Annotated in this window: 103 protein-coding genes and 2 pseudogenes (2 of these 105 cut by a window edge); 41 read left to right on the forward strand and 64 right to left on the reverse strand. The window is 39.0% G+C overall.

What is annotated here, in order from left to right; genetic code table 11:
* From J8L71_RS04110 to J8L71_RS04120, 3 genes are all read right to left on the reverse strand, one after another.
* On the reverse strand, positions 1–411 hold the 5' portion of the coding sequence (locus tag J8L71_RS04110) for a tRNA-(ms[2]io[6]A)-hydroxylase (RefSeq protein WP_210999397.1). 162 nt of this gene lie to the left of the window's left edge; only the first 411 of its 573 coding nucleotides appear in the window; it begins with the start codon at positions 409–411; the stop codon falls past the left edge of the window.
* A gap of 76 nt (positions 412–487) precedes the next feature.
* On the reverse strand, positions 488–1,117 hold the full coding sequence (locus J8L71_RS04115; protein ID WP_210999398.1) for a sulfotransferase: 630 nt from the start codon (positions 1,115–1,117) through the stop codon (positions 488–490).
* Positions 1,118–1,492, reverse strand: coding sequence for an MAPEG family protein (locus J8L71_RS04120; RefSeq protein ID WP_210999399.1), 375 nt, complete (start codon positions 1,490–1,492; stop codon positions 1,118–1,120).
* Between the two features lie 160 nt (positions 1,493–1,652).
* Between J8L71_RS04120 and J8L71_RS04125 the strand changes: the two genes are divergently transcribed.
* Positions 1,653–3,005, forward strand: a complete 1,353-nt coding sequence (locus tag J8L71_RS04125; protein ID WP_210999400.1) for a DUF2254 domain-containing protein — start codon at positions 1,653–1,655, stop codon at positions 3,003–3,005.
* Positions 3,006–3,032: 27 nt separating this feature from the next.
* Here the strand turns inward: J8L71_RS04125 and J8L71_RS04130 are convergent, their stop codons facing one another.
* The 3 genes from J8L71_RS04130 to ggt all read right to left on the reverse strand — a co-directional run bounded on the left by J8L71_RS04130 (position 3,033) and on the right by ggt (position 7,483).
* Positions 3,033–3,761, reverse strand: coding sequence for an SIMPL domain-containing protein (locus J8L71_RS04130; RefSeq protein ID WP_210999401.1), 729 nt, complete (start codon positions 3,759–3,761; stop codon positions 3,033–3,035).
* Between the two features lie 110 nt (positions 3,762–3,871).
* Positions 3,872–5,566, reverse strand: a complete 1,695-nt coding sequence (locus J8L71_RS04135; protein ID WP_210999402.1) for an NAD-dependent malic enzyme — start codon at positions 5,564–5,566, stop codon at positions 3,872–3,874.
* Positions 5,567–5,707: 141 nt separating this feature from the next.
* Positions 5,708–7,483 carry a gamma-glutamyltransferase gene (gene ggt, locus J8L71_RS04140; protein ID WP_210999403.1) on the reverse strand — a complete coding sequence of 592 codons (1,776 nt, stop codon included), beginning with the start codon at positions 7,481–7,483 and terminating at the stop codon, positions 5,708–5,710.
* A gap of 97 nt (positions 7,484–7,580) precedes the next feature.
* Here ggt and rrtA point away from each other — a divergent pair, with 97 nt between their 5' ends.
* A complete protein-coding gene (gene rrtA, locus J8L71_RS04145; RefSeq protein ID WP_210999404.1) occupies positions 7,581–8,165 on the forward strand; it encodes a rhombosortase in 585 nt (194 codons plus the stop codon).
* Between the two features lie 78 nt (positions 8,166–8,243).
* Here the strand turns inward: rrtA and J8L71_RS04150 are convergent, their stop codons facing one another.
* The 5 genes from J8L71_RS04150 to J8L71_RS04170 all read right to left on the reverse strand — a co-directional run bounded on the left by J8L71_RS04150 (position 8,244) and on the right by J8L71_RS04170 (position 15,520).
* Positions 8,244–10,748 carry a prolyl oligopeptidase family serine peptidase gene (locus J8L71_RS04150; protein ID WP_210999405.1) on the reverse strand — a complete coding sequence of 835 codons (2,505 nt, stop codon included), beginning with the start codon at positions 10,746–10,748 and terminating at the stop codon, positions 8,244–8,246.
* A 104-nt stretch (positions 10,749–10,852) separates the two neighbouring features.
* Positions 10,853–12,016 carry an endonuclease/exonuclease/phosphatase family protein gene (locus J8L71_RS04155; protein ID WP_210999406.1) on the reverse strand — a complete coding sequence of 388 codons (1,164 nt, stop codon included), beginning with the start codon at positions 12,014–12,016 and terminating at the stop codon, positions 10,853–10,855.
* A gap of 116 nt (positions 12,017–12,132) precedes the next feature.
* Positions 12,133–13,284, reverse strand: coding sequence for a 5-(carboxyamino)imidazole ribonucleotide synthase (locus tag J8L71_RS04160; protein ID WP_210999407.1), 1,152 nt, complete (start codon positions 13,282–13,284; stop codon positions 12,133–12,135).
* A gap of 2 nt (positions 13,285–13,286) precedes the next feature.
* The gene (purE, locus tag J8L71_RS04165; RefSeq protein ID WP_058550060.1) at positions 13,287–13,769 is read right to left on the reverse strand and encodes a 5-(carboxyamino)imidazole ribonucleotide mutase; all 483 of its coding nucleotides are present in this window, start codon (positions 13,767–13,769) and stop codon (positions 13,287–13,289) included.
* Between the two features lie 161 nt (positions 13,770–13,930).
* Complete coding sequence (locus J8L71_RS04170) at positions 13,931–15,520, reverse strand: ABC-F family ATPase (RefSeq protein WP_104643645.1); 1,590 nt, start codon at positions 15,518–15,520, stop codon at positions 13,931–13,933.
* 593 nt (positions 15,521–16,113) lie between these two features.
* On the opposite strand from J8L71_RS04170, the gene J8L71_RS04175 reads away from it, so the two are divergent.
* Positions 16,114–17,322, forward strand: coding sequence for a porin (locus tag J8L71_RS04175; protein ID WP_210999408.1), 1,209 nt, complete (start codon positions 16,114–16,116; stop codon positions 17,320–17,322).
* Positions 17,323–17,384: 62 nt separating this feature from the next.
* On the opposite strand, the gene J8L71_RS04180 is transcribed toward J8L71_RS04175, so the two are convergent.
* Positions 17,385–18,293 (reverse strand): LysR family transcriptional regulator, encoded by a 909-nt coding sequence (locus tag J8L71_RS04180; protein WP_210999409.1) that lies wholly within the window; start codon positions 18,291–18,293, stop codon positions 17,385–17,387.
* 159 nt (positions 18,294–18,452) lie between these two features.
* Between J8L71_RS04180 and J8L71_RS04185 the strand changes: the two genes are divergently transcribed.
* The gene (locus J8L71_RS04185; RefSeq protein WP_210999410.1) at positions 18,453–19,577 is read left to right on the forward strand and encodes an MFS transporter; all 1,125 of its coding nucleotides are present in this window, start codon (positions 18,453–18,455) and stop codon (positions 19,575–19,577) included.
* A 23-nt stretch (positions 19,578–19,600) separates the two neighbouring features.
* Positions 19,601–20,740: an MFS transporter gene (locus J8L71_RS04190; RefSeq protein WP_210999411.1), complete on the forward strand. Its 1,140-nt coding sequence runs from the start codon at positions 19,601–19,603 to the stop codon at positions 20,738–20,740.
* Positions 20,741–21,233: 493 nt separating this feature from the next.
* Here J8L71_RS04190 and J8L71_RS04195 read toward each other — a convergent pair whose 3' ends face one another.
* The 3 genes from J8L71_RS04195 to J8L71_RS04205 form a co-directional block, all read right to left on the reverse strand.
* Entirely contained in the window at positions 21,234–22,115 is an 882-nt protein-coding gene (locus tag J8L71_RS04195) for an alpha/beta hydrolase-fold protein (RefSeq protein WP_210999412.1), read from the reverse strand.
* A gap of 1 nt (position 22,116) precedes the next feature.
* Positions 22,117–22,728 carry a MarC family protein gene (locus J8L71_RS04200; RefSeq protein WP_210999413.1) on the reverse strand — a complete coding sequence of 204 codons (612 nt, stop codon included), beginning with the start codon at positions 22,726–22,728 and terminating at the stop codon, positions 22,117–22,119.
* A 136-nt stretch (positions 22,729–22,864) separates the two neighbouring features.
* The gene (locus J8L71_RS04205) at positions 22,865–23,347 is read right to left on the reverse strand and encodes a GNAT family N-acetyltransferase (RefSeq protein WP_210999414.1); all 483 of its coding nucleotides are present in this window, start codon (positions 23,345–23,347) and stop codon (positions 22,865–22,867) included.
* 103 nt (positions 23,348–23,450) lie between these two features.
* Here J8L71_RS04205 and J8L71_RS04210 point away from each other — a divergent pair, with 103 nt between their 5' ends.
* A complete protein-coding gene (locus J8L71_RS04210; RefSeq protein WP_002962626.1) occupies positions 23,451–23,651 on the forward strand; it encodes a hypothetical protein in 201 nt (66 codons plus the stop codon).
* Positions 23,652–23,711: 60 nt separating this feature from the next.
* On the opposite strand, the gene J8L71_RS04215 is transcribed toward J8L71_RS04210, so the two are convergent.
* Complete coding sequence (locus J8L71_RS04215; protein ID WP_210999415.1) at positions 23,712–23,906, reverse strand: CPXCG motif-containing cysteine-rich protein; 195 nt, start codon at positions 23,904–23,906, stop codon at positions 23,712–23,714.
* A 253-nt stretch (positions 23,907–24,159) separates the two neighbouring features.
* Between J8L71_RS04215 and msrA the strand changes: the two genes are divergently transcribed.
* The 3 genes and pseudogenes from msrA to J8L71_RS04230 all read left to right on the forward strand — a co-directional run bounded on the left by msrA (position 24,160) and on the right by J8L71_RS04230 (position 26,333).
* Positions 24,160–24,759: a peptide-methionine (S)-S-oxide reductase MsrA gene (msrA, locus tag J8L71_RS04220; protein ID WP_210999416.1), complete on the forward strand. Its 600-nt coding sequence runs from the start codon at positions 24,160–24,162 to the stop codon at positions 24,757–24,759.
* A 356-nt stretch (positions 24,760–25,115) separates the two neighbouring features.
* Positions 25,116–25,460, forward strand: a pseudogene (locus J8L71_RS04225) (2OG-Fe(II) oxygenase); the annotation flags it as partial.
* A gap of 129 nt (positions 25,461–25,589) precedes the next feature.
* Complete coding sequence (locus tag J8L71_RS04230; protein WP_210999417.1) at positions 25,590–26,333, forward strand: transporter substrate-binding domain-containing protein; 744 nt, start codon at positions 25,590–25,592, stop codon at positions 26,331–26,333.
* Between the two features lie 77 nt (positions 26,334–26,410).
* Here the strand turns inward: J8L71_RS04230 and J8L71_RS04235 are convergent, their stop codons facing one another.
* The 4 genes from J8L71_RS04235 to J8L71_RS04250 all read right to left on the reverse strand — a co-directional run bounded on the left by J8L71_RS04235 (position 26,411) and on the right by J8L71_RS04250 (position 32,089).
* Entirely contained in the window at positions 26,411–28,522 is a 2,112-nt protein-coding gene (locus tag J8L71_RS04235; RefSeq protein ID WP_210999418.1) for a TonB-dependent siderophore receptor, read from the reverse strand.
* A gap of 86 nt (positions 28,523–28,608) precedes the next feature.
* Positions 28,609–29,880 (reverse strand): DUF3526 domain-containing protein, encoded by a 1,272-nt coding sequence (locus J8L71_RS04240; RefSeq protein ID WP_210999419.1) that lies wholly within the window; start codon positions 29,878–29,880, stop codon positions 28,609–28,611.
* Positions 29,877–31,325: a DUF3526 domain-containing protein gene (locus J8L71_RS04245; protein ID WP_210999420.1), complete on the reverse strand. Its 1,449-nt coding sequence runs from the start codon at positions 31,323–31,325 to the stop codon at positions 29,877–29,879. Before J8L71_RS04245 ends, J8L71_RS04240 begins: the two co-directional genes overlap by 4 nt.
* Complete coding sequence (locus J8L71_RS04250; protein ID WP_210999655.1) at positions 31,325–32,089, reverse strand: ATP-binding cassette domain-containing protein; 765 nt, start codon at positions 32,087–32,089, stop codon at positions 31,325–31,327. The genes J8L71_RS04245 and J8L71_RS04250 overlap by 1 nt, the downstream gene beginning before the upstream one ends.
* A 422-nt stretch (positions 32,090–32,511) precedes the next feature.
* Here J8L71_RS04250 and J8L71_RS04255 point away from each other — a divergent pair, with 422 nt between their 5' ends.
* The 5 genes from J8L71_RS04255 to J8L71_RS04275 all read left to right on the forward strand — a co-directional run bounded on the left by J8L71_RS04255 (position 32,512) and on the right by J8L71_RS04275 (position 37,659).
* Complete coding sequence (locus tag J8L71_RS04255; protein ID WP_210999421.1) at positions 32,512–33,774, forward strand: hypothetical protein; 1,263 nt, start codon at positions 32,512–32,514, stop codon at positions 33,772–33,774.
* Positions 33,774–34,214 (forward strand): hypothetical protein, encoded by a 441-nt coding sequence (locus tag J8L71_RS04260; RefSeq protein ID WP_210999422.1) that lies wholly within the window; start codon positions 33,774–33,776, stop codon positions 34,212–34,214. Before J8L71_RS04255 ends, J8L71_RS04260 begins: the two co-directional genes overlap by 1 nt.
* A complete protein-coding gene (locus J8L71_RS04265; protein ID WP_210999423.1) occupies positions 34,207–35,844 on the forward strand; it encodes a diguanylate cyclase in 1,638 nt (545 codons plus the stop codon). The genes J8L71_RS04260 and J8L71_RS04265 overlap by 8 nt, the downstream gene beginning before the upstream one ends.
* Before the next feature lie 170 nt (positions 35,845–36,014).
* Positions 36,015–36,716, forward strand: coding sequence for a metal-dependent hydrolase (locus J8L71_RS04270; protein ID WP_210999424.1), 702 nt, complete (start codon positions 36,015–36,017; stop codon positions 36,714–36,716).
* Between the two features lie 340 nt (positions 36,717–37,056).
* Positions 37,057–37,659, forward strand: a complete 603-nt coding sequence (locus tag J8L71_RS04275) for a thiamine biosynthesis protein ThiC (RefSeq protein ID WP_210999425.1) — start codon at positions 37,057–37,059, stop codon at positions 37,657–37,659.
* 232 nt (positions 37,660–37,891) lie between these two features.
* On the opposite strand, the gene J8L71_RS04280 is transcribed toward J8L71_RS04275, so the two are convergent.
* The 5 genes from J8L71_RS04280 to J8L71_RS04300 all read right to left on the reverse strand — a co-directional run bounded on the left by J8L71_RS04280 (position 37,892) and on the right by J8L71_RS04300 (position 42,041).
* On the reverse strand, positions 37,892–38,335 hold the full coding sequence (locus J8L71_RS04280; RefSeq protein ID WP_210999426.1) for a hypothetical protein: 444 nt from the start codon (positions 38,333–38,335) through the stop codon (positions 37,892–37,894).
* 183 nt (positions 38,336–38,518) lie between these two features.
* Positions 38,519–39,232, reverse strand: a complete 714-nt coding sequence (locus J8L71_RS04285) for an HNH endonuclease signature motif containing protein (protein WP_210999427.1) — start codon at positions 39,230–39,232, stop codon at positions 38,519–38,521.
* A 116-nt stretch (positions 39,233–39,348) separates the two neighbouring features.
* The gene (locus tag J8L71_RS04290) at positions 39,349–40,062 is read right to left on the reverse strand and encodes a hypothetical protein (RefSeq protein WP_247655197.1); all 714 of its coding nucleotides are present in this window, start codon (positions 40,060–40,062) and stop codon (positions 39,349–39,351) included.
* A gap of 124 nt (positions 40,063–40,186) precedes the next feature.
* On the reverse strand, positions 40,187–41,149 hold the full coding sequence (locus tag J8L71_RS04295) for a DUF4917 family protein (protein WP_282098385.1): 963 nt from the start codon (positions 41,147–41,149) through the stop codon (positions 40,187–40,189).
* Between the two features lie 277 nt (positions 41,150–41,426).
* Positions 41,427–42,041 carry a cold shock domain-containing protein gene (locus J8L71_RS04300; RefSeq protein WP_210999429.1) on the reverse strand — a complete coding sequence of 205 codons (615 nt, stop codon included), beginning with the start codon at positions 42,039–42,041 and terminating at the stop codon, positions 41,427–41,429.
* A 405-nt stretch (positions 42,042–42,446) separates the two neighbouring features.
* On the opposite strand from J8L71_RS04300, the pseudogene J8L71_RS04305 reads away from it, so the two are divergent.
* Positions 42,447–42,893: pseudogene (locus J8L71_RS04305) on the forward strand (trimeric intracellular cation channel family protein); the annotation flags it as partial.
* Positions 42,894–43,110: 217 nt separating this feature from the next.
* Here the strand turns inward: J8L71_RS04305 and J8L71_RS04310 are convergent.
* The 3 genes from J8L71_RS04310 to J8L71_RS04320 all read right to left on the reverse strand — a co-directional run bounded on the left by J8L71_RS04310 (position 43,111) and on the right by J8L71_RS04320 (position 47,569).
* On the reverse strand, positions 43,111–44,085 hold the full coding sequence (locus J8L71_RS04310; protein WP_210999430.1) for a transposase: 975 nt from the start codon (positions 44,083–44,085) through the stop codon (positions 43,111–43,113).
* Between the two features lie 211 nt (positions 44,086–44,296).
* Positions 44,297–46,678 (reverse strand): 3'-5' exonuclease, encoded by a 2,382-nt coding sequence (locus tag J8L71_RS04315; RefSeq protein ID WP_210999431.1) that lies wholly within the window; start codon positions 46,676–46,678, stop codon positions 44,297–44,299.
* A gap of 291 nt (positions 46,679–46,969) precedes the next feature.
* On the reverse strand, positions 46,970–47,569 hold the full coding sequence (locus tag J8L71_RS04320; protein WP_210999432.1) for a cold shock domain-containing protein: 600 nt from the start codon (positions 47,567–47,569) through the stop codon (positions 46,970–46,972).
* 405 nt (positions 47,570–47,974) lie between these two features.
* On the opposite strand from J8L71_RS04320, the gene J8L71_RS04325 reads away from it, so the two are divergent.
* Positions 47,975–48,595 carry a trimeric intracellular cation channel family protein gene (locus J8L71_RS04325; protein WP_154944503.1) on the forward strand — a complete coding sequence of 207 codons (621 nt, stop codon included), beginning with the start codon at positions 47,975–47,977 and terminating at the stop codon, positions 48,593–48,595.
* A 71-nt stretch (positions 48,596–48,666) separates the two neighbouring features.
* Here the strand turns inward: J8L71_RS04325 and J8L71_RS04330 are convergent, their stop codons facing one another.
* Positions 48,667–49,176: a YetF domain-containing protein gene (locus J8L71_RS04330; RefSeq protein WP_210999433.1), complete on the reverse strand. Its 510-nt coding sequence runs from the start codon at positions 49,174–49,176 to the stop codon at positions 48,667–48,669.
* A gap of 186 nt (positions 49,177–49,362) precedes the next feature.
* Between J8L71_RS04330 and gloA the strand changes: the two genes are divergently transcribed.
* Positions 49,363–49,890 (forward strand): lactoylglutathione lyase, encoded by a 528-nt coding sequence (gene gloA, locus J8L71_RS04335; RefSeq protein WP_210999434.1) that lies wholly within the window; start codon positions 49,363–49,365, stop codon positions 49,888–49,890.
* Positions 49,891–49,956: 66 nt separating this feature from the next.
* On the opposite strand, the gene htpX is transcribed toward gloA, so the two are convergent.
* The 6 genes from htpX to bioB all read right to left on the reverse strand — a co-directional run bounded on the left by htpX (position 49,957) and on the right by bioB (position 56,613).
* The gene (gene htpX, locus J8L71_RS04340; protein WP_210999435.1) at positions 49,957–50,820 is read right to left on the reverse strand and encodes a protease HtpX; all 864 of its coding nucleotides are present in this window, start codon (positions 50,818–50,820) and stop codon (positions 49,957–49,959) included.
* A gap of 259 nt (positions 50,821–51,079) precedes the next feature.
* Positions 51,080–52,639, reverse strand: a complete 1,560-nt coding sequence (locus J8L71_RS04345) for an FAD-dependent oxidoreductase (protein ID WP_210999436.1) — start codon at positions 52,637–52,639, stop codon at positions 51,080–51,082.
* 148 nt (positions 52,640–52,787) lie between these two features.
* The gene (gene bioD / locus J8L71_RS04350) at positions 52,788–53,471 is read right to left on the reverse strand and encodes a dethiobiotin synthase (RefSeq protein WP_210999437.1); all 684 of its coding nucleotides are present in this window, start codon (positions 53,469–53,471) and stop codon (positions 52,788–52,790) included.
* A gap of 28 nt (positions 53,472–53,499) precedes the next feature.
* Positions 53,500–54,408 carry a methyltransferase domain-containing protein gene (locus tag J8L71_RS04355; RefSeq protein ID WP_210999438.1) on the reverse strand — a complete coding sequence of 303 codons (909 nt, stop codon included), beginning with the start codon at positions 54,406–54,408 and terminating at the stop codon, positions 53,500–53,502.
* Positions 54,405–55,562 carry an 8-amino-7-oxononanoate synthase gene (locus J8L71_RS04360; protein WP_210999439.1) on the reverse strand — a complete coding sequence of 386 codons (1,158 nt, stop codon included), beginning with the start codon at positions 55,560–55,562 and terminating at the stop codon, positions 54,405–54,407. The genes J8L71_RS04355 and J8L71_RS04360 overlap by 4 nt, the downstream gene beginning before the upstream one ends.
* A 10-nt stretch (positions 55,563–55,572) precedes the next feature.
* A complete protein-coding gene (gene bioB / locus J8L71_RS04365; protein ID WP_058550095.1) occupies positions 55,573–56,613 on the reverse strand; it encodes a biotin synthase BioB in 1,041 nt (346 codons plus the stop codon).
* A gap of 92 nt (positions 56,614–56,705) precedes the next feature.
* Between bioB and bioA the strand changes: the two genes are divergently transcribed.
* From bioA to J8L71_RS04390, 5 genes are all read left to right on the forward strand, one after another.
* Positions 56,706–58,007, forward strand: a complete 1,302-nt coding sequence (gene bioA, locus J8L71_RS04370) for an adenosylmethionine--8-amino-7-oxononanoate transaminase (RefSeq protein WP_210999440.1) — start codon at positions 56,706–56,708, stop codon at positions 58,005–58,007.
* Between the two features lie 158 nt (positions 58,008–58,165).
* Entirely contained in the window at positions 58,166–58,978 is an 813-nt protein-coding gene (locus J8L71_RS04375) for a hypothetical protein (protein ID WP_210999441.1), read from the forward strand.
* Positions 58,979–60,019 carry an extracellular solute-binding protein gene (locus tag J8L71_RS04380; RefSeq protein WP_210999442.1) on the forward strand — a complete coding sequence of 347 codons (1,041 nt, stop codon included), beginning with the start codon at positions 58,979–58,981 and terminating at the stop codon, positions 60,017–60,019.
* A complete protein-coding gene (locus tag J8L71_RS04385) occupies positions 60,019–61,518 on the forward strand; it encodes an iron ABC transporter permease (protein ID WP_138682362.1) in 1,500 nt (499 codons plus the stop codon). Before J8L71_RS04380 ends, J8L71_RS04385 begins: the two co-directional genes overlap by 1 nt.
* Positions 61,519–61,531: 13 nt before the next feature.
* A complete protein-coding gene (locus tag J8L71_RS04390) occupies positions 61,532–62,548 on the forward strand; it encodes an ABC transporter ATP-binding protein (RefSeq protein ID WP_210999443.1) in 1,017 nt (338 codons plus the stop codon).
* Between the two features lie 63 nt (positions 62,549–62,611).
* Here J8L71_RS04390 and J8L71_RS04395 read toward each other — a convergent pair whose 3' ends face one another.
* The gene (locus J8L71_RS04395; protein ID WP_058550101.1) at positions 62,612–63,046 is read right to left on the reverse strand and encodes an ATP-binding protein; all 435 of its coding nucleotides are present in this window, start codon (positions 63,044–63,046) and stop codon (positions 62,612–62,614) included.
* A gap of 293 nt (positions 63,047–63,339) precedes the next feature.
* Here J8L71_RS04395 and asnS point away from each other — a divergent pair, with 293 nt between their 5' ends.
* Both asnS and J8L71_RS04405 read left to right on the forward strand, forming a co-directional pair.
* On the forward strand, positions 63,340–64,737 hold the full coding sequence (gene asnS, locus J8L71_RS04400; protein WP_058550102.1) for an asparagine--tRNA ligase: 1,398 nt from the start codon (positions 63,340–63,342) through the stop codon (positions 64,735–64,737).
* Between the two features lie 152 nt (positions 64,738–64,889).
* Positions 64,890–65,822: a substrate-binding domain-containing protein gene (locus J8L71_RS04405; protein ID WP_210999444.1), complete on the forward strand. Its 933-nt coding sequence runs from the start codon at positions 64,890–64,892 to the stop codon at positions 65,820–65,822.
* Between the two features lie 269 nt (positions 65,823–66,091).
* Here the strand turns inward: J8L71_RS04405 and J8L71_RS04410 are convergent, their stop codons facing one another.
* On the reverse strand, positions 66,092–67,018 hold the full coding sequence (locus tag J8L71_RS04410; RefSeq protein ID WP_210999445.1) for an FAD-binding protein: 927 nt from the start codon (positions 67,016–67,018) through the stop codon (positions 66,092–66,094).
* On the reverse strand, positions 67,019–67,768 hold the full coding sequence (locus J8L71_RS04415; protein WP_210999446.1) for an electron transfer flavoprotein subunit beta/FixA family protein: 750 nt from the start codon (positions 67,766–67,768) through the stop codon (positions 67,019–67,021). It lies immediately after the preceding gene.
* Between the two features lie 206 nt (positions 67,769–67,974).
* Between J8L71_RS04415 and J8L71_RS04420 the strand changes: the two genes are divergently transcribed.
* From J8L71_RS04420 to J8L71_RS04445, 6 genes are all read left to right on the forward strand, one after another.
* Entirely contained in the window at positions 67,975–69,621 is a 1,647-nt protein-coding gene (locus J8L71_RS04420; protein ID WP_210999447.1) for an electron transfer flavoprotein-ubiquinone oxidoreductase, read from the forward strand.
* A 133-nt stretch (positions 69,622–69,754) separates the two neighbouring features.
* Positions 69,755–70,219 carry an acyl-CoA thioesterase gene (locus J8L71_RS04425; protein WP_210999448.1) on the forward strand — a complete coding sequence of 155 codons (465 nt, stop codon included), beginning with the start codon at positions 69,755–69,757 and terminating at the stop codon, positions 70,217–70,219.
* A 259-nt stretch (positions 70,220–70,478) separates the two neighbouring features.
* Positions 70,479–71,048 carry an outer membrane beta-barrel protein gene (locus J8L71_RS04430; protein WP_210999449.1) on the forward strand — a complete coding sequence of 190 codons (570 nt, stop codon included), beginning with the start codon at positions 70,479–70,481 and terminating at the stop codon, positions 71,046–71,048.
* Between the two features lie 199 nt (positions 71,049–71,247).
* The gene (gene tsaA / locus J8L71_RS04435; RefSeq protein ID WP_210999450.1) at positions 71,248–71,952 is read left to right on the forward strand and encodes a tRNA (N6-threonylcarbamoyladenosine(37)-N6)-methyltransferase TrmO; all 705 of its coding nucleotides are present in this window, start codon (positions 71,248–71,250) and stop codon (positions 71,950–71,952) included.
* A gap of 88 nt (positions 71,953–72,040) precedes the next feature.
* The gene (locus J8L71_RS04440; RefSeq protein WP_210999451.1) at positions 72,041–73,765 is read left to right on the forward strand and encodes a proline--tRNA ligase; all 1,725 of its coding nucleotides are present in this window, start codon (positions 72,041–72,043) and stop codon (positions 73,763–73,765) included.
* A gap of 159 nt (positions 73,766–73,924) precedes the next feature.
* Positions 73,925–74,752 carry a UDP-2,3-diacylglucosamine diphosphatase gene (locus tag J8L71_RS04445; RefSeq protein ID WP_210999452.1) on the forward strand — a complete coding sequence of 276 codons (828 nt, stop codon included), beginning with the start codon at positions 73,925–73,927 and terminating at the stop codon, positions 74,750–74,752.
* Positions 74,753–74,789: 37 nt separating this feature from the next.
* Here the strand turns inward: J8L71_RS04445 and J8L71_RS04450 are convergent, their stop codons facing one another.
* The 4 genes from J8L71_RS04450 to J8L71_RS04465 all read right to left on the reverse strand — a co-directional run bounded on the left by J8L71_RS04450 (position 74,790) and on the right by J8L71_RS04465 (position 80,904).
* Positions 74,790–77,849 carry an ATP-binding protein gene (locus J8L71_RS04450; protein ID WP_210999453.1) on the reverse strand — a complete coding sequence of 1,020 codons (3,060 nt, stop codon included), beginning with the start codon at positions 77,847–77,849 and terminating at the stop codon, positions 74,790–74,792.
* Positions 77,850–78,105: 256 nt separating this feature from the next.
* Positions 78,106–79,314, reverse strand: coding sequence for an ABC transporter permease (locus J8L71_RS04455; RefSeq protein WP_210999657.1), 1,209 nt, complete (start codon positions 79,312–79,314; stop codon positions 78,106–78,108).
* On the reverse strand, positions 79,307–80,095 hold the full coding sequence (locus J8L71_RS04460; protein ID WP_210999454.1) for an ATP-binding cassette domain-containing protein: 789 nt from the start codon (positions 80,093–80,095) through the stop codon (positions 79,307–79,309). The genes J8L71_RS04455 and J8L71_RS04460 overlap by 8 nt, the downstream gene beginning before the upstream one ends.
* Entirely contained in the window at positions 80,092–80,904 is an 813-nt protein-coding gene (locus J8L71_RS04465) for a DUF3025 domain-containing protein (protein ID WP_210999455.1), read from the reverse strand. Before J8L71_RS04465 ends, J8L71_RS04460 begins: the two co-directional genes overlap by 4 nt.
* A 113-nt stretch (positions 80,905–81,017) precedes the next feature.
* Between J8L71_RS04465 and J8L71_RS04470 the strand changes: the two genes are divergently transcribed.
* Positions 81,018–82,643 (forward strand): M28 family metallopeptidase, encoded by a 1,626-nt coding sequence (locus tag J8L71_RS04470; RefSeq protein ID WP_210999456.1) that lies wholly within the window; start codon positions 81,018–81,020, stop codon positions 82,641–82,643.
* Between the two features lie 121 nt (positions 82,644–82,764).
* A complete protein-coding gene (locus J8L71_RS04475) occupies positions 82,765–83,934 on the forward strand; it encodes a putative manganese transporter (protein ID WP_210999457.1) in 1,170 nt (389 codons plus the stop codon).
* A gap of 58 nt (positions 83,935–83,992) precedes the next feature.
* Here J8L71_RS04475 and J8L71_RS04480 read toward each other — a convergent pair whose 3' ends face one another.
* From J8L71_RS04480 to seqA, 7 genes are all read right to left on the reverse strand, one after another.
* Positions 83,993–84,358, reverse strand: coding sequence for a DUF805 domain-containing protein (locus J8L71_RS04480; protein WP_210999458.1), 366 nt, complete (start codon positions 84,356–84,358; stop codon positions 83,993–83,995).
* A 510-nt stretch (positions 84,359–84,868) separates the two neighbouring features.
* A complete protein-coding gene (locus J8L71_RS04485; protein WP_210999459.1) occupies positions 84,869–86,455 on the reverse strand; it encodes a dihydrolipoyllysine-residue acetyltransferase in 1,587 nt (528 codons plus the stop codon).
* An 8-nt stretch (positions 86,456–86,463) separates the two neighbouring features.
* On the reverse strand, positions 86,464–87,441 hold the full coding sequence (locus tag J8L71_RS04490) for a transketolase C-terminal domain-containing protein (protein ID WP_210999460.1): 978 nt from the start codon (positions 87,439–87,441) through the stop codon (positions 86,464–86,466).
* Positions 87,441–88,655, reverse strand: a complete 1,215-nt coding sequence (locus tag J8L71_RS04495; protein WP_210999461.1) for a thiamine pyrophosphate-dependent dehydrogenase E1 component subunit alpha — start codon at positions 88,653–88,655, stop codon at positions 87,441–87,443. The genes J8L71_RS04490 and J8L71_RS04495 overlap by 1 nt, the downstream gene beginning before the upstream one ends.
* 264 nt (positions 88,656–88,919) lie before the next feature.
* Positions 88,920–89,972: a succinylglutamate desuccinylase gene (gene astE / locus J8L71_RS04500; protein WP_210999462.1), complete on the reverse strand. Its 1,053-nt coding sequence runs from the start codon at positions 89,970–89,972 to the stop codon at positions 88,920–88,922.
* Between the two features lie 80 nt (positions 89,973–90,052).
* Positions 90,053–91,690 carry a phosphoglucomutase (alpha-D-glucose-1,6-bisphosphate-dependent) gene (pgm, locus tag J8L71_RS04505; protein ID WP_210999463.1) on the reverse strand — a complete coding sequence of 546 codons (1,638 nt, stop codon included), beginning with the start codon at positions 91,688–91,690 and terminating at the stop codon, positions 90,053–90,055.
* A gap of 9 nt (positions 91,691–91,699) precedes the next feature.
* Complete coding sequence (gene seqA, locus J8L71_RS04510) at positions 91,700–92,290, reverse strand: replication initiation negative regulator SeqA (RefSeq protein ID WP_210999464.1); 591 nt, start codon at positions 92,288–92,290, stop codon at positions 91,700–91,702.
* Between the two features lie 240 nt (positions 92,291–92,530).
* Here seqA and J8L71_RS04515 point away from each other — a divergent pair, with 240 nt between their 5' ends.
* From J8L71_RS04515 to fur, 5 genes are all read left to right on the forward strand, one after another.
* Entirely contained in the window at positions 92,531–93,298 is a 768-nt protein-coding gene (locus tag J8L71_RS04515; RefSeq protein WP_210999465.1) for an alpha/beta fold hydrolase, read from the forward strand.
* A gap of 94 nt (positions 93,299–93,392) precedes the next feature.
* A complete protein-coding gene (locus tag J8L71_RS04520; protein WP_104642728.1) occupies positions 93,393–93,614 on the forward strand; it encodes a DUF2788 domain-containing protein in 222 nt (73 codons plus the stop codon).
* 2 nt (positions 93,615–93,616) lie between these two features.
* Complete coding sequence (ybfE, locus tag J8L71_RS04525) at positions 93,617–93,895, forward strand: LexA regulated protein (protein WP_002962928.1); 279 nt, start codon at positions 93,617–93,619, stop codon at positions 93,893–93,895.
* Positions 93,896–93,909: 14 nt separating this feature from the next.
* Complete coding sequence (gene fldA / locus J8L71_RS04530; protein ID WP_210999466.1) at positions 93,910–94,437, forward strand: flavodoxin FldA; 528 nt, start codon at positions 93,910–93,912, stop codon at positions 94,435–94,437.
* Positions 94,438–94,623: 186 nt separating this feature from the next.
* A complete protein-coding gene (fur, locus tag J8L71_RS04535; protein ID WP_058550126.1) occupies positions 94,624–95,067 on the forward strand; it encodes a ferric iron uptake transcriptional regulator in 444 nt (147 codons plus the stop codon).
* Positions 95,068–95,342: 275 nt separating this feature from the next.
* On the opposite strand, the gene glnS is transcribed toward fur, so the two are convergent.
* The gene (gene glnS, locus J8L71_RS04540) at positions 95,343–97,001 is read right to left on the reverse strand and encodes a glutamine--tRNA ligase (RefSeq protein ID WP_210999467.1); all 1,659 of its coding nucleotides are present in this window, start codon (positions 96,999–97,001) and stop codon (positions 95,343–95,345) included.
* Positions 97,002–97,216: 215 nt separating this feature from the next.
* Here glnS and J8L71_RS04545 point away from each other — a divergent pair, with 215 nt between their 5' ends.
* Complete coding sequence (locus tag J8L71_RS04545; protein WP_210999468.1) at positions 97,217–98,287, forward strand: DUF3083 family protein; 1,071 nt, start codon at positions 97,217–97,219, stop codon at positions 98,285–98,287.
* A gap of 62 nt (positions 98,288–98,349) precedes the next feature.
* Here J8L71_RS04545 and sucD read toward each other — a convergent pair whose 3' ends face one another.
* From sucD to sdhC, 8 genes are all read right to left on the reverse strand, one after another.
* Complete coding sequence (gene sucD / locus J8L71_RS04550; protein WP_008127375.1) at positions 98,350–99,222, reverse strand: succinate--CoA ligase subunit alpha; 873 nt, start codon at positions 99,220–99,222, stop codon at positions 98,350–98,352.
* A complete protein-coding gene (sucC, locus tag J8L71_RS04555) occupies positions 99,222–100,388 on the reverse strand; it encodes an ADP-forming succinate--CoA ligase subunit beta (protein ID WP_006794719.1) in 1,167 nt (388 codons plus the stop codon). The genes sucD and sucC overlap by 1 nt, the downstream gene beginning before the upstream one ends.
* Before the next feature lie 176 nt (positions 100,389–100,564).
* Entirely contained in the window at positions 100,565–102,079 is a 1,515-nt protein-coding gene (gene odhB / locus J8L71_RS04560) for a 2-oxoglutarate dehydrogenase complex dihydrolipoyllysine-residue succinyltransferase (protein ID WP_210999469.1), read from the reverse strand.
* A gap of 3 nt (positions 102,080–102,082) precedes the next feature.
* Entirely contained in the window at positions 102,083–104,902 is a 2,820-nt protein-coding gene (sucA, locus tag J8L71_RS04565) for a 2-oxoglutarate dehydrogenase E1 component (protein ID WP_210999470.1), read from the reverse strand.
* A 91-nt stretch (positions 104,903–104,993) separates the two neighbouring features.
* Complete coding sequence (locus J8L71_RS04570) at positions 104,994–105,710, reverse strand: succinate dehydrogenase iron-sulfur subunit (RefSeq protein ID WP_210999471.1); 717 nt, start codon at positions 105,708–105,710, stop codon at positions 104,994–104,996.
* Between the two features lie 10 nt (positions 105,711–105,720).
* Positions 105,721–107,493 carry a succinate dehydrogenase flavoprotein subunit gene (gene sdhA / locus J8L71_RS04575; protein ID WP_210999472.1) on the reverse strand — a complete coding sequence of 591 codons (1,773 nt, stop codon included), beginning with the start codon at positions 107,491–107,493 and terminating at the stop codon, positions 105,721–105,723.
* Positions 107,494–107,841 carry a succinate dehydrogenase, hydrophobic membrane anchor protein gene (gene sdhD / locus J8L71_RS04580; protein ID WP_210999473.1) on the reverse strand — a complete coding sequence of 116 codons (348 nt, stop codon included), beginning with the start codon at positions 107,839–107,841 and terminating at the stop codon, positions 107,494–107,496.
* Positions 107,832–108,209, reverse strand: a complete 378-nt coding sequence (sdhC, locus tag J8L71_RS04585) for a succinate dehydrogenase, cytochrome b556 subunit (protein WP_084554498.1) — start codon at positions 108,207–108,209, stop codon at positions 107,832–107,834. Before sdhC ends, sdhD begins: the two co-directional genes overlap by 10 nt.
* A gap of 416 nt (positions 108,210–108,625) precedes the next feature.
* On the opposite strand from sdhC, the gene J8L71_RS04590 reads away from it, so the two are divergent.
* From J8L71_RS04590 to J8L71_RS04600, 3 genes are all read left to right on the forward strand, one after another.
* Positions 108,626–109,912, forward strand: a complete 1,287-nt coding sequence (locus tag J8L71_RS04590; RefSeq protein ID WP_210999474.1) for a citrate synthase — start codon at positions 108,626–108,628, stop codon at positions 109,910–109,912.
* Positions 109,913–110,025: 113 nt separating this feature from the next.
* Positions 110,026–111,252: a SufS family cysteine desulfurase gene (locus J8L71_RS04595; protein WP_210999475.1), complete on the forward strand. Its 1,227-nt coding sequence runs from the start codon at positions 110,026–110,028 to the stop codon at positions 111,250–111,252.
* Positions 111,253–111,285: 33 nt separating this feature from the next.
* Entirely contained in the window at positions 111,286–111,702 is a 417-nt protein-coding gene (locus J8L71_RS04600; RefSeq protein WP_210999476.1) for a SufE family protein, read from the forward strand.
* Between the two features lie 6 nt (positions 111,703–111,708).
* Here the strand turns inward: J8L71_RS04600 and tcdA are convergent, their stop codons facing one another.
* The 6 genes in view from tcdA to msbA are tightly spaced (each overlapping or abutting the next) and all read right to left on the reverse strand, a layout consistent with a single transcriptional unit that may run on beyond the window.
* A complete protein-coding gene (gene tcdA / locus J8L71_RS04605; protein ID WP_210999477.1) occupies positions 111,709–112,506 on the reverse strand; it encodes a tRNA cyclic N6-threonylcarbamoyladenosine(37) synthase TcdA in 798 nt (265 codons plus the stop codon).
* Positions 112,507–113,187, reverse strand: coding sequence for a TIGR01621 family pseudouridine synthase (locus J8L71_RS04610; protein WP_210999478.1), 681 nt, complete (start codon positions 113,185–113,187; stop codon positions 112,507–112,509). It abuts the gene before it with no gap.
* Positions 113,184–113,945: a 3-deoxy-manno-octulosonate cytidylyltransferase gene (gene kdsB, locus J8L71_RS04615; RefSeq protein WP_210999479.1), complete on the reverse strand. Its 762-nt coding sequence runs from the start codon at positions 113,943–113,945 to the stop codon at positions 113,184–113,186. The genes J8L71_RS04610 and kdsB overlap by 4 nt, the downstream gene beginning before the upstream one ends.
* A complete protein-coding gene (locus J8L71_RS04620; protein WP_210999480.1) occupies positions 113,933–114,130 on the reverse strand; it encodes a Trm112 family protein in 198 nt (65 codons plus the stop codon). The genes kdsB and J8L71_RS04620 overlap by 13 nt, the downstream gene beginning before the upstream one ends.
* Entirely contained in the window at positions 114,120–115,100 is a 981-nt protein-coding gene (gene lpxK / locus J8L71_RS04625; RefSeq protein ID WP_210999481.1) for a tetraacyldisaccharide 4'-kinase, read from the reverse strand. The genes J8L71_RS04620 and lpxK overlap by 11 nt, the downstream gene beginning before the upstream one ends.
* Positions 115,097–115,343: the end of a lipid A export permease/ATP-binding protein MsbA gene (gene msbA / locus J8L71_RS04630; RefSeq protein ID WP_210999482.1), read on the reverse strand. Its footprint extends 1,499 nt past the window's final position; 247 of the gene's 1,746 nt are visible here — the last part of the coding sequence; the start codon falls outside the window, past its right edge; it ends in the stop codon at positions 115,097–115,099. Before msbA ends, lpxK begins: the two co-directional genes overlap by 4 nt.

Genomic DNA, 115,343 nt, shown 5'->3' on the forward strand with positions numbered 1-115,343 from the left:
AAAGTCTTTTTCTTTACCCTCTGGAAGTGCTTGAGCTACCAGCGAAAAACGCTCATGCCCGCGCGCTTCAATAACACCGCCTACTAACAGCCGATCCATTAAAAAACCATCACGACCGTGTCTAAATAAAGCACGAATTTGTTTAATGTACGGATCTTTTTTATCGTCGCCTAAGTTAGTATCACGCTCAATAAGTAGCTTAAGCACTTGTTTAAAGTGAATTAGCTCTTCTAGCGCAAGGTCGGTCATCGCTTTTACAAGTTTACGTTTGTCTGGGTAATGCGAAAGCATAGACATAGCCATACCCGATGCCTTTTTTTCAGCAGCGGCATGGTCTTGTAAAAAAGTATTAAAGTCGGCTAAAACAACTTCGGTCCATTCAAATGGGGTTTGGTATTTTAATTCAAACATTTTCTGTACTACTTAAAAAAATAATGCGGGGATTTTAGCGTATTTTGTATTAAAAATCTTGGTGCAGTTGGCAAAATTAAATCTGATAAGGCAAATGTTTATCAATGCGCCCTTTCGCCGTCGACTCTACTTTTAAGGTGTGCTTTATATCATTCCAAGCTGTTACTTTTCCGCCCATATTCATTTTTTCAAAATCTGTTTTATCACTTGTTGATCCTAAAAAATCACACAACAGTTTGTAACTTGCAGGTTTGGCTATATCAATGGATAAAAAATCTTGCTGACGATTTTTAAAGTAGCGCTTGGCTGATTCACAATGGCTGTTATAACAATTTTCTAAATAATCATCATCGTTAATATTTTCAAGCGAAAACTCACTAAAGGTATTTAAATAACAGCGCTTAATATGAATGTTAAAACCACCATCGCCGCGCGTTAAATTAGTATGCATACGCGTTAAAAGCTGTTTAATAGAAGGCAACCAAGCACTTAGTTCGCGCTCTAGGTAAATAAATTTAGAACCCGGATAATGTTTATCGAGCGCTTGGTAGTCATTGAAAATAGGCGTATCGGCAATTGCTATGGCATTTTTAAAACAAGCCTGCGTGTAAGCAGTATGCGCTGTTGCAATGCCAAGCTCTAAAATTGCATGGCACACACTTGTTGTGCCAGTACGCGGAAGGCCCATTATAAAAACTTTATTCATTTAACTATTACGAGTAACAAGTAATAAAAATGCGCTAATAACCATCACTAAAAATGTGGCTATAGCGCCTATTTGGCGATACTTTAAATTTGCTTCTACAATGCCTAAATTATGAAACACGCGCCCTATCAATAACGCAGCACCTAATATATTACAGTAGTGACTAGCTAGGCCTTGGTATTCTGCTAAAAAAAGCAAAATAATAGTAAAGGGTACGTATTCCATAAAGTTTGCATGGGCACGCACGGCACGTTGTAATTTAATATTACCGTTATCACCAAGTGATATTTGCTCTTTTCTACGCACTTTAATGACATTAAAGCTTAAATAAACGTAGTAAAACGCAAGTAAAGCAGCATAAGTTGAAATGATCACAGTGTATTCCTGTTATTTATTATTTGAATTTTGCTCAAGCTGTTAGGCTCGCAATTTTAAGCGCTGATAATACCATATAATTTGATAAGCATTATCAGAAGTTTACTTAGCAAATATGCTAATGTAGTGAAATAAATTTTTAAGTCCGCATAAGGATTATATGTTTGTACCACGCAAAGTAGCTGACCGTTATCGTGAAATGATAAACAGTATTGGCTTTTACCCTTCGTTTTTATCTGTTGGCTTTTTATTGTTTGCAGTTATAACTATGTCTCTTGAGTACGTAGCACCTATTGAGCAATTAAAGTCTTTTATATCGGTGGTATTAGTTGATAGCGCTGAAAACGCACGTACTATTTTAAGCACACTCGCTGGCAGCATTATATCGCTTACCGTATTTAGTTTTTCAATGGTGATGGTGGTTTTAAACTCAGCTAGTGCGAGCCTATCCCCCCGTGTTGTACCTGGGCTTATTACCCGTAAGTCTCACCAAATGGTGCTTGGTTTTTATTTAGGTAGCATAATTTACTCAATTATTATGCTTATCAATATTAATAAGCTTGAAGGAGGCGATACAGCCATACCCTCTTTAGGGGTTTTATTTGCGCTGGTTTTTGGTTTGATATCGCTGGGGTTGTTTGTATTTTTTATCCACTCTATTTCTAAAGCAATACAGGTTGATAACGTATTAAATGGCTTATTTAGACAAACCAAAACAGAGATAAAAAGCATACAAGCAAGACAAACAGAGTGCCCTTTTAATGACTTCCCAGACTTTACTCAATGGCATTCAATTAAAAGTACCACTGAGGGTTATTACAAAGGCGTTCATACAGACAAACTGTGTGCGCTTTTAGAGCAAGAGAACATACGTATCTATATTTCTGTTAATCAAGGTTACTTTACAGTTAAAGGGTATCCGTTTTTAAAATGCGATAAAGACATCTCAGCAAATGAAGAGCTAATTGCTAAAATTTTAGACTGCTTTATTTTTTATATAGAAGAGTATATTAGCGATCATTATCGTTATGGTTTAACGCAAATTTCTGAAATAGCGGTGAAAGCAATGAGCCCGGGTATAAACGATCCGGGTACTGCGGTTAAATCTATTGATATGCTAAGTATTTTGCTTATTAAGCGCTTAGAGCTTAGTGACACAAATTACTCGTTTAAGCACAGCGATAACGATCCGCTATTATTTATACACGAAACAAGTTTTGATGAGCTATTACACGATAATTTTACGCCACTGCGTAATTACGCTAAAAGCGATGCCTATGTAATGACTAACGTGCTTGAAGCATTTAAAAATATTTTGTTTGTGGCTCATAACGATGAAGATGCGCGTAATAGTTTGTTTAACTATTTAAACGCCATAGTAGATGACATTAATGAGCAAGTGACGAATGAGTACGACAGGCGTGAAATTAAAAATATGCTTAATTCAATAGCCCGAATAAGTGAGCAACAAGGCAAGGAGTTAGTGGCGCGTTTTGAGCGCCACCAAAATTAATTAAAGTTCAGATGACAGTGCGTACAGTTATTCTATAAAGTAAACAGCATAGCTTGAAGCCGTCACTTTTATTTCTCCGGCATGGTAGGCATCGGGTACAAAGTTATCTGGTGCGCTATCTGCTTTCATCATTGTTTGCTCGGCGCGCATATAAGGCTGAGATGGCACATTCATTGGGCTAAGCGAAGCTGTATAAAGCCCTTTAAGCTGCACGCCGTAGTCTTCACTAAATTCTTTTGCCGCATCGCGGGCATCTTTAATAGCAAGCTTTTGCGCTTTTTTATGAAGCTCATTGTAATTACTGGCTAAAAATTGTGTTTGGTTAATTTGGTTTATCCCGTTGTTTACTAAGCTTTGTAATAACTCCGGGTATTTATTTATATCGGTTAGTTTTAAAGTGAGTGTGCGCGACACTCTAAAGCCTTTAAAATCTTGTGACCCCGATGTGCGGTTATATTGGCTTTCACGATTTATTGAAATATGGCCTGCATTAATATCCCCTTCTTTTACCCCTACCTGTTTAACTAATTTAATTGCTTTAGCCATTGCGGTATCTGTTTTGTTTTTAGCTGCAATGAGATCTTTATCAAGTTCAGTAATACCAACACTTAGCTGAACATAATCAGGCATTGTCGTTAAGGTTGCTTCACCTTTAACATAAATATGAGGGGCATCTGGTGTTGAGGCTGCGAGTGTATTAAAGCTAAACGCTGTTAGTGCTAATGCACTGCCTAAAAAGAGTGTAAGTGTTTTCATAGCGTTATCCAGTATATTTTGTTAACTCTATTAAAGAGCCTACGTGGTTAATAATAAATGAACAAGCACAAAAAAACAGGCAATAGCCTGTTTTTTGTTATCAGCTGTAATTAAACACTACAGCGTTTGTAGTTACGGTATTTAGGTAACCAGTAATTTCTATCAATAGCAGCCCATAGCGCATCATCAGATAACTCAAGTGCTACGCCCTCTTCTATCGCTTTTTTAGCAACAGCAAAAGCAATACGTTTACTTAGCGTTTCAATTTCTGTAAGCGCTGGTAGTAAGCTACCTTTACCTGTATTTGCACGAGGAGATGACTCCGCTAACATTTCACTAGACACACTTAGCATTGCATCTGTAATACGTGTCGCTTTTACCGCTATTACACCTAAACCAATGCCAGGGAAAATATAGCTGTTGTTACACTGTGGAATTGGGAATTTTTCACCGTTATATTCAACAGGATCAAACGGGCTACCCGTTGCGACAAGTGCTTTCCCGTCTGTCCACTCAATCACATCAGCTGGGTGCGCTTCTACCTGCTTAGATGGGTTACTTAATGGGAAAATAATCGGCTGTTCGCAATTAGCGTGCATTGCACGAATAACTTGCTCAGTAAATAAACCAGGCTGGCCAGATACACCAATTAAAATATCAGGTGCCGCACAGTGCATAACATCTAATAGTGATGCGTATTCACCGCTGTAAGTCCATTCGCTCAAGCTTGCAGTAGGCTGCGCTAGGGCTTGTTGAAAATCACGTAAACCTTCCATACCCTCAGATACAAGACCAAATCGGTCAACCATAAATACTTGGCTACGTGCTTGTGCTTCGCTAATGCCTTCAAATACCATTTGGCTAATAATTTGCTCAGCAATACCACAACCTGCAGAACCTGCGCCAACAAAAACAACTTTTTGCTGGCTAAGCGTAGACCCTTTAACACGACATGCAGCAAGTAAAGACCCTACTGTAACAGCCGCAGTACCTTGAATGTCATCGTTAAAACTACATATTTCATTGCGGTAGCGCTTAAGTAACGGCATTGCATTTGGTTGTGCAAAATCTTCAAATTGAAGTAATACACTTGGCCAACGGCGTTTAACTGCTTTAATAAATAAATCTAAAAACTCATCGTACTCGTCTTGCGCAATACGCTTATGGCGTGCGCCCATGTACATTGGGTCGTTAAGAAGTTTTTCGTTATTGGTACCTACATCTAGCATTACCGGTAACGTATAAGCTGGGCTAATGCCGCCACACGCTGTGTAAAGCGATAATTTACCAATAGGAATACCCATGCCACCAATACCCTGATCGCCTAAGCCTAAAATACGCTCACCGTCAGTTACTACAATTACTTTTACTTTACCTTTAGTTGCATTACGCAAAATGTCGTCAATTTGAAAGCGGTCTTCATACGAAATAAACAAGCCTCGCGCACTACGATAAATATCTGAGAATTTTTCACATGCATCGCCAACGGTTGGCGTGTAAATAATAGGCATCATTTCTTCAAGATGATCGCGCACTAATCGGTAGTACAGCGTTTCGTTATTATCTTGAATTGCACGCAGGTAAATATGCTTATTTAAGTTTTCGGTAAAGCTAGAATACTGCTGATAACAACGCTCTACTTGCTCTTCAATAGTTTCAAAGCGTGGAGGAAGTAAACCAGCAAGATTGAAATTTTCGCGTTCTTTTTTACTAAAGGCACTGCCTTTGTTTAATAGCGGCGTTTCAATTAGGCCAGGGCCAGAGTGATGAATGTATAAGTAATTAGGATCAGTATTAGTTGTCATATTTCCAGGCTTTAACGGAGTCTTAAGTTATGATCTGTCATTATCATTGTTAAAGGTTTAATTGCAATGACAATTAAGCTTGTCAGACCATTGAGAGAAACACATGCAGGCCTCACTGCCTGCATGTGCATTATACATAAATTAAAATTTGATAGTGGCGTTTTTCTCTGTTAAATCAGATACCGCAACACCTTCACGGCGTGGGTCGGCACCGCCAAATAACGTATTATTTTTAACTTCAACCGCATGCAAACCAGAATTTAAATCAATTACACGTACATTATGACCGCGTTTTGTAAGCCCAGGTGCAATAGCTTCAAGGTCTGTGCCTTTTTCAAGACTAGTATAATCGTTACGATTAGTCGTGCGCGGCAAGTTTATAGCCTCTTGCGCAGTTAAATTCCAATCAATAACGCCTACTACCACTTGGGCAACGTAATCAATAATACGACTACCACCAGGTGAGCCTACTACCAAACGTAAGCTGCCGTCTTTATTAAATACCATTACCGGCGACATAGAGCTGCGCGGGCGTTTACCTGCTTCTACACGGTTTGCTACTAACTTACCGTTTTTACGAGGAGAAAGTGAAAAGTCGGTAAGTTGGTTATTTAATATAAAACCATTGACCATAACTGTAGAGCCAAATGCCATTTCAATTGAACTGGTCATTGAAACAGCATTACCTTTTGAATCAACGATAGACACATGCGAAGTCGACGGCAGCTCATACGAATCATCCATTGCGTAACTTAAATAACTAACCGGATTACCTGCTACTGCTTTAGTATCTTGCTCGGTTATAAGTTTTGCACGAGATGCGATGTAATCTTTGTTTAAAAGCTCTTTTGTAGGCACTTGAGTAAAATCAGGATCGCCCATGTACATATTACGATCGGCAAAAGCAATACGTGATGCCTGGCTAAAGTAATGAATCGCTTTTTCGCCGTTTGGTTTAAGCGCGCTCATATCTTTGTGCTCTAATAGCCCAAGCATTTGTAGCACAGCTACACCACCGCTACTTGGCGGAGCCATTGAACATACGTTATATGCGCGGTATTCAATACACACGGCATCGCGTTCTTTACTTTCATACTCAGCTAGGTCTTGTACGCTAAGCTTACCAGGTGCAATTTTAGAGTGCTGAACTGCATTTACCATTTGCTTGGCGTTATCGCCTTTGTAAAATGCATCAATGCCTTGTTTAGCAATGTCTTTGTATAAATCAGCAAGTGGCTGATTTTTTTTAATCGTACCTGCTTCAATCAATTTACCATTTGGATAAAAATATTCGTTGATAACTGGCATGCTAAGTACACCCGGGTTTAACTGACGCGCTAATAGGCCATGTAAACGGGGTGATACTTCAAAGCCTTGCTCTGCAAGCTCTATAGCGGGTTTAAAAAGTGCTTGCCAAGGTAATGTGCCATATTGCTTATGCGCATTGGCAAATGCGTGCAAAATACCTGGTACACCAACAGAGCGACCACCAACAACGGCTTCAATCCATTTTACGGCTTTACCGTGCTTATCTAAAAACAGTGTTTCATCTGCATTGGCGGGTGCAGTTTCACGGCCATCAAAGCTGGTCAGTTTATTGTTTGCTTTGTTGTAGTACATCATAAATGTACCGCCACCAATCCCCGACGACTGTGGTTCAACAAGTGTAAGTACAAGTTGAGTAGCAATAGCAGCATCAACTGCGCTACCACCTTTAGCTAAAATTTGTTGACCCGCTTTAGACGCATATGGATTTGCTGCCGCAACCATATACTTTTCACCGGTAACCAATTGCTTTTGTGTAATGGCAGTAGTGGCTTCTGGTTCGCGTGTTTCGACTTGAGTTGGTTTGGCTATTGTTGGCAGCGTTACTGCACACAAGCCAATGGCAAATAATGAGTTAAGTTTAAAATGCATAAAAATACTAAAAACACTTAATTACGTAGTTGTATTTGGCATCTTAAAGTTAAACGGGCACAATATGCAAAAATTTTGACTAAAAAATTACAATAAAATGCTTAATTTACCTTTTCAACCTCGTTATTTATTACCGCCATTATTCTTGATGCTTTTTAGTACCATTTTTGCTGCATTTGATTTAAATAATTTACTTGAATTTAACCGAAGCCTTGTCGAACAAGGTGAGTTATGGCGAATTTTTACCAGTCAGTTTGTACATGCTAATTGGGCTCATTTAGGCTTAAATTGCAGTGGTATACTTCTTATTTGGCTACTTCACGGCGAATACTCCACACCATTACGGTATACCACTAATATCTGCTTACTGGCTCTTTGGTGTGGACTCGGTGTTTATTGGTTTTGTCCAAGCATTCATATTTATACTGGGCTCAGCGCCCTACTTCATGGTGTAATTATTTGGGGCGCAATTAAAGATGTCACGTTAGGGCTTAAGTCGGGTTATTTGTTGTTTGTAGGTGTATGGATAAAAATAGCGTTTGAGCAATTTAGTGGCCCAAATGCCGACATAGGTAAGTTAATAAACTCAACTGTTGCAATAGATGCGCATTTAATTGGTGCTGTAGGCGGCACATTGCTTGGCATACCTTTAGCGATTAAATACTTAAAAAATTGCGATTAAGCTTTTAAATATTAATAAAAACGCCGCGTTAACTAACGCGGCGTTTTTATTTTTATACTTTAATTTAAAAATTTAAGATTAAAGCGTTTCTTTAAATAGCTTATGAATGCGGCGGTATTCATCTAACCAGCTAGAAGGCTGCACAAAGCCATGCGGTTCCACTGGGAAAATTGCCGTTTCAAAGTTTTGTTTTTTAAGCTCAATTAAACGCTGTACTAAACGCACTGAGTCTTGAAAAAATACGTTATCGTCAACCATTGGGGCATTAATCAACAAGCGTTTATTTAATCCCTCAGCGTAGTAAATTGGTGAGCTTCGCTCGTAAGCGATAGGGTCTACATCCGGGTGATTCAAAATATTCGCTGTGTAACCTGTGTTGTAATGTGCCCAATCGGTAACTGGGCGAAGCGCCGCACCCGATTGAAACAACTCAGGTGCTGTAAACAATGCCATAAAGGTCATAAAGCCACCGTATGAGCCACCATATGTACCTACCGCTTTAGTATCAACGTTCGCATTTTGTGCCATCCATTTTACACCATCAGCTAAATCTTGTGTTTCAGGCGTGCCCATTTGACGATAAATAGCTGTTCGCCAATCGCGTCCATATCCTTTTGAAGCACGGTAATCCATGTCCATTACTATATAGCCTTCATCAGCAAGTAATGAATGAAACATAAATTCACGAAAGTACACCGAAAAACCCATATGAGAGTTTTGTAAGTAACCAGCACCGTGATTAAAGATGACTGCTTTACGTGTTTTACCTGTCTCCCCTTCTACGTAATCACTTGGGTAATACACTTTTGCATAAATAGGTTGATCCGTATGGCTCGATGGCACAGCAACAATTTTAGGTGCTGTGAGCTTTTTAGCTAAAAACTCATCAGAAACTGTATGTGTTAACTGCGTAGCAGTAGTATTTGCCTTAGCATCAGCAACGTAAACTTCTGCTGGCATCATTATAGTAGAGTGATTAAGAAGTAACTTGCTTTCATCTGGGCTTAGCGTGTAATCAGTCATACCGTTTAAATCGGTAACTTGCTCATTAGTACCCGTTTGCGGATCAACACGATAAATTTCATAAAGGCCTGGATGTTCAATATTTGCTTTATAGTAAATTGCGCTGTTGTCACTTGTTAGCGTTAAGTTTGATACTTCAAATTTACCTTGTGTTAGCGCGGTTGCTTTACCATTTATTGGCTTTTTATAAAGCTGGCTGTAGCCAGATTCTTCTGAAAGGTAATAAAGCGTATTTGAATCATGTAGCCAACCAAAATTGTTAAACGCATACGCAATCCACGCGTCATCATGCAAGCGGTGTTGCGATACAAGTTTATTACTTTCAAAGTCTACCGTTGCTATCCAGCGGTCTTTGTTATCCCACGCTTCAAGCATAATGGCGACTTGTGAACCATCATCGTTCCACACTATTGGACTTTGCTCAAAACCCCAGTCCATAATTAAATTAATACCACGTGGTGTTTTTTCAGATTTATATGTTTTGCCATCACGTGCATAGTTTTCTTTTTTAACTTTTGCTAAAACGTCTTCATCAAAACCCGGTAACGTGTCAAAGCTAAGTGTTTTTTGCGTTTTATCAGCTAAGTTAATGTAAACAAGCTCTGAGGTTTGCTCTTTTGCATCAGCCACACGGCGGCGTGCTTTTTTAGGCTCTATTGTCGCATCATTTGTAATGTAGTTAGGCATAATATCGCCTTCACCACGCCATGATTGCTGCTTTTGAACAACCACTATTAACGCATCACCATTTGGCGAAAGCTGAACTTCTTTAACGGTATTGCCATCGCCAAGGTAGTAACTTGTATTTGCAATAGAGCTATTTTGATCGTTAATTTGCTCGTTGCGAGTTTGCTTATCTTGCTTATTTTTTTGTTGTAGTGCTACAAACTCAATAAGCTTGTGCTGTTCTTTAGCTATGTAACTACTTGGTTCTTGTAGCCCTTTTGGTTCATCGGCTAATTTTAAATTAGCAATCTCTGTTGTTATGCCTGTTTTTAAATCAACCTTAAAAAACACATTACCTTGGCGGTAAACTAAATCACCATTATTTAAAAACTGTGGTTTAGATTCGCTAGCTGACGTGGCGGTAATTTGTTTAAGTTCACCCGTTTTTAGATTTTTTACAAATACATTGCCTTTAAAAGTGTATGCAGCGAGAGTTTTATTTTTTGAATAAACAGCTTTTGATGACCCAATCGTATGCAATTTATCAAGCGCAATTTGCTGCGCTGTTTGACTTGTAATTGATTGGCTATATAGATCGCGAAGCGTGCTACCTTGCTGTTTTTGAGCATAAATAATAGTTGAAGAATCTAAACCCCAATAGGCATTTTCAGGCTTGTTACCCATCCAATCAGGATCGGCCATTGCTTGTTCAAGCGTGATATTTTGCGAGCCTACATCGGCTGGTGTATTTACAACCGCAGCAACTTTAGTTGCTGGTAAAGCGCCTTGCTGTGAAGAGGAAGTATTAGCGGTAGCACTACAACCTGCAAGCATAACACTTGAGGCGACGGCCAATGCCACTAACGTTTTTGATGAAGAAAAATTAAAAATCATAGTGCTTCTATACGGTTATTATAATTAATCCATATTTAAGCAGAAGCACATAAGTTATTGCAATTTTTTAAGATAAACAGCTATTTAATAGGGTAAAGCTCCGTTTACTCTACAATTAAGTCTAGCCAAACCAAACGATGATCGCTTGATGCGTTTCTATCTTTAATTAAACGGTACTCATTACTTGATTTAGTGGGCCAAAAAACACCGCCACTTTTTACTTTAAACCCATACTGTGAAGGCAATACGTAATCAACACGTGCTTGCCAGTTAGCCGTGTAATTTTGCGCTTCTTTTGCATTATATTGCTCTTTTGCCCCTGCACTGTGCGGCACAAAGCTTGCGTTGATAAGTGCGTTTTTTAGTATTTGATCCGTTGTATTTGTACGCGCTTTATCACCCTCGGGCGCTGCGTTTAAATCACCTAAAATTACAAAGCGAGAATTTGCTTTTAATCCGCCTTTTTGACCTTTATCGTCGTAAATATATGCTTTATTGCTAACGTAATCGGCAATTAGCCTTACTTCATCGTGATTACGCTTACCATTTCGGTCCTCGTCACCATCAAATACAGGTGGTGTGGGATGTGAAGCCAATACGTGCACCGTTTTATCATTAACTTTAACGGGTAAATCCCAAAACGACTTTGAACTTAACCTAAGTGCTTGCCACTCGTTTTTGTTATACCAGTTCTCACCTGTTTTAGGATCTGTTGGCATTTGAGCGTTTGGCATATCTTTGTATTTAAATTTTTGAAGCGTTCTTACTTTTTCAAAGTCGATTGGGTATTTAGATAAAATAGCCATACCATAGTGACCTTCAAAAAAGCCAAAGCCTTGCGCATCACCCATTATGCCAGTACTTTTACCGTCGTTATCTAAGTCAAAATTAGTGGCTAAACCTGTATTTACGGGGGCTATGAAACTGTATGGGAAATCAATAGCTTGTTGATTATTTTGACTAACGTTTAAGTAATGTTTTTTAAAATACTCGATGCCCTGCTCTTTAGGTATGTAATCAAATTCGTTTAGTAAGATAATGTCTGGGCGTACACGCTGAATAATTTCAGCAATGTTTTTAATCTGCTGGTGGTTGGCATTAAGCGCGTTAACTAATGCATTACTTTTAATTTGCTCACCTTTTGGCGTGTGATTAGTTGCATCCATACTTACATTAAAGGTAGCAACGCGTAAGCTCTCACTTGCTAATGCGTTTAAGCTAAATGAAGCGGCGATAACAAGCGCGCCATAAATTGTTTTTAGTTTCATTATTTTACTTCACAAAATTGAAAAATAGACTTTAACAGTATTACATATTTAAAGCCTTTTTTTATGACAAAAAAATACCGGCTAAAGCCGGTATTTATATAATAAATTTAAGCAAGTTATGAGCTAAGCACTAAATTTGCAGCTGCTTTTAAAATACCTGGATAGTCTTGCTCAGGTAGGCACTCTGTCAGTTCGCCAAGTTTGTCTGCAAGCTCACTTATATTAACCGCCGATACATTAATATGACCCATTTTGCGACCCGGTTTTGCTGTTTTACCATACCAGTGGCTCGTTACATCAACCGTTTTAAGTACATCACTTGGAATACTTGGTTGACCTAACACATTGATCATCGCGGTAATGTGTTTAAGCTCAGTATTACCAAGCGGCAGGCCTGCAACAGCACGCATATGGTTTTCAAACTGCGAACAGTGACAACCTTGTTGCGTCCAATGCCCTGAGTTATGTACTCGCGGCGCAATTTCATTAACTAATAAAGTGCCTTGCACATCAAAAAACTCAATGGCCAACACGCCTACATAATTTAGCTCATTCGCTATTTTAGTAAACGCGTCTTCGGCTTGTTGCTCAACCTGATGATTATTTTTACCCGCAATAGAAAGCGTTAACACACCATTAGTGTGCTCGTTTTCAGTTAGCGGATAAATAGCAACATTACCGTGCTTATCTCGCGCACCAATAATAGATACTTCACGGTCAAAAGGGATCATTTTTTCAGCAATAATAGTATGCGGCGCATCGTCTGTACCTGACGCTATAAAATCAGCCATTTGTGACCAAATTTCATCTATTTGATCATCTGATTTTAATCGCCATTGCCCTTTACCGTCATAGCCTGCTTGGCATGTTTTAATAACCAGTGGCTTACCTAAATCTTTAACGGCAAGTTCTAAATGCGCTTTTTCGGTAATTAGCTGATATGGCGCACAAGTGACATTAGTTTTATCTAGTAATGCTTTTTCTAAAGCACGGTCACCACCGGTTTTAATAGCGGCTTTTCCTGGGTAAAACTTATTACTGTTACAGCAAAGTGTTAATACATCATCAGGAATGTGCTCAAATTCAGCGGTAATTGCATCAGCTGATTCAATAGCTTGCTCAAGCGTGGTTGAATACACTTCGCCTGTTAACGGGTGAACAATTTCTTGGCTACAAACATCGTAAGCAACCACATTTAAATTAAGTGGTGCACCCGCTAAACTCATCATACGTGCAAGCTGGCCTGCACCTAAAATTAAAATAGTCATTGTTACTCTGCAGGGTTTGGGTTAGCTAAAATTGTGTCGGTTTGTTCTTTACGAAACGCTTCAATTTTTGCAAAAATTTCTGGGTTTTGGCACCCTAAAATTTGTGCCGCTAATAAACCAGCATTTGCAGCGCCCGGCTCACCAATAGCTAATGTGCCTACTGCTACACCTTTTGGCATTTGGCAAATAGATAAAAGTGAATCAACACCATTTAACGCTTTTGATTTTACTGGCACGCCTAATACAGGTAATGAGGTAAATGCTGCTGCCATACCCGGTAAATGTGCTGCACCGCCAGCGCCTGCAATAATTACTTTAATGCCTCTGTCGGCTGCTGAGCTTGCATAATCTGCAAGTAATTGAGGAGTTCTGTGGGCTGATACCACTTTGGTTTCGTACTCAATGCCAAATTTTTCTAGCATAAGTGCTGCGTGTTCCATGGTTGGCCAATCTGATTTAGAACCCATAATAATGCCAACAGTCATAAATACTCCTCAGTAATGTATTTTCAAAATAGCGGACTTATGTCCGGTTTTAGGCGGGTATTATACCCAAAGCCACATTAATTGCGACTAATACAAAGTGCCAAAAACAAAAAAAGCCATGTTTTAAACATGGCTTTTTAAAGTTTAGGAGTTAAAAGAGCTTACGCTTCTTTACTCGCTAGGTATTCTGCGTAATTGCCTCTAAAGTCAATAATTTTACCATCTTTAACTTCCCATATACGGGTTGCTACCGATGATACAAATTGACGATCGTGAGATACAAACAATAACGTACCTTCGTAAGCTTCAAGGGCTAAGTTAAGCGCCTCGATAGATTCCATATCCATGTGGTTAGTTGGCTCATCCATTAATAATATGTTTGGTTTATGCATCATAATTTTACCAAACAACATACGGCCTTGCTCACCACCTGATATTACTTTAACTGACTTTTTAATATCATTTTGTGAAAACAGCATACGCCCTAAGAAACTACGAACAACTTGCTCATCGTCGCCTTCTTGCTGCCATTGCTCCATCCACTCAAACAAGTTCATGTCGGTTGCAAATTCGTCGGCATGATCTTGTGCATAGTAGCCAATGTTTGCGTTTTCAGACCACTTATACTCACCACCTTTAGGTGCTAAGCGCCCTGAAAGTGTATTAAGTAAGGTTGTTTTACCCACGCCGTTTTCACCAATGATGGCAATGCGTTCACCTACTTCTACTAAACCTTCAAGGCCTGAGAATAAAGTGTTGTCTTCAAAACCTTGACTAAGGCTTGTCATTTCTAGCGCGTTACGGAATAACTGCTTTTCTTGTTCAAAACGAATAAACGGTGTTTGACGAGAAGATGCTTTTACTTCATCTAACTGAATTTTGTCGATACGCTTAGCACGCGAAGTTGCTTGCTTAGCTTTAGACGCGTTAGCCGAGAAACGCGATACAAACTGCTGAAGCTCAGCAATTTGGCTTTTCTTTTTGGCATTTTCGCTTAATAGGCGCTCACGTGCTTGCGTTGCTGCAAACATGTATTCGTCGTAGTTACCTGGGTAAATACGCAGCTCACCGTAATCTATATCGGCCATGTGCGTACACACAGAGTTTAAGAAATGACGGTCATGCGAGATGATGATCATAGTACAGTCGCGCTGATTAAGAACATCTTCTAACCACTTGATAGTATAAATATCCAAGTTATTGGTCGGCTCATCAAGTAGCATAATATCTGGATCAGAAAACAGCACCTGTGCCAGTAACACACGTAGTTTAAAACCCGGTGCAATTTCAGACATAGGACCATAATGCTGTTCAGTAGCAATACCAACACCTAATAAAAGCTCACCCGCTTTAGACTCAGCGGAGTAACCGTCCATTTCAGCAAATTCAGTTTCAAGGTCGGCAACCTTCATACCATCTTCTTCACTCATTTCTGGTAAAGAATAAATACGGTCGCGCTCTTGTTTAATATCCCATAACTCTTTGTGACCCATGATCACGGTGTCGATTACAGAGTATTCTTCGTAAGCAAACTGGTCTTGGTTTAGTTTAGCAACACGCTCATTTGGATCAGTGCTTACGTTACCCGAAGATGGCTCAAGCTCACCACTTAGGATTTTCATAAATGTTGATTTACCACAACCATTTGCACCGATTAAACCATAACGGTTACCTTCGCCAAATTTTGCAGAAATATTTTCAAATAACGGTTTAGCACCAAATTGCATGGTGATGTTAGCTGTACTAATAATAGCGCTACCCTCCAAGGGAGACAGGATGTATTTAAATTGCGCGCAGTTTAAACCAAAATGGCCTTTTTTTCTATGAAAGTTTAAAGCCTATGGCACTTGCGAGGCTAAGACCTTTAGCCCTAATTTTCTACTAATTATTATTCAATTTGTTTAAATTTAAATTCAACTTTAAGTGTCGTGAATTTAATACCAAAATTTATAATAATTAGAGTAATTGCACTTTTAACGTGTTTACGCGTGTGTTTAACTCATTTATGTGTAAACCATTTAGCTAAAAAGCTATATTGATGAAAATAAAGCAGTTTAGAGCTTTTGCACTAACCATTATTTTTTAAACAACATGAAATTAATTCAAATAAATATTTTTTAACACGTGAATTTTCCAATCCTTTTTCCCTACTAATTAGCTTCAAAAACAAACTTCATCAACACATAAAAAACAACGTTAACGTTACGTGAACATCTTGCGGATTTATAACTTAAATTTATTGAGTATTTTTCACTTTAGAGCCGTTTGCCGCTTTGCTAGTCTTCAAAACTGAATTTTTACCTACGTAAAAACACTGTTCAATTTACACAAGGCACGCACAAAAATGAGCAAAAAATTAGCGACACTGTTCAGCGCAAGTATTGTATTAGCACCAGCAGTTTCAGCGGTTGAATTATACAAAGATGATAAAAACAGCGTAAAAGTAGGCGGATATCTTGATGTGCGTGTAATTAACACACAAAACGAAACCGAAGTAGTTAATGGTACTTCGCGTATCAACTTTGGGTTTACTCGCAAACTTAAAAATGACTTCTCTGCCCTTGCACTTGTGGAATGGGGCGTAAACCCAGTGGGTAGCAGCGACATTATTTATAATAATCGCTTTGAATCAATTCAAGATGAGTTTTTGTACAACCGTTTGGGTTATGCCGGTCTTTCACATGAAAAATACGGCCAGCTTACGATTGGTAAGCAATGGGGCGCATGGTACGACGTGGTATACGGCACGAATAACAGCTTTGTATGGGATGGTAATGCCGCTGGTGTTTACACGTACAACAAAGATGACGGCGCAGTAAACGGTACAGGCCGAGGCGATAAATTAGTGCAATACCGTAATAGTTTTAACGACTTTAGCTTTGCAGTACAAGCGCAACTTAAAAACAGTGAATTTTATACCTGTGACGTGAGTGACATTACAGAAGAAGAATGCGAAACGCTTTGGAATGCAGGCGATACAGCTGCCCAAGAAGTAGAATTTAATTACACATTTGGTGCATCTGTTACCTACACGCCTACCGATATGCTAACACTTACAGCAGGCGTTAACCGTGGCGAGTTTGATTTAACTTTTGGTGATGGCTCTACTCGTAACGTTGAAGACTTAATTTATGGCGCAGGTATTATGTGGGGCAGCATTGATAAGCAAGGCCTTTATGTTGCTGCAAATGTTAATAAGAACAAAAACCACGATACAGACAATATTGGCCGTTTAATAAAAGACGCCATTGGTATAGAAACGTTTGCATCGTATCGCTTTGATAATGATTTTCGCCCTTTCATTGCCTACAACGTATTTGATGCAGGCAATGATTATGTGATTCAACCAAACTTTAACGCTGATCCGAACGATATATTTAAACGACAGTTTGCCGTTATTGGGCTTCATTACTTAATTGATGAAGACACCATTGCTTACGTTGAAGCACGTAAAGATTTTAGTAACTTTGAAAGCGATGATAAAGATCAGCAAGCGCAAATGGAGCAGTCAGAAGATGACGGCATCGCATTTGGATTTAGATATAAGTTTTAAAACGAGTACTACTCCCTAAGCACAACCCTTTTAGCCCTTTTAACTTTTTAACTGGGCTTTTTTTACGCCATGCTTTTTTGAATTTGCTCTCTTGCGTTAAGTGATATATCAACAAATGCGTTTACAGCCGCGTTGGTGACTGTTTTTTTAAATTGAATTTCAACCGGTATTTGCGTAGTTACATTATTAAGCTTAATAAAGTGGCACCCATCACTGTATAACTTACGCACACAATAAGGCGCAATAGCCACGCCAAGCCCAGCGGCCACCTCGGTCACTAACGTTTGCATATGCCTAGGTTGGCTAATAATATTTGGTGAAAACTCTGCTTTTTTACACAGTAAAATGGTTTCATCAAAAAGCCCTAACGCTTCTTCGCGATTAAAAATAATAAACTGTTCGTTTTTTAAAATCGACAAGTCAATATTTTTACGAGTAGCCAAATGATGATTTTGATTAACAATAGCCACTAACGAATCAACATAAATACAGTGACTTAAAAACTCATCGGCAATGGAGCTTGGCAGCGCTCGTGAAAACGCAATGTCTATTCGCTCATTTTTAAGCGCCTCTATTTGCTCAGTAGCGGTCATTTCGATAAGAGTTACATGTACATGTGGATACTTTTCTTTATAACGCCTCACAAGCGTCGCCATAAACGATAAACACGCAGAGCTTAAGTGAGCAACAGTGAGCGACCCAATTTGACCATTTTGAGCGCGCTTAACTTTTGTTTTAGCCTGATGAGTTAGCTCAATAATTGCCTTTGCATCTTTTAATAACTGCTCACCTGCTTCGGTAATAGTTACATCGCGTGAATTGCGTAAAAACAAATTAACGCCAAGCTCGGCTTCAAGCCCCGATACATGCCTACTTATTGCAGGTTGTACTGTGTGTAATTCACGCGCAGCACCTGAAAAGCTTTTATGTTTTGCCACACTAATAAAACTGTTCAATGTTTTAATATCCAAAATGCCACCAATAACAAAAATGTATAGATTCTATAAAATAATATCATTTTTGTTATGCAAAAAAAGCGTTTATTGTTCTCCTATTAAATTACAGCATGAGTACCGATTGTGTCAGATATAAAAAATAGCAAACAAATAAGCACTTTTTTGTTGCTGCTAATGACTAGCGCCATAGCAGCAACAGCTGCAAACTTATATTACAACCAACCCATACTACCTTTAATAAAAGATGCATTTAATTTAACCGATACGCAATTAGGGAGTATTCCTGCACTTACACAATTTGGTTACGCCTTTGCGCTTTTATTTATATCGCCACTTGGTGATTCACTGCCAAGGCGCAAACTAATCACTATTTTGTCTGGGTTGTTAATTACAGCTTCACTCATTGCTGCAGTGGCGCCCAATTTAACCGTATTACTTATAAGCGTATTTTTAATAGGCGTAGGCGCCAATATTACACAGCAACTTATTCCGTTTGCAGCATCAATGGTCAGTACTCAAAACAAAGGTGCCACGCTTTGCACGTTAATGATGGGGTTAACACTTGGAATATTACTTTCACGTACGCTTAGTGGTTTTGTTGGCGAGCACTTTGGCTGGCAAAGTGTTTTTTACATGTCGGCTTTATTAGCCACATTGTTTGGCATTTTACTGTATGTATTTTTACCCGTTAATAAACCGCATGCTAATTTGAGTTATTTACCGCTTATTAAGAGCAGCTTGAGTTTATTTAAACAATACAAACAACTGCGTATGTTTACGTTTTCGGGCGCTTTTTGGTTTGCATCATTCAATGTGCTTTGGGCAACGCTTGCAATTTATGTAAGCGATGAGCCATTTAATTACAGTGCTCAACAAGCAGGATTATTTGGTGTAATAGCTCTTGCTGGTGTAATTGGCGCAAAATTAGCGGGGAAATTTGTAAACAAGCTAGGTTCTAAAACCGTTATTTCACTATCACTTAGCTTAATCACTGCAGGCTTTTTAATAACAGGGTTATTTGGTAGCAGTTTAGTAGCCTTAATAGTTGGAATAATACTTATCGACTTTGGTGTATTTAGCGCTCAGGTATCTAACCAAGTACGCGTATTTAGTATAGATCCAAGCGCTCAAAGCAGAATTAACGGCATTTATATGCTCGGTTACTACATTGGTGGTGCAGTTGGCTCTGCTGCTGGCGTAAAAGCATTTGATTTATACAAATGGGATGGCGAAATTGTCATAAGTATTATTTTTATAGTTATTAGCGGGATTTTTAATACCCTTGCTAAAAAAGTGTAACTTGTACATTAATTGGAGAAACGATGAATTCACTCAAAGCGGCCGGTAGCTTTACGTTATTATGTATTGCCAGCTTAACCATCATGGTAGGTACACTTTTAGCGCCCGGTTTAGTTAGCATTTCAAACGGGTTAGGTATTACTAATAATGCTGTACTTTTAATTACACTGCCTTCCTTAGGCGCCGTGGTATTTGCGCCAATCGCCGGTCGATTAATTGATAAATATGGCGCGTATAGACTTTTAATAATCGGGTTATTTTTATATGGCCTTGTAGGTGCAAGCGGCTATTTTTTATATGGCCCAACGCTTGTATTTATTAACCGATTTATTCTTGGTGGGATAACGGCCATAGTTATGGCTGGTTGTACTGTATTAATTTCTACTTGGTACAAAGGAGAAGCCCGTTTAGGAATGATAGCCAAACAAGGGATGGCGATAGAACTTGGAGGCGTGATATTTTTATTTTTAGGGGGATATTTAGCTTCAAAGTTTTGGGGATTACCGCTCGCACTTTATTTAATTGCTTGGGTATTTTTAGCCATGCTTTTGTTTTTTGTTCCAAGTAAACATAAAGCAAGTAACCAAGTTGAAAAACACAGCACTGATAGTACAAAAACCATTATTGGCATTTTTACTTTAAAAGGGGTTTATATAGTTTCTACCCTAGCAATGACTATATTTTTTACCTCCACCGTTTTATTACCTATTACTATGAGCGCACTTGACTATAACGAGTCTCAAATTGGGCAATTGCTTGCGTTTATTTCGTTAGTAGCTGTGATTACAGCCGGCGGAATGCCTAAAGCAACCAAGTTAATAGGCGAAACAAACGTAGTTGCACTGGCATTTTTAGGTTTTGGATTATCGTATTTATGTTTTACTCAGCCAAGTACCCTACTTTTAATTTTAGGCGCAATATTAATTGGTACAGGCTTTGGCTTAAGCATTCCGCTTTTGAACCATATGACAGTAGAACTCAGTGCAGAAAACGTACGTGGTCGTAACTTATCGTACTTTACTATGGCGGTATTCTCTGGTCAGTTTTTTACCTCCTTTATGGAATACGTACCTGGTGGTATACATAACGTATTTATTATTTGTAGCGTTTTAGCATTTGTAATAGCTCTGGTATTATTTTTTAAAGCGACAAAAGCAAGATAGTAAAATCCTAAAAAAGAGCATTTTTATAAATGCTCTTTTCACCATCCCCTAACTTTATTATTTGCAGTGCCCCTTGGTTACTTTTTTAAATTACGCTTTTAACAAGATTAGCATTACAAAAACATAGAGTATGATGTGTTCTTTTTACATGCACCACCAGCTAATTTTAATTAATTAAACTCAAATGATAAAAATGGTGTGGATTATATTGAAATCGCGAAATTGCAAATCACCTAGTGAAGCGCTAATTAAAAAATAATAAATAGGTGTAGCATACACTCATAAATACAAACGGCATTTTAACTCAAAAGCTGACCACTGTATATAAATACAGTGTGCGTATTTGTTGCCTAGAATAAATTAAAGAGACTCAATTTTGTAAGTCATTAATAATATCAACTAAATAAAATGCTATAACATTGATTAGTTGTCATAAGTTGATAAAACAACAGTCACTGTATGTATATACAGTGACTGTTTAACTCTTACTAACCTACCTTTCAATAAACGCACTATAACCGGCTAACGCCTTAGCTACACTAAGTGATGGATTATCTGAGTGATCAGCACCTTTATTTATAGCGCTTTGCCAAACAAGATTATTGTTTGCGTTTGCTGTTAAAACAGACTCTAAATTACTAAACGCTTTTAACATTAACGGATGCTCTGCCCCGCCCACCGAAATATATAAATAAGTTGGCGACTTAACTTTGTTAGCTTGAGTGGTTAAAAACGCTTCTAAATTTTCAACTACGGTCATGTCGTCATACCAAGCTGCAGGGCTAAATGCAAAATACCCATTAAATAGTTCAGGTTTAGTATGCAGTGTATAAAGTACAAAGCTTCCCCCTGCCGAAAACCCACTTAAAACACGGTTATTACTAAGCTTATATGTTGTCGATAAATACGGGAGTAATTCAGTTTCAATAAACGCTAAAAACTTGTCGGCTTCTCCATTAGGCTCTTTAAGCATGTCGTGCTCTGGGCGAGGCTCAGTATTTACATCTTGGCGAGCATAAGGAGGCACTAAATCCCGATTACGTGTATCTGTAAAAAACAGATTAGGGATAGACACCAATATAGCGCCTTCTCCCTCGCCAGCTTCTTTTTGCGCAGTTAAAATACGATCCCACTTATCTAAGTTAAAATTACCATCTGTTTTAATAATAAGTGGATAGGCTATATTTTTGTTGTAATTAGTCGGTAACCTTATAAACACCTTACGCGATTCGTTAAGCGCTTTAGAATCAATTGTTACATCAGTAAATGACGAAACGTACTGGTTATAATACTTAATAGCCGTGACTACCAAAGCCATCATCACAACAGTCAAACATGCATTAACTACTTGATACTTTGTTATTTTAGTTATCATCTTAGTCTAGTTTTACCCACTGTTTGATTTCAAGCGCAGTCATAATTAATTCAACCGAAAACGCCGCTAAAATCATCCCCATCACTCGCGTTAAAATAGACGCGCCACCTATCCCTATTAGTTTAATAATTTTACCTGAGAGTAATAGCAGTATTAAGGTTATTCCTAACACGGCAATAGTCACAAGCGCTGTGCCTATTTGTGTAGTAATTGGGTGAATATGATTATCGGTAAGCAATATTACCGCCAAAATAGCCCCTGGCGTGGCCGTAGCCGGTATAGCCAACGGGAAAACAGCTATATCGTGGTCGGGATCTTGTTTTGCCTTATTAGAGTCACTCCCAAATATCATTTGCAGGCCAAACAAAAATAAAATAATACCGCCCCCTAATTGAAACGATACTAACCTAATGCCCATCGCATTCAGTATTAATTGACCTATTAAAATGGAGCCTAATAAAACGGCGCCTGCATAAACAACCGTTTTAATAGCTGTTTTACGGCGTTGCTGAACTGTTAAATGAGAAGTAAGTGCGGCAAAAAGTGCCATTGTTCCTATTGGGTCTATAGTCGCCCATATTACAAGGGCATCCTGAGGTAGTTTTTCTAGCATCTAAAATCCTTGTTAAGCGTAAACGTTTTTTAAACACGGGTAACAAATTCATTTGCTTGCAATTAACTATAAGACAAAAAGCCTATTTTTTATACGCTACACACGTAATTAATAGTAATACACTTACTAAAACAGCCTAAAGCTCTTTAAACCAAATTGAATTTTCTCTTAAACTAAACCCTAATTTAATAAGTAAATTATGCGACCGAGCATTATGAGCACTGACTTGCGCTGATACATATTTAAGTCCTATTTGCTCGTTCAGAGTATTTAAAAAACCTGTAATAACCTCAAACATTACACCTTTATCCCAAAAGGTTGGGTGTAATTCAAAGCCTATAAACGCCCTACTTTCACAAGGCGTTAAGTTATAAAGCCCACAAGTTCCCATTAAATCGCCAGATATATTATGTTCAATTGCCACTCTAATGACTTCGCCTTCGTAGTATGCGGTAATATCATCTTGTATTAATTGTTTTATTTGGCTTTTACTCAGCGGTGTTTGATAGTCGTTATACTCACTGACTTGAGGGTGGTTTAAAATAGCAAATAACTGAGAAGCATGTTTGTGAGTTATTAAGCGCAAAGTAACACGCTCAAGTAATATTGGTTTAAACATTTTATTTAGTGAATTAAAATAGCGCTTTATGGCTAGGCATTATTAACTTACCATACTCTATTAACAAGCATTATATTCAAGCAATAAAAGTACAGAGGCCGTAATGAGTGATGATTTTAAAGTAATACAACCCACCACAACTGTTTATTGCCCAAAACGAGGCGAAGGCTGGACCCTAACCGGCATTACTAATATAAATGAATTTACCTCAGTAATGTTTGACGGTACACGTTACACGCTCCCGGCTCGTGAAATAGTAGAAGAGCTTTTGCCAAACCAACTAGCTCGAGAGCAAAATAGCTAACACTTAATAAATAAAAATAGGCTGCATTTATGCAGCCTATTTTTGTAATGTACGCCACATTTAAAATGTATCGTCTTCACTATAAACATTTACATTTAAATCATCGCCATCTTCATACACCGCAAACGAAATAGGCTTGCAACATACTTGGCAATCTTCTATGTATTGCTCATCAACATCAGCTGCATCAAGTAATACCTCTATATGTTCGCCGCAATAAGGGCAACTAATAGATTTTTCGGTTAACTGGTTCATTTAACACCTGCTAATTTACCTTAATAATGTGATCACTTTAATAAACACACAGTAATAATACAACAACAGCTAAATTAACCCGTTAGTAAACCTATCAAAAACAATGAAAGAGTATTGGGTATTAACGGGTCTAGCTATATAGGTAACCTGAATCATTTACAGCTAGAACATCCCTTGGTATCTCAATAGATCCTAAGCCCTTTAATTTAGTGTCAGGTTATGTTTCAAACTCACTCTACAGGTGGATAATTTTATGAAAAAATCACTCACGTTTACTTTAACATCTGCCGCAATTTTGTTTAGCACATTTACCCACGCGGCTAAAACCGAAAAAGCAGTGTTAGCTGGCGGTTGTTTTTGGTGTATGGAAAGCGACTTTGAAAAACTCGAAGGCGTAAAAGATGTAATATCAGGATTTACTGGTGGGGAACTTAAAAATCCTACTTACAATGGTAATCATCAAGGCCATTATGAAGCAGTAGAAATTACTTACGACCCAGACGTAGTAAGTTACAAAGGCATACTTGATCACTACTGGGTTAACATAGATCCCTTTGATGCCAGAGGTCAATTTTGTGATAAAGGTCCTAGCTACTTAAGCGCTATTTTTGTAGCTAACGAGCAAGAACGAAAACTAGCAGAGCAAACTAAACAGGCCGTTATAAACGAATTTCCAAATAAAACGGTGGTTACACCAATCTTAAACGCGAGTACCTTTTACCCTATAAAAGGAAAAGAAAGCTATCATCAGGATTATTATAAAAATAACCCTATTCGATACAACACTTATCGCTGGCGTTGTGGGCGTGACAGTCGCTTAGAAGAAATTTGGGGCGATAGAGTTACACACTAAATGCTAGATTGTTTAATACATAATGGGTTAAGTATTAATCCATTATGTTTATTTTTTATCTTTATCCTTTTTTAAAATGTCATGCACTTAGAGAGTGTGCTGCTTAGGTATAAAAATCATCACTGTAACCGCAATAGCTAACACTATAACAAACCTTAGGATTGAGATAGTGACCAAAGGCTCTAACACATTCACTATAAATAACAGTGGAATAACAGCAACAATACCAATTAGTTTATGCCGCTGAGTAAACTCATGAAGCGCCCCACAGTCAGTGCACCTAAATTTAGTAGACATGCGAGCAACTAGAAACCAAGATAAAGATATATTCTTTTGGCAATTCAAAGATCTTGATTACAGATGCCTCTATTCGTCCACATACCGATGCATCATCGGTAACGCTTAATATCAACTTAAACTTATCAGGGGAAGAGTTTATAGGATCAGAAGTAGACTTTTATCACCCGTACACAGGTGACATTAAATCACTTACCTTTACACCCGGAGCAGCTATGTTACATCGTGGTAATATTACACACGCCGCCAAACCTATCACCAGTGGCGAGCGAACTAACTTTGTATTGTGGTTATATGGAGAACGCGGCCGATTACCATTGCAAGGCACACCACGCCTAGAAATAGGCCCTAAACAGCGCTGGACTAACCCTAACAATCCAAATAATGGCTACGCACCGTTTTAATAGTGCTTAAACAACAGATAACTCAGCCCATTAACGCTAATTAATTGTTAGTTTAATGGGCTTTTTACTTGTTGCATAACCCGTTAGTTACTACCTTTTAATATTAATAGTTAATTTATTGCAGAAAAAATGACGTTAAACACCATAATAATAGCCACATTACTAATATCCCCTTTCGTTAGTGCCTCAACCACTCAACAAAAGCTTGTTGTAGGCTTTGGTGAAAAACTCCCTCCTTTTGTATTTCCTCAATCAAATAGTGGGTTAACGGTAGATATTATTACAGCGGCATTAACACCTCTGGGGTATAAAATTGAGGCGCTTTATTACCCTTATTCAAGGCGAGCTAAAGACTACAAAAAAGAAAAAATTGATGTAATAGCAGATATTAATTTAAATACCGCCAACGGAAGCCTTCTAAAAGGCTATTTATCAAACGAATCCTACACATACGAAAATGTAGCGGTCGCTTTAAGTAAAAATAACATTAACCTTAGTAAAATAACCGATTTAAAAAGTTATAGTTTACTGTCTTGGCCAAGTGCTGCTCTTCACCTAGGGGATGAGTATGCACATATGGTTAAAGCTAACCCGCGTTATAATGAAATCCACGACCAGTCGCTTCAAGTGAAGTTTTTGTACTTAGACAAGGTTGATGTAATACAAATGGACAAACATAGCTTTAACTACTTTCGCACAAATATAAAAGATATTGATACAACACAAAAGATTGATAGGTTTGCTTTGTTTGGTAAAAGCCCTAATGGGTATTTATTTAACTCTAAAAAAGTGCGAGATGACTTTAATGTACAACTTAAAAAACTCAAAGAATCCGGCGAGTACAAACAAATATTTGATAAATACCTAGAATAATTAATTCAAGTAAACAAAAGGCTGCTTAATTAAAGCAGCCTTTTCTAGTTTTGAATTTAAAATTAAAAATTTAAAACTTAAAACTTATATGATGCAGAGAACTTAACGTTTCTAGGTGTACCAGGTTGTACCCACGCATCAGCAAACGAGTTTGTATAATACGTTTCATCAAACAGGTTATTTACTTCAGCTGTAATACCAATCGAATCTGTTACATCGTAATTTACAAAAGCACGCGCGGTTGTGTAACTTGGTAGTTCAAAGTCGGTACCAAAAAAACCATTACGCTTACCAACATGTATTAAACCACCACCAAATTTTATAGCTTTACCGTATAAAGCGGCCGATTTAACCAATTGCAAGCTAAGCTGTTGCTCTGGTATGTTTAATAACGAGCTACCCGCCTCTACTGTGTAACCAAAGTTGGCATCAAAAAATGAGTTTTCGATTGTTGCATCAGTATAAGCATACGACGCCCACACTTCTAATGTATCAGTAAGCTCACCTGTAATATCAATCTCTATTCCTTTACTTTGTGCTTCACCAATAGCTGCGTAAGTAAACGCAGTTGCATCGTCTACAACAAGCATGTTGTCTTGCTCTACTTTAAACACAGCAACAGTACCAAATAAGGCGCCATCGTTTAGCGTAAATTTAACACCCACCTCAGCAGATGTAGACTGGTTTGGCTCAAAACCATCACCATTAGCATCAGCGCCCGAAAGCGGACGGAAGTTTTCGCCATAAGCTCCATAAACAGATACATAACCGCTTGCTTCATACACCACACCAAACTGTGGGCTCACACGTGACTCAGTTTGTTTAGTGTTGGTGTTGGCTAAGCGGTTATTTAAGCGCTGCTCATAATCATCAAAACGTGCACCAATGCGAATATCTAACTTATCGGTAATGCTTATTTGGTCTTGAATGAATACCCCTACCGACTCTTGAATTTCTACACGATCAGTATTAGCTGTTGGCGTTGGTAGTTCATACGCGCCGTAAACAGGGTCAAATACATTAATGTATTGGTCGCCACGTACACGCAGTGCAAACTGATCATTTTTAAATTTATCGGCATCTATTCCGATTATTAAACGATTTTCAAAGCCTGCGAGGTTAACGTTACCGCTCACTTCAGCTCTCAATACTTGATATGTGGCATCGTAATCCCGATAGCGTCTAAATCGGTTTACTTCGCCATCTACTACGCCACCAAAACCGGTTTCGGTTGCAAAGCCTTCCATAGAGGTATCACGAAAGTTTGCACCAAATAAAATGCTCCAGTTATCATCAAAATCATGAATGTACTCTAATTGATGCCCTAGTACATCAGCTTCAATTGGGCCATCGCCCGGCTCACCTAAAAAGCGACTTTCAGGAATTAAACCAAGTTCGCCATCTATTGCTAATACGCCTCTATCAAATGGGACTTCTTGGTCTGAATATTCAAGCTCATATATTAGTTGGCTATTGTTATTAATATTCCATACTATTGATGGACTAAAACCTTGCTTAGTGGTTTCTATGGTATCTCTAAAGCTTTCGGCGTCTTCGTAAAAACCAACCAGTCTAATTGCTACGTCGTCGTTAAGCGGCGTTGTATAATCAACATCGGCGCGATAAGTATCAAAACTACCTACAGAGAGTTTAATTTCACCTGCGGTATCGAACGTTGGGCGTTTAGTAACTAAGTTTACTGTACCACCTGGTTCACCACGGCCAAATAACGCCGCGCGTGGGCCTTTTAAAACCTCAACCGATTCAATACCAGATAAGTCACGCGAGCCACCAAAACCACGCCCAGCATTAAAGCCATTTACTAAGTAGTTACTTGGTAGGTTTTCATCACCTACAAAACCACGTAATGCAAAACTATTCCAAAGCCCACCAAAGTTATTTTGGCGCGCAACAGAGGCTGATAAATCAAGTGCTTGATCAAGGCTTACTGCACCAGCGTTTTCGAGGGCTTCTAAATCTATTTTAAGCTCCGATTGCGGTGTTTCTAAAGGGCTAAAGTTACCTTGGTAAGCTTGGCGAGTTGCAACAACGGTTACTTTTTCAATTGCGTCATCCGTTACGCTTTTAACTTGCTGCTTTTGCTCAGCGGCCATAATCTGGCTGCTAAACAAACTTACTAAACAAGCACTTAAATAGCTGAGCTTATGCCCTTTTGTATTGGTTTTCATGTTTTACCTTGTGAGTAATGTACGTATTTTATAGTTGTGTTTTAAATATGTTATTGCGCTAAACAGCTATGTTTAACGCTGTATTTTTATTTGCTAGTTTGCGTGGTGCTTTCAAAGCGTGGCATGTTTTTAAGCGCCGTTTTAGTTGGGTCGCCTTTGTAAAATAACCACGGGTAATAAAACTCGCGCAATTGTTGATGGTAATCTCTAATTTGCTGCTCGTAGTTATAAGCTGCCACTGAGTCGGTACTAGCTACGCGCGTTAGGCTACGTTGTAATAAAAGCGGTGGCGACAACCAAGATACAGTGCCCGCTAGCTCATATTTTTTAGCGGCTGCATCGCGGTAGGCTTGTGAAAGTTCTGCCGCTTTTAAGTCCCCCATTTGCTGAAATGCGTAATACCATTTCCATTCAAATTCACTGCTCATATCAACGTAAGGCGCAAGTGCTGGGTACTCTTTAATAAAAGCATTCATGGTGGTTGATTTAGGTAAATCCCACGCGTCGTTTACCGCTTCACGCTGGGTAAGCACAATGTCGCCACCATTAGGAGCGTGCACCGCTTTATTAATAGCAAGGTCGCCTAAAATAGGAATAATAAAAGCAAATAACACCCACAAACCAATTAAGCTTGAAGCAACACGCGGCGCACTGGTTGCATTTTTACCTAGCCACACACTAAGCACCGCCCAAAAGGCAAGGTATGCAATGCATAAAAGCGATACATACCCCACTTCAAAGGCGCTTGCTCCAGCTATAAAAGCACCCACAAAAAATGGCAGCATTAAACACACTATTACCGCTACAAACCTAACGGTTATGCGTGCGCCCCATAAAGCAAAGTAAGACTTAGCCGTAGTAACGAGTAAATCGTGCCTGCCGCTTGTGCGCTCGCTTACAAATAAATCATGAAACAGCAAAATAATAACCAGTGGCGCAAGCGCACTAATTACAAACACAAAGTCTATTTTTCCGGCTTGGGCCAGCTCAGCATTTTGTGCATCGCTTTCGTAAATTTGCCCCTCAAGCGCCAACAAATTAATGCGGTGCTTCCACGGGAAAATATCGCGCTCACCTAATGCAGCAAATGCAAGGTTAGATGGCTGAGAGTACGTTAAATGAAAGCTGTAATACGCTAACATACCCGCATCGTTTTGCTTTTGCTGTACGTTAGCGCGATCGCTCTGATCTGCAGCTTTTAAACGCTCAATAGTTTGCTGCTGCGCGCTTACTTCGCTTAGCCCGCTGTAAATAGCAAAACCAGATAAAACAAGGCTACAAAGCAGTAACACCACTACGTATTTTTGGCGCAGTAAAAAGCCCCATTCACGCGTAAATTGCTTAATTAAATAGTTCATGACAAACGCTTCCCTACAAATTTAATACCGCCTACTAACACTGCGATCCACAGCAATAATTGTAAAAAAGCAGGTACACTTCTTTGTGCGCGAATATTTGCGCTATCTACATTAAAGTTAAAGGCTTGAAGAATTTGCCAATTATCAGCGCTTACGCGTGCTTTTTGAGTTGCTGCGGCATTGGCATTGCGGTTCATGTCGTCTTGGTAGTTAAGTTTTTCAATGTGAACTTTATTAAGCCCTTGCACAAAATCAAAACGTAGTTGCTCAGTTTCGCGTAAAAATCGGTGGTGCGTTTCTATACTTGTACCCACAACAATCATAGAGAGCGAGCGAATAGCCACCATAGGTGAAAGCCAACCAAAATAACGTGATACTTGCGTTTGTTTAAGCTCAGCTTGCATACGCTGCTCGGCAAACTGGTTCAGTACATCGGTTTGTTTTGCCTCTGACTCACTGGCCACTAACCCTCTAAAGTTTACTGGCAGCTCATCAATGCTATTTACGTTGTACTTTTCAAGGAGTGATTGTTTAAATTGCTTAAAAGCAGGATCGTTCGTGTTATGGCCATCGCCTAGTTTTCTAAGCTCAGCTTTAACTGCAAAGTCGGTTTCTATTTTGCCCGTTGATGGTACAGCTGTTGATGCACTCGTACTTGCAACACGCGGCATAACAATACACAGTAAAATCCACACAAACGCAAGTGCCGTAAAGCTACCACTATTTTTACTAAACACGCTCGATGCTAATAAAATGAGTAAGACCCACACGGTTAAATATAACGCGTAACCTACAACAAAACTTGTAACTGCTAGTAAGCTTTCGCCCGTAGATACCGTAAATAAAGCCGATACTGCCAGTGGCGCTATAATCAAACCTACAACAGAAAGTAGCGCTAAACCTTTACCGACTATTAATGTAGTACCCGATGTGCCTTGCGCTAATAAGTATGAAAGCGTTTGCGATTCACGCTCACGACTAATAGAGCTGTAACCAATTAATATAAGAAGTAACGGCGCTAATGTTTGCACAATAAAAGCAGGCGTTAAACTACCTAATTTGGTAAGTGCTGTGCCTTGTCGTTGGTCGGCAAACATGGCGCTGTTTTGCCTATGCCCTTCTAAAAATATTGAGTTACCTGTGTAAGCGTCAATACCTGGGTCGAGCGTGCTCAGTGGTGAAGGCGTTCTAAATGCATAGTGCCCATAGTGCACCATTCTGTGCGGGTGACGATCGGGCTGATCAACAAAGCTTTGCTCAGCATTTGATTGAAGCTCATGGCGAGCATGGCTAAGTTCATGCATAGTAATGGCGGTAACCACTACCGATGAAAGCGTTAGCAATAAACCAATAGCCAGCACGGTCATTGCTAGTTTTGAGCGTAGCCAATAGCGCCATTCATCTTTGGCAACTATAACCACTTTTGATAAGTTATTTATGCTCATTACGCGCCTCTTTGCGCAAAGGCTGCATGCACTTGTTCAGTATCAATACGGCCGTTTTCGGGCGCGTCAAATTCGCCCACCAGCTCACCCGCTCTTAGTAAACCAATTCGGTTTGCTACTTGGCAGGCGCCATAAACATCGTGTGTAACCATTAAAATAGTGGCGCCTGATAATGCAAGCTCACGTACTAACTGGTTAAACTCATCAATGGCAACAGGATCAAGGCCTGATGTAGGCTCATCAAGTAAAAATATCGGTGCTTCACGTAAAATAGCTAATGCAATCGCGGTTTTTTGTCTCATGCCTTTAGAGTACGTTTGCATAGGGCGTTCCCACGCCCCTTCTTGCAAAGCAACACGCTTAAACGCGGCGTTAATCTGCTCGTCTGTTTTATTAATATCTGCAAGTGATAAAAAGTATTTTATGTTTTCGCGTGCTGTTAAATGCGGGTACAACGTTGCAGACTCTGGTAAGTACGCCGTTTTACCACGAACAAAATCAAGTGATTTAATCACCTCTTTACCCGCTACTCGTACCGAACCCTGCGTTGGTTTATTAAAGCCCAGTAACGTTTTTAACGTGGTTGATTTACCCGCCCCATTACCGCCAAGTAATGCGTAAATTTCGCCTGAGCCCACAGTAAAGTTTAAGTTTTTTAATATAGCGTTGTTTTTAATACTAAAACTAAGCGAGTCCACTTCAATAATCGCTTTATAATTAGCACTCTTATTGTCATTATTTTGATTATTTGATTGTTCTGCAATTGTAGAAACATTATTAGATGTGTGGTTAACCGGTTGGTGTGTTGTCACATTCAAGCTCTTTCATGAATTAGAATTCGGCGAATGTTATACTATATCAATATTTAAATGCAACAATATAACGTTCAAATCATTAACAAACGATATAAAATATATCTGTAAGTTACAAAGCCTATTGTAAATACGTTTACTTCGCATTTTATATATGTAGCTAACTAATCTGCATGTACTTAACTACCTGTATCAGTTACGTTTTATACATAATTTAACGTTAAACAATCAAAATTTTGCGCTAATGCTAAATAATGTCATTTTCTTAAATTCATCATTCTTACGGATTTAGTTAAAGACCATGTTGATCACGTTGGTAATTTAATAAATTGTGCTATCTTTTTATTATCTACATTTCAAAAATACGGGCTAACATGTTGTTCCGAGGTACAATTGCCATAGCAATATTGGCAATTTCCGCTGCTAATAAAACCTATGCAAACGACATAGACGTACAATTTAGCGGTTTTGCATCCTTAACACTCAGCTACACGGACGATTCAGATATTGGCTTTGCATCGAATTATTCAAATGTCAACGACTCTGGCTTTTCAGCAACGCGAGATTCAATATTAGGTGGGCAGGCTAATATATCATTGGCCAAAAATTGGGACTCTGTGGTTCAAGTTGTCATTCAAGATCATGCTTTTAAAAGCTTTGATAATTTTTTAGAACTCGCCTTTGTGCGTTATCGTCCCTCGCGCCATTGGGCTGTTCGTGCTGGTAGGTTGAACAGCGAGCTTTACTTACTGTCTGAATATCCTTACGTAGGGTATGCCTATTTATGGGTACGCCCGCCGCATTCGTACTACTCGTTTGCAAACCTTGCAGGAAACTTCGACGGTATAGATGTTGAATACAGCAAAGCCTTTAACGACGGTTTTTTACGTTTAAAACTTGCTTATGGTAGTACAACAGCCAAGCTACAAGCCTATAATGACGACTTCTTTATTGATTTTGAAAACTTAACAACTTTTAGCGCAACCTACTCTTTAGATGCATGGACTATGCGTTTTTCATTATCGAAATCAGACTTTGGAGATTATAAGTCAACTGTTTTAGATGAGTATTTAGCCGCACTTGATGCCGTACCACAAAGTTTATGGCCGCATGCACAAAAAATATCAAGCAAATTTAACACCAAAAGCAACAGTATAGAATACGCTGCGTTTGGGCTTACTTACGATCATAACAATTGGCTTATTCAGTCTGAGCTAGGTATTTCAGAATCTGATTGGATAGTTGCCCCATCAGTTCTTAGTGGCTACATTAGTACAGGTTACCGAGTAGACAACGCAATATTTTACACCGGTTTTTCAGCGGCTAAACACCGTCATGATGTAATAAAAGTAAACGATCCCGCTTTTGCGCCAAGTACTCCTGAACAATTTACAGTGCCAATACAGCAGCTCGCAGTTGCCAGCCAGTCTGCTTTTAAAATTACCAATGTTCACCAACACTCAATTAACGTAGGTGTAAAATGGCAACTGTCTGAGCGCGTAGCATTAAAAGCCCAGTTAGACCGCTTTGATATAAAGCCTCAAGGCGCTGGCCTATGGAGCCTTAGTAAACCTTCAGACGTTGATAAGGGGCACAAAGTACACATACTTAGTCTAAATGCTAGTATGGTGTTTTAATGATGAGCCCTCGCAACCTATTTATAAATGCCTTGCTGCCTTTGTGCCTGCTTGTTGTGAGCTTTTGTGCTAAATCGACAGAATTTGTGGTCGTCGTTAATAAAAAAAATACGATTAACGCATTATCAAAACGAGAAGTTATTGATATTTACATGGGCCGGTATTTAACTTTTCCTGATGGTGAAACTTCAAAACCAATTGATTTGCCCGCGCAATCAACTTTAAAAAACGACTTTTACTTAAAACTGGTTAATAAAGACGAGCAAAAAATAAATGCGTATTGGGCAAGGCTGTTATTTTCAGGGCGTGCAAACCCTCCCTCTCCTTCAACATCGGTAGAGGACGCAATAAAAAAAATTGCATCATCACAATTTGCCATTGGCTACATTCCGCTATCGCAAGTTTCAGATGCCGTAAAAGTGGTATACAAATTTGATTAAAGTTATTAGCCAAAAACTCTACATACGTGTCGCAATATCAATTGCGTTAGTTGCTATTGTTGTGTCTCTACTCTCTTCTATGCTGTCGTATTATTCAGGCTATAAAGAAAAGAAAAACACCAACTACTTACTTGTTCAACAGTTAGCGCAAACAATGGAAAAAACAGCCGCCATAGCTGCTTATTTAAACGATAAAGAATTAAGTCAAGAAATAATCAACGGCCTACTAAGTAACGACTTAGTACAAGGCGCAAGCCTAGAAGGTGAAACAAACGCAAAAGGCGACATGGCGTTATTTATTGCCAACGGCACTATTAATAAACAAAAAGAAGCGGTGTTAGTTAAGCTTGCTCACCCTTTTTTAGATGACACCTATATAGGGATATTATCAATATACCCCGACGATAAATTTATACAGCAACAAGCACAAGCAGCGCTTAAAAAAGAATTCATTTTAATGTTAATTCAATCTATTGTTATCGCATTTTTTGTATCGCTAGTAGTACAACGTTGGCTTACTCAACCTATTCAAAACCTGACCGATAGCTTTGCTAAAATAAATCCATGCGAGCCAGAAACCCTTAAAATGCTGACCTTTAAGCAAGGCAAGCGAGACGAAATAAGCCGTTTAACACACGGTATAAATGCCTTAATGAACGAGCTGCATTTAACGATTAGTAATGAGCAAACGCTGCGTAAAAAAACCCAAGAGCTAGAAGCCAAGTTTAGACTTATTTTTGAACAAGCCAGCGCAGGTATTTGTTTACTCGATAGCAAAAATATTATCACCACATTTAACCCTGCATTTAAGCATTACTTTACTGTACCTGGTGAAAAAGAGTTACCTACCTTGCATTTTCCTGAGTTACTAAGCAACGTAGAAGAATTACAAATCCTACTGGACGATATTCGTTCTACTCAAAACCCACCACAAACCACCTTAGATATTGAGTGTAAGGTTGGCTACAAAACGGTGTGGTTTCATTGCTTATTTGTAAGATTAACAGACCAAAGAGAAAGTAAACGAAGCCCTAAACAAGAGCAACTAGTAGAAGTAATTTTACACGATGTAACCGAGCGCGCAGAGCGCGAACTGCAAACCCGTTTTGAAGCCGATCACGACCCGCTCACCGGCTTATTAAACAGGCGTGCCGGTGAAAAACGCCTTAAAAAAACACTGCGTGAATGTATTAAACATAATGAACACTTAGTGCTTATGATGATTGATTTAGATAAGTTTAAACCCATTAACGACACCTATGGCCACGAAGCCGGCGACAAAGTGCTCATTGAAATAGCACACAGATTTAAAACACTGTTTCACGAAAAAAACGACATGTGTATCCGCCTAGGGGGTGACGAATTTATCGTTGCTCAGCAAATTAAAACCTACGATAAAGCGGCAACACAACAAAAAGCGAACGCCCTACTCAGTGAGTTAAAACATGATATTAATATTGCGCAAAATAAAACGTGCGCAGTAGGTGCAAGCATAGGTATTGCAGTAGCCCCAAATGATGGTAACGAACTAGTTGCGTTAATGCTAAACGCAGACAACATGCTCTACCACATTAAAGAAACTGGCCGAGGGCAAATTGCATTTTTCGATGAGTTTAAAAATAGCGAGTAGTAATAAACGGCAAAAGTTATCACTTCGTCGATTCAAATATCACGTTGATGTAATAAACCACGGTTAATTAAACTAACAAAAACATATTTTAAGCCCAACCTATAAAGTACATTGAACAATTAAGTTTTTGATTGCTAGAATGCCAACCTATTTTTCTATCAAGAGATACAATGGCAAATTTCAATACTCATCTTAATACTGCAGTCATCGTCACCGGTTTAGGTTCAGCCACTTTATTATCTGCAGGCCATGTTGATTTAAACGGCGCGCTTTGGTTATGGTTTTTAGGCTCTATCGGCGGTTTATTACCCGACATAGATTCAGATAACTCCACATCACTCGATACTATTTTTAACTTATTTGCACTGAGCGCTGTATTACTGGTGCTGCATTACATAACCACCGAGCTTATTATTACTATTAGTTTTGTTAAGTTAATAGTAGTCCCGCTATTAGTGTACGGGTTTATGAAATACATTATTAGACCCATTTTTGAATGGATCACAGTACATAGAGGTAGTTGCCACTCTTTACTATTTTTATTGCTATGCGCGTTATTAACAACCCAAGTAACGTGGAAACTAAACGACCAAACAACCGCACATGCCGCTACTTTTGCCTGGTTAACAGGTGGGTTTATTTTACTCGGTGGGTTAATTCATTTATTACTTGATGAACTTTACAGTGTCGATTTGAATAATGTCACCATTAAACGCTCTTTTGGTACGGCTTTAAAAATAGCCGACTTAGATAATAAATTAATCACGTTGGCATCGGTTATTGCCATTGCAGGTTTAATCTATATAGCCCCGCCTACAGAGCAAACTATTATCGCATTAAGTGACTGGTCTAATTTTAGGTTTTTATCTTAACAAAATTAGTAATAAGCCAGTTTACTGCATACTCAAATTAGTGCCCGTTTGGTAATTTAAAGCTAATTCACTAAACGGGTGCAAAGCGCCGTGTTTTATTAGCGTACATGGCTTAAATAAAAGCAACTTTGCAAAGTTAAGTTTAATTAAAAGCCGTAACCTGAGCTAATTTGTTATTAATTAATACTTTTATAGATTTAAGTGAAATAATTAACTCGCTTTACCTGTCTTATACCTACAACGATAAACGCTATTTAAATACAAAGACTAAGCAGTTTGATACATTCAAACTCGCAACACCTGTTGAAAGCGACAAATATAAAATCAAAAGAGGTCCATAATGGAATTTACACATAAACGCACCACCCTAATTACAGCATCGTTATTGTTAATATTGGCGGTATCACAGGGTATTTATTCAGCCCTTTACAGTGCTGAAATTAGCTTTTCAAGGCAGGTGGCTTGGGGGCTAGAAGCACTGATATTTACTTTACTTGTTGCCTTTGCAGGTTCTGCTATGGTGCAAGCAAAAAATGCTCAACTAGGCTGGTCAGCTATCACGTTTAGCGCAGTACTTAATATAGTGCAGGTAAGCGTTGGCCTTACGTTGTTTTCAACATTTGGCAAAGTTGCAGGCACAGTAGAAGGCGCACAACCTTTAATTGGTGGCGTGGTATCGTTGTCATTCATGATTTACTACGCAGCTAAATTATTATTGGGATTAGCAGCACTTGTATTTGGCCTATCATTTATCGCTAAAGGCGGCAAAGCCATAGGTAGCCTTACAGCCCTTGCAGGCGCAATTGCAATGTTAGCCAATGGTATTTTACTTACTTGTGGCCGTGATGGATTCCTTCCATCAGGTGTTGCTGGCGCCTCAGGCATGATTGCAACGTTACTATTGGCAATCTGCTTATTTGGTCTTAACCGTAAACAAGACTAAGGCTTAATACCTTATAAGTAAGGTAGTTACTTAGATAAGTTATAAACATCGGCGTGTATTAGAGAACCTAATTCGCCGATGTTTTACGTTTAAAGTGACAGCCATCTTATTTTTTTTTGATAAATTCACAAAGAGGCTATGAGGCGCTTCGCTTTTAAAGAGGATAATGGCTTATATCAAAGCGATTTAACTCAGTTAAGCTTTGGTGTGTGAAGTCAAGATTTGACTTCATTTATTCTCGTAAATTCTTGTTACTTACGCTTTTTAATAAATCGAATTTCGTAATGATATAAACAGGTTCTTTTTTACATTCGACTTTATAAAGATATTGATTTTTAAGAAAATTAGTTTTTTCTTTTATTAAACTAATTTGCTCCCATGGTATTAAAAAACTCCTGGGAAATAGTAGAATCAACATCCGTTTTTGGCTTATAAATATACCTTGCTGAAATGATTTGATATTTAGCCAAGTCCGATATTCACTGTTTTTCTCACGAGAAATATCTGCCACATTCGTAAAGTACATACTGCTTGATTTTAAAAGTGAGGAATCAGAAATAATTAAATCCGTTTTATATTCTCTAGCTAGTTTAGGGTAATACCCAATAATGCTTTGGATATAATTGACTAAAATATAGAACAATAAAAATAAAATTAAGCATATAACAAAGTCCATTTTTTAATACTCCGAAAACTTGCTCTGCACTGCTGACTAAGCTGAAATTTAAGATGGGTGTCTTATTAATTGTGCAAATAGCATAACATTTCTTTCTTAATAGGTGGCCAAAATTACTTTACCACTACAACTCGCATGATGGGTGGTGTGGGGGCTGGAGGTTAGAGACCTCCGGCTACCCGATTATAAGCTTTCACGTCGAACTCTAAAAAAGTACTGTACGATTATAATCACTATTGATGCCAATATCGACGCAATAACACCAGAGATAAAACCAAAAACTTTCTCATTTGTCGCTAATTCCTTTGCTTTTAGCTGTTGTACACTGAGTAGCGCCTCAACTACCTTTTTATCTGCGTTAACGAGTGGTTCCAATTTAGTCTGTTCTTCAACTAAAATCTCTAATGACCTTTGATTTTCCGCTACCTGGTTCTTTTGAATTTCAATAAAAGTTAATAGTTGTTTTAAGCTGTCTTCTGTTTTATCTAATTGTTCTATCTGAGTTTTGAAGTTTAAATTCTTGGCAATACTTTCTTCTCTTTGAAACTCGATTTTTTGATTGGAATAAACTGCGAATATCATCCCAACAACTGTAAGTATTACTGATAATATACTTGTCAGTTTCGGTGATTTTATATAAGCATGCACCCAAGCCATAGCGGCTTTTTTAGCTATTGGAGCAGAAAACTCATCGAATAATTTATCTGATTTTTTAGCATTGCACATCCTACATGCAGCTGCCAGATTTTCTCTCGAATCACTTCCACCTTTACTTCTAGGATGCTTGTGATCTATTGCACTATTCGACTCATCGAGCTTAGTTCCGCAATATTCACACTTCCAATTAGCTTCATCAAATACTTGTTTTCTTAACGCTCTGGTAATTCGATTTCTCATCAGCTTCCTCATAGCTCATAACGCTTTGCTAAGCGGCTAAAAATGGTTGGCTAAAATAGTGAGGAACGAACAAAAGCCAACTGTTTTTTGTCCGTTTAAGCAACTTGCTAGCTGCATTATTCATCTGTAATACCTATTTGGCGTAACAGCATACGCCCTAGGTGTGTTGTGTCTGTATAGCTAACTTCAGGCTTTCCCGAAATCGTATCAAAACTTGGTAAACCAGTTTCGTGATCAGTTCGAATATGCCCTTGAATTAAACCTAATCTTTCTAGATGGTCTCTATAACTCTCTTGTAGTGCCGACTTATTCAACTCTCGTTCTCCAGAACCTACATACGCGGGAGCAAAATTGAGAATGTTCGCATGTTTTTCCCTAAACTCTTCATCCCCAGCAAGTGTCGGGTGAAGGTAAAATCTAAGCCAAATTATTTCGGTATCATTTAATTCCGATAATAAACCTAATAGATATTTGGATGAGTCAATTTCAATTTCATCATCAGATAAACCATTAACAACAATTGAGGCTATATACGTTCTGCGGTCATTGGTAATTGCTCTTGAAGCATGAATATACCCATCCTCGATTAGGGATAGATACTCTTCCTGTTTAACTTTTTGTCGAATACTTTCTTCGTCTGTGTTTGATAGTCGTCTTTCTAATTCGGTGACATATTTAGTCAGTCTATCGATACGCTGATTTGGAATTAATGAGTCTACAAGTTCTGATAATAGTGGTCCAACAAATGGAACCGCTCCCATAACTGATTTTCCGACAGAGGCTATAAGATCACTCTTATTGGCTGATTCTATATCATTTTTATTCGACAAGGCTGATTCCCCATGCAGCTAACGCCGCATTAAGCGGACTAAAATAGTGGGTTATAATGTGTAACGAAGCGAAACCTAACCCACTGTTTTAGTTCCGTTTAAATACCTTGTTAACCCGATTTAATTACCAATCAACGAAGTCTGTTATATTGTTCAGCCTGACAACAGTAGTTAAATCACTACCTAACTCTGACAACCAAAAAGCTTCCCTTTCATCTTGAGCTCCAGCGCCATCCCACTCAACAATTCGGTTTCTTGTATGCTTTAAATACGGTTTTAATAATACATTTAGATGTTCATCTAAACCTGAATAACCAAACAAAATAACTTCTTCGGCTTCTTCAAGCGCTGAACGTAAATAACTCCAGTATGTCGATAGAGCCCCTGATGCAGAAATTACTGCAGGCTTATGTTTAACATGTGTAAGAACGATATGCTGACTTGGTTCATCTCGATTAAGAGTAAGATTTTGTCTAGGTAACTTTGAAATACTATTTCCACGCTCAACAAATAATGGAGAACCATGCAGATGCAAATAATATCCAAAATTATTGCCATACATTCTAACTAAAGTTTCTGATGAAAAACCTTGGTCAATCATGCCATCGACTAAATATCCGTTATATCCATTGAATACATCGTTATCGATAAAAGAATTATATAAAAGCTTGTCATAGTTCAATGTAGCAACATGTGATTTAGTGCCTTTAACAAACTCAATAAGTGGTTCATAAAAGTCAGGTGGTAATTCACCATCATAATTATGTAAAAACGTAGCAACTTTATGGATATATTTGGCTGTTATCTCAGGAAAACTTTGTCCGTCTTCAGTTAGCCAATGTATATCTCCATCTCCAATTCTATTTAATGACTTACAGTAGGATATAGCTTGGTGTAATAGATCAAGCTCATCTTCGCCTTCTGGTGGCCCATCCTTTCCAAGACAACGAGCGATCAGTTGTTTTTGTTCGTCAGTTAAAACACCATCTCTATTCCAGATGTTATTAAGAGCGTTTTGTAATGAGAAATGTTCTGGGCATAAACTCATTCCTAGCCCATTTCCAAATATAATTAGCTTCCGTGGCATTATGACTCACTATGATTTCGGGTTAACAGCTTATTGCACCCCACTTTGGGGGGTTATAACACCCCAAAACGGCGTATATTACGTTGTTCGATAATTACACCAAACAACTCATTTATAAACAGATAATTACAATTGCTAATCAGTAGCCTTTGTTATTTAACCCCAAAACGACTTTCAATAATGTTATGGGACAAAACTTACATGGCTATATTTATACACAGCCATTAATTAGTTCTATTTTTACTTAACCTAACCTTTGACTAATCGATTTATAAAATTACAATTCATTTTCAAACCTTGTATCGTTCTCACAAGGTTTTCCATCGCCATCACCATCCATTTTTGTATTCGGGCAGTTATTAATAAAAAATACAGCCTCTTCGCGTGAGCGCATTTCAGTACAATACTGCCTGCCATCACACGTAAAATTTTGCGTGTTTTTAGGAATAACGACTTTTGGGTATTTTTCATCAAAGGTAGCTAAATCGTCATTGGTGGCTAAATCATTGGTGATAATAGGTGTTTGGCTGCTTGAGTGAGCGTTGTATTTATTAATCGCATAAAAACAAAGTGCAGCAATAAGCGCTATTGAGGCAACTTTACCTAAAAAGCTACTGGTAAAATTAGATTTGGCAATGCGATGCGGCTGTTGTGTGTGTTTTTGATAAGGTGCTTTAAGCTCTGCAACGCCTTCTATGCGGCAGTTAACTGCTTTGGTTTTACCATCGGGCTGCGTTGCAACTTCAAAATAAATGGTGTCGCCCACTTTAGGCTTGCGGCTCATGTGTTTGAGCGCTGATATGTGTATAAACGTGTCGTGCTCTAGGGTGTCTGATTTAATAAAACCAAAACCTTTGTCGGTTTTCCACGTCTTTAACAATCCCTTGTGCATGTATCCGCCTATTTTGCTTAAGCTGCGTTTTACGCAAATTCCATTTAGTTAACACTTGTTATTATACGTTCCTAAATTAGGACGATGCAACCACATATTCATGTTGCGTTAATTTTACGCTTTACCTAATTAACTTAATTATTAAATTCAGCTTAAAAATAAACGCGCTAAAAACAACTAAAACTCAGCTTATTTTATTTATAATTTGCGGCCAAATGTCCTTTAATTCATATCAACCATTGCACGCCCAACCACCAGCTTAACAGCTTGTTTACACTCGGTTTTGTTATTAGTTATTTCTATCTCAATTAACCGTTTTTAGTACGATTTTTCATTCGTTATTTACTTAATTTATCTATACAATCCACACCTTATTTTTACGCACGTATTTTAAGTGATTATCTCATGTTACTAACCGTTGTTTATATTATTGGTATTACCGCAGAAGCCATGACCGGCGCACTTAGCGCAGGCAGAATGAAAATGGATTGGTTTGGTGTTGTACTTGTTGCCAGCGCCACGGCAATTGGCGGTGGTAGCGTGCGAGATATTTTACTAGGCAATTACCCGCTTACGTGGGTACAACACCCAGAGTATTTATTAATTACTTGCATAGCGGGCATTGTGACTACTTGGCTCGCTAAGTGGGTGGTTAAATTTAAGGGCATTTTTATGCGCCTAGACGCCCTTGGTTTAGCTGCCTTTAGTATTATTGGCTGCCAAGTGGGACTAAATATGGGGCTGCATTATGGAATTTGTGTAGTGGCTGCGGTTGTAACCGGTGTATTTGGTGGCTTACTGCGCGATTTAATATGTCGCCAAGCGCCGCTGGTATTACATAACGAGCTATACGAACAACCAAACTAGACAGCCACTCTTATTGAGCTAACAAAACTGTGACACTAATATTTGCTCTTCAAGTTCAAAATTTATCTTTTATGACTGAGTCACTTTATTTCATCCGTTAAATAAGTCATTAGCCCTATTAAACCTAAATTACACGCATGAAAACAACTGCATAATGCAGTTGTGATTTATTACTGAATAGTTTTACTGAGTAGCTTAAGTTTTATGCGAGTAGCTTTTCGCAATTGCTAACATTTGATCGCCGTTTACGCTTTAAATTTTCACAGTAACTTACTTGTGAAGTGGGTCTGCCTACTGCGCCATGAAATACACGCGTAAATTGTGTGGTGAGTTTTAACCAGTTTTCAGGGGATATATTAATTCTTTCTAGCAAAGAAAGGTTCATATTATCAATATACCCGCGTTTATCCTCTCGTATTATTCGCCCTGTTAACTCAACAAGTTCTAGGTACGATTTAAGCTCAAACGGTAGCCCTTTAGGCATAATCTGACGTGGCATGCCTGCAAAACGTAGTAACTGTTTAGGCTGTTTACCTTCTGCCCCACATGTTAAGCGCTTATGTACGCTGGTATGGTCTGACCCTTCTGGGGTGTTAGCCATTTTAGCTCTAATGGGGTTTAAATCTACATACGCCATACAGGCTGCAAGTGCGGCTTCATCAAGCAGTGCTTGTGACCTGAAGCGCCCCTCCCAAAACCTACCAGTACAGTTATCTTCTTTATTTGCTCTGCGCGCAATGTCTTCATTTAATAGCCGCATAAACCAGCTGATACTTGATAAGCGTTCCCGGTATTGTTTGACCGTTTTGTTGAAAAAGATGAGCTCAACGTTACTTAACTTTTCACCTTGTACATATTTTTGCGTTAACAATGTGCCTTTACAAAGCTTATGCCAGCGAATGATAATCGCTTTATCATTTAGCCTATTTGCTTTTTTATCGTCAACATACAGGACTAAATGGGTGTGATTACTCATTACGGCGTAAGCACATACATCAATACAAAATACCTTCGCTAACTCAAGTAGCTTATCTTCAACCCACCCTCGTCGATGCTCGTAAGATTGACCAGTAAAACGGTCTTCTCCACATAAAAATGCACGACGAACACAGCGTGAAATACAATGGTAGTATTTTGTATCAACCAAACTTACTTGACGCTTTCTTGCAATTGCCATAAGACACCCTGCTTGTTTTTTGCACTAAATAAAGGCTAGCCTCTAACTTTGAAAAGTGCAAAATTTAGAATGGGTGTCTTATTAATTTTTTCTAGAGTGGGTGTCTTGATAATTTGCATTGGTGTCTTGATAATTTGCATTTGCGGACCCGCGTGATGGGTGGTGTGGGGGCTGGAGGTTGGAGACCTCCGGCTACCCGATTATGCGCTCTCTATGCAATCATTTCTAACTGCATGTTTTTCCAATCAAACTCATTACAATGCTCTTGAATATCGATTAAAAAACGACTTGCATTACTGCCCGTTTCTTTATTATAAGAAATGAACAGACTCTCCTGTGCTCTTGTCATTGCCACATAAAGTCTAGATGCATCTCTTGCTATATCATAATCTTGTGAATACTTATGAGGCATAACCCCTTCGACTACACCAACTATAAATACGTGCTGAAATTCGTGACCTTTAGCCGACTCAATCGTACTAATAGCAACACTATCAGTATTATCAATACCAACCGTCTGCTTAAGCTCATTGCTTTTGATTGAGTTTTCTTTTAATTTTTTAGCGATCCCATCTCTTACTCTTCGATTTAACCCAATAACACAGATTTCAGGATATAATTCGGTACTTTCAATGTCCTGAAACTCTCTAATTAACTCATTTACCTTATTACAAGCAAAATTTATTTCATCTTCAATATTTTTACATTTGATGATAAAGGGCTTCTCACTAACTTTTGTAGGAAAGTCTGGTTTAGTTGGTTTAGCAATATTATCCTCATCAACATCAGCAAATTCATATTTTTCAATTAATGCATATGATGCAGACATGATTTCTTTAGAGTTTCGGTAGTTTTTCTTCAGAACAAAACTTCTATTAGAAACATTAACTCCACAGTTTTTTAGGACAAACCCTTTATTGTAAATAGTTTGTGCTCCATCGCCAACAAGGAATAAGCCATCATTTATACTTGAAATCGTATTTTCAGAGGACTCCCTTAACCCCCCTATCATTGAAACTTCAAGTTGAGATAAATCTTGTACTTCATCGACAAGAATGCACCTATAAGGGGCATAGTTCACTCTTTTTGATTCCAACTTTTCTACATCTACACTTGCCCAGCCGAAACTCTCTAAAGACTCTTTGCATCCCTTGATTAATGAGTTTGCTGCAGCTACTGTACCCTCATAATCAATTTTAAAAATCTCTTTTAGCTGGGATGCTTTGTATTTCGCAGCATCTAGAAATACGTTTCTTCCTTCTGCACTTAAACGTATTTTTCGTCCATGCCTTTTAAAAGATTTGACATCTAAATACTCATTGAACTCTGAATATTGAAGTCTACTTCTGATAAAGTAGACTTCTTCTTCTACAAACTTTTTTAGTGCCTGATGGTCTAATTTTCCTAGTCTTGCAGATTTAAAATTTTCGTGAGTTTTTACAAAATTCAATACTTTTAAGTCAATTTCATGAATTAAATCACCACTATTCAGTTGACGGTAAGCTGATTCACCTTTTGGGTGTAGTTCTTTAGTTATTGTTTGGGCAAGGCTTTGTATTGTTGAAGTTTCAATAAGTGAGCCTTCTACTCCGCATAACTCTTTTATTAAAGAGTCCAGTAACTTTCTCATGCTTTCAGTTAATGTTACTAATAAAATCGGTTTTCTGTATTTTTTAGCAAGATACCTAGCACGATGTAGCATAACGCAGGTTTTTCCACTACCAGATACTCCTCGCAGTCTAGCAGGACCTTTAAAGTCTTTTATTGCTATTTCTTTTTGTTCTGGATGTAGAAATAACAACCAATCAGCCCAACTCGCATTTTCTGGAAGTTTACTGACTTCATCCCAAGTTACAAAGACTTCACTATTTTGAGGTTGATCAATAATTATAGCTAATTCCTGACCTTGAGTTACACTAGCAATACCAATCTCAAATAGAACCCTATTAGATAATTCTTTTAGCTCAGATAGATGGGAATGGGTAAATAAGTCATCAAACAAAATAGCGGAATCTGTATCTGAAATACCTTCAATATGCTCTAGAATGCTATTTGGATCACATTCCCAAGACTCTGCGTTTATTGACATAGCATATGTTTTTAGGTCTTCAGCAATACCTAACAAATCCCAGTCTTTTATCGTTAAATGTCTCAATAAAGGCAAGTCTCTGAGAGATTCAGCTGAATCAACTTCTGGATTTACAATTTTTGTTTTTTCAGGATCCTTTTCTGATATTTGGACATAATCTAACGATTGGTCTTTATTGTTTTTAATCCATTTGTAGTCTTTATGATTATCAAGCCACTCTTGAGTATCATCATGATCACCAGCAAAAAGAAAAGCTCGCGTTTTCAAGTTTTCTTCTACAAGCTGTACAACTAATCGATACCCACCACCAAGATCATACTTTTCAACATTATCTAATCTTGTTTCACCGTTCTTAGTTCTATTAATCGAAGTTATTGCGCCTTCTGTAGCCGCTTCACTTTGAGCGGCTCTTACTTTAACGGTTGCATCTTTGCCTTTTTTTCCATGTTTTAATAATTTTCTAAAACATTTATTAAGGGCTTTAGTTTGTACTACCTTATACATTTAGGAGATCCTTACATGGTTAAATTTATGATGATGGCGCATAACAGCTTATTGAACCCTACTTTGGGGGGTTATAACCCCCCAAAACGGCATATGTTACGTTGTTCGATAATTACACCAAACAACTCGTTTATAATTAGACAATAACAATTGCCATTCAGTAGCCTTTATTATTTAACCCTATAACCCATTTTAATAATTTTATGGGGTAGATTGCGCATCACTGTATTTATATACAGCATACAGTAAAGCCTATTTTAAATTTAACTTTTAACTAATCGGTTTCTAAAATTACCATTCATTTTGAAACCTTGTATCGTTCTCACAAGGATTACCATCACCGTCGCCATCCATTTTTGTATTCGGGCAGTTATTAATAAAAAACACCGCCTCTTCGCGTGAGCGCATTTCAGTACAATACTGCCTGCCATCACACGTAAAATTTTGCGTGCTTTTAGGAATAACGACTTTAGGGTATTGTTCATCAAAGGTAGCTAAATCGTCATTTGTAATAACAGGAATTTGGCTGCTTGAGTGAGTGTTGTATTTATTTACTGCGATAAAGCCAAGCACGGCGATAATGCTAATTGACGCGACTTTAGCTAAAAAGCTACTAGCAAAATTAGATTTAGCAATGCGGTGCGGCTGTTGTTTGTGTTTTTGGTAAGGTGCTTTAAGCTCTGTAACGCCTTCTATGCGGCAATTAATTGCTTTGGTTTTACCATCTGGCTGCGTAGCAACTTCAAAATAAATGGTGTCGCCAACTTTTGGCTTGCGGCTCATGTGTTTAAGCGCTGATATGTGTATAAACGTGTCGTGTTTTAGGGTGTCTGATTTAATAAAACCAAACCCTTTGTCAGTTTTCCACGTTTTTAACAATCCCTTGTGCATGTATCCGCCTATTTTGCTTAAGCTGCGTTTTACGCAAATTCCATTTAGTTAACACTTATTATTATACGTTCCTAAATTAAAACCATGCAACTAAATATTCATGTTGCGTTAATTTTTTACGCTTTACCTAATTAACTCAACTATTAAATTCAGCCTAAAAATAAACGCGCTAAAACAACTAAACCTGACCTGTTTTATTTATAATTTGCGGCCAAATGTCCTTTAATTCATATCAACCATTAGGTACTCACCCACCAGCTTAACAGCTTGTTTACACTCAGTTTTGTTATTAGTTATTTCTATCTAAATTAACCGTTTTTAGTACGATTTTTCATTCGTTATTTACTTAATTTATCTATACAATCCACACCTTATTTTTACGCACGTATTTTAAGTGATTATCTCATGTTACTAACCGTTGTTTATATTATTGGTATTACCGCAGAAGCCATGACCGGCGCACTTAGTGCTGGGCGTATGAAAATGGATTGGTTTGGTGTTGTACTGGTTGCCAGTGCTACGGCCATTGGTGGTGGCAGCGTGCGAGATATTTTACTAGGCAATTACCCGCTCACCTGGGTACAGCACCCTGAATATTTATTAATTACCTGTATTGCCGGTATTGTCACTACGTGGCTTGCTAAGTGGGTGGTTAAATTTAAGGGCATTTTTATGCGCCTAGACGCCCTTGGTTTAGCTGCCTTTAGTATTATTGGCTGCCAAGTTGGCCTAAATATGGGCCTGCATTACGGTATTTGTGTAGTGGCTGCGGTTGTAACGGGTGTTTTTGGTGGGTTACTACGTGATTTAATATGTCGCCAAGCGCCGCTGGTATTACATAACGAGCTATACGCGAGTGTATCGTTACTTGTTGCCTGTTTATACTTGGCACTACACCATTACAATATTGATGACAACATCAGCATTATTGCAAGCCTTGTTGCAGGGTACTTAATACGTATGGCATCAATACGCTTTAAATGGCGCTTACCGACCTTTAGTTTATTAGAGCAGCACGCTAAATAAAAATACGCTTTACTACCAAATAAGGCAGGTATTAAACCTACCTTAATTAATATAATTATTAGCGTATTACTTTATTGCTCGCTTACATCACTCAGCGCGCTTTTTAACCCGCTGTTATTTTGCTTAAGTACACTAAAACTGCCGTCGGTTTCGAGCACTACGGCGGCAACATCTTCTATGGCTAATATACCCGCACCACGAATAGCCGCGCGAATTTCTGATTTAGTTACCCGTTGCGACTCAAGTGCTGCCGTGCAGTATTCACCATCACTTAGTAAGAGCGTGGGCTCTGCTTTTATGAGTGACGCAAATTTAGATGAGCGCACACTAAGCCACGTAATAACATATTGCAGCCCTATTAACACAACAAACGCGAGTATACCCTCTATCAACGCAACGCTTTTTGAAATGATCACCGAGGCTAAAATAGAACCCAGCGCAATGGTGACTATAAAGTCGAACACGTTCCATTTAGAAAGCGTACGCTTGCCCGATATACGCAGCCAAAACACCAGTGCGATATAACCGAGTACGCCAATAATAAGTACGCGTATTAAACCCTGCATATCATCAAAAAACATAGTTACTCCCTGTAGTTTAAATTACGTATTGCCTTGAGTTAAACCGTACATGCCTACAAATTAAAACTGTATGAATAAAAGGGGTAAGTAGTAAGTTAAAGTAGTTTAAATTTAAACTACGGTTGATTATGATAGTTTAAGCATTATATCTCTATTTTCGCTTCTTAATTTATACAAAGGATTACCATGTCTAGCTATAACGAATCTCCAGAGCAAATTGAACAAGCCACTTCAGGCTATGTGATGCAGCAAACTATGTTGCGTATTAAAGATCCCAAACCGTCGCTCGAATTTTATCAAAATGTATTAGGTATGAAGCTGTTAGGTAAGTATGACTTTCCTGAAATGAAGTTTACGCTGTACTTTTTAGGCTACGAACCAGAGCAGCCAGAAGGTGATGATAAAACTAAAGCAAAATGGGTATTTGGCCGCCCTGCGCTAATAGAGCTTACCCATAACTGGGGCACAGAAAACGACGACAGCTTTGAGGGTTACCACAGCGGTAACCAAGAGCCTAAAGGCTTTGGCCATATTGGTATTAGTGTACCAGATGTTTACGCAGCCAGTGAGCGCTTTGCAAAGTACGATGTAGAGTTTGTTAAAAAGCCAGACGATGGCTCAATGAAGGGGTTAGCATTTATAAAAGACCCTGACGGCTACTGGATAGAAATACTCTCACCAGAGGGCATTACCGATATTATTTTTGGTAAATAACCAGCTTACTACACACTAAAAAGCCAGCTATTACGCTGGCTTTTGTGTTTTTAAATAAGGGTTAGCTTATTTACGTAATGCGTCTATTCGCGCATCAAGCGGTGGGTGAGATGAAAACAGCTCAGCAACACCTTTACCACTTGCAATACCAAAAGCCATCATAGAGCCTTGTAATTGCGATGGGTGGTTTTGCTTTAATCGCTCAAGGGCTGAGCGCATTTTATCAGCACCTACCAATTTAGCTGCGCCGCTGTCGGCTGCAAATTCGCGTTTACGGCTGTAACTAGCCACCACTATGCTTGCAAGCACACCAAATAATACTTGGAATAGCATGTCGAATAAGAAGTAAGACCAGCTACTGCCGCCCTCTTCCTCATCGCCACTTAAAAAGTTGTCAACTATGCCTGCTAGTACTTTTGCAGCAAATATTACAAAGGTATTTACCACGCCTTGTATTAGTGTAAGCGTTACCATGTCGCCGTTAGCTACGTGCGATACTTCGTGGGCAAGTACGGCTTCGGCTTGGTCTTGGCTCATGTTATGTAATAAGCCTGAGCTTACCGCCACCAGCGAGTTGTTTTTACTTGGGCCGGTTGCAAACGCGTTCATTTCTGGACTGTCGTAAATTGCCACCTCAGGCATTTTAATACCTGCTTTTTGTGCTTGTGCAGATACGGTTTGTACAAGCCAGTGCTCGGTTTCATTACGTGGTTGGGTAATTACTTGTGCGCCGGTTGATTTTTTAGCAATCCACTTAGACATAAATAACGAAATAAACGAGCCACCAAAGCCAAATACAGTGGCTATAAGTAATATTCCGCCAAGGCTACGATGGCTTAAGCCCAGCACACTCATTATTATTGAAAGCACTACACCTAATACCAACATAACCGCTAGGTTAGTTAATAAAAACAAAAATATACGTTTCATATTGTCCTCACAAAAATAGGTTTGATCACCGAACATAAAATTAAATTAGGTTAAAGCAATCACTGCGTCATGACACACTATGTCATAACGTTAGCGCTATTCTGTGACAAACTATGTCATAACGCAAGTGTTATTTGTGGGTTTATAAATAAATTTTTTTGATGGGTTTTAGGGCATGAAATTTTTATAGGCTTACTGTTATTTAAAAATAACAGCAATCCTAAAACTTATATTTATCAGGTAGTTAATGGATTTAAGATTAGGTAGCTTTGTTTATACCATTATTAATATTTGCCATAGCTACAGGGAAACCACGCTCTTTTGCAAGTACTTGTGCAATTTTAGTTATGTCTTCATTACAGTTGTGTTCAAGATACGCCCATTGGTGGTTATTACGGTGATTATTAATATTCGGCTCGCTACTTACTAAGCCTAACTTTGTAAATTCAGCGACTATTTCGTCGGCAGCAATAAGCGTAGATGACGCTTTTACGTTTTCGGCGCGCGCATAGCTAATATGCGAATATAAGCTAACATCAGCTACCCGTAATGTGTCGTCTTCTCCTGGGATTTGTTGCCCACCAAATAATGCATTGTTTTGCGTATCTGCATTATTAAATGCCGGTACAAACTCGGCAACAAAATCTATCGCTTTTTGGCTGCGTGCTTTAAGTGCATCTTTATCCCAGCCTTCACTTATATAGTTTAAGTATTTGCTAGGTAGTTTTGGTTGGGCGCTATTACTGCTTGTTTCTGCAAGGCCATCGTTAAATAGTGTTATTGCGTTGGTCATACCATGTATTTGAAAGTACCCGTCTGGGTATGGTGTTAACTGCGCCATACCTTCGGGCGTACCACGGTTACCGTAAATAATAATTTCGGGTATTTGCCCACCTGCGCCCTGCCAATGTGTAATATACGAAGCTTTAAATTCGACCATACGTTTAGCATCAACCCCTACCATGTCATCAACAATACCGGTTTGAAACCCGCAGGCATTAATAAGGTAATCAACTTCTGTTGTTTGCGTGCCGTTACTTTGTGCGCTTTGGTGTTCAATTTGCCAAGTTGGTGATTGGGTTTTGTCATTACTGCTATTAACTTGGCTGACCTGTTTAACCTCTGTACTGGTAAGTACGTTAGCGTGTTCATATTGTGCTAGTGCAAGTTGTGCACTGGCCGATAATCTAAATATGTTCCAGCCATATTCTTGAGCAACAATGAGTGGGTATTTAATTTTGTTTAAATTTAGATGCTTGGCAACGGGGATCATCCACTCATCAAGTGTTTTTGGCTCTGCTATTTGCTCTTTATGTGAAAGCGCGATCATTTGCTCATAGCTATAAAGTTGGTAGTAATTGTCGGGCTCGCCAAGCACTTGGTTGTTAGGGTCTTGCTTAACTAACTCTTTATACGCATTGGTTATTTTATTTAACCTTGGTAGTAAATCATCGGGTGAGTCGTCATCGCGCTTTGGTACAGCAAACACTGTTGGACGTACGTCTATGGTGTAAGGGTACAGCCTTAAAATATCAATGCATTGCTTTAGTAACTCTACGCAGTCTTCGTCGGGTATTTCACGATATAAATTACCCCCTGCGTGTAAGTGGCACATAGGTGGGCCATCTATTAATGACTTTTTTTTCTCAAAAACGGTGGTGTGTATACCCAAAGCCGCTAAGCGAATTGCTATTGTTGCTCCTGCTGTGCCCCCACCTAAAATACCCACACGGGTTTTAGGCAAAGCACTTTTAAGTACGTCTGGCTCGGCCTTTACGTGCGTATTTTGAGCGTAATTTTCAATAAATGGGTGGGTCATAAGAGGGGTTATTTCCTTAGTAACAATAGCAACTTAGTTATTAGTGATATATGTGTACTAAGGATAGCTATTTCAAGGGAAAATTAAATTATTAAGCATATGTATTTATTACAAAACTGCTTTATAACTAGTTACAAAGCAGTTGGGTTTAGGAGTTAATAGCAAAGGTGTTAAGTAACGTTTTGTATATTTGTAATTTTGGCGTTTGCTCACTGTAAGGGCTTATTGCCAGAATAGGAAACGGTAAACGTGCTTTTAGCGAATCAAGGTTAGCTTGGTACTCGTCCATGTTTGGATCTACTTGGTTTGCAATCCACCCTACACAATTAATGCCTAAACTTTGCATATGAGCGGCTGTAAGTAAGGCATGGTTTAAACAGCCTAATTTCATGCCTACTACTAATATTACAGGTAGTTGCTCTGCTTTAACCCAATCGTATAAATAATCGGTGTTATTAATAGGTAATGCCCAGCCACCAGCACCTTCGGTTAGGTGATAATCGGCACCTTGCTGTTTCAGTGTTGAGTACGCTGCGCTTAGTTTATCAAGCGTAATGGTTTCGCCTACTTGCTTTGCTGCTATGTGCGGAGCAATTGGCGGCGCAAATGCAAATGGGTTTATTACATCGTACTTGGCGCTTACCGTTGCGCTTTCCATAAGCATAAGCGCATCGGCGTTTACTAGCTGTTCAAATGCCATTTCGCAGCCAGCAGCAATGGGTTTAAAACCAATAGCTGGCTTTTTATGTTGAGCAAGTAGCTTTAATAGCAAACTGGTTACATGGGTTTTGCCTGCATCGGTATCGGTGCCCGTAATAAAAAATTCTTTCATTGATTAACCTTGGTATTTTAATCGTGCGCTATTTAAATTTTGTGATTGATTTTTGTAGTGATAACAATACCACATGGTACGACACACACGCTTGATTGTTTATAAGCGGATACGCATTACACACCTTTTGCAGTGCCGATTTAGTTAATAACCCTTGGCGTGTATTAGTATGATTTTGCGTAGTAGCACCAATGGCTTTAATTGATTTAATGGCCTTTAAAGGTGTTGAGTAACAATCGGTATAAACCCTTTTTTGTGTGCTATTAATTGCAAACTCAGCCTTTTGGACTGATTGGTTTATATATTCTTGTGTATTAAATGTGTTTATATGGCTACTGTTATCAAGCGCAGTAAAGGCTGTTTTTATTTCATTAAGTGACCCCTCAACCACAGTGCTTATATACGCCTGCCCGCCAGGTTTTAAAACACGATAAAGTGATTGCATTAACAATTCAAAATTAGCAGACCACTGCACAGCAAAGTTACTAAATATGGCATCTACACTGTTTGCTTGTAGCGGTAGGTTATCCATATCGGCGCAAATACGTGGTGAGCTTAACGCGCTGCTTTTTAACATGTTTAAGCTTAAATCTATAGCTATTACCTGCCCAAACTGATTTTGCAACGTATGTGTATTAACAAGCGGGCCTGCTCCTAAATCTACACACAGTTTGTTTTTATTTTGTGGATTTGCATTTATTGATTTAAATAAGTCGTTTGCTGCACGTTTTTGTACATTAGCATGGCTGTTGTATTGCTCTGCCGCTTTTGAAAACTTAGTTTGCGCTGCTTTTTTTAGTGACTTATTGGCTGGGGGTTTAGTTATACAGCTCGCCGTATTTGCAATTAGATTTATGTTTTGAGGCACTTTATACTCAACTACCTCAGTTATACGCTCAGCTTGGTTTTGTGTATTAGTTAATGCGCGTGCAATCATGCTATTGCACCTTTTAAATGTTTAATTAGCGTTGTTATATCAGCTTGGGTGTGAGCAGCGGTTAACGTAATTCGTAAGCGAGCGGTATTATGCGCAACCGTGGGTGGGCGAATAGCTGTTAGCCAAATACCGTGCTTTTTTAATATCTCGGCGGCTTTTAGTGTTTGCTCAGCGCAGCCAAGTACGATGGGTTGAATCGCTGTGTTTGACTCCATCACGGCTAGGTTATGCGTTTTAGCAAGCTGTTTAAAAAAAGCAATATTGCTACTAAGTTGCTCGCGTTTGCTGTTTGCTGTTTTAATTGTTTTTAAACGGATAAGTGTAAGGTGCGCCATAAGCGGCGACATAGCGGTTGAATACGTGTAATCGCGATTAAATTGCAGCATGTAATTTATGAACTCTTTACTTGCTAGTACACACGCCCCGCTACTTGCTATGGCTTTGCCAAAGGTAATAACCAGTATTTCGGGAAGCGCTAAACCCTCATCTAACAATGCTTCGCAGCTACCTAAACCCGTTTTACCTAATGCACCAAAGCCGTGTGCGTCGTCTATCATAAGCCATGCATTATGTGCTTTAGCCAAGGCGAGTAAATCTTTTAGTGGCGCAGTATCGCCATCCATCGAAAACACCCCTTCGCTAATAATTAGCTTGTTTTGCGCTTTTGATTTTTCGAGCCGTGAGCGTAAATGGTTTAAATCGTTATGATTAAAGCGCACTAATGCGGCGTTAGAATGCATTGCCCCGTCAATTAAACTGGCATGATTTAACTTATCTTGAAAAATAGCACTATTTTGCGCGGCGGTTTTGTCTTGAAACAGCGCTTTAATTACACTGCTATTTGCACTAAAGCCAGAGTTAAACAACATACCTGCGCCATAGCCAAATTGCCCACATAAATACTGCTCAAGCTGTTGTTGCTGCACTTGATATCCTGTAACCAACGGCGAGCTGTGGCTACCAAGTGTTTGGCTTTGCCCAAAGTTTAATGCGCAATCACCAAAGCCTAAGTAATCATTGCTCGCAAAGTTAAGATAGGTTTCATCATTTACTGTAATGGTGCGGGCTGTGGCGCTTTGTACAATATGGCGATTACGTAATAACGCATCTTGCTGGCGCGATTTAAGATGCGTATTTATAAATTCAAATGGCATACGTTTAAACTTAAGCTTCGTAAAACAGTTCTGACGTTGCTTTATCAGCCACTTGCGATGAAAGCGACGCTGCTACGGCTTCGTCTGAGTAATCTTCGCGAGTTTCTGGGTTCATGCCTAATTTTTTAATGAGGTTCATGTCGGCATCGGCTTCTGGGTTTTCGGTTGTTAGTAGCTTATCGCCATAAAAAATTGAGTTAGCGCCTGCAAAAAAGCACATTGATTGCATTTGCTCGTTCATGGCGTTGCGACCTGCTGATAAACGCACATAGCTGTGTGGCATCATAATACGGGCTGTGGCTATGGTACGTATAAATTCAAAGTGGTCTAAATCGTCAACGTTTTCAAGCGGTGTGCCTTTTACTTTAACCAGCATATTAATAGGGACGCTTTCGGGTTGTTGTGGCAAGTTAGCTAACTGCATTAACAAACCAAAACGGTCGCTTGCTTGCTCGCCCATACCGACTATACCGCCTGAGCACACTTTCATGCCTGCATCACGTACATGATCAATCGTGTTTAATCTGTCTTGAAATGTGCGAGTTGATATTATTTGCTCGTAGTATTCAGGTGAGGTGTCAAGGTTATGATTATAGTAATCAAGCCCTGCACTGCTTAGTTCATGGGCTTTTTCGTTGCTAAGTTTACCAAGGGTCATACAGGTTTCTAGGCCAAGCTCTTTTACTTCTTTAACCATTTGCGAAATGTACGGCATGTCTCTGTCTTTTGGATCTGACCAAGCTGCTCCCATACAAAAACGTGTAGCGCCTTTTTGTTTAGCAAGGCGTGCTTGCTCTACTACTTTTTCTACTTCTATTAGGCGTTCGCGTTCTAGGTCGGTTTTATAGTGCCCCGATTGCGGGCAATATTTACAGTCTTCTGGGCAAGCGCCTGTTTTAATAGATAACAAAGTAGATATTTGTACTTCGTTAGGATTAAAATTAGCACGGTGAACCGACGCCGCTTTAAAGAGTAAATCGTTAAATGGCATTTCAAATAATGCTTTAACTTGTGCGTGGGTCCAATCGTGGCGAACAGGTGCAAATTCCATAGTAGTCTCTTATTTTTCTCAGTGGTGATATTGGCTTAGTCTACGTCTTGAAGTACCATTGTCAACGAAGCCCACCAAGTTAAAGTTTACATATGAATGAAAAACAAACGATTGACCTTGATTTTGATCGTGAGCACATTTGGCACCCATATACGTCTATGACTCAGCCAATTCCGGTTTACCCAGTTACCCATGCCAATCATAATTTAATTCACCTAGAAACCGGCGAGCAACTTATAGATGGCATGGCCTCATGGTGGAGCGCTATACATGGCTATAACCACCCTACTTTAAACGCTGCCATGGTTGAGCAAATAAATAGCATGAGCCACATAATGTTTGGTGGCATAACGCATAACAGCGCGGTTGAGCTGTGTAAAAAGCTTGTTGCTATTACCCCTGAAAATTTAACCAAAGTATTTTTAGCCGATAGCGGCTCGGTTAGTGTAGAAGTCGCTATTAAAATGGCCCTGCAATATTGGCTAAGCCAAGGCATTACTACTAAACAAAAATTAATGACCCCGTATAAGGGTTACCATGGCGATACATTTGCTGCCATGAGCGTATGCGATCCCGTTAACTCAATGCACAGTTTATATAGCGGCTTTTTACCCGAGCATATATTTGTGCCTGCGCCAGTTAGTCAATTTGGTAGCGAGTTTAACCAAGCAGAAGCCCAAACGCTTGAGCAATACTTTAAAGCGCACCACAACCAAGTAGCCGCCTTTATTATTGAGCCCATAGTGCAAAACGCGGGTGGTATGAACTTTTATCACCCCGATTATCTAGCCTGCGTTCGCACACTTTGCAGCCAATATAATGTACTACTGATTTGCGACGAAATAGCCACAGGCTTTGGCCGCACGGGTAAATTATTTGCTGTTGAGCACGCTGACATTGAGCCCGACATTTTATGTATAGGCAAAGCACTTACCGGTGGCTCAATGACGCTTTCAGCAACGCTTACCAGCGAAAAAATAGCAACGGGTATTAGTGAAGGCGAAGCCGGTGTTTTGATGCACGGACCTACCTTTATGGGTAACCCACTCGCCTGTGCCGTGGCGTGTGCGAGCATTGATTTACTTTTAGCGCAGGATTGGCAACAACGTATTAGCGATATAAACAGCCAATTACAACAACTTAATAAGTGCCGTGAACTTAATGATGTAGCTGATGTACGCACATTAGGCGCAATAGGTGTAGTAGAGCTAAACGATGCAGCAGGCAGCGTTGATGTAGCTAAAATTCAAGCCTACTTTGTTGAGCAAGGCGTATGGATTCGCCCGTTTGGTAAACTTATTTACCTTATGCCTCCGTATATAAGTGACGCAAACAGCATTAAAACACTGTGTGATGCTATTTATAATGCAATTAAAGGTAAACATTACGCCTAATTTCTGCGCTTGTTAAACTTTAAACCGTATTTATACGTAACTTAGCGCTGTATTTAGTGTTTTTATCTATTTACCCAGTTTGTGGTTATTGATCTAGCTGATCAATACGGATATGATAATGTCTATCATTTACAATTACCTTTATGGACTCTTCTGCAATGAATTTATTATTTAAACCAGCTAAAACCTTAGGTGCAAGCCTTTTACTTGCTTCAGCTTTTATGGCGCAGCCAGTACTTGCTAATGGCCCAATTGGTGAGCATGTAAATCACCTTCAAGCTAATCTAAAAAGTTATGCTGAAGAAGTAGAATGGATGGTAGGCAAAGTAGATACCATGGTAAGCGACTACGATACAAAAGGCGCTAAAGCGGTTAAAACTGACGATTTAATTGAATACTGGGAGTCTGTTAAGTTCCACAGCGCAATTGAAACAAACTACGTACCTGTTTACGCATCTATTTGGCAAGGTATATATGGCGTAAAAATGGCCATTGAAAATGGTAAACCTGCCGCTGAAGTACGTAAAGAGCAAGAAGCGATGAACATAGCCTTGTGGCAAGGCCTTGGTGCTGTTAAGCTTGCCGCAAAATTCCAGCAAAAAGGCTTGTTAGACACTGTAAAAGCAACGGCTACAGAAGAAATGACTCAAAGTGCAACAATTGATGAAATTAAGCACAAATTAGACCGAGTAGTCGCTAAATTTGCTGAACGTTTACAAGATGAAGCCACTGACATTGTTCACGATACTTACCTACACCTATTTGAAGGCGTAGAAGGTACGCTTATCGAACAAGATGCCAACTTAGTTGAAGTGCTGGAAAAAGACTTTAACGTAACACTGCCACAAGCAATTAAAAATGGTAAAAGCGTAGACGACGTACGCAATGTGGTAAGTGATATGCAAACCAAATTAGACCGCGCTAAAACGCTTATAGAAAAAGCAGAGAAGTCGCGTAAGGATGTATTTTAAGTGAAGCGTAGGACCTTTATACAAGGCCTAGCTGCGTTAGGGGTTGTTGGCTCATTGCCACTTCCTCTTTCTCGCGCACTAGCTGCCAATATAGCAAACCCTGTTTCTGTTGATGATTTACCAAAGCTTAAAGGTGAGCTCACCTTATATTTAGGCCGTGGTGAAGGCGGTTTATACGAAAACGTATTACAAGCTATTCAAAAAAGAAATCCAGACTTTAAGTTAGGCATACGCCGAGGTCCAACTGCTGCACTCGCAAATACCATTGTTGCCGAGGCTAAAGCCGGCGTTAAACGCGCTGATTTGTTTTGGGCTGTAGATTCTGGTGCTATTGGTTTAGTAACCGACGCTGGACTTGCTCAAAAAATTCCTACTGATTTATCTGAGCAGTTACAGCCGCAATTTAGATACAAAGAATGGGCTCCTGTAACTGGGCGCATTAGAACATTGCCTTACAACACTTCTCGCTTAACGAAAGATCAAATTCCGACAAGTATTATGGAAATTGCCGATAGCGATTTAAGCATTGGCTGGGCGCCGGCTTATGCGTCTTTTCAATCGTTTGTAACCGCAATGAGAATTTTAGAAGGTGATGACAAAACCGCTAAATGGCTTAAAAAAGTTCAAAAACGCTCTAAAACCTATGCCGGTGAACTGGGTGTAGTTATGGGTGTTGAACGCGGTGAAGTAGATATTGGCTTTGCTAATCACTATTACACTCTTCGCCTTAAATCAGGCAAACCGGATGCAAAACTCGATTTAGCCTTTACTCAAAATGATGCAGGATGTTTAGTTAATGCATCGGGCGTACTTGCACTAAACGACGACCCACTTGCTACTAACTTTATGCGTTATTTACTTAGTAAAGAAGTACAAGGTTATTTAGCAACTGAAGCGTACGAAATTCCGCTAATAAATAACATTAGCCAACCCGATGGATTACCATCGCTTGCTAATATTTCACCGCCGAAGATAGATTTAACCCAATTGGCAGATTTACGACCTACCATCGATTTGATGAGAAATAACGGCGTTTTATAATGCGACTACCCGCTTCTTACCCAATGGCGCTGCTTGCAGCGCTCATTACGCTTACCCCTGTTTTTATATTAATGGTACTGGCTAGCGATGCTAGTACTGTTTTTGATAGTCATAATTTAAAAATTTTAGGAAACACCCTGTCGTTAATGGGCTTAACTGTTTTAGGCTCTATTTTAATTGGTGTGCCTTTGGCGTTTATTAGTGCCTATGTGCACTTACCCTTTAAAAAATTATGGCTGGTATTTTTTGCAGCGCCACTTGCTGTACCCAGCTATATTGGTGCATTTACTTTGTACGCGGCCTTTGGCCCCGGCGGTGAAATTAATACAGTAACCGGCATAGAAACCCCTTCTATGTATGGGTTAACTGGCGCTGCCATTGTAATGACTTTGTATACCTTCCCTTTTGTAATGATGACTACCCGCTCATCGCTTTTAAGCTTAGATGCTAGTATGGTTAACGCAGCGCGTACTTTAGGTATGTCGATGACACAAAGCGTGTTTAAAGTAATATTACCGCGTGTAGTTAATGGCATTGCAGCAGGTTCTTTATTAGTTGCGCTTTACACCCTCTCTGATTTTGGTACTCCGGCGATGATGCGCCTAGATACCTTTACCCGCGTTATATACGTAGAATACAACGCATTTGCGTTAGGCCGAGCAGCAATGCTTTCATTGCAGCTAATGGTAATTGTTGGCTTTTTATTATTAATAGAATCACAAATAAAAACAGCCAGTGAAAAACAAGGTCGTCCGCTAATTTTATTTCCGAGCAAGTGGCAGTTAAGTGCTATGTTTGTGGCCTTTGCGCCGGTGTTATTGTTAGCCATTGGTTTGCCTCTAGCCATTTTTACACTGTGGTTAGGGCGTGATGGTTTTAGCTCGTTCGATTTTAATATTGCTTGGAACTCAGCTTATGCATCAGCCATTGCTGCAGTGGTTGCCGTAATTGTTGCCGTGCCAGTTGCCCATGCTGCATTAAGTGGCAAAGCCGGTAAAGTAATGGAGCGCGTGACATATTTTGGTTTTGGTATTCCGGGTATAGTAATGGGTACTGCTTTGGTTTATGGCGGCTTACAACTTCCGTTTTTATATCAAACATTAGGGCTTTTAATTATTGCTTATATGCTACGTTTTTTACCGCTTGCGGTAGGCTCTGTTCGTACTAGCACAGAACACTTAGATCCTAGTTTAATTAAATCTGCCAGAGTATTAGGCGCAAGCCCACGTGAAGCCTTTACACGTATTACATTACCGCTGACTATGCGCGGAATAATAGCAGGTGCAGCACTTGTGTTTTTAGAGTCTATGCGTGAACTTGAAGCCACTCTTTTACTTGGCCCTACAGGCTTTGAAACACTTTCAACCTACTTATGGCGTGTTTACGAAGCAGGTTATTTTGGCCGCGCTGCAATACCTGGTTTATTGTTAGTAGTGATTTCTGCGTGCGCGTTAGCTATTATGCTCACTGGCGAAAAACGCAATCAGTTAGAACATTAAGGATTTAATAACAATGCTATCTGTAAGTCAGTTGTCTATAGATTATGGCAGTAACCGTGTAGTCAGCGATTTAAATCTATCGCTTGAACAAAGTGAAATCCTTATGCTTGTCGGCCCTACAGGGTGTGGTAAGAGCACAATTTTACAAGCACTTGCTGGGCTTTTACCTATCAGCGAAGGCGAAATAAACGTGGGTAAATGGCGTGCTACACCTAAATTAACGGTACCACCTGAAAAACGCAGTGTTGGTATGGTGTTTCAAGACTTTGCATTATTCCCGCATTTAACGGTTGAGCAAAACATTTGCTTTAGATTAAAAAATACAGCGCCTGCAGAACGCTGGATAAAACTATTGGGTCTTGACGAATTTAGAAATAAAAAACCTGCTACGCTTTCGGGCGGTCAAAAGCAGCGTGTTGCTCTAGCCCGAACTCTTGCACACGAACCAGACTTTGTTTTACTTGATGAGCCATTGTCTAACCTAGATGCTGCACTAAAAGATATGCTGCGCTGGGATATTAGAAACGCACTTAAAGATGCCGGCGTTCCTGCAATTTGGGTAACACACGATCAAGAAGAAGCGCTTTCTGTTGGTGATCGTGTAGGTGTTTTGAAAGCGGGTAAAATTCAGCAAATAGATACACCTGAGCGCTGCTTTAGTATTCCTAACAATCGTTTTGTTGCTCGTTTTTTAGGTGAAGCTAGCTTTATTGCCGGTAAATTTGAAAACGGACAAGCCACTACAGCTATAGGCAACGCACCAGCTCAAGGCGTTGATTGTGAAAGCGGCGATGTTGATGTATTGCTTCGCCCTGATGACGTATTACTTGTACAAAGTAGTGTTGGTAATAATGGTGAAGTTGTATGGGTACGCTTTGAAGGTGGCAGCCGATTATGTGCTGTAAAACTTACGTGTTCTACTATTGTAACCAGCCGTGTTAGCCATGAGGTTGTAGTAAACCCAGGCGATGAAGTACATGTATCATTAAGTACATCGCACCCACTTGCGGTTTATAAAAAAGCTAGCTAGTAGCGCTTAAAAACTAAAAAAGCCCATATGTATGGGCTTTTTAAATTAAAACGTTAACGCAAATCACCACTCAAACATGTACGCCATTTTACTTATGGTTTTAAGCGGCACATTATGTGAGTTACGCTTAGCGTATAGATGCTGCATAGATTTGTCTTTTACTTCACCTACGATCACTTCTTTTACTTGATACCCTAAAGCAACAGCAGCTTGTGAATACGCGATAAATTCCCACTTTTTAATATTAGTGTTATCAACTATGACTAATGGGATGTTTTGTGCGAGTGCATTAATAAAACGAGCCAAGTTTAAATTATGGTATTGCGAGAGCCTAAACTTATCGAAGTGGTATTCGCCTTGCTCATTTATAAAGTAGTCATCGGTTGAACAAATTAGATATTGGCTTTCGTCAACACCACCTAGTTCGTCTGCAAGGTTTTGCGCGTAATAAGACTTACCGCTTCCTGGTAGTCCTCGTAAAATAAAAACTTGTTTCATGGCATCCGTTTCTAAGTAAAAGGCAACATTAAAGAATTTAAAAACTTATAATGCCACAAAATAGTTAAATTTCAGAGTATCAAATCACAAACTTGATCATTTTTGCTGTAAAAATGGCTAAAAATAAAGCGCATTGATAAAAACTTTTAAAGAGTTGCCCACAATAGTTTTTTTATTTGAGTTAACTAGGTAAGATACAGGGTTCAAGTGCAGCAACGTTTATGCAATTAATGCCAATGTGCTGCGCACAGTTTAATAAATAAAGTTAGGCAACTTATATCATTGGAGTGAAGATGAGCCATTTAGCGATTTCAGAGCTATTAAAAGGCAACGTTGCGGTAGACAGCCAAGTTACAATTAAAGGCTGGATCCGTACTCGCCGCGATTCAAAAGCAGGAATATCATTTTTAGCCGTTCATGACGGTTCGTGTTTTGATCCTATTCAAGCGGTAGTTCCTAATTCACTGAATAATTATGATGAAGTTACTAGCTTAACAGCCGGTTGTTCTGTATCGGTTACTGGTGTTTTAGTTCAATCTGCTGGCCAAGGTCAATCATTTGAAATTCAAGCTAATTCTGTAACAGTTTTAGGTTGGGTAGAAAACCCAGATTCTTACCCAATGTCGGCAAAACGCCACAGCATTGAGTACTTACGTGAGCACGCTCACCTTCGCCCTCGTACAAATATGATTGGCGCGGTAACACGTGTACGTAACTGTTTAGCACAAGCTATTCACCGTTTTTATCACGAACAAGGTTTTTACTGGATCAGTACACCTATTATCACAGCAAGTGACTGTGAAGGCGCTGGCGAAATGTTCCGTGTATCTACGCTTGATATGCAAAACTTACCGCGTACAGATAAAGGCGATGTTGATTACAGCGAAGATTTCTTTGGTAAAGAAGCATTTTTGACTGTATCTGGCCAGTTAAATGGTGAAACATACGCATCAGCAATGTCAAAAATCTATACATTTGGCCCTACTTTCCGTGCTGAGAATTCAAATACTTCTCGTCACTTAGCTGAGTTTTGGATGGTTGAACCTGAAGTGGCATTTGCTGATTTAGAAGATATCGCAAAACTTGCAGAAAACATGCTTAAGTATGTATTTAAAGCCGTACTTGAAGAGCGCCGTGACGACATGGAATTTTTTGCACAACGTGTAGAAAAAACTGCAATCACTCGCCTTGAAGAGTTTGTAGATAAAGACTTTGCACAAGTTGATTACACAGACGCTGTAGAAATTCTTAAAACGTGTGGCAAAAAGTTTGAGTACGCTGTTGAATGGGGTGTTGATTTACAGTCTGAGCACGAGCGTTATTTAGCAGAAGAGCACTTTAAAGCACCGGTAGTTATTAAAAACTACCCGCGTGATATTAAAGCGTTTTACATGCGCCAAAACGAAGACGGCAAAACCGTTGCCGCAATGGATGTTGTAGCGCCTGGCATTGGTGAGATCATTGGTGGTTCACAACGTGAAGAACGCCTTGACGTACTTGATGCACGCTTAGACGAAATGGGCTTAAACAAAGAAGATTACAGCTGGTACCGCGATTTACGTAAATACGGTAGTGTGCCACATTCAGGCTTTGGTTTAGGCTTTGAGCGTTTAGTTGCATACGTAACCGGTATGGGTAACGTACGTGATGTTATTGCCTTCCCTCGTACTAAAGGTAGCGCAACCTACTAATCAATAATTTGATTTGAAAAGCCAGCTTAATTGCTGGCTTTTTATTTTGTGCTTCATATTTATTTTAAGCCGTATTAACGTAATATCTATTAATTAGTGATTTATAAATTCTGAACTATAGTTTTATAAACTCTTATTAATTTGGCTATTTTATGATTAAAAACCTAATTTTGGCAGTTTCAGTTCTTGTTTCAGCCTCAAGTGTAACCATCAGCTCCTCTCCCGATTTTTCACAGCATAAACCTATTTTAATTGGTGGCTCATCCTCTGTTTCACAGTTATTTGAAATAATAAAACCTGAGTACGAAAAACAAATCAATACATTAATGCAAGTACGCTCTATGGGCAGCGATAAAGGCATTAAAGCTATCGGGCAAAACATTATAGATATTGGCACAAGCTCCCGTTACTTAACGCATGAAGAGCAAGCGAGTTACCCTCATGTTAGGCAAATTGTTATTGCGCAAGATGCGTTAGTGTTTTTCACCAATAAAAAAAATAAAATTGACTCCCTTCAAGTTAAGCAGTTAACCGATATCTACGCAGGTAAATATAAAACATGGCAAGAAGTTAACCCAAGTTACAACCCTCAAACAGAACGGGATAATAAAATATTACTTTTTAGTAAAGCGTATAACCATGGCACCTTTGATGTGTTACTTGAGTTTTTAAACCTTAGTTATATGAAAGTACCGAGCAATAACAGCATAAAATTAAAGCATGCAGGAAATAGAGGTTTATTCCCTAAAACTGAAGTACAAATGTATGATGAATTTAATCAAGCGCTAGGAATTGTGCAGCGCATGCCTAATGCGATTGCTTTTGACTCGTATGGTGCAGTTTCACAACTTTTAGGCTCTAAAAAAGTTGATATGGTAAATTTAGTTGGTATAGATGGTGTAAAAGTCAGTGACCGCACAATTAAAAATGGTGAATATACTTTTGTTAGGCCGCTCATTCTATTAGTTAATACCCAGTCATCTCGCTCTGTAGAACAGGTGGAGTTAATGTTAAGCTTTCTCAAAAAAGATAAAGTCCAAAAGATACTCTCTGAACACCACTATTCAATGGTTGAAGATAGTTAGTCAATAAAAAAGCCGCAAGAACATAAGTTCACTGCGGCTTTAAACCAGAATAAATTAACTACCAATGTGCAATAATACACAACCATTTTATAGGGCTAAGTGTGTCGCTACCTACCTTAAATACTCTCATTTACGACCGCATGGATGCAGAAGGTAGAGCAATGTAGGAGCAATTGCCGAGAACAACTAAATAGCGATTTTTTGCCGAGCTATCAACGTGTTTTTCCACCTACATAATAGATCACTTAATTAAGCGAATTGGTATAAATTTAAAGCGCGTTTTCAAGCTGCGGTAATACCTCAAATAAATCTGCAACTAAGCCGTAATCTGCTACTTGGAATATTGGCGCATCGGGATCTTTGTTAATTGCGACAATCACTTTTGAGTCTTTCATACCGGCTAAGTGCTGAATAGCACCGCTAATACCTACTGCAATATATAAGTTAGGCGCTACAATTTTACCTGTTTGCCCTACTTGCATATCGTTAGGTACAAAGCCTGCATCAACAGCTGCACGCGATGCTCCAAGGGCTGCACCTAGCTTATCGGCAATACCGTTTAATAACGCAAAATTTTCGCCATTTTGCATACCACGACCACCCGATATAACCACCTCTGCTGCGGTAAGCTCTGGGCGCTCTGATTCAGTTTGCTCAACGCTTACAAACGTACTTAACTGTGAGTCCGATACGGTATCTAACGTATTAATACTTACAGCGGCTTGCTCGCCTTGTAAATCAAAGCTACTTGCGCGCACGGTAATAACCTTTTTTGCATCAAGTGATTTAACTGTCGCAATAGCATTACCGGCATAAATTGGGCGTTTAAATGTATCAGCATCTACTACATCAATTATTTCTGAAATTTGAGCAACATCTAAAAGCGCTGCTACACGTGGCATAAAATTTTTGCCCGTGGTAGTGGCGCTTGTCACGATATGACTGTAGTTATCAGCAAGGCTCAATACTAAGTCTGTCATGCTTTCGGCGATTTGGTGCTCGTAAACAGCGTTGTCTGCTGATAGTACCGCATTAACACCCGCAATGGTTGCTAGCTTTTCGCTCATAGCGCTTATATTTAAACCTGCAACAAGTACATCTACGTCTAAGCCTAATTTAACAGCGGCATTAATTGTTTTTGAGGTTTCTGGTTTTAAGGCACCGTTATCGTGCTCTGCAATTACAAGTGTTTTCATTTAAATCACCTTTGCCTCTGTTTTAAGTTTTTCTACAAGCTGTGCTACATCTTCTACAATAATGCCACCACTGCGTTTAGCTGGCTCCTCTACGCTTACAAGTTGTATGCGCGGCGCTAAATCAACGCCTAACGAGTCGGCTGCAATAACTTCAAGCGGCTTACGTTTTGCTTTCATTATATTGGGTAATGATGCATAGCGAGGCTCATTTAAGCGTAAGTCGGTAGTAACAATAGCTGGTAAGCTAAGTGCTACCGTTTGCAGGCCACCGTCTACCTCTCGGGTTACGTTTACTTTGTTATTTTCGATAACGACTTTTGATGCAAACGTACCTTGTCCACGATTTGTTAAGGCAGCAAGCATTTGTCCCGTTTGGTTATTATCGGAATCGATAGACTGTTTTCCTAAAATAACCAGCTCGGGGGCTTCTTGCTCAACAATTTTTGCAAGGAGCTTAGCAATATGAAGTGACTCTAATTTTTCATCGGTTTCGATGTGAATTGCTTTGTCGGCACCTAGGGCAAGTGCCGTACGTAATTGCTCTTGCGATGCTTTAGCGCCAATGGTTACAGCAACTACTTCTGATGCTGTGCCTGCTTCTTTTAAGCGTATAGCTTCTTCAATAGCAATTTCGCAAAAAGGGTTCATTGCCATTTTTACGTTAGCTAAATCAACATCGCTATTATCACTTTTAACGCGAGCTTTTACGTTGTAGTCGATAACTCTTTTTATTGGTACGAGAACTTTCATAGGAACTCCATAATTATTTAAACCTACAAGGTAACGTGCACGTCAACTTATTTATTTTATGAAATCAGACTACTTCCTGTTGACGTAAACGTCAACCTAAAATAACCTTAAACTATTCACAGCCTGTAATGTTTAATGTGCAAGTATTAAAAAGGCTGCATTGCTTATCTAATTTAGCTAAGCCCGTCATTGATTGAGAGGTTATTATGGTCGAACGTGAAACCATGGAATTTGATGTAGTAATTGTAGGAGCAGGCCCTGCTGGACTAGCTAGTGCAATTAAACTCGCGCAATTAGCACAAGAAAAACAACAAGAGTGCATGATTTGCGTAGTAGAAAAAGGCTCTGAAGTGGGTGCACATGTACTCTCTGGCGCCGTATTTGAAACAAAAGCGCTTGATGAGCTACTGCCAAATTGGCAAGAATTGGGTGCGCCTGTTTCAACTAAAGTAACTAACGATGAAATCTACTGGTTTAATAACGAGCAAAAAGCGACATCAATCCCCCACTTCGCTACACCTAAAACATTTCATAATGATGGTAACTACATTGTGTCTATGGGTAACGTATGTCGATGGCTTGCAGAACAAGCCGAAGGTTTAGGTGTAGAAATATTCCCAGGTTTTAGCGCTCACTCCTTAATTATTGAAGATGAAGCCGTTAAAGGCATTAATACTGGCGATATGGGAGTCGATAAAGACGGTAACGAGAAAGACGGTTATATGCCCGGTATGGAGCTTCGTGCTAAATACACTATTTTTGCTGAAGGCTGTCGAGGCCATTTGGGCAAACAGCTTATAAACCAGTTTGCACTCGATGCCGATGCATCTCCTCAGCATTACGGTTTGGGTTTTAAAGAGATTTGGCAAATTGATGAAAGCAAACATGAGCTAGGTAAAGTAATACATGGTACAGGTTGGCCACTTGCAGGCGATACCAACGGTGGTGCATTTATGTATCACAGTGAAAATAACCAAGTTGTGGTTGGCTTAATAGTTGACCTAAATTACTCGAACCCGCATTTAAGTCCGTTTGATGAGTTTCAACGAATGAAACACCACCCTGTATTTAAAAACGTACTTGAAGGCGGTGAACGTATTGCTTATGGCGCACGTGCAATTGCAAAAGGTGGCTTACATTCACTACCTAAAATGAATTTTGCGGGTGGCTTATTAGTTGGTTGTAATGCAGGCACACTCAATTTTGCAAAAATAAAAGGTAACCATACCGCAATGAAATCGGGAATGGTGGCAGCCGAGGTCATTTTTGATGCACTACAAAATAATATGGCTAATACTGATTTAACCGAGTTTAAGGCAGCATTTGAAAACTCGTGGGCATATAAGGAGCTATATCAATCACGCAATTTTGGCCCAGCAATGCACAAGCTAGGAAAATTTGTAGGCGGTGCTTATAATACGCTTGATCAAAACCTATTTAATGGCGCGTTACCGTTTACATTTAAAGATAATACACCCGATCACTCTACCCTTGCTGATGCTAACGCCGCTGACAAAATAGCGTATCCAAAGCCAGATGGACAATTGAGCTTTGATAAACTCTCGAGCGTGTTTTTATCAAACACAAACCACGAAGAATCTCAGCCATGTCATTTAAAATTAAAAGATGCGTCTATTCCTATTACAGTTAACTTGGTTAAATTTGATGAACCTGCACAACGTTACTGTCCGGCTGGCGTATACGAAGTGCAAAAAGTTGAAGGTGAAAACCAGTTTGTGATTAATGCTCAAAACTGCGTGCACTGTAAAACCTGCGATATTAAAGATCCTAGCCAAAATATTACTTGGGTAACACCTGAAGGCGCTGGTGGCCCTAACTACCCTAATATGTAACTATTTTATGCACAAAAGGGCATTTAAACCCTATCTTTTACATATAAATTATAAACCTATCCTAAATTGCAGGGGCTTCGGCCCCTTTTTTGCGGTATGCTCATAGCTATGTTTAATAAAGTGAGTATTTAATATGCCGTCGTCAAAAGTTGTTTTTCGTTTTTTAGCCGAGCCCACCGATGTAAATTTTGGTGGTAAAGTCCACGGTGGAGCTGTAATGAAGTGGATTGACCAAGCTGGTTATGCATGCGCAGCGGGTTGGAGTGGTCATTACTGTGTAACTGTATCGGTTGCTGGTGTTAAATTTAGGCGCCCTATTCTAGTTGGCCAAATTGTAGAGGTTGAAGCTAAAATCGCCCATACAGGCAGAAGTAGTATGCAAATATTTATACAAGTTCGCTGTGGCGATCCTAAAACACAAAACATGGTTGAAACAAATCACTGTGTTATTAGCTTTATTGCTATGGACGAAACCGGCTACCCTATCGAAGTACCTTCATTTAAAGCGGTCACAGAAGAAGATATAAAATTAGAAAACTACGCAATAAAAATGAAAGAAATTGCGATAGAGACTGAAAACCTATTACACGAAGTATAAACAACTCTAATTTTAATAGGGCTAAACAGCCCTGTAAAAATCTCATAGTACTTTGTAAAACATTCAACTTGAGTTAGAAAACAAAAATATTTAAAAGTTCAATTTGATTACAAAACAATCTAAACGCCATTTAATTTAATATTAAAGTATTAAATATGGCGTTTTTTAGTATGGTTTTAACATTGGCACGCCAGCTGCAACTGGATAATTGTCGTTTGATGAGATTAATCAAACATTTATTATTTAAAGGAGCTATTCAATGATTAAAACACTTTCTCTTTCTGCACTTGCTTTAGCAACAATGGGTTTTAACTCTGCAGCACACGCTGATATTGCCGATTTCGACTCTCCTCGTATTTACACCGGTATTGGTTACGGACAATATTCTTTTGAGTTTGAAGATAGCGACAACGACACTGACTTTGACGACGATGCACAAATGCTAAAAGGTTACGTCGGCACACAATTTAATGAATATTTAAGCTTAGAGCTTGCTTATCAAAATTTTGATGAAGTGAGCGATATAGACAATAAAGCTGAGATTGATGGTGTATCACTAGCAGCACGCCTAGGTTTACCGATCAGCGAAAGCTTCTCTGTATACGCAAAAGGCGGTTGGTTTGAATGGGATGCAGACTATGAGCAAGAACTACCTGTAGGCAGCATTTCAGCTTCTCAAGATGGCGGCGATGTATTTTACGGTGCTGGTATCGAGTACGCTCTAACAACAAACGTGCAATTTCGTTTAGAATATGAGCGCTTCAAACTAGGTGATGACATTGACCCTGATATGGATGTTGCATCTGTTTCAGTTCAGTACATGTTTTAATTAAACATTACTCTATTTAAAAAGGTAAGCTTATGCTTGCCTTTTTTGTTTTGTAATCCTTCTAATAACATTATAAACTAATCAGTCTATTTAATTCTTTTATACCAGTAAGTCTATAAATAATTAACTTGCTGTCATTAATGCCATAACTACTAAATAAAGGTAGAATAACGCCCTATTTTATTATTACCTGAGTACTATGAGCGATTACAGCATTTCGGCAATAGGCCATATTCAATCTCCATACAAACAAAAATTTGCCATTCCTAGGCAGCCTCGATTAGTACCAGAAGCTAAAGCTAAACTTATATTTACATCTGAGTTTAATCGTGAAGAGTTTGTACGTGGAATTGATGAATTTACTCATATATGGTTGCTATTTAGATTTCATGAAACCGCTGATAAGGGCTTCTCCGCTATGGTACGTCCTCCTCGATTAGGCGGTAATGAACGAAAAGGTGTGTTTGCTACACGCGCTACCTTTAGACCTAACGCCATTGGTATGAGCGCTGTAAAACTTGAAGGAATTGAATATAAAAATGGGCAGCTTAGTTTATTGCTTGCCGGCATAGACTTACTTGATGGCACACCCATAATAGATATAAAACCCTACTTACCTTATTCAGATGCAATGCAAGATGCCAGTGCAGGGTTTGCCGATACACGCCCAGAAACACAAATGAGTGTGGAGTTTACGCCTGAAGTTACCTCTTTTATTGAGCAGCAAACGCAATACCCCGATTTGCTCAACTTTATTAGTAATGTTTTAAAACAAGATCCTCGCCCTGCTTATAAAAAACAAAAAGATGGCGAGCAAAGTTATGGAATGACTTTGTATGATTATAATATTCGCTGGCAAGTTAATGGCGAACATAACGTAGTAACAAGTATAGAAAAAAGCTAAATAACTCACTTAGCGCTTTAGTGTAAAAGCATCCGCTGGTAAACTTAAGCTCTATTAAAAGAACATATTACTCTATTTCGGAAAAATAATGCGTACCAGTCAATATATACTCGCAACACTTAAAGAAACGCCATCAGATGCTGAAATTGTATCGCATCAGTTAATGCTTAGAGCCGGTATGATCCGTCGCGTCGCTTCGGGTTTATACACTTGGTTACCCTCTGGTTTACGTGTACTACGTAAAGTAGAAACTATTGTACGTGAAGAAATGGACAAAGCAGGCGCTATTGAAATGCTAATGCCTGTTATACAGCCTGCAGATTTATGGGAAGAGTCAGGTCGTTGGAGTGAATTTGGTCCAGAGCTTATACGCTTTACTGACCGTCACAACCGCACATTTGCACTTGGCCCAACACATGAAGAAGTAATTACTGATTTTGTTCGTAAAGAAATTAGCAGCTACAAGCAACTGCCAATTACATTGTACCAAGTTCAAACAAAAGTACGTGACGAGCGCCGTCCTCGCTTTGGTGTAATGCGTGCTCGTGAATTTACAATGAAAGATGCATACTCATTTCACTTAAGCGAAGAATGTTTAGATGCTACTTATAAAGCAATGCACCAAGCATATTGTAATATTTTTGAGCGTTTAGGCCTTGATTACCGCCCTGTTATCGCAGATACAGGTTCGATTGGTGGCAGTGTTTCTCATGAGTTTCATGTACTTGCTGAATCAGGCGAAGATGCTATTGCCTTCAGTGATGGTAGCGATTACGCCGCTAATATTGAAAAAGCAGAAGCGCTTGCTCCAAACGTTTCACGCCCAGAGGCAACAAAAGAGCTAAAAGCATTTCCGACACCAGACGCTAAAACTATTAGCGAGCTTAAAAAACATTACGGCGTTAAACCACATCGTGGCGTTAAAACGTTAATTGTTTACGGCACGCCTGATGAAAACGATGTACGTGGTTTAGTGGCGCTTGTACTTCGTGGCGATCATGATTTAAATGAACTAAAAGCCGAAAAGCACCCACTTGTTGACTCGCCTCTTGAAATGGCTACGGAAGCAGACATAGTTGACGCTATTGGCGCAAAACCAGGTTCACTTGGCCCTGTTGGCTTATCAATGCCTATTATTGTTGATAGAACAGCAAATGTAATGGCTGATTTTGTAGCTGGCGCTAATAAAGATGACGAACACTTTAGCGGTATTAACTGGGATCGCGACGTAACTAACTACGAAGTTGCCGATATCCGCAATATTGTTGAAGGTGACGCTAGCCCATGTGGTCAAGGTAATCTTCAAATTAAACGTGGTATTGAAGTAGGCCATATTTTTCAGCTGGGTACTAAGTACTCAGAGGCAATGAAGGCAGGTGTATTAAGCGAATCCGGTAAAAACCAAGTTATGACTATGGGTTGTTATGGTATTGGTGTATCTCGTATTGTTGCAGCGGCTATTGAGCAAAACAATGATGACTACGGTATTAAATGGCCGCAACCAATTGCACCATTTGATTTAGCAATCGTACCGATGAATATGCACAAATCTCATCGTATTCCTGATATTGCTAATAACCTTTATCAAGGTTTAAAAGATGCCGGCCTTGATGTGTTATTTGACGACCGTAAAGAGCGCCCAGGTGTTATGTTTAATGATATGGAACTGATTGGTGTTCCTTATACATTGGTTATTGGCGAACGTAACCTTGACGAAAATAAAGTTGAACTTAAAAATCGTCATACCGGTGAAAAGCTTATGGTTGATATAGACACCGCAGTTGAAGTTATTAAGGCCACCGTAAAAGGTTAATTAATAGTTTAACAAGCTTATAAACAGATAGCCGCTTTAATTAGCGGCTTTTTTATATTAGTTTTTAGCATGTAATGTCATGTAGGCTTAGCCAAAGTGCCTTATAAATGTCACGCGGCTTATCTAAAGTGGATAATTATTCCACTATGTGTAGATGACATGACAGATAAATTAAACGCAGATAAGCAACACTATCCTGCGGTATGGATTTCCGACATACACTTGGGGTTTAAAGATTGTAAAGCACAATACCTGCTAGATTTTTTAAACTCAATTGAATGCGATACGCTTTATTTAGTCGGCGATATTGTTGATTTGTGGTCACTAAAACGCCAGTTTTATTGGCCCCCTTCTCACTACCAAGTACTTAACTGTATACAACAAAAAGCACTGGATGGCACACGTGTTATTTATATCCCTGGAAATCACGATGACACATTTCGACAGTATCTTGACCAAACAATGTGTGGTGTAGAAATACACCAGCAATATATTCATACCACTGAAGCTAATAAACGGTTTTTACTTATGCACGGTGATGAATTTGATACCGCAACACGCTATAGCAAACTCATTAGCATTGCAGGAGATGCTGGCTATGATTTTTTGCTGTTTTTAAATCGTTGGACTAACCGGATTAGAAAAGCATACGGAGGAAACTACTACTCACTTCCCGCCTATATAAAAGCACGGGTACATAAAGCCCAAGCGGCAATCACAGCCTTTGAAGATGCCGCTATACACGAAGCTAAAAAACAGAAGGTGGATGGAATAATTTGTGGACATATTCACCATCCTAAAATCAAGGTTGAAGATGGCATAGTGTATTGCAACGATGGTGATTGGATAGAAAGCTGTACTGCACTAGTAGAGCAGAAAAACGGTAAAATAGGATTGCTACATTGGTCAGATACACAAAAAATACTACAAAGCGCAGAAGTAAATAATACTGCTACACTCGTAAAACCAAACAAGTCAGCGGCCTAACCACTGACTTATCAAATCACACTCCTTAAAACGCTAGTTAATTCAACCAAGTTATTAGCCTGTCTTTCAGCGTTTTAGGTTTTATAGGCTTGGTAATATAGTCGTTCATACCAGCAGCTATACAGCGCTCTCTGTCACCTTCCATAGCACTTGCGGTCATAGCGACGATTGGTACGTGAATATAGTCAATGCCAGCTTTAGCATTACGAATTTCGCTAGTCGCATCGTAACCATTTAAATTAGGCATTTGGCAATCCATTAATACTAAATCAATAGGTGGCCCTTCATTAAATTTCAGCGCGTCAATTGCCTCCACGCCGTCAGAAGCACACGTAATATTGATTTTAGTCCGATTTAAAATAGCTTTAGCTACTTCTATATTTATCATATTGTCATCAACAAGCAGTACATGATATGCCGATAAGTCAGGCTCAGCTAATTCCTCTGCAAGTGTATTAGGAGGCGTTAAAACGAACTCTTTGCTGGCACCAAACAAGCTTGCCAACTTATATGTAAACTGATCTTGCGTAAGGGGTTTATTAAGAATATGACTATGCTCTGGGAATACCTTTTTAGATTGCTTATTCATCACCATATCACGCAAAATTAAAACGTAGCGTTTATCATGTTGCTTACAAAAGTTTATAAGAGCATCTACTTGAGGATGCTCATCATCAATGATTAATAAATCAGCATCAAAGGCCTCATGCTCACTAAAGTAATCGAGCCTTATTATTTTGTCTTCATCGACCTTACAGGTTTGTAATAATAAATCAGTAACGTTATTAAATACGTTATCGCGCACAATTAAGGCTGCCACATTAATGCTCGTTGCAAGCTCAATACCTGTGTTTAGCTTTTTCTGTGCCGCTACATGAAGCTCAACTGATGCTGTAAATGTACTTCCTTTGCCTTTTTCACTCATTACAGTAATGTTGCCGCCCATTAACTGTGCTAATTTTTTACAAATAGATAAGCCTAACCCGGTTCCACCAAAATGCCTGGTTGTACTTGAGTCTTCTTGGGTAAACACATCAAATAATTTATTAATGTTTTCTGGCGCAATACCTATACCGGTATCTTTAATTGTAAAACTCATTAGTAGTTTTGAATCAGTAATATATTTAGAAGATAACGTTAAACTCACTTCACCTTTGTGTGTAAATTTGAATGCGTTATTTACTAGATTTATTAAAATTTGTTTTAACCGATGACTATCACCAATGACCATCCTATCGACCACGTTTTTAGTATCTAAAAATACTTCAAGGCCTTTACGTTGTCCATGCAGCGCAAGCGATGTGATCATATCACTACAAACAGTCACAACGTCAAACGTATGGTTATCTATATCAAGCTTGCCGGCTTCTATTTTAGAAAAATCTAAAATATCGTTTATTAAATTCATCAAAGAATTAGCACTGCTATTAACGAGTTTTAAGTAATGATGCTGCTGATCGGTAAGGCTATCTTCTTTAAGCATTTCTAACATGCCTAGTACGCCATTCATCGGTGTGCGTATTTCGTGCGATATATTAGCAACAAAGTCGCTTTTAGCCTGGCTTGCAGCCAGTGCTTGGTCAATTGCGCGTTCAAGCTCAACAGTTCGCTGAGATACTTTTAACTCTAATGTATTATTTAGCCCTTCAAGTTCAGATTGAATATTTTTAAGCGAACTAATATTTCTTAAAATGGCTGCTACTTGGTAACGGTTTTTAAATACATCAAAAATACTACTTAACGTAATAGAGTAAAATTGCTTGTTACCAAATCCATCAGTATAAACTGCCTCAAAAGGCATTTTAACGCCATCGGTAATCGTATCTTCTATACACTTTTCATCAGCTTCATTTAGCTCAAACAGTGAAGTAAAACTGACCTGCTCACCTTTTAACTTTGAGCCAAACACCTCATTGGCTGTATTATTAAAATTAACTATTTCACCCGTTTGTTCAATAGTGAAAATAGCATCAAGTGAATTTTCAATTACTTTATTATTTTGCTCTTTTAATGAGTGAATAAGTAACTTTCTATTTATAAAACGCTGATACAAACCTGTAATAACTAAAAAGATGCTTAAAAATACCACCAGCATAGTTATAAAGTTATCCCTTCTTTGGCTTACTTTAGCGAGTAGCTCCTGTGAATTTACACTTACGGCAAGTTCAAGCGGCAGCATTGCTATATCGCCGTCAAAGGTGATGCGTTTTTTTAAGGTATAAAAAGGCGGGTAGTCGCTAAAAGTAAGCGTGCCTTGTGGCTTCATTGTTGCTGAACTCGAAAATTCGTCATCCCACGTTTTAGCTTTACTAAACTCAAAGCCAAATCTAAGTTCAGGATTGGGGTGATACAAAAATTCACTTTCGTTGTTCATTAAATAAATTTGAGTACCGTGAGGAAGCTCAACAGTAAGGCTCTTTATTAAATCTTCTGCAAAGTAGTTAGTCACTAATATAGCAAAAACTTGTTTTTGTTCGTCAAATACAGGCTTAGCGACGCGGAAAGTACTAACGTAAGGCTTTTGAATTTGCCCATTTTCGCGGTTGTAATTAATTGGTGAAATATAAACGCTTTTATCATCTAGCATGCTTGCCTTAATTATATAGTCACGTTCACCTTTTTTTTGTAACTGGGTGCCCTGCAACCTTATAATTTCACCTAATTGATTACGATCAACTCTTACTATTTCTTGCCCACCGTCCGCTAACATTATGTAACGCGCTTGCAATATGCTCTCGTCTGTACGCATAAAACCGCTAAATATGCTGGCTAAACGTGTTTGCCAAACATCTATAGGCGTACCTAGCAACGGATCTATGTATTTATTTTCAGACGCACGGGATATACCTTGAATAGGAGGTGTAGCATCTAAAAATCTAATTGCGTTAACGCTATCTTGGAGGTGTTTTTTTAAAGAGAGGCTTTTTAGTTCTAGTTCACGCTTTAAGTCAACTTGTGCAGAGAGATAAATGTCACTTCTAACATTTTTCTCAAATATATACAAAGAAGGCAACGCAATCAGCAAAAAGAGTCCCGCTGCTATAACGATTAGTTTATTACTTTTTGCTATATCCAAAAAAACATTCCTTTTTAACATTTACCTTCACCACCAAAACTTTCTTGCTACAGTATAGTGTATTAAAAGCTAAAAAAGGACCCTAAAACTAATTAGTTATCATTATTTCATTTTATAATCTTGTATATTAATGTATGGACACGACAGCTTATACTTAGCCACACAATAAGACTGAATTCAAAGTGAATACGTTCTCCATTGTAAGTTTTATTGGATATGTTATTTATTCGCAAAAAAGGTAGCATTTGCTACCTTTTTAGATATTTAAAAGCACCTTTTATCTAAACAGTACGTCTTCTCTATTAAACCATTTAACACAAAATGCCAGTAGCGCTCCTGCAATGAGTGCGGTAGCTAAAAATATTAGCCCTACAAAAGTATAATCAACGGTGCCTTTAATTATATCTTTAATTGCTAAAGCAACATTAGTAACAGGAATAAACGCAGTTTTAGCGGTGAGCTCCATATTAGGTAATATTGAAATTATAATAGGAAAGAACACACCCATACTAAGCGGGGCCATATAATTTTGAGCTTCTTTAAACGTACGTGCATAGATAGATATAGCCAATGCTAATGATGAAAATATTGCAGCCAAAGGTAGTAGCAATACAAATATCATTAGTAAATCGGTTACTGCTAAAGAACTAAAAGCCGTTTTAATCACATCTAAATCTGCAAACGCTAATGCTAACGCAACCCAACAGCCCATACTGAGTACCGTTATTGTTGTGGAGGCTATAGAAGTCGTTAACAGCGTTATAAATTTACCAAGTACTAACTCAGTACGCGTAATCGGAGTAAGCAGAAGAGTTTCTAGTGTGCCACGCTCTTTTTCACCGGCGCCTAAGTCTATAGCTGGGTAAGTCGCCCCCATTAATACAAGAGGGATAAGTAAATAAGGTAAAAAACCACCCATTTTTTCGCCTAAGTTTTCACGCTTATCTGCGGTATCAACCTTTATTACATCTACTGGATTTAACAGCGCTGCGTGCGCTGACATATCAATACCAAAACTAATCAATTGTTCTTTTTGTAAGTTGTCGCTGTATTCTTTTGCGAGCTCTTTTACACGTTCAAATAAAAAATTAATTGATTTTGAATCGTTAAATACTACTTGCCATTTACTTTGCTTTTCATCATTTAGCGTTTGTTTTGCATCACTGGGTAAATAGATACCCATATCGATATCACCAGCAATAACACCCGCTTTAAGCTCTTCAATAGTATTAAACGTTTTGTTGCCTTTATATAATTCAAAACTTTTGTGATAAAACACTTTGTCTGTAAATTCTTGTGCGTACTCACCATTGATAATTACGTATGTATTTACTTTTTGATCAGCATCAAGCGCTGCTTGAGAACTTATAAATGCCATTACTGCAAATATTATTGGAAATATAATAACGGGCAGCGCGACAACAAACATTAAGGTTTTTTTGTCGCGAAGGAGTTCTTTTAATTCCTTTTTAAATACTTCAAACATCATGTTTCTCCGTTAGTATATTTATAAACGCTTTGTTAAGCTCATCGCTATTACCCGCTTTTTTAAATTCATCTACTGTGCCATCAAAACAGCTAATACCTTCATTAATAACCGCTACTCGGTCGCATAAAAGTGCAACTTCATCTAAATGATGAGTTGAGAAAATAACAGGCGTGCCCTGCTCTTTTAAGCCTTTAATAAAGTTTATAACCGTTTGTGTAGTCATTATATCAAGACCAGTCGTTGGCTCATCAAGCACTACCACATCCGGATGATGAACTACCGCACGCGCTATATTTGCTTTTTGCTTCATACCTGTTGAGAGGTTTTCTGCGCGTTTATCAATAAATTTGTGCATATCGAGCATACTAAACAGCTCTTCACAACGCGATGCTATGTCTTTTTTACTCATCCCATGGAGTTTTGCAAAGTACTCTATGTTTTCTTTTACGGTTAAGCGGCCGTACAACCCAGTAGATCCTGATAAAAAGCCGATTGATTTGCGCCCAAGCAATGGTTTTTTTACTATGTCGTTACCCGCTATAGTAATAGAGCCTTCATCTGGTTTGAGTGCGGTTGATAACATACGTAGTGTTGTTGTTTTACCCGCCCCATTTGGGCCTAATAAACCAAGCACTTCACCTTTAGCACAACTAAAGCTTACATTACGAACAGAGTGAAAATAGTCTTTGTCTTCACGTGGGTCGATATCGTCGACTTTGTTTTTTTTATGATCTTTGGTTAACTTAAATTTCTTTTTAAGCCCAGCGATTTCTATCATGTTCGTATCCTTCGTTTCGCTCTAAAATAATCTGTATTGTCGTAAAATGACGCGTCTTGATTTTCATCATGCCAACCTGGCACACCTAATAAAGGTAAAGGTGAAAGCTGTGTGTTATCAGCTAAACAGTTGTTAGTATTAATCATCTCATAAAGGGCTTGGTCTAGGTACTGATATTGAGTAACTAAATCTTTACAAAATATTTCATCGGGCATACATACAAACAACGCTTTACCCGTTAACCCTATATAAGGCTTAGTAAGCATTTCGTAATTTGCATGACCAAACATGAATGGCTTTATTGTTTTACCCCACTCGTTTTTAATATCAACAAAAGCTGACTTCCATTGGTGCTCGCGAAGTAGCTCAATCCATTTAGTGTCGCTAATGGCTAATACAACGCCACATTCATCAAATAAAGTAAGTGCATTTCTGTGTTTGGTACGCTTTTGTAGCCCATATTGCGCTATATCTTGCACGTGACGTTGGTTGATCAGTGCCTTAGTTTTTGGGAATAAACACCAAATAAAACCACCAAATAAGTCATGCCAATTTTCTGCACGAGTTGGCACTACACCCGTTTCAAAAATAACCTGCTCATAATACCTATCGCCAAAATCTACTTTTGCGTCGTCTTCAAAGCTAATAGCAATATTATTAGCATTAATCGCTTTTAAAAAAGGAGAAAACCACTGAGGTGCAGGCCAATTAGTTAGTTTGTCTACTTTAAATAGCTCACGTAAGTGCGAAAATGCGCCTGTTTGTAAACTACTCACTTGCCATTGCTCTGGAGGAGTAAAGCGTTTCATTTGTACCTTTAACAATTTATACCTTTAATTTACGGGAAGTTTACCGCAAAAACTGGTTCTACTTAATAGAACTTAATATACTTATTAAATCTTAAAACAAGAAAAGAGCTGACATGAAACGTTATTTTTCTCTCACATTACTTGCAGGTGCTGTTTTAGCAGGCTGTACAACAACAAGTATTACCTCTACCGATGTAACTACAGGCTATAACAGCATTAAAGCTGATGAACTGGCTAAACATGTAAAAGTACTCGCATCTGATGAATTTGGCGGACGCGCTCCTTCATCGCCTGGCGAAAAACTAACGCTTGATTATTTAACAGCGCAATTTAAAGCCCTAGGTTTAGAGCCTGGCAATGGCGACAGCTACTTACAAGAAGTTCCACTTGTGTCGCTTGAGGCTGATGCAAACATGGTATTAAGTATTGGTGGAAAAGATTACCAATACAAAAAAGACATGGTTATGGGTAGTAGCCGTATCAGTGCACAAGAAGGCATTGAAAATTCAGAACTTGTATTTGTTGGCTACGGTGTAAATGCGCCAGAGTACAACTGGAATGATTACGAAGGGTTAGACGTTAAAGGCAAAACAGTGGTTATGCTTGTTAACGATCCGGGTTTTGCTACAAAAGATCCTGCCTTATTTACAGGCGATGCAATGACCTACTACGGACGCTGGACTTACAAGTATGAAGAAGCAAGTCGCCAAGGTGCTGCAGGAGCTATTATTATTCACGAAACAGCACCTGCATCTTACCCGTGGTCGGTTGTAGAAAACTCTTGGAGTGGTGAGCAATTTGGGTTTCAAAAAGAAAATAACAACATGGACCGTGTTGCCGTTGAAGGTTGGGTAACTAGTGATGTAGCAAAAGAGCTTTTTACTAAAGCAGGCCTTGATTTTGAAACTGTAAAAATAAATGCAGCAAAAGGTGCTTATAACGTTGATATGGGCGATTTAACCGCATCGGTAAGCGTTAAAAATACAATAAAAAAATCGGTGTCGTACAACTTTATTGCAACCCTCCCAGGTAGTGAAAAACCTGACGAACACGTTATTTACTCTGCACACTGGGATCACTTAGGTACAGACAAGAACCGTAAAGGCGATCAAATTTATAACGGTGCACACGACAACGCAACAGGTACAGCTGGACTTATTGAAGTAGCTGAAGCCTTTACTCAATTACCTAAACACCCTAGCCGCTCAATGACCTTTTTAGCCGTGACTGCAGAAGAACAAGGCTTACTTGGTTCTAAGTATTACGCAGCAAACCCGGTTATTGCTGCTAATAAAACTGTTGCGAACATAAATATGGATAGCTTAAACCTACTAGGTAAAGTTAAAGATATGAATGTAGTAGGTATTGGTAAATCGCAAATGGATGAATTTTTAACTACCGCAGCCAAAGAACAAGGTAGGACAATATCAGGCGATCCAAAACCATCATCGGGTGGCTATTACCGCTCTGATCACTTTGCATTTGCAAATATGGGTATTCCTGCAATGTATGCAGGCGGTGGTACCGTAGCGGCCGATGAAGATACAGCAAATTATCGTAAACGTATGAGCTTAGTGCTTCGTGGTTGTTACCATCAGCCTTGTGATAGGTACCGCGATGAATGGGATTTGTCGGGTGCTGTTCAAGACTTACAATTATTTTATAAAGTAGGTTTTAATATATCTGAGCAAGAGCAATGGCCTACTTGGAATGCAAACTCAGAATTTCAGCGTAAATAGCACAGGGTTTAACATCGAAAAACTCAAAGTGAGTAATCGATTTAAATAGATGCAAATGATATTGATTATCATTTAATTAAAATATACAGTGTTACTAAGTTTATTTAATTGGTGACACTGTATGATTTTACTCTCTCAAATAGGATTTATTACGCCCGCTTCTAAACGCTTTGTTACCCAAAATAAACGTTTATTATTACCACTGTTTTTGTTGGTATGCTTAGTTTTGCCATCACTTCGTGAAATGACCGTAACAGCACTAAGCGATGCTTTTTTTCAAGTTAGCGTATTTGTTGCTGCTACATTATTAATTTATTACTACGCCATAGAGCATTTACCTCAGTTAGAGCTTAGTTATTTAAGTGCTAAGTCGCCGATACTAGAAATATTTTTTGCAGCCGTATTAGGTGCCCTTCCTGGATGTGGTGGTGCAATAATAGTGGTTACTCAATTTACAAAAGGCCAAGCAAGTTTTGGTGCCATAGTCGCCGTGCTTACTGCCACAATGGGCGATGCTGCATTTTTACTCCTTGCCACTCGCCCTACTGAAGGTTTAACCATAATGGCCATTGGCTTAGTCGTAGGCACGCTTTGTGGTGTTATAGTAAATGCCCTTCATGCAAAAGACTTTTTACGCCCAACCAAGCAAGAACAAAAACACCAAGTTAAAGTATTGCCAACTCGTATAATTAAAATAAGCAAACCCGTTTGGATGTTCGCTATTATTCCGAGCCTCATTATTGCTTTCTTAATTGCATTTAATGTCGACCTTGATCAATTTGGAAAATACACAGGCACAAGTATTGGTATTTTTGGTGCTGCAATGGCGTTATTTACTGTCACTATATGGGCGTATTCTTCTAAAGGTGAAAGCTATAAAGAAGTAACCTCAGAAGACGATGAATGTAATCCACCTTCTAAAATTATTAAAGTACTTCAAGACACACACTTTGTGACTGCATGGGTTGTGGCATCGTTTATGTTGTTTGAAATTTTAGTCAATATTGCAGGGCTTGATTTAAAAACTTGGTTTGCACATTACGCTTATTTAGCGCCGCTTATCGCTGTAGTGATTGGTTTTTTACCAGGTTGTGGCCCGCAAATAATTGTTACTACGTTATATATTCAGGGGATCATTCCATTTAGCGCATTAGCTGCTAATGCAATTTCTAACGATGGTGATGCATTATTTCCTGCAATTGCCATGGCACCTAAAGCGGCTATAATTGCGACTTTGTATACGTCTATCCCTGCATTAGCTGTTGGCTATGGCCTTTACTTTTTAAGCTAAAATAGCCAAACACAAAAAAGCTCAGCAATTGCTGAGCTTTTAATATTAAGTTATTTTTTTATACCGTAGCTGGCTCTGCAGCTAGCTCTTTTGGATTTGGGCCATAATCGTTCTCGCCTTCATGTGAGTCTTGTGCGAGGAACACAATTAAAACAATCCAACCAATAATTGGTACTAACCAAAGTAGCTGCCACCAGCCAGAGCGACCTGTATCATGAAGACGACGAGCGCCCGCACTTAGTTGAGGTATTAACAGTGCCAGGCTATAAATTGTTCCAATCACAGCGACCCCCATCAGCTCATCAACCACTCCCAAAGCTAAAGCGATTAAAAAATTGATTAAGTAAAACATCCAAAATGCTTTACGGCGGTTACGCCCTGAGAAATCAGCGTAGCTGCGCAGCGCGTTCATATAATGTTCCATAACAGTTCCTTAGTGTTTTTTTTATATTCCCTAACGGGGTTAATTTTATTACTTTTTAGTAACAGGTGTATCTTAAATAAAAACAAACTCATTTAAAACAAAAAACCAGCAAATTGCTGGTTTTTTATTAGGGCGTGTTGACCTTTGCGGATTGAAATTTCTTCAATCTAGGGGCGATTAAATCGCGGCGCGAGGTTTGTAACCTAGTGGGCTCGGTAACTGCTCCTGCGTTACCCTACTGGCTTACATCCATGTAAGAATAAGTAAAAACCGAGCAAAGCTTCCGCGTCCTGCTCACGCCCCTTACCTACATCCATGTAGGCAACAAAGGGTTTATCGCCCATAGGCAGAACCCGAAGGGCAGCGCATGTTTGGCATTTATGCTGCGTTATCGCCTATTTATGGGGAGTAACCACACTTCATAGGCTCTGCCTTGCCTAAAAACCAAACATACTGCTGCAAATTCAACCATCAAAGATCTACACGACCTAAGTTTAAACAATTATATTATTAACTCATTGCCATCATCATTGCCGATGGATTTTCTAAGTACGATTTCCATAGGTTATTAAAGCGAGCAATAGTGCCGCCATCAATAACACGATGATCGCCAGACCAACTAACCTGCATAATTGCTTTACTCACAATTTGCCCGCTTTCATCAAAACGCGGTAAATGTTGCAATTTACCTAATGCAACAATTGCGACTTCTGGTTTATTAATAATAGGTGTCGCAATAGTGCCACCAATTGCACCAATATTCGAAATGCTAATTGTGCCACCTTTTAAGTCATCCGGTGCTACGCGCCCTTCGCGTGCTGAATGAGTTATACGAGTTAAATCGTTTGCTACATCTACAATGCTCTTACTCTGACACGATTTTATATTAGGCACTAACAAACCAATTTTAGAGTCAACTGCAATACCAATATTATGATCATCAAAGTAGGTAAGCTCTGAACATTCGTCATTTACTTTTGAGTTAAGCACTGGGTATTCTTTCATAGCCAGTGACAGTGCTTTTACAAAAAATGGCATCATGGTGAGCTTTACACCTTGCGCTTTATACTGCTCTTTTAAAGCACTTCTGAGCGAAATTAACTGTGTTAAGTCAATTTCATCACTAAAGGTGAAATGCGGAATAGTAGACACAGAAGCCATCATTTGCTTTGCCATCGCCGCTTTAATACCTTTAATAGACTCTGCGCGTGTACCACCACTTTGATTTTGCGTTTGATTTTGTACTGTACTTTGAGAGGCATTCTTATTAAGAGGTGAAGTATCAATAGTATTTGGCACTTCACCTTTTACAAACTCTTCTATGTCTTGCTTATAAATACGGCCATTTTTGCCACTACCTGGTACGTAGGTTAAATCAACATCAAGCTCGCGTGCTTTGCGGCGAACAGCTGGCGATGCTAACGCTTTTTGGTTAATAACTTTCGCAGTTTGCTGCGTTTTAACGGGTGCTATTTTTTCAACAACAGCATTAGTTTGCGCCTTTACGACCGCTTGGTTTATATCAACATTTGGCGTAGCTGCACTGCCTGTAATTGTCATTTGAAATAACGGGCGGTGTACTTTAGCAATTTCACCTTTTTGATAATAAAGCTTTTGCACAGTACCCGTATATTTAGCCGGAATTTGTACTAATGCTTTATCCGTCATTACGTCGCAAACAGCTTGGTCTTCTTCTATTTCCTCGCCTTCTGAAACTAACCAATCAACAATTTCACACTCAACAATACCCTCGCCGATATCGGGTAGTATAAACTCTTCTAAAAAATCAGTTGAGCTCGTGTTTGCTTGTAGTTCAGTTGTAACGTCTTCTTGAACAGCTTCATTATTTACACTGTCACCGGCTACGTCCATAGCAAATAATGGGGCATGTACTTTAGCAATTTCACCTTTTTGATAATAAAGCTTAGTAATTACACCATCATGTACAGCCGGAATTTGCACTAATGCTTTATCTGTCATTACATCACAAATAGGCTGATCTTCAGATACGCTATCGCCCTCTTTGACTAACCATTCAACAACTTCGCATTCAACAATGCCTTCACCAATATCGGGTAATATAAAATCTTTAGCCATGGTAACCCCTAAAAATCCATTGATTGTTTAATTGCAGCCAGTACTTTTAACGCATCCGGTACATATTCTTTTTCAAGCGCAAGCGGATATGGTGTATCTAAGCCGCACACTCGCATAATAGGAGATTCTAAATGTAGGAAGCACTCATGTTGAATAGTTGCCGCTATTTCAGCGCCAAAGCCATTTGTAATAGGCGCTTCATGGCTAACAACTAGCCGACCCGTTTTGGTAACCGACTTAGCAATGGTGTTTACATCCCATGGTAATATACTTCTAAGATCTATTACTTCACAGCTTATACCTTGCTCACTGGCTTGTTTAGCAGCCTCTTCTACAATCTCCATTTGCGCGCCCCAAGCAAGAACGGTTATATCAGCCCCTTCTTGTACTACTTCGGCTTTTCCGAGCTCAATAGTGTAATCTTCTTCAGGTACTTCACCAATTGATGCACGGTACAAACGCTTTGGTTCAAAGAATAAAACAGGGTTATCGTCTTTGATACACGCACGTAACAAACCTTTTGCTTGATAAGGGTTGCGTGGTACCACTATTTTTAAGCCAGGCGTATGTGCAAAATATGCCTCTGGTGACTGCGAATGATATAACCCACCGGCAATACCGCCACCATAAGGAGTACGTATGGTTAAATTCCCTACGTTGAACTCGTTACCACTGCGGTATCTAAATTTTGCTGATTCATTAACTATTTGGTCAAATGCCGGAAAAATATAATCAGCAAATTGTATCTCCGCTAAAGCAGGTGCACCAAATGCCGCTAAACCATTAGCAAAACCTAAAATACCTTGCTCAGTTAAAGGTGTATTAAAAACACGGTGTTTACCGTATTTCTCTTGTAAGCCCGAGGTTGCTCTAAATACGCCACCAAAGTAACCAACATCTTCACCAAAAATACAGGCTTGAGGATGTTCATTCATGGTAATGTCGAGCGCAGAGTTTATTGCGTGAAGCATGTTCATTTTAGCCATTACTTAATTCTCCCTGCTGTGATCGGATACGCATCTGGGTGCTTTTTAATATGCTCTTTTAATTCGTTATATTGACGAACAAGAGAAGGAATTGGCGTATCGTATACATCAGAAATTAGCTCTTCTAATGCAGGTTTTTGTACCATTTCTGCACGTTTAAGGGCTGCTAAAATTTCTTCGCGAATAGACTCTTTTGCTTTTACGTCTTGCTCTTCGCTTAACCAGTCTTGCTTAACAAGCCATTTTCTAAATTTATCGATTGGACACGTTTGATTATTTGCCTCTTCATCTTTTGAGCGATACCCACTAGGATCGTCAGATGTAGAGTGCGCACCTAATCGATATGCTATAGACTCAATTAAAACGGGCTCACCTTGGGTAGTTGCAATTTCTCGCGCTTTTTTTGTTGCAGCGTAAACAGCCAATGCATCAGCCCCATCCACCCTAATCGTTTTAATGCCGTAGCCAACACCACGAGATGCAATACCATCACCTTTAAATTGCTCATCGGCCGGAGTAGATATTGCGTAACCATTATTACGGGCAAAAAATATAACGGGTGCTTTGTGTACAGCAGCCATATTTAAACCAGCATGAAAATCCCCTTCCGATGCCGCACCCTCACCAAAGTAACATATAGTCACGTTATCAATAGTACTTGCAAGCTCACCTGTTTTTGCATCTATATGCTTTACTTTTTGTCCGTAGGCATAACCTGTAGCTTGAGGAATTTGAGTACCTAATGGCGATGAGATAGTCATGTAATTCAATTCTTTAGAACCATAATGAATCGGCATTTGGCGGCCTTTGCCTAAATCCAGTTCGTTTGAAAACATTTGGTTCATAAACTGATCAAGTGTAAAGCCACGATAATGCAGTGCAGCTTGCTCACGGTATTGCGCCATTATCATATCGTCTTGATCTAATGCTGCAGCAGATGCGGTTACAGCAGCCTCTTCGCCTAAGCATTGCATATAAAAACTAACTCGGCCTTGGCGCTGTGCACCTTGCATACGTTCATCAAGCAGGCGTATAAAACGCATGGTTTCGTATAACTTAATAGCGGTATGTTTTGAAATATCAGGTGCGGTTGCACTAGGATGGATGTCGCCGTCCTCAGTTAAAATACTAAGGGTAGGAATATTAAGTGCTTGGCCATCAATAAATTCAAGCTCATGGTTAATATTCAGCGATACGTTATTGGGATTACTCATAACCTACCTTTTTTTGTTGTCGGAAAAACAGTGCCCCTGTGGATTATTATTATGGGTGATAGCTGCGAATAAACTTTGCAGCATCTGCACTGTCTTTAATTAAAGCTGCCAACACTTTACGTTAACGTAAAGTGTTATTCAACAAATCTGTGACGAAACAAAAACAAATACTGATTAATAAACTGGCAAGTTAACTATACGGCTAATTAAATTAATACCAACCATATAGTTAACTTAAATGTAGGTGTAGTCTGATGAGTTCTATTAGACGAAATTACTATCAATTTGCATAGGAATAACAGTAAGTAATGCTCGCTGCCCTAAAGCAACGTGTGCATTTGGGAAAATGATAGCTTCGCCCTCAACGTCGGCATAGTAAGGCGTATCGCCGTCTGTAGCAAGCAGCTCCCCCTTTGCAAACCCAGTAAAGTTTTCAGCATCATCTGAAAACGGAAAACTAAACTCATCTTGTGTTCTGTTAATTGTACGATGTACTTCAAACAGCTCAAAGTCACTTGCATTAAATTGAGGATATTCAACTTCATTTTGACTAATTAATGCAGTTAGTGTTTTTTTGGTTTTTTCAAATCGAGTCATGTCGTTTTGACCAAAAGGTTTAACTTGACCCAGTTCAACAGTAAACGAGTCAGCACCGTGAACAAACGACGAATAATAACTAAACGTTGTAGCTTCAGATTTCATCATCAATACGGTATTTACACCACAGCTTAATAAAAACTGTAATTGTGATTTTTTCCATGGTTTACCATGTAAGTATGGATAGACGGCAAACTTCTCATTTTTTGAGCCACGAATTGCAGTATGTAAATCATAATGACTACGTGCACTACCGTGCTCACCACGCTCAAAAAAATCACTCACGTAGTGTTCAAGCTTTGCAGCACGAACACGTTCATCATTCATAGCTATACCCTCTACAGTATGATGACCGTTAAATAACCTATTTAGGTTTTCTTCAACAAAACGTAAACCAATATTTATAGACTTAGGGTTACCGTAAATAAATAGCACTCGTTGAGCTAGCTTAAGCTCGCCACTTATAATTTGCTTTATGAGCGAATCACAAATTTCTATTGGCGCTGTTTCGTTACCGTGCACTGCACTTGAAAGCACGACATCTTTTGTTGTTGTAATACTTGGCTGAAACTCAATAACGCCCGTATCATGAACAGTTACGCGCGTGCCGTTTTCTAAAGTAAATTCACTTGACTCTAAATGCCATTCATTATTACGACTCAGTGTTAAAAAATCACCGGTATCTTTTAATTCGTTTAAGTAACTTGGTTTGGCTAACATGATAAGCCCTTTTAATATTGTGAGAGGTACAAACAAAAACGGCTGAATAAATCAGCCGTTTTTAAATAGTTTAAGCGATGTTAGCTGATCACAGAGTCAACTAACTTTTTAGCTTCTTTTTCTAGAAGCGCTAAATGTTCTTCACCTTTGAAAGACTCAAGATAGATTTTATATATATCTTCAGTCCCTGATGGACGTGCAGCAAACCAACCATTTTCAGTTACTACTTTTAAACCACCAATGGCAGCGTTGTTACCGGGAGCATGAGTTAGCTTTTGTAAAATACGCTCTCCAGCTAAGGTATCCGCTTTTACATCATCAGCACTAAGTGCTTTTAAACGCGATTTTTGAGCGCTGCTTGCTGGTGCATCCAGGCGTTTATAAAGTGGTGAACCAAACTCTTGCTCAAGCTCTTTATAAAGCAATGAAGGTGTTTTACCTGTAACAGCTAAAATTTCTGCTGCAAGTAGCCCCATGATAAAGCCGTCTTTATCTGTACACCACACGGTGCCATCAAAACGTAAAAATGCTGCACCCGCACTTTCTTCGCCGCCAAAAGCAAGTTTGCCTTTGTTTAAGCCCTCAACAAACCATTTAAAGCCTACAGGCACTTCTTTTACTTTGCGCTCATTTCGTGCAGCAACTTTGTCTATCATTGAGCTTGAAACCAGTGTTTTACCAATTTCTACGCTTGCATCCCAATCTCGGTGTTTTAATAAGTAATCAATCGCCACAGCTAAAAAGTGATTTGGGTTCATTAAACCATCTGGCGTTACAATGCCATGACGGTCGTAATCTGGATCGTTACCAATTGAAATATCAAAATCATCTTTAAGCTTGATTAAGTTAGCCATAGAGTAAGGTGATGAGCAATCCATACGTATTTTGCCATCCTTATCAAGTGGCATAAATGCAAAACGCGGATCAACACTGTCATTTACTACGGTTAAATCTAAATTATATTTTTGCGCTATTATTGGCCAAAAGTTAATACCAGAACCACCTAGTGGGTCTATACCTACTTTAATGCCAGCTTTACTTACCGCTTCTAAATTAACGATATTTTCTAAATCATTAATGTATGGCGTCATTAAATCTTCATATTTAATAAAACCAGAACGAGATGCTTTTGCAAATGGGAATAACTCAACTTCTACTAAGTCTTCTAACAAAAGTTGATTGGCTCTGTCTTCAATCCACTTTGTCACATCGGTATCAGCTGGGCCGCCATTCGGTGGGTTATATTTAAAGCCACCATCTTCAGGAGGGTTATGCGAAGGCGTTACAACAATACCATCGGCTAGTTCATTTGGGTTAACTTTGTTATGGCAAACAATGGCATGGCTAATAACTGGAGTAGGCGTAAAATCGCCATTTTCTTGAGTAATTACTTGCACTTCATTTGCAACCAATACTTCGATTGCTGAGTTAAACGCAGCTTCACTTAAGGCATGAGTATCTTTGCCCAAAAATAGTGGACCAAAAATGTCATTTTGCTTTCGATAATCACATATAGCTTGTGTAATTGCTAAAATATGAGATTCGTTAAATTTTACATCGTACGAACAACCACGGTGTCCTGATGTACCAAAAGCAACACAATGCTCTGGATTTTGCTCAAGGTCTGGCTCATTTAAATAATAAGCAGAAACTAACTTAGGAACATTAACCAATACTGATTGTGGAGCAGTTTTTCCTGCGCCTGAGTGAATAGCCATTATATTTCCTTACAAGTAATCGCGAATTTTTTCAGCTTGCTCTGCACTGTATCCTAGGCAAAGCGCAACTTCGTGAAGCATCATCTTTTTTCGTGTTGTATTAGAGTTAGTCATTACCCAGTATTCACTATCAGTTATATTTTTAGGGTTCATGCTACTGCCACTATTAATTAAGTCTTCTTTGCTTGTTGCAAAATAAACTCTATCGCGGCCTTTAATTTCTAATACAGCACTAAAGTCCGTTTTATGCGTTCTATAAAACGCACTCAAAATAAATAAAAACCGACCAACAACGCCCTTTTGCATTGCTAACTCTTCTTTATTTAATATATTAAAAACATTAGCGCTTTTTTGCTTCACAGGTGTGACAGCATCAGGCGCTTTTACCTTTTTAGGCTCATCAACTTGATCAGAAGTTGATAAAGTATTAGTTGTTATCGCAGTTTGATTATTTTGATTAAGTTCTACGTTAGCAGTTTGAATTTTTTCGCCGCTGAGGTTTAATAAACGACGTAAAATAGTGGATGCACTCTCACCAATACTTTGCGTATTGCTGGCAATATATTGGTATAACTCGTCGTCTATGTCGATTTGTTTCATGTTCTTCCTGTCATTACGGGTCACATTTTTTTCTCCCGTGTGATTATACCCAAACCAATTAGAAATGCGAGTTACAACAAGCACTCCCATAAACATAACCAATAAACAATAATTAAAGAATAAAGTTTACCCAATGTTGTTGATTTAAAACCCAATAGCCCAATGTAATAAATAGTGGCTGCATTTTTTTGCTTTTTACAGCAATGCTCGTCAAACTATGCAAAATTTTTGGAGACTGGTATGCAGTTAAATTACAAACAACAAGGGCAAGGCCCGGATGTTATTTTAATTCACGGCCTTTTTGGTTCGCTAGAAAACTTAAATGTGATCGCAAAACCGCTTAGTGAACATTTTAATGTAATAAATGTAGATTTACGCAACCATGGCCGCTCCCCCCATAGTGACGAAATGAACTACCCTGCTATGGCGCAGGACGTTTTAGAGCTAATGGATAGCTTAAATATAAAAAAAGCACATGTGATTGGTCACTCAATGGGCGGTAAAGTTGCAATGCAATTAGCACTAACACAATCTGAACGTGTTAATAAGCTTGTGGTGCTAGATATTGCCCCCGTAAGCTACCCAGCTCGTCATACACAAATTCTAAAAGCACTCAACGCAGTGGCTGACGAAAAAGTAAATGACCGAAAACAAGCTGATTCAATTATGATCCCTTTTATTGATGAACCAGGCGTTCGTCAGTTTTTACTTAAAAGCTTGGCCAAAAATGAAAGTGACCAATTTACTTGGCGATTTAATTTAGAAGTACTTAGCAAAAAATATTCAACAATCACAGCCAACGTTAATGAAAACAATTCTTGTTTATGTGATACTCTTTTCATAAAAGGAAATGATTCTGACTATATTTTGCCCGAGCATCGTAGTGCAATAACGGCAAGGTTTAAAAATACCAAAGCAAAAATTATTCATGGTGCCGGTCACTGGTTGCATGCGCAAAAGCCACTTGCTGTAAATAAAGCAATAAGTGACTTTTTAACTGCGGTTTAAAGCGATTTTATCGCGTGTTTTTGATTCAGCGCACTAAATTATTGCAGATTTATATGCTATAGTACGCGCCGTTTAATTTAAAGGTTATACGTTGATGGTCAGTCAGTTAATTAACGAATTTGATACCCTAGGGTTGTATTTTGGCTTAGCCGGTATATTCATATTCATCGGCATGGCAATTAAAGACGTACTAAAAAGTGGTAATGTTCCAAAGTTTGGACAATATATTGTTTGGGCTGTGCTCTTTTTAGGGTGTTCTGGCTTTATTGCTAAAGGCCTTATTCAAGTATTTTGGCAAGGCGCAGGTGTAGGTTAAGCATGGCTAAGTCAGAAACAGATAGAACAACACTCGATTTATTTGAATACGAAAAACGTCCAGGAAGACCTAAAACCAATCCCCTTTCAAGGGATATGCAGTTAAAGGTTAATAAACGTAATCAAATAAAAAGAGATAAAGCACGTGGTTTGAAGCGTGTTGAATTTAAAGTTTCATCACAGTTATATCAAGCACTTAGTGATATGGCAGATGCACAAAATATTAGCCGCAGTGCGTTGATCGAAACGATTTTACAAGAAAGATTGGCTATAGATACATAAAAGGTTGTAAATCCATGGCAAGTGTTGGCATTTTTTTCGGAAGTGATACAGGTAACACAGAACACGTAGCAAAGATGATCCAAAAAGAATTGGGTAAAAAGCTTGTTGCTGTTCACGATATTGCAAAAAGCTCTAAAGAAGAGATTGCTGAATTTGATTTGATCTTATTCGGTATCCCTACTTGGTACTACGGCGAAGCACAATGTGATTGGGATGATTTTTTCCCAGAGCTTGAAGACGTAGATTTTGAAGGTAAGCTAGTCGCTATTTTTGGTTGTGGTGACCAAGAAGATTACGCAGAGTACTTTTTAGATGCAATGGGTATGATTAACGACATTGTTACTGAACGTGGCGCTATTGTTGTAGGCCATTGGCCAACTGAAGGCTATGATTTTGAAGCATCAAAAGGTATGGCTGATGACAATCACTTTGTAGGTTTAGGCATTGACGAAGATCGTCAACCAGAACTCACTGAAGAACGTGTTAAAGCATGGTCTGCACAAATCTTTGAAGAAATGTGTTTAAGCGAATTAGCTGACTAATTTCTCCCCTCTTTCGCTAGCTGTTTAAATAATTATCAAACAGTTAGCGTTTTAAGTTAAAATTACAATTATCATCAATTGTTCTTTGCACTTACCCCCTAGGCACGTTATTCTTACTGTTGCTAATGTGTCGTGTACATCTTTGCAAGATGTCTAGTATAACCAAATAAAATTGAGACAGATTTAATGACTGATCACAACTTGGAACTTAAAAAAGCCGGTTTAAAAGTAACTTTACCGCGTATTAAAATTTTAGAGATTTTACAATCTCCAGATAACCAACACATCAGCGCTGAAGATGTTTACAAAATTCTATTGGACCTTGGTGAAGAAATTGGCCTAGCGACAGTTTACCGTGTACTCAACCAATTTGATGATGCAGGTATTGTAAGCCGTCATCACTTTGAAGGTGGAAAATCAGTATTTGAACTTTCAGGAAGCACTCATCACGACCATTTAGTATGTTTAAAATGTGGCAAGGTTGTTGAGTTTGAAGATGACATGATTGAACGCCGTCAGCTTGAGATTGCTGAAGAAAATGGTATTACACTTACTAATCACTCTTTATATTTATACGGCGAGTGTAACGATAAAGCAGCGTGTAAAGCATTTAGCGATGCCAACAGCTAATACTGCTTTTAAAGTAATAAAAAAACCTGCTAAATGCAGGTTTTTTTGTATATAAATATTGTGACTCATGTAAATCTTCTAAATTATACCAATTCGCTTATTTTTAGAATGTGGTAAACGTGCTGATAGCTCTTACTAGGAATTGCACCTGCATTTATGCATTTAATAAACAGAATTTTTAACACTGCTAATGTAAGGTTTACCTCTTAAAATGATTGAGTATTATTACAAATTGGTATTATGCCCAATTTATTTTTGGGCATAACAATTAGTAATCACTGAGTTTTAGACCACGAGTCACGTAGACCTACAGTTTGGTTGAATACAACGTTTTCTGATTTTGAATCGCGAGAAAAATAACCTGTCCGCTCAAATTGAAAGCCCTGCTCTGCTTTTGAACTAGCAAGTGAAGGCTCAAGTTTAGCATTTGGTAAAACAACTAACGATTCAGGGTTTAATGTCGTTTCAAACTCATCAGCGGCAGCTGGATTTGGTACATTAAACAAACGGTCATACAAACGTACTTCAGCGGTAATAGACTCTGGAGCAGAAACCCAATGGATAACGCCTTTTACTTTACGACCATCACTTGGGTTTTTACCAAGGGTTTCGTTATCGTAAGTACAGTAAATAGTGGTTATTTCACCATTATCATCTTTTTCTACACGCTCTGCTTTAATAACATAAGCACCGCGTAAACGTACCTCTTTATCAAGCACTAAGCGTTTAAACTTATTATTTGCTTGCTCTTTAAAGTCTTCACGTTCAATGTAAATTTCACGCGTAAACGGAACGTCACGACGACCCATTTCTTCTTTATTAGGGTGGTTAGCCACTGACAAAGTTTCAACTGTATCTGCATCGTAATTTTCGATAACCACTTTAACAGGGTCTAATACTGCCATTGCACGAGGCGCATTTTCGTTTAGATCTTCACGAATACAGGCTTCAAGCATGCCCATTTCAACCATGTTTTCTTGTTTTGTAACACCAATACGTAAACAAAACTCACGAATAGAACCGGGTGTATAACCGCGACGACGTAAACCAGCTATGGTAGGCATACGAGGGTCGTCCCACCCTTCTACAAAATTATTCACAACTAAGTCGTTTAGCTTACGCTTAGACATAATTGTATATTCCAAGTTTAAACGTGAAAACTCAATTTGCTGTGGGTGACACTCAAGGCTGATATTATCAAGCACCCAGTCGTATAGACGGCGGTTATCTTGAAATTCAAGCGTGCAAAGCGAATGTGTAATGCCTTCAATAGCATCAGATATACAATGAGTAAAATCGTACATAGGGTAAATGCACCACTTATCACCCGTTTGATGATGATGCGCAAAGCGTACACGATAAATAATTGGATCGCGTAGCACCATAAATGAGCTAGCCATATCAATTTTAGCACGTAGAACACACTCACCTTCTTTGAATTCACCTGCGCGCATCTTTTCAAATAGTGCTAGGTTTTCTTCAATTGAAGTATCTCGGTACGGGCTATTTTTACCAGGCTCTTTTAACGTACCACGATATTCACGTGCTTGTTCTGCTGTTAAAAAACAAACGTACGCTAAGCCTTTTTCAATAAGTTCTACGGCATAACCATATAAAGTATCAAAGTAATTAGACGAATACTTTATGTCGCCACTCCAGTTAAAACCTAACCATTTAACGTCTTCTTTTATAGAGTTAACATAGTTGATATCTTCTTTTTCTGGATTTGTATCGTCAAAACGTAGATTACATAAACCGTCGTAATCTTTTGCGATACCAAAATTTAAACAAATTGATTTTGCATGGCCAATGTGTAAAAAGCCATTTGGTTCAGGTGGAAAACGGGTATGCGTTGTTGCATGCTTTCCACTTGCTAAATCTTCATCAATTCGGGTTCTAATAAAGTTACTTGGGCGATTCTCAATTTCCGCCATAGGAGTGCAATCCTCTGAATATTCGTGATAACAAAACTAATGCATTATTACAAAAACAAACACTAACATACAGCACTAGATGCGGGTTTATTCTAGAAATTGCTTAACTTTAATTCTGATTAAGTGTTGTTTATAGATAAAATTTGTTTTAGCGCAATATTTAAGTCATCTAATAAATTTATAGTTGTCGTAATACGAAATAAAAGGACTCTAAGATGGCTACCTCTACTCAACACCGCGTATATATCCCTACAAATGCTCGTGCAAACCATTACTTACTGGCAGAGTTAATACCTAACGAAGATTTTTATAAAAACTTTAGCAATTGTGATTGCTGTTATGAGCGCATAGCGCGCCAGCTTTTTGCTTGTTGTGATGAATATGAATTACACAATGTGCATTTATTAGCTAACGATAAACTTCCCGTTGTACGCTTTCATGATGAGTCTTATCAATTAGAAACACAAAAGCAAATGCTGTTTTTTTATAACCCTCGCTATCACGAAGCGCATAAGGTCTATTACGCTAAAGGCGAGAAAAGTAAAAAAATACGATTATTATTTTTAGCAACCGGCGATGATTTAAGAGCAAACTCGGCACATTTTCATAATAAGGTGCTTAAAGTGCTAAATTATTTGCAAGAGCAGTTATTTCTAAACCAACCTCAATTTAAATTACGCGATCATCAACATTTAACATACGACTTATTTGCTAAAGAAAAAGGTAATAAAGAAAGTTATGGATACAAATTAAGAAGTCTCTACCCTCGCTACCAGTCTAGGCAATGTAATATTCCAGATACTCACGCTGAAATGACCTACGTAACGTTCTCTATTCCCGTTTCACGCGCTATTAAAACCCAGTTTCAAACGTTAATAAATAATAATGACTATGCTAAATTTTATGATTATTTTGAAGATTCATTTAAGAAAGCGTGTATTACAAATAGATTGAGTCACGGCGCTATGGTTGCCAATGGGGCACTACCTATCATTCGTAATAGCAAAATAGATAAAAATGAGAACAACTGTGAAATACAAAAATTAAGCTTTAATACACAAGACAATCAATTGGATTTAAAAAGCTTTTACCAAAGTGATAAGTTAGTAGAAACATTACATTTTGTAATTGTTGCAACAGATAAAGATAGGCATGAGATAGGCTATGGGCGTTTTATGAATCAAGTAGAAAAAACAATACATACAATGTCCTCTGAGCTATCTATAAATAAAGAGCGACAAGATTTATCTGTGCGGTTTTTTCAGCATATTAGTTACCCTTACTAATTTTTAGTCAATAACAAAAAGGCTCGCAAATGCGAGCCTTTTTAAAGATTAAACCAAGCTGATTACCAGCCTGTTTTTTCTTTAAGTGCTTTACCGATATCAGCAAGTGAACGTACAGTTTGTACGCCAGCAGCTTCTAGTGCAGCAAATTTCTCATCAGCAGTACCTTTACCGCCTGCGATGATTGCGCCAGCGTGACCCATGCGCTTACCTTCTGGAGCAGTAACACCAGCAATGTAAGATACAACAGGTTTAGTTACGTTAGCTTTGATGTACTCTGCAGCTTCTTCTTCTGCAGTACCACCAATTTCGCCAATCATTACGATTGCTTCAGTTTGTGGATCTTTTTCGAACATTTCTAGAACGTCGATAAAGTTAGTACCTGGGATTGGATCACCACCAATACCAACACACGTAGACTGACCAAAACCAGCATCTGTAGTTTGCTTAACCGCTTCGTACGTTAAAGTACCAGAACGAGAAACAATACCTACTTTACCAGGCTTGTGGATGTGACCAGGCATGATACCAATCTTAGTCTCACCAGGAGTGATAACACCTGGACAGTTAGGACCGATCATACGAGTACCTGTTTGATCTAGTTTAACTTTAACGTCAACCATATCAAGTGTAGGGATACCTTCAGTGATACAAACAATAAGCTCGATGCCAGCATCGATTGCTTCTAAGATTGCATCTTTACAGAAAGGTGCTGGTACGTAGATAACTGAAGCAGTTGCGCCAGTTTCTTGTACTGCATCACGTACTGTGTTGAATACAGGAAGACCAAGGTGCGTTTGACCGCCTTTACCTGGGCTAACACCGCCAACCATTTGTGTACCGTACTCAAGCGCTTGCTCTGAGTGGAAAGTACCTTGGCCACCAGTGAAACCCTGACAGATAACTTTTGTATCTTTATTGATTAATACAGACATTATTTGCCCTCCGCAGCAGCAACAACTTTTTCAGCAGCGTCTGTTAATGATTCAGCAGCGATGATGTCTAAGTCAGAGCTCTTAAGAACTTCACGACCTAATTCAGCATTAGTACCTTCTAAACGTACAACTACAGGTACATTTACGCCTACTTCTTTAACTGCGCCAATGATACCTTCAGCGATCATGTCACAACGTACGATACCGCCAAAGATGTTAACTAAAACAGCTTTAACATTGTCATCAGAAAGAATGATTTTGAATGCTTCAGAAACACGTTCTTTAGTCGCGCCGCCACCAACATCTAGGAAGTTAGCTGGCTTGCCGCCGTGTAGGTTTACGATGTCCATAGTACCCATCGCTAGGCCTGCACCGTTAACCATACAACCTACGTTACCATCTAAAGCTACGTAGTTAAGCTCAAAGCTTGCTGCATGTGCTTCACGAGCATCTTCTTGAGATGGATCGTGGAACTCACGGATTTTTGGTTGACGGTAAAGTGCATTACCATCGATACCGATTTTGCCGTCAAGACAGTGAAGGTTACCTTCGTCTGTAATTACTAACGGGTTGATTTCAAGAAGTGCGAAATCAAAATCGTTAAACATTTTACCAAGACCCATGAAGATCTTAACGAACTGTTTCATTTGTGTTGGATTAAGACCCAATTTGAAACCAAGTTCACGTGCTTGGTAAGCTTGAGGACCTACTAATGGATCGATCTCAGCTTTGTGGATAAGTTCTGGTGTTTCTTCAGCAACAGTCTCAATTTCAACACCGCCTTCAGTAGACGCCATGAAAACAACTTTGCGAGAAGCACGGTCAACTACTGCACCTAGGTACAGTTCGTTTGCGATATCTGTACAGCTTTCAACTAAAATTTTAGCTACTGGCTGACCATTTTCGTCTGTTTGGTAAGTAACTAGGTTTTTACCTAACCAGTTAGCTGCAAACGCTTTAACTTCGTCGATAGTTTTAACTAGCTTTACACCGCCAGCTTTACCACGTCCACCTGCGTGAACCTGGGTTTTAACAACCCACATATCTCCGCCGATTTTTTCAGCAGCTGCAGCAGCTTCTTCAGGTGTATCGCAAGCGAAACCTTGAGAAACTGGTAAACCATATTCGGCAAAAAGTTGTTTTGCCTGATACTCATGCAAATTCATGATGCTTTATCCAATTTTTTATACTAAAAGAGCTGAATATTTATTCAATAAACAACTATCCCAAATTGCGCACCTAGTATAGATCCCAAGGCTTAACATGAAAACCCCAGTAAGACCAAAGGCGCAAAAAAAAAGCTGTGAATTGTGGTTCACAGCTTACATTTCATACTACTTGATTAAACATCCAGTAATAAGCGAGTTGGATCTTCAAGTAACTCTTTAATAGTTACTAAGAAACCAACAGATTCTTTACCATCTATTTGGCGATGATCGTAAGAAAGTGCCAAATACATCATAGGAAGAATTTCAACTTTACCATTTACTGCCATTGGACGGTCTTGGATTTTGTGCATTCCCAAAATTGAAGACTGTGGCAAGTTAATGATAGGCGTAGATAGTAACGAACCAAATACACCACCGTTTGTAATTGTGAAGTTACCACCCGTCATATCGTCAAGCGTTAGCTTACCGTCACGACCTTTAAGTGCTAGTTCACGAATACCTTTTTCAATTTCAGCAACTGATAGCTTATCGCAATCTTTAAGAACTGGTGTTACTAAACCACGAGGCGTAGAAACAGCAATGCTGATGTCAAAATAATTGTGGTATACGATATCGTCGCCATCGATTGACGCATTTACATCAGGGAAACGTTTAAGTGCTTCAGTGACTGCTTTCACGTAGAAAGACATGAAACCTAAGCGAATACCGTGACGCTTTTCGAATACTTCTTGGTACTGCTTACGAAGATCCATAATTGGCTTCATATTAACTTCATTAAACGTAGTTAACATTGCAGTAGAATTTTTAGCTTCAAGAAGGCGGTTAGCAATCGTTTTACGTAGGCGTGTCATAGGAACACGTTTTTGAGTACGATCACCCATTGGCGCAGCCGGAGCCGCAGCTTCAGTTTTCTTAGCTGATGGCGCAGGTGCTTTTAAGAAGGTATCAACATCTTCTTTAGTTACACGACCATTTTTGCCAGTACCTTTGATTTTTGAAGCATCTAGACCTTTTTCAGCAATTAAGCGACGAACTGATGGCGTTAACACATCAGAGCTGCCACTTGAATCAGCCGCAGGAGCCGCTTCTTCTTTAGCAGCAGGAGCAGCTGGTGCGCCGCCCGCTTTCACTGAGCCAATTACTTGCTCACCAAGAACAGTATCGCCTTCAGCGTTGATTATCTCGCCCATAATGCCGTCTTCTTGAGCTACTACTTCAAGAACAACTTTATCAGTTTCAATATCTACTAAGTTTTGGTCGCGTGTAACTGCGTCACCTGGTTGTACATGCCATGTAGCAACTGTTGCGTCTGCAACTGATTCTGGAAGTACAGGTACTTTAATATCCACTTCTTTACCTTCTGATGCTGGTGCTGATTGCGCCGCTGGCGCGTCTTCTGATTTAGTTGGTGCAGATTCTTTGTCAGAGTCATCACTTGCTGGTGCTGCATCAGCATCACCAATTAAACCGATAACTTGATCGCCAAGTACCGTTGCACCTTCTTCTTGTGAAATTTCAGTGATCACACCGTCATTTGGTGCAACTACTTCTAAAACCACTTTATCTGTTTCAATGTCTACTAAGTTTTGGTCACGGCTTACTTTGTCGCCCACACTTACATGCCATGTAGCAACGGTAGCATCTGCAACCGACTCAGGAAGAACAGGAACTTTAATTTCTGTGCTCATTGCTTATCCTTTATTTTCTATAGTAAGCGCGTCTGCAACGAGCGCTTGTTGTTCTTTCGTATGTACTGACATGTAACCACACGCTGGTGATGCCGAGGCTTTACGCCCTGCATATTTTAATTTAGCACCTTGTGGGATTGCATCAACAAAGTGATGTTGCGAACAGTACCATGCACCTTGGTTTTGTGGCTCTTCTTGACACCAAACAAAATCAGTTACGTGTTGATAGCGCGCCATAATTGTTTCCATTTCATCATGTGGGAACGGGTATAGCTGTTCAACACGAACAATAGCAACATTGTCTTGCTCTGACTTGCGACGCTCTTGTAATAGCTCGTAGTAAACTTTACCACTACAAAATACAACGCGTTCTACTTTCTCAGGATTAATATCATCAATTTCATCGATCATATTATGGAAAACACCCTGTGATAGTTCTTCAAGCGATGAAGTAGCAAGCGGATGGCGAAGTAACGACTTAGGTGTCATAACAATCAACGGACGACGAAGTGGTCTAACTGATTGACGACGTAACATAGCATAAACTTGCGCTGGTGTAGAAGGAACACATACTTGCATATTGTGATCAGCACAAAGTTGTAAAAAGCGCTCAAGACGCGCAGAACTATGCTCTGGACCTTGGCCTTCGTAGCCATGTGGTAACAAAATTGTAAGACCACATAAACGGCCCCACTTTTGCTCACCTGAACTTAAAAACTGGTCGAATACAACTTGAGCACCATTAGCAAAGTCACCAAACTGCGCTTCCCAAAGTACTAAAGAAGTAGGCTCTGCTGTCGCATAACCGTATTCAAAAGCAACAACAGCTTCTTCAGAAAGAACAGAGTCGTATACTTCAAAAGTACCTTGATCTTCACTTAAATGTTGAAGAGGTGTATACGTTGCGCCATCGGATTGACTGTGAACAACAGCGTGACGGTGGAAGAAAGTACCACGACCTGAATCCTGCCCTGTTAAACGAATATCAGTGCCTTCAGTTGCAATTGTTGCATAAGCAAGTGTTTCTGCCATACCCCAATCAAGTGGTTTTTCACCGTTTGCCATTAATTTCCGATCATCGTAAATCTTTTTAACGCGAGATTGCGCTTTATATTGCTCTGGGTAAGAAGCAATTTTCTCACCAAGTGCTTTAAGCTCTTCTACTGGTACACTAGCGTCATAATCCACATTCCATTCATGGCCTACATATTTAGCCCAATCAGATGAATGCGAAGTTTCTGGCTGAATTTCTTCAACAACACAGTTGCCATCGTCTAGACCGTTACGGTAATCATCAGCTAGTGCTTTAATTTCACTTTCTGTAAATGAACCTTCAGACATAAGCTGATCAGCGTAGATTAAGCGTGGCACTGGGTGTTTTTTGATTTTTTGATACATAAGAGGCTGAGTAGCATTTGGCTCATCAGCTTCGTTATGACCATGGCGACGGTAACAAACTAAATCGATTACAACGTCACGCTTGAACTTGTTTCTAAAATCAAGTGCAATTTGCGTTACAAATGCAACTGCTTCAGGATCATCAGAGTTAACGTGGAAAATAGGAGACTGAACCATTTTAGCAATGTCAGTACAGTAATCAGTAGAACGTACGTCGTCTTGTTTTGATGTTGTAAAACCAACTTGATTATTTACAACAATACGAATACTACCGCCACACGAGAAGGCATTTGTTTGCGACAAGTTAAACGTTTCTTGTACAACACCTTGACCCGTTACTGCAGAATCACCATGAATCGTAATTGGTAATGCTTTAATGCCTGAACTATCGCCTAAACGATCAAGACGCGCACGTACCGACCCCATAACAACAGGGTTAACAATTTCAAGATGAGATGGGTTAAATGCAAGCGCCATATGAACATTGCCACCTTTGGTCGCAAAATCTGACGAGTAACCCATGTGATATTTAACATCACCAGAGCTTAATGTGTCTTTATGTTTACCGGCAAACTCATCAAACAACTCTGATGGATTTTTGCCAAGTACATTTACAAGAACATTTAAGCGACCACGGTGAGCCATACCAATAACAGCTTCTTGCTGTCCGCTTTCACCTGCACGGTGAATAAGCTCTTTAAGCATTGGAACTAACGCATCGCCACCTTCAAGTGAGAAGCGCTTAGCACCCGGGAACTTAGCCCCTAAATATTTTTCAAGACCATCAGCAGCCGTTAATCCTTTAAGGATACGTAGCTTTTCATCTTTTTCGAATTTAGGCCTAGACTGAACAGATTCTAAACGTTGTTGTAACCAACGTTTTTCCTCTGTTGATGTGATGTGCATATACTCAGCACCAATCGAACCACAGTAAGTAGTTTTAAGTGCTTGGTATAATTCACCTAAAGGCATAGTATCGCGGCCTACGGCAAACGATCCTACGTTAAACTCGCGGTCAAAATCACTTGAAGATAAGTCGTGGTACTCTAGCTCTAAATCTCGAACACGCTCTCGCTGCCAAATACCTAATGGATCTAGGTTTGCATTTTGGTGTCCACGAAAACGGAAAGCATTAATAAGTTGAAGTACTTTAACCTGTTTAAGGTCAGAGCCACTTCCCTCTGCTACCACCACTTCTCTATGCTTGTTTTTAGCAAGCTGTGCAAATTGTGAGCGAACTTCTGAATGTTTTACTTCAACATCCACACCATCTACTTTAGGTAATTGTTCGAACACTTCTCGCCATTCTTCTGGCACAGAAGTCGCATCGTCTAAATACGCTTCATAAAGCTCTTCTACATAAGCAACGTTACCGCCGTTTAAATGTGAAGATTCTAGCCATGCCTTCATCACACCTTCGTGCATTTATAAGCCCTTTTCTTTAGCGCAGAAATTAATAGTTATCATAACAAGATGGCTAATAAAAATTATTAGCCATCTTACGTTTACTAAGTAATCAAACCGCTCGGTTTAATAACATAGATTTGATTTGCCCAATTGCTTTGGTCGGGTTAAGACCTTTAGGACAAACGCTAACACAGTTCATGATACTGTGGCAACGGAACACACTGAAAGCATCGTCTAAATCCGCTAAACGTTCTTCAGTTGCCGTGTCTCGGCTATCAGCCAAGAAGCGGTAAGCATGAAGAAGGCCTGCTGGACCAATGAACTTGTCTGGATTCCACCAGAACGAAGGACACGATGTTGAACAACATGCACATAATATACACTCATAAAGCCCATCTAATTTATCACGCTCTTCAATTGATTGAAGACGTTCGCCTGCAGCAGGCTCGTCATTAATTAGGTATGGTTTAACTTTTTCGTATTGAGTGTAGAACTGACTCATGTCAATAACAAGGTCACGAACCACTGGTAAGCCTGGTAGTGGACGCACTACTATTTTACCTTTACCGCCTTTTTGCAGTGTAGATAAAGGAGTAATACATGCCAAACCATTTTTACCATTCATGTTAACACCGTCAGATCCACACACACCTTCACGGCATGAACGACGGAAAGATAATGTTGGATCTTGCTCTTTTAAAAGTAAAAGTGCATCCAAGACCATCATGTCGTGACCTTCTTCTGTTTGCAAGGTGTATTCTTGCATACGAGGAGCGTTATCAACATCTGGATTATAACGATAAACTGAAAACTGTACTTGTGCCATCGTCTATCTCCTAGTAAACACGTGCTTTAGGTGGGAAAGCTTCACGCGTTTTAGGCGCATAGTTCACATCACGTTTACTCATCTCATCCGTTACCGGATTAAATACTGAGTGACATAACCAGTTTTCGTCATCACGATCTGGGAAGTCAAAACGAGAATGTGCACCACGGCTTTCAGTACGGAAGTTTGCAGCTACTGCAGTTGAGTAAGCTGTTTCCATTAAGTTGTCTAGTTCAAGACATTCGATACGTTGCGTGTTGAAGTCTGATGATTTGTCATCAAGACGAGCATGCTTAAGACGTTCACGAATTTCTTTAAGCTCAGTAAGACCCGTAGCCATTGAATCACCTTCACGGAATACCGAGAAGTTAAGCTGCATACATTGCTGTAAGTCTTTTTTGATTTGAACTGGATCTTCACCTTGGCCAGCCGTTGAACTTTCCCAACGGTTAAAGCGTGCAAGCGACTCATCAATATCAGATGCAGTCGGTGCTTTAGTGATTTCAACTTCATTTAGGTATTTACCTAAGAAGTTACCAGCAGCACGACCAAATACAACTAAATCAAGTAATGAGTTACCGCCTAGACGGTTTGCACCGTGAACAGATACACAGGCTATCTCACCTACAGCAAATAAACCTTCAACCACTTTTTCGTTGCCATTAGCATCGATTTGTAGCGCTTGGCCATTTACATTAGTTGGAACACCACCCATCATATAATGACAAGTCGGTATTACTGGAATTGGCTCTTTTGCAGGGTCAACGTGTGCGAATGTTTTAGCTAAGTCACATACACCTGGTAAACGTAGGTTAAGCGTTTCTTCACCTAAGTGATCAAGTTTAAGCTTAATATGAGGACCCCATGGACCATCACAACCACGTCCTTCACGGATTTCAGTCATCATTGAACGTGCAACAACGTCACGAGACGCTAAGTCTTTTGCGTTTGGTGCATAACGTTCCATGAAGCGTTCGCCATCTTTATTTAAAAGATAGCCACCTTCACCACGACAACCTTCAGTTACAAGTGTACCAGCACCTGCAATACCCGTTGGGTGGAATTGCCACATTTCCATGTCTTGCATAGAAATACCAGCACGTGTTGCCATACCAACACCATCACCAGTGTTGATGTGAGCATTAGTCGTTGATGCAAATATTCGACCTGCACCACCTGTTGCTAACACTACTGCTTTAGATTTGAAGAAAGTGATTTCACCCGTTTCAATCTCAATTGCAGTACAACCTACAACATCACCGTTATCGTTTTTAACTAAATCAAGTGCATACCACTCAGAGAACACATTTGTTTTGTTTTTAACGTTTTGTTGATAAAGAAGATGTAATAATGCGTGACCAGTACGGTCAGCTGCAGCAGCAGTACGAGCAGCTTGCTCACCACCAAAGTTTTTCGATTGACCACCGAAAGGACGCTGGTAAACACGGCCATTTTCAAAACGAGAAAATGGTAAACCCATGTTCTCTAATTCTGTAATAGCTTCTGGGCCTGTTTGACACATGTATTCAATAGCGTCTTGGTCACCGATAAAATCGGAACCTTTAACGGTATCGTACATATGCCATTCCCAGTTGTCTTCGTGTGAATTACCAAGCGCAACTGTAATACCGCCTTGAGCAGATACAGTATGTGAACGCGTTGGAAATACTTTTGAGATTAATGCACACGTTTTGCCAGATTCTGTAATTGCTAAAGCAGCGCGCATACCTGCACCACCTGCACCAATTACTACGGCGTCAAATTCACGAACAGAATATTTCACTTAAACACCCCATAAAACGATTAGACCAATAGCTACGTAAGCTAATGCCATAAGGTTTAAAACAAACCCTAATACAGCACGAAGCTTTGCGCACTTAACATAGTCTGTAAGAACTTGCCAAAGGCCAATGTGGGTATGAACCATCATGCATATAAGGGTAATTAGAGTAAACCCTTTCATTGCTAGGTTAGAGAATAGGCCTGTCCAGGCTTCGAAAGTGACTTCTGGCGTCGCTAAAAAATAGCCAATAATAAAAATTGCATACGCAGTGATTATTAATGCCGTGGTACGTAAAGATACGTAATCTTGTACACCATCACGTTTAAGAGTTGCTTGATTTAAGACCATATCCACACCCCTGCCAATACGGCAAATACAACGCCAAGTGCCATTGCAATTTTAGCGCTAAGGTTACCTGATTCAAGTTCTTCCCAATGTCCCATATCCATAATGATGTGACGGATACCACCGATTAAGTGATAACCCAATACAGAAAGGGTGCCCCAAGCTATGAATTTGGCAATGAATCCGCTAAACAGACCCTTGACGAATTCAAAACCTTCAGCTGAAGAAAGAGACTCAGACCAAGCCCAAATGACAAACGTTAAAGCAAAAAATAATGCAACACCGGTGACGCGGTGAAAAATTGAAGCTTTAGCCGTTGCCGGCATAGATATAGTTGTTAGATCTAGATTTACAGGTCTTTGCTTTTTCACAGTTACTTGCCCATCTTTGCTCACAGTGGAGCTCATCTACTTGTTTTTCTAAAAACCCACCAAATATTACTGGTGGAACTATCAAAATAAACGCATCAAAACAGTTAAAGTTCACATAACTGTAAAAATTATCTGTAAAAATTTGTTTACCCAAAGTCAATACGGTTTAAAACCACCGTTAGTATATATACCCACAGGGCTTTTTACAATTCTTGTTTATTTATAGATGTTTGCGAATTAGCCAATAGTATTATATTTAATTCATACCGAATATTTATTATACATATATGCATAATGTTTATAAAAATTGACTTTAACCCCCTCTTTCACGTTAAAATGCGAAGATGTGCTTAAAACAGATTTCAGAACTTTAAAATCTAAAAATCAGAATAGATATCTTAATAGGAGATACATAGATGGCAGATAAAAAAGCCACAGTCCATATTGATGGGCTAGATCCAATCGAACTTCCAATTTATCAAGGCACTGCTGGCCAAGATGTAATCGACGTACGTACACTCGGTTCTCATGGTCACTTTACTTATGACCCAGGTTTCATGTCGACTGGTTCTTGTGAATCTGCAATCACCTACATTGACGGTGGTAAAGGTGTACTTCTTCACCGCGGTTACCCAATTGAGCAATTAGCTGACGACTCAAACTACATTGAGCTTTGCTACTTACTATTAAACGGTGAGTTACCAACTAAAGAACAATATGACGCTTTTGCTAAGCAAATCACTCGCAGCACAATGCTAGACGAGAAAATTGCTAATTTCTTCCAAGGCTTCCGCTTTGATGCTCACCCTATGGCAATGCTATGTGGTGTTGTTGGTGCACTCTCTTCTTTTTATCATGAAGATCTTGATATTACTGACGCTGAGCAACGCAAAACGAGCGCAATTAAGTTAGTAGCTAAGCTACCTACTATTGCTGCAATGGCTTATAAAACAAATATCGGCCAGCCATTTGTATACCCGCGCAACGATTTAAGCTACGCAGAAAATTTCCTACACATGATGTTCTCTGTACCTGCTGAAGAATACAAAGTTAACCCTGTAACTGCTAAAGCGATGGATAAAATCTTTATGCTTCATGCAGACCATGAACAAAATGCATCTACGTCTACAGTACGTCTTGCTGGTTCATCAGGTGCTAACCCATATGCTTGTATTGCTGCAGGTATTGCTTCACTTTGGGGCCCTGCACACGGCGGCGCTAACGAAGCATGTTTAAACATGTTAGAAGAAATTGGTTCTGTTGATCGTATTGATGAATACGTAGCTAAAGCTAAAGACAAAGCTGACCCGTTCCGCCTTATGGGCTTTGGTCATCGTGTTTACAAAAACTTCGATCCACGCGCTACAGTAATGCGCCAAACGTGTCATGAAGTTTTAGCTGAGTTAAACATTCAAGATCCACTTTTAGATATTGCTATGAAACTTGAGCAAATCGCACTTGAAGACCCGTACTTTGTAGAGAAAAAACTATACCCTAATGTAGATTTCTACTCAGGTATCATCTTAAAAGCGATAGGTATTCCAACAAGTATGTTCACTGTAATCTTTGCAATGGCACGTACTGTTGGTTGGATCACTCACTGGGATGAGATGTTGTCTCAACCTGGTCATAAGATCAGCCGCCCTCGCCAAATGTACACGGGTTACACTCAACGTGACTTCGTATCAACTGATAAACGTTAATTAGCGTGAGTTAGTTTAAAAGGCCGCTTTTGCGGCCTTTTTTATTATCGATACTTGAGAATTATTATAAACCTATTACAATTCCTGCCTTAAAATAACCATGTTGAAGAGCTATGCCTGCTTTAGAATTTGATATAAATAAAATTAAAAATGATTTTCCTACATTAAAGCAGTCAATAAATGATAACCCACTTGTTTATTTAGACTCTGCAGCAACTACACAAAAGCCCCAATCAGTCATAGACGCTATTAATGAGTTTTATACTAGCCAGAACGCAAACGTGCATCGCGGGCGTCACACTCTAAGTGAGCACGCCACAACTTTATACGAGCAAGCACGCGATAAAACAGCTGACTATTTTAATGTTTTAAGTAAAGAAATTGTTTGGACTAAAGGCGCAACAGAAGCAATCAATTTGGTTGGTAATGGCCTGCGTAGCCGCTTTAATAAAGATGATACTATTATCATTTCTGCTCTTGAACACCACGCTAACATTGTCCCGTGGCAAGTTTTAAGTCAGCAAACAGGTGCAAAATTAATAGCACTGCCCGTTAATGATGATGGTACGTTAAATATTAAGCAATGCTCTGATTTTATTAAACAAAACAAACCCAGTTTGCTTACGATCACTCAAGCATCTAACGCACTGGGGAATATCACTAATCTAGAACCTCTTATTAAAGCAGCAAAGGAAATAAACTCACTCGTTTTAATAGATGGTGCACAAGGTGCAATGCATCTAAAGCCTGATTTACGTGAGTTAAACTGTGATTTCTATGTGTGTTCAAGCCACAAAATGCTCGGGCCGACAGGTTTAGGTGTCCTTTATGGCCGTTATGAAGCGCTTAATGCTTTAGATGTTTATCAAACTGGTGGGGAAATGATTGATAAAGTCTACCTCACTCATAGTACATATAGGCCTGCCCCTGCAAAATTTGAAACGGGAACCCCTAATATAGCCGGTGTTTTAGGTTTTTCGGCGGCTTTAGATTATTTAGATACGTTACATAGTTCAAATATACAACAATATGAGAATGATTTATTTACATATGCGGTTGAAAAACTGGTAAGCATTGATGGTATTACAATATACAGCAACCTCTCTAACAATATTGGTACGCTAAGTTTCAATTTTAAAGATGAACATCCTTACGATTTGGCAACATTACTTGACGGTTACGGTATTGCAGTGAGGGCTGGACATCACTGTGCGCAACCTCTTATGACCCATTTGGGGCTAAATGGAACATTAAGAGCCAGCTTTTGTTTTTATAACACCCACAAAGACGTTGATATATTCATCAATTCGCTTAAAGAATGTATTGATTTGTTAGATTAAACGTCTCTTCTATAGAATTATTTAGGATAACTCATGACAAATACGTTTAAAAAAGTCACCGAATCAATTGATAAGGCTTCTGCCTGGCAGCAAAAGTACCGTGAAATAATGCTTTTAGGTAAAACATTACCCGTTTTACCTGACGTATTGAAGACTGATGATGCACTAGTCCCAGGTTGTGAGAGCAAAGTTTGGATGTTTGTAGAATTTGATTTAAAAGAAAATACATTAGTCGTTATTGGCGACTCAGATACACGTATTGTCAAAGGTCTATTAGCAATTATTCTAGCGTTATATAACGGGCTTACACCTGAGCAAGTAGTAAATATAGATGCGTATGAAGAATTTGATAAACTAGGCCTTATTAGCCACTTAAGTGCATCACGCGGCAATGGGATAAAAGCCATGGTTGACAAAATTCAAACCATGGCACAGCACAAAATAAGCTAAGTAAAATTAAGCCTGTAAACGCTGTTTTTTGTCTAAGTATTTTCGGATAGCTTTAGCAGCCACAAAAAAGCCAAAACTTCCTGTAATCATAGTTACAGAGCCAAAACCATTGTTACAATCCATATTCATGCTGCCATCCGCATTTTGCTTCGCATGACAGACGCTACCGTCACTACCGGGATAAACCAGCTGCTCTGTAGAATAAACGCAATCAATATTAAACTTACGTTTTGGGTTGCTGCTAAAGTTATATTGTTTGCGTAGGATGTAACGAACTTTAGCTAATAATGGATCTTGTGTCGTTTTTGCTACGTCCCCGAAAGTAATCTGGCTGGGATCCGTTTGCCCACCAGCACCACCTGTAGTAATAATTGGTATTTTATTGCGTTTGCAGTGAGCGATTAAAGCTGCTTTTTCTTTCACAGCGTCTATACAGTCGATCACATAGTCAAACCCCTGAATGTGCTCTTGAATATTATCAAGAGTGATGAAGTCATCAATTACGTTAATTTCGCACTCAGGATTAATCAGTTCGCAGCGCGTTTTCATCGCATCTACTTTAGCTTGACCTACAGTCCCGCTAAGTGCATGAATTTGTCTATTAACATTAGTCGCGCAAATATCATCTAAATCAATAAGTGTAATTTTACCAACACCTGTACGCGCTAAAGCCTCAGCAGTCCAACTACCTACCCCACCTATGCCAATAACGCAAAAGTGTGCTTCCTGTAACCAATGAAATTGTAGGTTACCATATAAACGTTTAATGCCGCCAAAACGGATATCAGTTACTTTTTCACTCATTTACCAATCCAATTGCCATGGCGATTGCCACGCTTTAAAATCTTGATGCTTGTTTAATAATTTGTACTCGTCCCCTTCATTGGGAAATAAAGTAAATTGCATACACTCATTGTTCCACTCAAAACTCAATGCATATGCATGAAGATAAGTACGCTGTGCGCTTGAGCCTGCATAAAGTGTATCTCCCAATATAGGAGCGCTTACGCTTTTTAATGCTACTCTAAGCTGGTGAGTTTTACCTGAATAAGGTTTTAAAATATAAGCCCTATAACCTGCTTTATAGCTCAAAGAATAAAAGCGTGTAATTGCCGGGTTTACTTTAGTGCTAAGAAGTTTAAACATACCACGGCGGGATTTGGCCATATCGCCTTTTATCCAGCCTTGCTTTTTTTTAGGTTTAGCATCACTAATCGCAAGATAATATTTATCAATAGCGTGCTTTGTAAACATAACAGTAAGCTCAGCCGCAGAAACTTTATTACGCGCTAAAATAATTAAGCCGGATGTAACTTTATCAAGGCGATGCACAGCAAATAACTTTTCACTTGTTTGCAGCTCAGCTAAAACGACAAAGCCTGGGCCATCTTCGGAATGAAAATTCAGCCCTGCTGGCTTTTCGAATATATAAAAGTCATTATGTGTAAAAACAATATTTAACGACTTGTGCAAAGATTCATTCACGCATTATTGCTTTTTAAATAGGCTATAACTTTTGCTAAATCCTCAGGCGTATCAACTCCTGCATGTGGGGCAACAAGAGCTTGCTCTATTTTTATATTAAAACCATGATATAACACACGTAACTGCTCAAGTGACTCAAGAACCTCTAAAGGAGAAATGCTAAGCTCAATATATTGCTTAATAAAACCAGCCCTATACGCGTAAATGCCTACATGGCGTTGAAAAGGTGCTAAATTAAGATCATTATTTTTTATCATCATTGCACTTCTATCAAACGGAATGCTCGCTCGTGAAAAGTACAATGCATTTTTATTAATATCACTGACCACTTTAACTGCATTAGGGTTAAACACTTCATCTTGCTCTTCAATAGCAACACTAAGCGTAGCCATAGGCGCAGTTGAGTCATTTAAAAGTGAAGCCACTTGAGATACATTCTCAGGCGCTAATAATGGCTCATCACCTTGTACATTAACTACTATTGTATCGCTATCTAGATTTAATATATCAACAACTTCAGCTAATCGTTCAGTACCCGATTGATGATCTTCACGGGTCATTATAACATCACTGGTAAAACGACTGACTTCATCAAAAACATTTTGATGATCGGTTGCTATAACCACTTTACTCGCACCCGCTAAGCATGCTTTTTCATAAACGTGTTGCACCATAGGCTTACCGCATATGTCAGCAAGTGGCTTACCTGGTAAGCGTGTAGATGCATAGCGAGCAGGTATTATAACTACGAATTCCACTTTTCAATCTCTTCTAAAGATAACTCACGGGCTTCATTCTCAAGTAATACTGGAATGTCGTCTTGAACAGGATAAGCAAGTTTAGCTGCCGTGCTAATTAACTCATTATTATCCCTATCAAAACGTAATTTTCCCTTACATACTGGGCAAGCAATTATTTCAAGTAACTTTGTATCAAAGGCCATTATGTATTCCTTTTTCTTTTAATAATAAATTTAATTTGTCTATAACCGCATCGGTTGGCTTTGCATCAACCGGTAAATAATACCAGTTAGCTTTCGCGAAAGAGCGGCACTTTACCGCATCTTTTTCTGTCATGACGATACTCTGATCACCAAACTGCTCAAAATCTTCAGCACTATACGCATAATGATCTCTAAAGTGATGGGTTGATAAAAGCTGTATTCCCTGCGTTTCAAGCGATTTTTCAAATCGTTGCGGGTTACCAATTGCGCTAACTGCATGAGCCTGGTTTACTTTATCTTTTATCTCATTACCTGAATTAACTAAGCGAAGGGTGTTTGTTTCTAATTGATAGCTATTATTAGCGCTACCACCGTTTTCAATAACAATATCTACGCTATTTAAACGTTTTGCTGTTTCTCGAAGCGGCCCTGCTGGCATCAATAAACCATTGCCAAATCTGCGCTGGCTGTCAACAATGCAGCATTCAATCGCACGGGGCATTTTGTAATGCTGCATTCCATCATCAGAAATGACGACGTCGAGCTTAAAACGCTCTTCAAGTAAAGCTATATTTTGCTCACGACTCGGCCCTACAGATATCGGACATTTCAAACGGTGATATAAAAGTATCGGTTCATCCCCGGCTTGAAGTGTCGTTATATCGTCAGTTACTAGCAATGGGTAACTATTAGATTGCCCGCCATAACCTCTGCTTATAATACCAACCGATAAGCCTTGCTTGGTTAAATACTCATAAAGCCATAAAACAAATGGTGTTTTACCATTTCCGCCCACACTAATATTTCCGACAACTATAATAGGAGTTTTACATTCAAAACTATTTAAAAATTTACAGCGATATAAGAGTTTACGAAATGACGAAATAAGCCAAAACAGAGCACTTAAAGGTAATAACAAAAGTGTAATTAAACCAAATGGTTTAAACCAACTTCGTTCTATTCTACTCACCCCTGTTCACCAAATTGCATTTTACACAAAGCTGAATAAGTGCCGTCATTTGCAAGTAAGCTGTCATGATCGCCACTTTCTATAACACGGCCATTATCAATAACATAAATACGGTCACTATTTTCAATTGTAGAAAGCCTGTGCGCTATTACAATAGACGTTTTATCTTTCATTAATGTATCAAGTGCATGCTGAATTAATTTTTCAGATTCGGTATCAAGCGCAGATGTCGCTTCATCTAAA

The sequence above is a fragment of the Pseudoalteromonas sp. MMG007 genome (assembly GCF_018100985.1).
In the GTDB taxonomy this organism is placed as follows: Bacteria; Pseudomonadota; Gammaproteobacteria; order Enterobacterales; family Alteromonadaceae; genus Pseudoalteromonas.

Coding starts and splice junctions, on each gene's coding strand:
- J8L71_RS04280 (WP_210999426.1), bottom strand. CDS start 38,335: ATGGACTTTGTTATATGCTTAATTTTATTTTTATTGTTCTATATTTTA.
- sucD (WP_008127375.1), bottom strand. CDS start 99,222: ATGTCTGTATTAATCAATAAAGATACAAAAGTTATCTGTCAGGGTTTC.
- J8L71_RS04315 (WP_210999431.1), bottom strand. CDS start 46,678: ATGTATAAGGTAGTACAAACTAAAGCCCTTAATAAATGTTTTAGAAAA.
- J8L71_RS04285 (WP_210999427.1), bottom strand. CDS start 39,232: ATGAGAAATCGAATTACCAGAGCGTTAAGAAAACAAGTATTTGATGAA.
- purE (WP_058550060.1), bottom strand. CDS start 13,769: ATGACTGTTGGCATTATTATGGGTTCTAAATCAGATTGGCCAACCATG.
- J8L71_RS04480 (WP_210999458.1), bottom strand. CDS start 84,358: ATGGAACATTATATGAACGCGCTGCGCAGCTACGCTGATTTCTCAGGG.
- J8L71_RS04210 (WP_002962626.1), top strand. CDS start 23,451: ATGAGTGATGATTTTAAAGTAATACAACCCACCACAACTGTTTATTGC.
- fur (WP_058550126.1), top strand. CDS start 94,624: ATGACTGATCACAACTTGGAACTTAAAAAAGCCGGTTTAAAAGTAACT.
- J8L71_RS04300 (WP_210999429.1), bottom strand. CDS start 42,041: ATGCACAAGGGATTGTTAAAGACGTGGAAAACCGACAAAGGTTTTGGT.
- fldA (WP_210999466.1), top strand. CDS start 93,910: ATGGCAAGTGTTGGCATTTTTTTCGGAAGTGATACAGGTAACACAGAA.
- bioD (WP_210999437.1), bottom strand. CDS start 53,471: ATGAAAGAATTTTTTATTACGGGCACCGATACCGATGCAGGCAAAACC.
- J8L71_RS04345 (WP_210999436.1), bottom strand. CDS start 52,639: ATGACCCACCCATTTATTGAAAATTACGCTCAAAATACGCACGTAAAG.
- ybfE (WP_002962928.1), top strand. CDS start 93,617: ATGGCTAAGTCAGAAACAGATAGAACAACACTCGATTTATTTGAATAC.
- msrA (WP_210999416.1), top strand. CDS start 24,160: ATGAAAAAATCACTCACGTTTACTTTAACATCTGCCGCAATTTTGTTT.
- J8L71_RS04235 (WP_210999418.1), bottom strand. CDS start 28,522: ATGAAAACCAATACAAAAGGGCATAAGCTCAGCTATTTAAGTGCTTGT.
- J8L71_RS04430 (WP_210999449.1), top strand. CDS start 70,479: ATGATTAAAACACTTTCTCTTTCTGCACTTGCTTTAGCAACAATGGGT.
- J8L71_RS04425 (WP_210999448.1), top strand. CDS start 69,755: ATGCCGTCGTCAAAAGTTGTTTTTCGTTTTTTAGCCGAGCCCACCGAT.
- rrtA (WP_210999404.1), top strand. CDS start 7,581: ATGCTTAATTTACCTTTTCAACCTCGTTATTTATTACCGCCATTATTC.
- J8L71_RS04330 (WP_210999433.1), bottom strand. CDS start 49,176: ATGTTTTTTGATGATATGCAGGGTTTAATACGCGTACTTATTATTGGC.
- J8L71_RS04420 (WP_210999447.1), top strand. CDS start 67,975: ATGGTCGAACGTGAAACCATGGAATTTGATGTAGTAATTGTAGGAGCA.
- J8L71_RS04205 (WP_210999414.1), bottom strand. CDS start 23,347: ATGTTTAAACCAATATTACTTGAGCGTGTTACTTTGCGCTTAATAACT.
- J8L71_RS04125 (WP_210999400.1), top strand. CDS start 1,653: ATGTTTGTACCACGCAAAGTAGCTGACCGTTATCGTGAAATGATAAAC.
- J8L71_RS04590 (WP_210999474.1), top strand. CDS start 108,626: ATGGCAGATAAAAAAGCCACAGTCCATATTGATGGGCTAGATCCAATC.
- pgm (WP_210999463.1), bottom strand. CDS start 91,690: ATGGCTATTCACTCAGGCGCAGGAAAAACTGCTCCACAATCAGTATTG.
- J8L71_RS04475 (WP_210999457.1), top strand. CDS start 82,765: ATGATTTTACTCTCTCAAATAGGATTTATTACGCCCGCTTCTAAACGC.
- J8L71_RS04360 (WP_210999439.1), bottom strand. CDS start 55,562: ATGCCATTTGAATTTATAAATACGCATCTTAAATCGCGCCAGCAAGAT.
- tsaA (WP_210999450.1), top strand. CDS start 71,248: ATGAGCGATTACAGCATTTCGGCAATAGGCCATATTCAATCTCCATAC.
- J8L71_RS04190 (WP_210999411.1), top strand. CDS start 19,601: ATGAATTCACTCAAAGCGGCCGGTAGCTTTACGTTATTATGTATTGCC.
- J8L71_RS04570 (WP_210999471.1), bottom strand. CDS start 105,710: ATGGCACAAGTACAGTTTTCAGTTTATCGTTATAATCCAGATGTTGAT.
- J8L71_RS04160 (WP_210999407.1), bottom strand. CDS start 13,284: ATGACTATTTTAATTTTAGGTGCAGGCCAGCTTGCACGTATGATGAGT.
- J8L71_RS04275 (WP_210999425.1), top strand. CDS start 37,057: ATGGAATTTACACATAAACGCACCACCCTAATTACAGCATCGTTATTG.
- odhB (WP_210999469.1), bottom strand. CDS start 102,079: ATGAGCACAGAAATTAAAGTTCCTGTTCTTCCTGAGTCGGTTGCAGAT.
- J8L71_RS04175 (WP_210999408.1), top strand. CDS start 16,114: ATGAGCAAAAAATTAGCGACACTGTTCAGCGCAAGTATTGTATTAGCA.
- J8L71_RS04135 (WP_210999402.1), bottom strand. CDS start 5,566: ATGACAACTAATACTGATCCTAATTACTTATACATTCATCACTCTGGC.
- J8L71_RS04115 (WP_210999398.1), bottom strand. CDS start 1,117: ATGAATAAAGTTTTTATAATGGGCCTTCCGCGTACTGGCACAACAAGT.
- J8L71_RS04150 (WP_210999405.1), bottom strand. CDS start 10,748: ATGATTTTTAATTTTTCTTCATCAAAAACGTTAGTGGCATTGGCCGTC.
- J8L71_RS04255 (WP_210999421.1), top strand. CDS start 32,512: ATGTTGTTCCGAGGTACAATTGCCATAGCAATATTGGCAATTTCCGCT.
- glnS (WP_210999467.1), bottom strand. CDS start 97,001: ATGGCGGAAATTGAGAATCGCCCAAGTAACTTTATTAGAACCCGAATT.
- J8L71_RS04495 (WP_210999461.1), bottom strand. CDS start 88,655: ATGAGTAATCCCAATAACGTATCGCTGAATATTAACCATGAGCTTGAA.
- J8L71_RS04310 (WP_210999430.1), bottom strand. CDS start 44,085: ATGGCAATTGCAAGAAAGCGTCAAGTAAGTTTGGTTGATACAAAATAC.
- asnS (WP_058550102.1), top strand. CDS start 63,340: ATGAGCCATTTAGCGATTTCAGAGCTATTAAAAGGCAACGTTGCGGTA.
- J8L71_RS04375 (WP_210999441.1), top strand. CDS start 58,166: ATGAATTTATTATTTAAACCAGCTAAAACCTTAGGTGCAAGCCTTTTA.
- J8L71_RS04445 (WP_210999452.1), top strand. CDS start 73,925: ATGACAGATAAATTAAACGCAGATAAGCAACACTATCCTGCGGTATGG.
- J8L71_RS04515 (WP_210999465.1), top strand. CDS start 92,531: ATGCAGTTAAATTACAAACAACAAGGGCAAGGCCCGGATGTTATTTTA.
- J8L71_RS04460 (WP_210999454.1), bottom strand. CDS start 80,095: ATGATAGAAATCGCTGGGCTTAAAAAGAAATTTAAGTTAACCAAAGAT.
- J8L71_RS04465 (WP_210999455.1), bottom strand. CDS start 80,904: ATGAAACGCTTTACTCCTCCAGAGCAATGGCAAGTGAGTAGTTTACAA.
- J8L71_RS04185 (WP_210999410.1), top strand. CDS start 18,453: ATGACTAGCGCCATAGCAGCAACAGCTGCAAACTTATATTACAACCAA.
- J8L71_RS04415 (WP_210999446.1), bottom strand. CDS start 67,768: ATGAAAGTTCTCGTACCAATAAAAAGAGTTATCGACTACAACGTAAAA.
- bioA (WP_210999440.1), top strand. CDS start 56,706: ATGAATGAAAAACAAACGATTGACCTTGATTTTGATCGTGAGCACATT.
- J8L71_RS04260 (WP_210999422.1), top strand. CDS start 33,774: ATGATGAGCCCTCGCAACCTATTTATAAATGCCTTGCTGCCTTTGTGC.
- J8L71_RS04130 (WP_210999401.1), bottom strand. CDS start 3,761: ATGAAAACACTTACACTCTTTTTAGGCAGTGCATTAGCACTAACAGCG.
- htpX (WP_210999435.1), bottom strand. CDS start 50,820: ATGAAACGTATATTTTTGTTTTTATTAACTAACCTAGCGGTTATGTTG.
- J8L71_RS04470 (WP_210999456.1), top strand. CDS start 81,018: ATGAAACGTTATTTTTCTCTCACATTACTTGCAGGTGCTGTTTTAGCA.
- J8L71_RS04355 (WP_210999438.1), bottom strand. CDS start 54,408: ATGATTGCACGCGCATTAACTAATACACAAAACCAAGCTGAGCGTATA.
- J8L71_RS04230 (WP_210999417.1), top strand. CDS start 25,590: ATGACGTTAAACACCATAATAATAGCCACATTACTAATATCCCCTTTC.
- J8L71_RS04450 (WP_210999453.1), bottom strand. CDS start 77,849: ATGTTAAAAAGGAATGTTTTTTTGGATATAGCAAAAAGTAATAAACTA.
- J8L71_RS04485 (WP_210999459.1), bottom strand. CDS start 86,455: ATGGCTAAAGATTTTATATTACCCGATATTGGTGAAGGCATTGTTGAA.
- J8L71_RS04155 (WP_210999406.1), bottom strand. CDS start 12,016: ATGAAACTAAAAACAATTTATGGCGCGCTTGTTATCGCCGCTTCATTT.
- tcdA (WP_210999477.1), bottom strand. CDS start 112,506: ATGAGTGAAAAAGTAACTGATATCCGTTTTGGCGGCATTAAACGTTTA.
- J8L71_RS04195 (WP_210999412.1), bottom strand. CDS start 22,115: ATGATAACTAAAATAACAAAGTATCAAGTAGTTAATGCATGTTTGACT.
- J8L71_RS04520 (WP_104642728.1), top strand. CDS start 93,393: ATGGTCAGTCAGTTAATTAACGAATTTGATACCCTAGGGTTGTATTTT.
- bioB (WP_058550095.1), bottom strand. CDS start 56,613: ATGGAATTTGCACCTGTTCGCCACGATTGGACCCACGCACAAGTTAAA.
- astE (WP_210999462.1), bottom strand. CDS start 89,972: ATGTTAGCCAAACCAAGTTACTTAAACGAATTAAAAGATACCGGTGAT.
- J8L71_RS04200 (WP_210999413.1), bottom strand. CDS start 22,728: ATGCTAGAAAAACTACCTCAGGATGCCCTTGTAATATGGGCGACTATA.
- J8L71_RS04490 (WP_210999460.1), bottom strand. CDS start 87,441: ATGGCTAAAATGAACATGCTTCACGCAATAAACTCTGCGCTCGACATT.
- J8L71_RS04270 (WP_210999424.1), top strand. CDS start 36,015: ATGGCAAATTTCAATACTCATCTTAATACTGCAGTCATCGTCACCGGT.
- J8L71_RS04395 (WP_058550101.1), bottom strand. CDS start 63,046: ATGAAACAAGTTTTTATTTTACGAGGACTACCAGGAAGCGGTAAGTCT.
- J8L71_RS04325 (WP_154944503.1), top strand. CDS start 47,975: ATGTTACTAACCGTTGTTTATATTATTGGTATTACCGCAGAAGCCATG.
- J8L71_RS04545 (WP_210999468.1), top strand. CDS start 97,217: ATGGCTACCTCTACTCAACACCGCGTATATATCCCTACAAATGCTCGT.
- J8L71_RS04245 (WP_210999420.1), bottom strand. CDS start 31,325: ATGAGCATAAATAACTTATCAAAAGTGGTTATAGTTGCCAAAGATGAA.
- seqA (WP_210999464.1), bottom strand. CDS start 92,290: ATGAAACAAATCGACATAGACGACGAGTTATACCAATATATTGCCAGC.
- J8L71_RS04620 (WP_210999480.1), bottom strand. CDS start 114,130: ATGGCCTTTGATACAAAGTTACTTGAAATAATTGCTTGCCCAGTATGT.
- J8L71_RS04595 (WP_210999475.1), top strand. CDS start 110,026: ATGCCTGCTTTAGAATTTGATATAAATAAAATTAAAAATGATTTTCCT.
- J8L71_RS04455 (WP_210999657.1), bottom strand. CDS start 79,314: ATGTTTGAAGTATTTAAAAAGGAATTAAAAGAACTCCTTCGCGACAAA.
- gloA (WP_210999434.1), top strand. CDS start 49,363: ATGTCTAGCTATAACGAATCTCCAGAGCAAATTGAACAAGCCACTTCA.
- J8L71_RS04320 (WP_210999432.1), bottom strand. CDS start 47,569: ATGCACAAGGGATTGTTAAAAACGTGGAAAACTGACAAAGGGTTTGGT.
- J8L71_RS04600 (WP_210999476.1), top strand. CDS start 111,286: ATGACAAATACGTTTAAAAAAGTCACCGAATCAATTGATAAGGCTTCT.
- sucC (WP_006794719.1), bottom strand. CDS start 100,388: ATGAATTTGCATGAGTATCAGGCAAAACAACTTTTTGCCGAATATGGT.
- J8L71_RS04385 (WP_138682362.1), top strand. CDS start 60,019: ATGCGACTACCCGCTTCTTACCCAATGGCGCTGCTTGCAGCGCTCATT.
- J8L71_RS04440 (WP_210999451.1), top strand. CDS start 72,041: ATGCGTACCAGTCAATATATACTCGCAACACTTAAAGAAACGCCATCA.
- sucA (WP_210999470.1), bottom strand. CDS start 104,902: ATGCACGAAGGTGTGATGAAGGCATGGCTAGAATCTTCACATTTAAAC.
- J8L71_RS04410 (WP_210999445.1), bottom strand. CDS start 67,018: ATGAAAACACTTGTAATTGCAGAGCACGATAACGGTGCCTTAAAACCA.
- J8L71_RS04295 (WP_282098385.1), bottom strand. CDS start 41,149: ATGCCACGGAAGCTAATTATATTTGGAAATGGGCTAGGAATGAGTTTA.
- J8L71_RS04405 (WP_210999444.1), top strand. CDS start 64,890: ATGATTAAAAACCTAATTTTGGCAGTTTCAGTTCTTGTTTCAGCCTCA.
- sdhD (WP_210999473.1), bottom strand. CDS start 107,841: ATGGTCTTAAATCAAGCAACTCTTAAACGTGATGGTGTACAAGATTAC.
- J8L71_RS04390 (WP_210999443.1), top strand. CDS start 61,532: ATGCTATCTGTAAGTCAGTTGTCTATAGATTATGGCAGTAACCGTGTA.
- J8L71_RS04240 (WP_210999419.1), bottom strand. CDS start 29,880: ATGAACTATTTAATTAAGCAATTTACGCGTGAATGGGGCTTTTTACTG.
- ggt (WP_210999403.1), bottom strand. CDS start 7,483: ATGCATTTTAAACTTAACTCATTATTTGCCATTGGCTTGTGTGCAGTA.
- J8L71_RS04215 (WP_210999415.1), bottom strand. CDS start 23,906: ATGAACCAGTTAACCGAAAAATCTATTAGTTGCCCTTATTGCGGCGAA.